Source organism: Achromobacter sp. SD115, assembly GCF_017355315.1.
GTDB lineage: Bacteria > Pseudomonadota > Gammaproteobacteria > Burkholderiales > Burkholderiaceae_B > Achromobacter > Achromobacter xylosoxidans_B.
In genome coordinates this window covers 1-115,343 of sequence record NZ_JADIJM010000009.1, presented here as the reverse complement: position 1 = coordinate 115,343, position 115,343 = coordinate 1, and the positions used below count along the sequence as shown (strand labels likewise).

At 66.8% G+C, this 115,343-nt stretch carries 92 protein-coding genes (1 of these 92 running past the window's edge); 49 read left to right on the top strand and 43 right to left on the bottom strand.

The window, feature by feature from the left end; all coding sequences use genetic code 11:
* From pdxA to IPU70_RS14765, 5 genes are all read right to left on the bottom strand, one after another.
* Nucleotides 1-869 carry the 5' portion of a 4-hydroxythreonine-4-phosphate dehydrogenase PdxA gene (gene pdxA, locus IPU70_RS14785; protein ID WP_207468278.1) on the bottom strand. 184 nt of this gene lie to the left of the window's left edge, so the window shows 869 of its 1,053 coding nt (coding positions 1-869); its start codon is at nt 867-869; its stop codon lies off the left edge, out of view.
* Nucleotides 866-2,083, bottom strand: a complete 1,218-nt coding sequence (gene dtnK, locus IPU70_RS14780) for a D-threonate kinase (protein WP_207468277.1) — start codon at nt 2,081-2,083, stop codon at nt 866-868. Before dtnK ends, pdxA begins: the two co-directional genes overlap by 4 nt.
* The gene (locus IPU70_RS14775) at nt 2,080-3,105 is read right to left on the bottom strand and encodes a 2-keto-3-deoxygluconate permease (protein ID WP_207468275.1); all 1,026 of its coding nucleotides are present in this window, start codon (nt 3,103-3,105) and stop codon (nt 2,080-2,082) included. Before IPU70_RS14775 ends, dtnK begins: the two co-directional genes overlap by 4 nt.
* 148 nt (nt 3,106-3,253) lie before the next feature.
* Nucleotides 3,254-5,380 (bottom strand): TonB-dependent siderophore receptor, encoded by a 2,127-nt coding sequence (locus tag IPU70_RS14770; RefSeq protein WP_207468273.1) that lies wholly within the window; start codon nt 5,378-5,380, stop codon nt 3,254-3,256.
* Between the two features lie 239 nt (nt 5,381-5,619).
* Nucleotides 5,620-6,144 carry a MarR family winged helix-turn-helix transcriptional regulator gene (locus IPU70_RS14765; RefSeq protein ID WP_207468271.1) on the bottom strand — a complete coding sequence of 175 codons (525 nt, stop codon included), beginning with the start codon at nt 6,142-6,144 and terminating at the stop codon, nt 5,620-5,622.
* 166 nt (nt 6,145-6,310) lie between these two features.
* Between IPU70_RS14765 and IPU70_RS14760 the strand changes: the two genes are divergently transcribed.
* Nucleotides 6,311-7,285 carry a Bug family tripartite tricarboxylate transporter substrate binding protein gene (locus IPU70_RS14760; protein WP_207468270.1) on the top strand — a complete coding sequence of 325 codons (975 nt, stop codon included), beginning with the start codon at nt 6,311-6,313 and terminating at the stop codon, nt 7,283-7,285.
* 10 nt (nt 7,286-7,295) lie between these two features.
* The gene (locus IPU70_RS14755) at nt 7,296-8,864 is read left to right on the top strand and encodes a sulfatase-like hydrolase/transferase (RefSeq protein WP_207468269.1); all 1,569 of its coding nucleotides are present in this window, start codon (nt 7,296-7,298) and stop codon (nt 8,862-8,864) included.
* A gap of 51 nt (nt 8,865-8,915) precedes the next feature.
* Here IPU70_RS14755 and IPU70_RS14750 read toward each other — a convergent pair whose 3' ends face one another.
* The 10 genes from IPU70_RS14750 to IPU70_RS14705 form a co-directional block, all read right to left on the bottom strand.
* Nucleotides 8,916-10,619: an AMP-binding protein gene (locus IPU70_RS14750; RefSeq protein ID WP_207468268.1), complete on the bottom strand. Its 1,704-nt coding sequence runs from the start codon at nt 10,617-10,619 to the stop codon at nt 8,916-8,918.
* Between the two features lie 48 nt (nt 10,620-10,667).
* Nucleotides 10,668-11,258: a chalcone isomerase family protein gene (locus IPU70_RS14745; protein ID WP_207468267.1), complete on the bottom strand. Its 591-nt coding sequence runs from the start codon at nt 11,256-11,258 to the stop codon at nt 10,668-10,670.
* Nucleotides 11,222-11,767, bottom strand: coding sequence for a PaaI family thioesterase (locus IPU70_RS14740; RefSeq protein ID WP_013395129.1), 546 nt, complete (start codon nt 11,765-11,767; stop codon nt 11,222-11,224). Before IPU70_RS14740 ends, IPU70_RS14745 begins: the two co-directional genes overlap by 37 nt.
* 17 nt (nt 11,768-11,784) lie before the next feature.
* Nucleotides 11,785-12,984 carry an acetyl-CoA C-acyltransferase gene (locus IPU70_RS14735; RefSeq protein WP_207468266.1) on the bottom strand — a complete coding sequence of 400 codons (1,200 nt, stop codon included), beginning with the start codon at nt 12,982-12,984 and terminating at the stop codon, nt 11,785-11,787.
* A gap of 1 nt (nt 12,985) precedes the next feature.
* Nucleotides 12,986-15,376, bottom strand: coding sequence for a 3-hydroxyacyl-CoA dehydrogenase/enoyl-CoA hydratase family protein (locus tag IPU70_RS14730; RefSeq protein ID WP_207468265.1), 2,391 nt, complete (start codon nt 15,374-15,376; stop codon nt 12,986-12,988).
* Between the two features lie 68 nt (nt 15,377-15,444).
* Nucleotides 15,445-16,767 carry an OmpP1/FadL family transporter gene (locus IPU70_RS14725; RefSeq protein ID WP_013395126.1) on the bottom strand — a complete coding sequence of 441 codons (1,323 nt, stop codon included), beginning with the start codon at nt 16,765-16,767 and terminating at the stop codon, nt 15,445-15,447.
* A 78-nt stretch (nt 16,768-16,845) separates the two neighbouring features.
* Complete coding sequence (locus IPU70_RS14720; RefSeq protein ID WP_207468264.1) at nt 16,846-18,804, bottom strand: 3-hydroxyacyl-CoA dehydrogenase NAD-binding domain-containing protein; 1,959 nt, start codon at nt 18,802-18,804, stop codon at nt 16,846-16,848.
* Entirely contained in the window at nt 18,801-20,096 is a 1,296-nt protein-coding gene (locus IPU70_RS14715) for an acetyl-CoA C-acetyltransferase (RefSeq protein WP_207468263.1), read from the bottom strand. The genes IPU70_RS14720 and IPU70_RS14715 overlap by 4 nt, the downstream gene beginning before the upstream one ends.
* A 12-nt stretch (nt 20,097-20,108) precedes the next feature.
* Complete coding sequence (locus IPU70_RS14710; protein ID WP_207468261.1) at nt 20,109-22,457, bottom strand: acyl-CoA dehydrogenase; 2,349 nt, start codon at nt 22,455-22,457, stop codon at nt 20,109-20,111.
* 47 nt (nt 22,458-22,504) lie between these two features.
* The gene (locus IPU70_RS14705; protein ID WP_207468259.1) at nt 22,505-23,185 is read right to left on the bottom strand and encodes a TetR/AcrR family transcriptional regulator; all 681 of its coding nucleotides are present in this window, start codon (nt 23,183-23,185) and stop codon (nt 22,505-22,507) included.
* A gap of 381 nt (nt 23,186-23,566) precedes the next feature.
* On the opposite strand from IPU70_RS14705, the gene IPU70_RS14700 reads away from it, so the two are divergent.
* The 3 genes from IPU70_RS14700 to IPU70_RS14690 all read left to right on the top strand — a co-directional run bounded on the left by IPU70_RS14700 (nt 23,567) and on the right by IPU70_RS14690 (nt 27,513).
* Nucleotides 23,567-25,171 carry a hypothetical protein gene (locus tag IPU70_RS14700; RefSeq protein WP_207468257.1) on the top strand — a complete coding sequence of 535 codons (1,605 nt, stop codon included), beginning with the start codon at nt 23,567-23,569 and terminating at the stop codon, nt 25,169-25,171.
* Nucleotides 25,172-25,735: 564 nt separating this feature from the next.
* Nucleotides 25,736-26,488, top strand: a complete 753-nt coding sequence (locus IPU70_RS14695; RefSeq protein ID WP_013395120.1) for a response regulator transcription factor — start codon at nt 25,736-25,738, stop codon at nt 26,486-26,488.
* Between the two features lie 359 nt (nt 26,489-26,847).
* Entirely contained in the window at nt 26,848-27,513 is a 666-nt protein-coding gene (locus tag IPU70_RS14690; protein ID WP_207468255.1) for a response regulator transcription factor, read from the top strand.
* Nucleotides 27,514-27,630: 117 nt separating this feature from the next.
* Here IPU70_RS14690 and IPU70_RS14685 read toward each other — a convergent pair whose 3' ends face one another.
* From IPU70_RS14685 to IPU70_RS14625, 13 genes are all read right to left on the bottom strand, one after another.
* The gene (locus IPU70_RS14685; RefSeq protein ID WP_207468253.1) at nt 27,631-28,905 is read right to left on the bottom strand and encodes a glycosyltransferase WbuB; all 1,275 of its coding nucleotides are present in this window, start codon (nt 28,903-28,905) and stop codon (nt 27,631-27,633) included.
* On the bottom strand, nt 28,902-29,462 hold the full coding sequence (locus IPU70_RS14680; protein WP_013395117.1) for a putative colanic acid biosynthesis acetyltransferase: 561 nt from the start codon (nt 29,460-29,462) through the stop codon (nt 28,902-28,904). The genes IPU70_RS14685 and IPU70_RS14680 overlap by 4 nt, the downstream gene beginning before the upstream one ends.
* A complete protein-coding gene (locus IPU70_RS14675; protein WP_207468251.1) occupies nt 29,459-30,346 on the bottom strand; it encodes a glycosyltransferase family 2 protein in 888 nt (295 codons plus the stop codon). The genes IPU70_RS14680 and IPU70_RS14675 overlap by 4 nt, the downstream gene beginning before the upstream one ends.
* 13 nt (nt 30,347-30,359) lie before the next feature.
* Nucleotides 30,360-31,490: a glycosyltransferase gene (locus IPU70_RS14670; RefSeq protein ID WP_207468250.1), complete on the bottom strand. Its 1,131-nt coding sequence runs from the start codon at nt 31,488-31,490 to the stop codon at nt 30,360-30,362.
* Nucleotides 31,483-32,778, bottom strand: coding sequence for an O-antigen ligase family protein (locus IPU70_RS14665; RefSeq protein ID WP_207468248.1), 1,296 nt, complete (start codon nt 32,776-32,778; stop codon nt 31,483-31,485). Before IPU70_RS14665 ends, IPU70_RS14670 begins: the two co-directional genes overlap by 8 nt.
* Nucleotides 32,779-32,805: 27 nt before the next feature.
* Nucleotides 32,806-33,708, bottom strand: a complete 903-nt coding sequence (locus IPU70_RS14660) for a glycosyltransferase family 2 protein (protein ID WP_013395113.1) — start codon at nt 33,706-33,708, stop codon at nt 32,806-32,808.
* A 20-nt stretch (nt 33,709-33,728) separates the two neighbouring features.
* Nucleotides 33,729-35,045 carry a lipopolysaccharide biosynthesis protein gene (locus tag IPU70_RS14655; protein WP_013395112.1) on the bottom strand — a complete coding sequence of 439 codons (1,317 nt, stop codon included), beginning with the start codon at nt 35,043-35,045 and terminating at the stop codon, nt 33,729-33,731.
* 38 nt (nt 35,046-35,083) lie between these two features.
* Nucleotides 35,084-36,037, bottom strand: coding sequence for a GDP-L-fucose synthase (locus IPU70_RS14650; protein ID WP_013395111.1), 954 nt, complete (start codon nt 36,035-36,037; stop codon nt 35,084-35,086).
* Nucleotides 36,038-36,043: 6 nt separating this feature from the next.
* Complete coding sequence (gene gmd, locus IPU70_RS14645; RefSeq protein WP_013395110.1) at nt 36,044-37,153, bottom strand: GDP-mannose 4,6-dehydratase; 1,110 nt, start codon at nt 37,151-37,153, stop codon at nt 36,044-36,046.
* A 10-nt stretch (nt 37,154-37,163) separates the two neighbouring features.
* Nucleotides 37,164-37,526, bottom strand: coding sequence for a VanZ family protein (locus IPU70_RS14640; protein WP_207468246.1), 363 nt, complete (start codon nt 37,524-37,526; stop codon nt 37,164-37,166).
* A gap of 61 nt (nt 37,527-37,587) precedes the next feature.
* Nucleotides 37,588-39,018 (bottom strand): mannose-1-phosphate guanylyltransferase/mannose-6-phosphate isomerase, encoded by a 1,431-nt coding sequence (locus IPU70_RS14635; protein WP_207468244.1) that lies wholly within the window; start codon nt 39,016-39,018, stop codon nt 37,588-37,590.
* A 5-nt stretch (nt 39,019-39,023) separates the two neighbouring features.
* Complete coding sequence (locus IPU70_RS14630) at nt 39,024-39,542, bottom strand: GDP-mannose mannosyl hydrolase (RefSeq protein WP_242702507.1); 519 nt, start codon at nt 39,540-39,542, stop codon at nt 39,024-39,026.
* Entirely contained in the window at nt 39,532-40,941 is a 1,410-nt protein-coding gene (locus IPU70_RS14625; RefSeq protein ID WP_207468242.1) for an undecaprenyl-phosphate glucose phosphotransferase, read from the bottom strand. The genes IPU70_RS14630 and IPU70_RS14625 overlap by 11 nt, the downstream gene beginning before the upstream one ends.
* Nucleotides 40,942-41,183: 242 nt before the next feature.
* On the opposite strand from IPU70_RS14625, the gene IPU70_RS14620 reads away from it, so the two are divergent.
* The 7 genes from IPU70_RS14620 (at nt 41,184) to IPU70_RS14590 (ending at nt 50,856) form a co-directional block, all read left to right on the top strand.
* Nucleotides 41,184-42,320, top strand: a complete 1,137-nt coding sequence (locus IPU70_RS14620) for a polysaccharide biosynthesis/export family protein (protein ID WP_041654095.1) — start codon at nt 41,184-41,186, stop codon at nt 42,318-42,320.
* A gap of 62 nt (nt 42,321-42,382) precedes the next feature.
* Nucleotides 42,383-44,644 carry a GNVR domain-containing protein gene (locus IPU70_RS14615; protein WP_207468240.1) on the top strand — a complete coding sequence of 754 codons (2,262 nt, stop codon included), beginning with the start codon at nt 42,383-42,385 and terminating at the stop codon, nt 44,642-44,644.
* A gap of 20 nt (nt 44,645-44,664) precedes the next feature.
* Entirely contained in the window at nt 44,665-46,068 is a 1,404-nt protein-coding gene (locus IPU70_RS14610; RefSeq protein ID WP_207468237.1) for a phosphomannomutase/phosphoglucomutase, read from the top strand.
* Nucleotides 46,069-46,081: 13 nt separating this feature from the next.
* The gene (gene pgi / locus IPU70_RS14605; RefSeq protein ID WP_207468235.1) at nt 46,082-47,749 is read left to right on the top strand and encodes a glucose-6-phosphate isomerase; all 1,668 of its coding nucleotides are present in this window, start codon (nt 46,082-46,084) and stop codon (nt 47,747-47,749) included.
* Nucleotides 47,750-47,762: 13 nt separating this feature from the next.
* Nucleotides 47,763-48,812, top strand: a complete 1,050-nt coding sequence (galE, locus tag IPU70_RS14600; RefSeq protein WP_207468233.1) for a UDP-glucose 4-epimerase GalE — start codon at nt 47,763-47,765, stop codon at nt 48,810-48,812.
* A 174-nt stretch (nt 48,813-48,986) separates the two neighbouring features.
* Nucleotides 48,987-49,934 carry a serine O-acetyltransferase EpsC gene (epsC, locus tag IPU70_RS14595; RefSeq protein WP_207468231.1) on the top strand — a complete coding sequence of 316 codons (948 nt, stop codon included), beginning with the start codon at nt 48,987-48,989 and terminating at the stop codon, nt 49,932-49,934.
* A gap of 103 nt (nt 49,935-50,037) precedes the next feature.
* The gene (locus IPU70_RS14590) at nt 50,038-50,856 is read left to right on the top strand and encodes an NAD-dependent protein deacetylase (RefSeq protein WP_207468229.1); all 819 of its coding nucleotides are present in this window, start codon (nt 50,038-50,040) and stop codon (nt 50,854-50,856) included.
* A 161-nt stretch (nt 50,857-51,017) separates the two neighbouring features.
* Here IPU70_RS14590 and IPU70_RS14585 read toward each other — a convergent pair whose 3' ends face one another.
* The 3 genes from IPU70_RS14585 to IPU70_RS14575 form a co-directional block, all read right to left on the bottom strand.
* The gene (locus tag IPU70_RS14585) at nt 51,018-51,872 is read right to left on the bottom strand and encodes an inositol monophosphatase family protein (protein ID WP_207468227.1); all 855 of its coding nucleotides are present in this window, start codon (nt 51,870-51,872) and stop codon (nt 51,018-51,020) included.
* Between the two features lie 146 nt (nt 51,873-52,018).
* The gene (locus tag IPU70_RS14580; protein ID WP_207468226.1) at nt 52,019-53,488 is read right to left on the bottom strand and encodes an NAD-dependent succinate-semialdehyde dehydrogenase; all 1,470 of its coding nucleotides are present in this window, start codon (nt 53,486-53,488) and stop codon (nt 52,019-52,021) included.
* 124 nt (nt 53,489-53,612) lie between these two features.
* Complete coding sequence (locus IPU70_RS14575; protein ID WP_207468224.1) at nt 53,613-54,878, bottom strand: 4-aminobutyrate--2-oxoglutarate transaminase; 1,266 nt, start codon at nt 54,876-54,878, stop codon at nt 53,613-53,615.
* Nucleotides 54,879-54,973: 95 nt separating this feature from the next.
* Between IPU70_RS14575 and IPU70_RS14570 the strand changes: the two genes are divergently transcribed.
* Nucleotides 54,974-56,485, top strand: a complete 1,512-nt coding sequence (locus tag IPU70_RS14570) for a PLP-dependent aminotransferase family protein (RefSeq protein WP_371818950.1) — start codon at nt 54,974-54,976, stop codon at nt 56,483-56,485.
* On the opposite strand, the gene IPU70_RS14565 is transcribed toward IPU70_RS14570, so the two are convergent.
* A complete protein-coding gene (locus IPU70_RS14565; protein WP_207468222.1) occupies nt 56,471-57,367 on the bottom strand; it encodes a DUF72 domain-containing protein in 897 nt (298 codons plus the stop codon). The genes IPU70_RS14570 and IPU70_RS14565 overlap by 15 nt on opposite strands.
* A gap of 118 nt (nt 57,368-57,485) precedes the next feature.
* Between IPU70_RS14565 and IPU70_RS14560 the strand changes: the two genes are divergently transcribed.
* The 7 genes from IPU70_RS14560 to IPU70_RS14530 all read left to right on the top strand — a co-directional run bounded on the left by IPU70_RS14560 (nt 57,486) and on the right by IPU70_RS14530 (nt 67,939).
* Entirely contained in the window at nt 57,486-59,591 is a 2,106-nt protein-coding gene (locus IPU70_RS14560) for an ATP-dependent helicase (protein WP_207468220.1), read from the top strand.
* A 63-nt stretch (nt 59,592-59,654) separates the two neighbouring features.
* Complete coding sequence (locus tag IPU70_RS14555) at nt 59,655-60,659, top strand: magnesium and cobalt transport protein CorA (protein ID WP_013395092.1); 1,005 nt, start codon at nt 59,655-59,657, stop codon at nt 60,657-60,659.
* Between the two features lie 79 nt (nt 60,660-60,738).
* Nucleotides 60,739-61,398, top strand: coding sequence for a thermonuclease family protein (locus IPU70_RS14550; protein ID WP_207468218.1), 660 nt, complete (start codon nt 60,739-60,741; stop codon nt 61,396-61,398).
* Between the two features lie 121 nt (nt 61,399-61,519).
* Nucleotides 61,520-63,757, top strand: a complete 2,238-nt coding sequence (locus tag IPU70_RS14545; protein WP_207468216.1) for an ABC transporter substrate-binding protein — start codon at nt 61,520-61,522, stop codon at nt 63,755-63,757.
* Nucleotides 63,754-64,731, top strand: coding sequence for an ABC transporter permease (locus IPU70_RS14540; RefSeq protein ID WP_207468214.1), 978 nt, complete (start codon nt 63,754-63,756; stop codon nt 64,729-64,731). Before IPU70_RS14545 ends, IPU70_RS14540 begins: the two co-directional genes overlap by 4 nt.
* 5 nt (nt 64,732-64,736) lie before the next feature.
* Nucleotides 64,737-66,245, top strand: a complete 1,509-nt coding sequence (locus IPU70_RS14535; protein WP_207468212.1) for an ABC transporter permease — start codon at nt 64,737-64,739, stop codon at nt 66,243-66,245.
* Entirely contained in the window at nt 66,242-67,939 is a 1,698-nt protein-coding gene (locus IPU70_RS14530; RefSeq protein ID WP_207468210.1) for an ABC transporter ATP-binding protein, read from the top strand. Before IPU70_RS14535 ends, IPU70_RS14530 begins: the two co-directional genes overlap by 4 nt.
* Before the next feature lie 42 nt (nt 67,940-67,981).
* On the opposite strand, the gene IPU70_RS14525 is transcribed toward IPU70_RS14530, so the two are convergent.
* From IPU70_RS14525 to IPU70_RS14515, 3 genes are all read right to left on the bottom strand, one after another.
* Nucleotides 67,982-68,527: a MarR family winged helix-turn-helix transcriptional regulator gene (locus tag IPU70_RS14525; RefSeq protein ID WP_207468208.1), complete on the bottom strand. Its 546-nt coding sequence runs from the start codon at nt 68,525-68,527 to the stop codon at nt 67,982-67,984.
* 28 nt (nt 68,528-68,555) lie between these two features.
* Nucleotides 68,556-70,382: a collagen-like triple helix repeat-containing protein gene (locus IPU70_RS14520; RefSeq protein WP_207468206.1), complete on the bottom strand. Its 1,827-nt coding sequence runs from the start codon at nt 70,380-70,382 to the stop codon at nt 68,556-68,558.
* A 348-nt stretch (nt 70,383-70,730) separates the two neighbouring features.
* On the bottom strand, nt 70,731-72,392 hold the full coding sequence (locus IPU70_RS14515) for a ShlB/FhaC/HecB family hemolysin secretion/activation protein (RefSeq protein WP_207468204.1): 1,662 nt from the start codon (nt 72,390-72,392) through the stop codon (nt 70,731-70,733).
* 546 nt (nt 72,393-72,938) lie between these two features.
* On the opposite strand from IPU70_RS14515, the gene IPU70_RS14510 reads away from it, so the two are divergent.
* The 17 genes from IPU70_RS14510 to IPU70_RS14430 all read left to right on the top strand — a co-directional run bounded on the left by IPU70_RS14510 (nt 72,939) and on the right by IPU70_RS14430 (nt 89,030).
* Nucleotides 72,939-73,769, top strand: a complete 831-nt coding sequence (locus IPU70_RS14510; protein ID WP_207468497.1) for an MHYT domain-containing protein — start codon at nt 72,939-72,941, stop codon at nt 73,767-73,769.
* A gap of 122 nt (nt 73,770-73,891) precedes the next feature.
* Entirely contained in the window at nt 73,892-74,101 is a 210-nt protein-coding gene (locus IPU70_RS14505; protein ID WP_207468202.1) for a Flp family type IVb pilin, read from the top strand.
* 142 nt (nt 74,102-74,243) lie between these two features.
* Entirely contained in the window at nt 74,244-74,765 is a 522-nt protein-coding gene (locus IPU70_RS14500; protein ID WP_207468200.1) for a prepilin peptidase, read from the top strand.
* The gene (locus IPU70_RS14495) at nt 74,711-75,172 is read left to right on the top strand and encodes a TadE/TadG family type IV pilus assembly protein (RefSeq protein WP_013395080.1); all 462 of its coding nucleotides are present in this window, start codon (nt 74,711-74,713) and stop codon (nt 75,170-75,172) included. The genes IPU70_RS14500 and IPU70_RS14495 overlap by 55 nt, the downstream gene beginning before the upstream one ends.
* Before the next feature lies 1 nt (nt 75,173).
* Entirely contained in the window at nt 75,174-75,665 is a 492-nt protein-coding gene (locus IPU70_RS14490; protein WP_207468198.1) for a TadE/TadG family type IV pilus assembly protein, read from the top strand.
* Complete coding sequence (gene cpaB, locus IPU70_RS14485; RefSeq protein ID WP_207468196.1) at nt 75,662-76,621, top strand: Flp pilus assembly protein CpaB; 960 nt, start codon at nt 75,662-75,664, stop codon at nt 76,619-76,621. The genes IPU70_RS14490 and cpaB overlap by 4 nt, the downstream gene beginning before the upstream one ends.
* A gap of 64 nt (nt 76,622-76,685) precedes the next feature.
* Nucleotides 76,686-78,047 carry a type II and III secretion system protein family protein gene (locus IPU70_RS14480; RefSeq protein ID WP_207468195.1) on the top strand — a complete coding sequence of 454 codons (1,362 nt, stop codon included), beginning with the start codon at nt 76,686-76,688 and terminating at the stop codon, nt 78,045-78,047.
* Nucleotides 78,044-79,369: a pilus assembly protein CpaE gene (locus IPU70_RS14475; protein ID WP_207468193.1), complete on the top strand. Its 1,326-nt coding sequence runs from the start codon at nt 78,044-78,046 to the stop codon at nt 79,367-79,369. The genes IPU70_RS14480 and IPU70_RS14475 overlap by 4 nt, the downstream gene beginning before the upstream one ends.
* Nucleotides 79,370-79,402: 33 nt before the next feature.
* A complete protein-coding gene (locus IPU70_RS14470; RefSeq protein WP_207468191.1) occupies nt 79,403-80,764 on the top strand; it encodes a CpaF family protein in 1,362 nt (453 codons plus the stop codon).
* Nucleotides 80,764-81,687 (top strand): type II secretion system F family protein, encoded by a 924-nt coding sequence (locus IPU70_RS14465; RefSeq protein ID WP_207468189.1) that lies wholly within the window; start codon nt 80,764-80,766, stop codon nt 81,685-81,687. Before IPU70_RS14470 ends, IPU70_RS14465 begins: the two co-directional genes overlap by 1 nt.
* Nucleotides 81,688-81,700: 13 nt before the next feature.
* Entirely contained in the window at nt 81,701-82,696 is a 996-nt protein-coding gene (locus IPU70_RS14460; protein ID WP_207468187.1) for a type II secretion system F family protein, read from the top strand.
* Nucleotides 82,696-83,565, top strand: a complete 870-nt coding sequence (locus IPU70_RS14455; RefSeq protein ID WP_242702505.1) for a tetratricopeptide repeat protein — start codon at nt 82,696-82,698, stop codon at nt 83,563-83,565. The genes IPU70_RS14460 and IPU70_RS14455 overlap by 1 nt, the downstream gene beginning before the upstream one ends.
* 22 nt (nt 83,566-83,587) lie before the next feature.
* Nucleotides 83,588-84,022 (top strand): DUF3613 domain-containing protein, encoded by a 435-nt coding sequence (locus IPU70_RS14450; protein ID WP_207468185.1) that lies wholly within the window; start codon nt 83,588-83,590, stop codon nt 84,020-84,022.
* A 101-nt stretch (nt 84,023-84,123) separates the two neighbouring features.
* The gene (locus IPU70_RS14445; protein ID WP_207468183.1) at nt 84,124-86,166 is read left to right on the top strand and encodes a TadG family pilus assembly protein; all 2,043 of its coding nucleotides are present in this window, start codon (nt 84,124-84,126) and stop codon (nt 86,164-86,166) included.
* Between the two features lie 49 nt (nt 86,167-86,215).
* On the top strand, nt 86,216-87,610 hold the full coding sequence (locus IPU70_RS14440) for a sigma 54-interacting transcriptional regulator (protein ID WP_207468181.1): 1,395 nt from the start codon (nt 86,216-86,218) through the stop codon (nt 87,608-87,610).
* A gap of 117 nt (nt 87,611-87,727) precedes the next feature.
* Complete coding sequence (locus tag IPU70_RS14435; protein WP_207468180.1) at nt 87,728-88,432, top strand: DUF2968 domain-containing protein; 705 nt, start codon at nt 87,728-87,730, stop codon at nt 88,430-88,432.
* Between the two features lie 139 nt (nt 88,433-88,571).
* Entirely contained in the window at nt 88,572-89,030 is a 459-nt protein-coding gene (locus IPU70_RS14430) for a DUF1178 family protein (protein ID WP_207468178.1), read from the top strand.
* Nucleotides 89,031-89,101: 71 nt separating this feature from the next.
* Here the strand turns inward: IPU70_RS14430 and efp are convergent, their stop codons facing one another.
* The 3 genes from efp to IPU70_RS14415 form a co-directional block, all read right to left on the bottom strand.
* Complete coding sequence (gene efp, locus IPU70_RS14425; protein WP_013395066.1) at nt 89,102-89,662, bottom strand: elongation factor P; 561 nt, start codon at nt 89,660-89,662, stop codon at nt 89,102-89,104.
* Between the two features lie 135 nt (nt 89,663-89,797).
* Nucleotides 89,798-90,910 (bottom strand): elongation factor P maturation arginine rhamnosyltransferase EarP, encoded by a 1,113-nt coding sequence (earP, locus tag IPU70_RS14420; RefSeq protein WP_207468177.1) that lies wholly within the window; start codon nt 90,908-90,910, stop codon nt 89,798-89,800.
* Between the two features lie 6 nt (nt 90,911-90,916).
* Nucleotides 90,917-92,119, bottom strand: coding sequence for a DUF2863 family protein (locus IPU70_RS14415; protein ID WP_207468175.1), 1,203 nt, complete (start codon nt 92,117-92,119; stop codon nt 90,917-90,919).
* Nucleotides 92,120-92,328: 209 nt separating this feature from the next.
* Here IPU70_RS14415 and IPU70_RS14410 point away from each other — a divergent pair, with 209 nt between their 5' ends.
* Nucleotides 92,329-93,105 (top strand): class III extradiol ring-cleavage dioxygenase, encoded by a 777-nt coding sequence (locus tag IPU70_RS14410; RefSeq protein WP_207468173.1) that lies wholly within the window; start codon nt 92,329-92,331, stop codon nt 93,103-93,105.
* Nucleotides 93,106-93,195: 90 nt separating this feature from the next.
* Here the strand turns inward: IPU70_RS14410 and acnA are convergent, their stop codons facing one another.
* Together acnA and IPU70_RS14400 are read right to left on the bottom strand one after the other, a co-directional pair.
* Nucleotides 93,196-95,901, bottom strand: coding sequence for an aconitate hydratase AcnA (acnA, locus tag IPU70_RS14405; protein WP_207468171.1), 2,706 nt, complete (start codon nt 95,899-95,901; stop codon nt 93,196-93,198).
* 290 nt (nt 95,902-96,191) lie between these two features.
* Nucleotides 96,192-97,121, bottom strand: coding sequence for a LysR family transcriptional regulator (locus IPU70_RS14400; protein ID WP_207468169.1), 930 nt, complete (start codon nt 97,119-97,121; stop codon nt 96,192-96,194).
* Between the two features lie 148 nt (nt 97,122-97,269).
* Here IPU70_RS14400 and IPU70_RS14395 point away from each other — a divergent pair, with 148 nt between their 5' ends.
* From IPU70_RS14395 to IPU70_RS14385, 3 genes are read left to right on the top strand one after another with little or no spacing between them, the layout of a single operon-like run.
* Entirely contained in the window at nt 97,270-98,157 is an 888-nt protein-coding gene (locus tag IPU70_RS14395; RefSeq protein WP_041655877.1) for an SDR family oxidoreductase, read from the top strand.
* Nucleotides 98,154-99,656 carry an AMP-binding protein gene (locus IPU70_RS14390; protein ID WP_207468167.1) on the top strand — a complete coding sequence of 501 codons (1,503 nt, stop codon included), beginning with the start codon at nt 98,154-98,156 and terminating at the stop codon, nt 99,654-99,656. The genes IPU70_RS14395 and IPU70_RS14390 overlap by 4 nt, the downstream gene beginning before the upstream one ends.
* 54 nt (nt 99,657-99,710) lie before the next feature.
* The gene (locus IPU70_RS14385) at nt 99,711-100,697 is read left to right on the top strand and encodes a tripartite tricarboxylate transporter substrate binding protein (RefSeq protein WP_207468165.1); all 987 of its coding nucleotides are present in this window, start codon (nt 99,711-99,713) and stop codon (nt 100,695-100,697) included.
* Nucleotides 100,698-100,756: 59 nt separating this feature from the next.
* Here IPU70_RS14385 and IPU70_RS14380 read toward each other — a convergent pair whose 3' ends face one another.
* The gene (locus IPU70_RS14380) at nt 100,757-101,590 is read right to left on the bottom strand and encodes a FadR/GntR family transcriptional regulator (protein WP_207468163.1); all 834 of its coding nucleotides are present in this window, start codon (nt 101,588-101,590) and stop codon (nt 100,757-100,759) included.
* A 321-nt stretch (nt 101,591-101,911) separates the two neighbouring features.
* Between IPU70_RS14380 and IPU70_RS14375 the strand changes: the two genes are divergently transcribed.
* The 8 genes from IPU70_RS14375 (at nt 101,912) to IPU70_RS14340 (ending at nt 111,820) form a co-directional block, all read left to right on the top strand.
* Nucleotides 101,912-103,111: an ABC transporter substrate-binding protein gene (locus IPU70_RS14375; RefSeq protein WP_207468161.1), complete on the top strand. Its 1,200-nt coding sequence runs from the start codon at nt 101,912-101,914 to the stop codon at nt 103,109-103,111.
* Nucleotides 103,112-103,200: 89 nt separating this feature from the next.
* The gene (locus tag IPU70_RS14370) at nt 103,201-104,058 is read left to right on the top strand and encodes a branched-chain amino acid ABC transporter permease (RefSeq protein ID WP_013395055.1); all 858 of its coding nucleotides are present in this window, start codon (nt 103,201-103,203) and stop codon (nt 104,056-104,058) included.
* Nucleotides 104,058-105,050: a branched-chain amino acid ABC transporter permease gene (locus tag IPU70_RS14365; RefSeq protein WP_207468159.1), complete on the top strand. Its 993-nt coding sequence runs from the start codon at nt 104,058-104,060 to the stop codon at nt 105,048-105,050. Before IPU70_RS14370 ends, IPU70_RS14365 begins: the two co-directional genes overlap by 1 nt.
* Nucleotides 105,047-105,826, top strand: a complete 780-nt coding sequence (locus IPU70_RS14360; protein WP_207468157.1) for an ABC transporter ATP-binding protein — start codon at nt 105,047-105,049, stop codon at nt 105,824-105,826. Before IPU70_RS14365 ends, IPU70_RS14360 begins: the two co-directional genes overlap by 4 nt.
* Complete coding sequence (locus IPU70_RS14355) at nt 105,823-106,521, top strand: ABC transporter ATP-binding protein (RefSeq protein WP_207468155.1); 699 nt, start codon at nt 105,823-105,825, stop codon at nt 106,519-106,521. The genes IPU70_RS14360 and IPU70_RS14355 overlap by 4 nt, the downstream gene beginning before the upstream one ends.
* A gap of 47 nt (nt 106,522-106,568) precedes the next feature.
* Nucleotides 106,569-107,852, top strand: a complete 1,284-nt coding sequence (locus tag IPU70_RS14350) for a Zn-dependent hydrolase (protein ID WP_207468153.1) — start codon at nt 106,569-106,571, stop codon at nt 107,850-107,852.
* Nucleotides 107,849-109,366: a M81 family metallopeptidase gene (locus tag IPU70_RS14345; protein WP_207468152.1), complete on the top strand. Its 1,518-nt coding sequence runs from the start codon at nt 107,849-107,851 to the stop codon at nt 109,364-109,366. The genes IPU70_RS14350 and IPU70_RS14345 overlap by 4 nt, the downstream gene beginning before the upstream one ends.
* A 249-nt stretch (nt 109,367-109,615) precedes the next feature.
* Nucleotides 109,616-111,820, top strand: coding sequence for a TonB-dependent siderophore receptor (locus IPU70_RS14340; RefSeq protein WP_207468150.1), 2,205 nt, complete (start codon nt 109,616-109,618; stop codon nt 111,818-111,820).
* 13 nt (nt 111,821-111,833) lie between these two features.
* On the opposite strand, the gene IPU70_RS14335 is transcribed toward IPU70_RS14340, so the two are convergent.
* Both IPU70_RS14335 and acnB read right to left on the bottom strand, forming a co-directional pair.
* Complete coding sequence (locus IPU70_RS14335) at nt 111,834-112,430, bottom strand: hypothetical protein (RefSeq protein ID WP_207468148.1); 597 nt, start codon at nt 112,428-112,430, stop codon at nt 111,834-111,836.
* A 213-nt stretch (nt 112,431-112,643) separates the two neighbouring features.
* On the bottom strand, nt 112,644-115,235 hold the full coding sequence (acnB, locus tag IPU70_RS14330) for a bifunctional aconitate hydratase 2/2-methylisocitrate dehydratase (protein WP_207468147.1): 2,592 nt from the start codon (nt 115,233-115,235) through the stop codon (nt 112,644-112,646).
* Nucleotides 115,236-115,343 lie beyond the last annotated feature (108 nt).

The window sequence follows — 115,343 nt, the reverse complement described above, 5'->3', positions numbered from 1 at the left end:
CCGTCGTCGCCATACACCGCCTTGAAGGGCGCGTGGCCCTGGTCGTGGTAACAGGCAATCACGAACTTCCACTTGCCGCGCACGGCTTGCGGGAACAGCGCGTCGGCCGGGATGGGGCCGGCGGCCAGGATGCCGGCGGCATTGGCTTCGGCCACGGCGGGCGCCAGGATGTCGGCGTCCTCGCTGCCGAAGATGCCGTTTTCGCCGGCATGCGGATTCAGGCCCGATACGGCCACCGGCTGGTCGCCGCGGCCCAGCGCCTGGGCGAACGAACCGGCCAGTCGCAGCACCGCGCGCATGCGCGCCGGGGTCAGGTCTTCGATGGCCTGGCGCAGCGACACGTGGGTGGTGGCGTGGAAAATGTAGAGATCGCCGGCCGACAGCACCAGCGAGAAGGTCTTGACGCCGAACTCGTGCGCCAGCAGCTCGGTGTGGCCGGGCCACTTGTGGCCGGCGGCATGCATGGCGGCTTTGTTGAGCGGGGCGGTGACGATGCCGTCGACCTCGCCGGCGCGCGCCAGGGCGCAGGCCGTGGTGACGAAGCGCACCGAGCCGTCGCCCGCGTCGGCGCTGATCTCGCCCAGCTTCACATGGGCCAGCGACGGGCCGGCCTGCAGTACTTCAATCGTGCCGGGCGTGTTGCTGCAGTCGGCCGCGCGGTCCAGCTTGCGCACGATGGCGGGGTCGCCGCCCAGGCTGCGCACGGCATTGGCCATCACGTCCACGTCGCCGACCACCAGCAGGCGGGCCTTCTGGCGCAGTTCATCATGGCCCATCAGCATCTTGGCGGTGATTTCCGGCCCGATGCCCGCCACGTCGCCCAGGGTTACGGCCAGCAGGGGCAGCTTGCCCGATTGGGGTTGTGTCATCGCTTGAATCTCCTGTCGCGGATCGCGCGCACCGCGCGAACCAGTACATCTTCGGTGCCAAAGCCGCCGGCCTTGGTCACCACGGGCAGGCCGGCGGCCGTGCCTCCGGTCAGCGTGCCCAGGGGCACGCCGCCCATGACTTCATCCACCAGCGCAATGCCGCGGGCGCCCAGCGCCACCAGCACGCTGCGCGCGCCGTCGCCGCCGGTGGCGACCACGCCGGCCGCGTTGGCGCTGGCAATCAATTGCGCGGCCAGGCTGCCCAGGCGCGCGGCGACGGTCTCGGAATCCAGGCCGTCCAGTTGGCCTTCCGGCGCCAGCAGCAGCACCGTACCGGCCTGCGCGGGGGCTTGCGCGTGCGCCTGCAGCAGAGGCTGGCTCCAGGCCTGCCATGCGGCGTCGTCGGCCAATTGGGCCAGCGAAGGCGTCCAGGTGTCCGCGCCCGAGGCTTGCAGCGCGGCGGCTTGCGCCCGCGCCGCGCTGTGTTGCGAGGTCACCACCACGACCACCGGCGCGGTCTGGTCGGCGCCTGCCCAGACCCGGGCCAGCGGCACGGCCAGGCCGCCCGCGCCCACGGGCAGGACGTGCACGCCAAGCAGGCCGATGGCGCGCGCCAGACGCTCCAGGTCGGCTTCGTTGGCGGCGTCGACCACCACGGTGTTGCCGGCCGCGCGGATGCGCGCCGCCAGCGCTTGCGGCGTGTCGCCGTCTTGCGCCGCTACATGGGCGCAGCCCAGTAGCGTCGGGATATGGCTTTCGGTCACGGGCGTGACCGGATCGGTGGCCGCCGAGGTCTCGGTGACCGGCTTGCCGTTGACGTAGAGCACGCCTTGTTCGACGGTGCGGCCGGTGGCCGGAAAGGCCGGGCAGATCACCGCCACGGTGTCCGGTCCCCAGGCCTCGCGCGCGGCGTCGATCTCGGCCTTGAAGGCGCCGCGCAAGGTGGAGTCCACTTTCTTGTACAGGCGCGTGACGCCGGCCGCGCGCAGGCGCCGCACGTTCTGCCAGACGACTTCGGCCGCGTCGGCGGCCGACAGGGGGCGGCTGTTGGTCGTGACCGCCAGCACTTCCACGCCGGCGGCGCCCGGACCCGACAGCGCCTCGTCGGCGCCGCCGATGGACAGGTGCGTGTTCCAGCCGGCGCGCACGAACTGCACCGCCGTGTCGCCGGAACCGGTCAGGTCATCGGCGACGATGGCGATGGCGGGATTCAAAGCGCTTCTCCGCGCGCTTCACGCAGGGCGGGCGCGACCGCGGGGTCGGCGTCCTCGGACTTGAGCTCGCCGGCGCGCTTGAGGAAGTACGAGGCCAGCATCGGGGCCAGGATCGAGCTGATCAGCACGCAGGCGGCGACCTGCGCGGTGGCGGTCGACACGTATTGCTGGAAGTTGGGATCGGCTGCCGCCACGACCGCGGGAGTGGCGATGGCATTGCCGGCGGTGGTGCCGGCCGCGAAGCCCAGGCCGCTCTTGCCGCCGCGCTTCAGGATGTAGCGATAGCCCAGGTAGACCAGGCCGCCGGTGATGGGGCTGATGATCAGGCCCAGGATCAGGCCGCTGATGCCGCCGGAAACCACGGCGCCCAGGTTGATGCCGGTGCCCAGCGAGAAGGCGAAGAACGGGATGACGATGTTGGGCACGGGCTTGAGCACGTCGCGCCACTTGGGATCCAGGTTGCCGACCACCACGCCCAGCAGGAACGGCACCAGCGCCGCCACCAGGGCGATCATGGGGATGTCGGCCAGGCCCGAGGCGCCCAGGAACAGCAGGCTGAAGAAGGGGCCGTCGTTGACCGCGCTGGCCACATAGGCGCCGCGATCGCGGGCGTCGCCGTACTGGCCGGTATAGGCCAGCCACAGGCCGCCGTTGCTGTTGTCGAAGGCCGCCAGCAACGCCAGGATGGAGACGCCGAGCACGCCGTCCAGGCCGACGTAGCTGCCCAGGATGATGATGAGGGTGGCGGGCACCAGCGTCTTCATCAGCAGGATGGTGCCGGCGGTGGCCAGGATGGGGCCGCCCGTGCGCGCATTGACCTGGGTGCCGGTGGCGAAGATCAGCAGCGCGATCAGGGGCAGGGCGCTGTTCTTGAACAACGCCGTGGTGAAGCCGCCGATCGCCAGGGCGTCGGGCGCGAAGGTGCCGATCAGGGAACCCAGGATCAGCGGCACCAGCATCAATCCACCGGGGATTTTCTGCATCGTGCCAAAAAAGGGCGAGCGGGTAGTTTCGGTCGACACTATCGGAGTCTCCAAGACGGTTTTTCTGGGTTGCAGACGTTCGAGCGCGCGTCTGTCAGACGGTTGATCAGGGATGAAAAACCGTAGTGTACACCTGTACGTACAGCATGTACGTACAGGTTTTCCCGCCCAGGAGGGAGTTCCGATTCTAGAAGCGGTAGGCGCCGCTCAGCATGACGGTGCGGCGCGCGCCGTAGAAGCAGTCGCCGCGGTCCAGGCAGACCACCTCATAAGTGCGGTCCGCGATGTTGTTCACGTTCAACGCATAGCGCCAAGGGCCATTGTCGTAGCTGAGCATGGCGTCGAACAGCGTGACTGCCGGCGTTTCCGGAGCGCCGCCGTCGCGGAACGCCGACAGGTAGCGCACGCCCGCGCCCACCGCGAAGCCAGGCTGGCCGGCCAGCGCGAAGCGGTACTTGCCCCACATGGAGGCCATGTGCTTGGGCTGCGCCTCCAGCTGCGGATCCAGGTCGGTGTAGATGTAGTTGGCGATCACGTCCACGTCCTTGGTGACGCGGCCGCGCAGCTCCAGTTCCACGCCGCGGGTGCGGGTCTTGCCGGCCTGGATCTGGTTGTTGGGATTGTTTGGATCGTTGGTCTGACGGTTCTTTTCGCGCAGGTCGTAGGCGGCGGCCGTGAATTCGATGTCGACATCCTTCGGCATGTACTTGATGCCGGCTTCGACCTGCTTGCCGCGCATGGGCTTCCAGCGCTGGTTGTAGAAGTCGGCGCCGGCAATGGGCGTGAACGATTCGCTATAGCTGAGGTAGGGCGACCAGCCGTTGTCGGCCGCGTACATCAGGCCGAAACGCTTGGTGGTGGCCATGTCGGTTTCGCGGTCCTGGCCTTCGGTGGTGCTGTCGGCGCGGTCGCGACGGATGCCGGCCAGGAAGATCCAGTTCTTGTCGAACTTGATCTGGTCCTGCGCGTAGAAGCCGATCTGCTGCTGGTTGATCTTGGGGTTGTCCGACAGTTCGTATTCGGGCGAGTTGCCGTACACGGGGTGATACAGGTCCAGCGGCGAGCCCGCGCCGCCCGCGGTCTTGCTGGTCTCGCGGTAGCGCGAATAGTCCATGCCGAAGATCACCGTGTGCTCGGTGCGGCCCCAGTTCAGCTTGCCTTCCAGGTTCTGGTCGGCCAAGAGCGTGCGCATGCGCGGTTTGTTGACGTAGAAGATGCGGTCGACGGTGGTCTGTTCCGGATCGATGTAGGAATCGCCGCGGCGCGCGCCGTAGACGTTGGGATAGAGCGTCTTGTAGTCGACGCTGCTGACCGTATTGCGGAAGTTCTGCCGTACTTTCCAAGTGTCGTTGAACTGGTGCTCGAACAGCCAGCCCACGCTGAATTGCTCGGTGTCGTAGGCGTCGAACCCGGGCTCGCTGGCAAAGCGCCGGGTCGGGATGCGGCCGTTGGGATTTTCCTGCACCGAGCCGCTCCACGGCAGGAAGGACTGCGTGGTGCCGGCGCGGTCCTTCTGCCAGGTGGCCTGCAGCGTCAGCGAGGTTGCCGCGCTGGGACGCCAGGTCAAGGACGGCGCCAGCATCAGGCGGTCGTCCGGCGCGTACTGCACCTGGGTGTCACTGTCGCGCCCCACCGCAATGACGCGGTACAGCCACTGGCCGTCCTCGCTGGCTGGACCCGTCAGGTCGGCCTGGATCTCGCGGCGGTTGTGGTTGCCCAGCACCACGCCGATCTCGCGTTGAGTCTCTTCGAGGGGGCGCTTGCTGACCAGGTTGACGATGCCGCCGGTGCTGCCCTGTCCATACAGCATGGAAGAAGGGCCGCGCAGCACTTCCACCCGCTCCATCGCATAGACCTCGGTGCGCGGATTGTTGAAGCTGAAGTACTGGCGCAAACCGTCCAGGTATTGCACCGGCTCCACGCCGCGGATCCGCACGTAGTCGGCGCGGTTGTCCACGCCATACGCATTGGGGCGCACGCCGGCCGCGTAGTTCATGGTGTCCTGGATGTTCTGCGCGCCCTGGTCCACGATCTGCTCGCGGGGGATCACGGTGATGGCTTGCGGCGTTTCCGACAAGGGCGTGTCGGTCTTGGTGGCGGTGGCGCTGCGCGTGGCGACGTAGCCTTCGACCGGGCTGGTCGCGGTTTCGCCGGTGCCGGTGACCTGCACGGCCGGCAGGATGGTGGCGGGTTCGCTGGATGCGGCGGGCTGGGCCTGGGCTATGGCGCCCAGGCAGGCCGCAAGCGCGGCGGCGGTGGGCAACAGGATCAGCGGCCGCGCGCGCCGGGCGGCGGAATGAGAGTGGCGTTTCAATGGATTTCCCCTGCGGCCTGATATCAGCCGATTGCGCATGCAAATGACAACGATAACTATTATTAATTTAGTGCATCGCCGCTGTCAGGAAATGCATGGGCCGCAGATGTAAAAAAGCCCTGCAAAGCTTGCCGGGCAGTAAGGTGGAAGGAGAAAAATGCCGTGCTATCAGTGGCTTGCGATCGCATCCGGAAGGGGCGTTGCCGCCACGCGCCTGTTGGCGGGGTACGACAGATCGTTCATGCGTGCCGCAGCCGGCGGGTGCCGCCGTCGCGCCGGCTGGCCTTTTCCGAGACGATATTGTCCTCGGCCATGCGGCGGCCGCGCTGCTCGATGCGGCCGAGAAAATTGCGCAGCAAGGCGACCTCGTCATCGCTCAGGTCCTGCACCAGCAGGTCGTTCAGGCGCGAGACCTCGGGCAGCAGGGCGTCGTAGCGGGCGATGCCTTCGGCCGTCGCTTCCACGCGCACCACGCGGCGGTCCGCGCTGTCGTGCAGGCGGCGCAGCCAGCCTTTCTCGCATAGCGCGCCCAGGGTGCGCGAGGTGCGCGTCAGGTCGAGCTTGGCCGCGGCCGCCAGTTCGGCCGAATTCATGGTACCGCCCTCGACGGCACAGGCCAGCACGCGCCATTCGCGGCGCGTGATGCCAAAGCGTCCTTCGCACAGGCGCAGGAATACCGGATTGGATTGCGACCACGCCTGGTACAGCCGGTACATCAGCATGTCGGCAAGCTGGCGTTGGCCGGGTTCGGGGATGTTCGGCATGGCGTTTCCTCCAGGTGGCGTTGCAGTTCGCGCTGCATATCGTTATGGGCAGTCCTGGATTAGATCAACAAATGCGCGCGTTGCTAAATTCAATTTCCCTATTTGGGTATTGGCCATGCAGTGACAACCATAATCGACAGCGGGCCACTGTCTCCAGGAGTGGACCATGCGTAGATGGATATCGGGCGCTGCCGCGGCAGTGGTACTTGCGGGGGCCGCACCGCTGGCCGGGGCGCAGCAGTCCCCGCTGGACGGGACGCTGACGGTGGTGGTGGGTTACCCGCCGGGCGGCAGTTCGGACCGCATCGCGCGGCTGGTCGCGGACCGGCTCAAGGACCGGGTCGGTGTACCCGTGGTGGTCGAGAACAAGACCGGGGCGGGCGGCCGCATCGCGGCGCAAGCCCTGCACGCGGCGCCGGCAGGCCAGAACGTACTGATGCTGGCGAACCCGGCCGTGATGGTGGTGGCGCCGCTGGTCTACGCCCAACCCGGCTATGACGCGCAGCGCGACTTCAAGCCCGTGTCGCTGGTCAGCAGCTACAAGTTTGCGCTGGCGGTGGCGGCGAATTCGCCGATCCAGGACCTGGCCGGCCTGCGGCAGTGGCTGAAGACCAACCCCAAGCAGTTCGCCGTGGGCGTGCCGGCCACCGGCAGCCTGCCGCACTTCTTCGCGCTGATGCTGGGCCGCGAACTGGGCCAGGAACCGGAAGTGGTCGGCTACCGCGGATCGGCGCCGCTGATTTCCGAACTGATAGGGGGCATCCTGCCGCAAGGCATAGATACGCTGGACACCTTGCTGCCGCAGCATCGCGCCGGCAAGATCCGCATCCTTGCCGTGTCCGGCGACGCGCGCGATGCCGAACTGAAGGACGTGCCCACCTTCAAGGAGGGCGGAGTGAACCTGGCGGCCGAAGGCTGGAACGCGTTCTTCGCGCCGGCCGCGATGCCGCAGGCCAAGGCCGACAGGCTGGGCGCGGACATCGCGGCGGTGCTACGCGAGCCCGCCATGCAAGAGGCCGTGCGCGCCGCATACCTGGAACCGGTGTCGCTGGATGCGCGCGGCACGGCCGACGCCTTGGCCGCCTACCGCAAGCAATGGGAGCCCGTGGTGCGCGCATCCGGCTTCACGGCCACGCAATAGGAGGACGGCGATGAGCGATGTGCAGAACGTGTTGTTCATCATGGCCGACCAACTGCGGGCGGATCACCTGAGCTGTTATGGCCATCCCTACCTGCAGACGCCCAGCCTGGACGCGTTGGCGGCGCGCGGCGCGCGCTTCGACCGCGCCTTCGTGAACTCGGGCGTGTGCGGACCGTCGCGCATGAGCTACTACACCGGGCGTTATCCCTCGCGCCACGGCGCTACCTGGAACCGCGTGCCGCTGTCGGTCAACGAGATCACGCTGGGCGAGTACCTGGCGGGGCAGGGCCGCGAACTGGCGCTGGCCGGCAAGACCCACATCATCCCCGACAAGGCCGGCATGGAGCGGCTGGCCATCGACGGCAGCTCCGAGCTGGGCGTACTGCTCAGCCGCGGCGGCTTCGCCGAACTGGACCGCTACGACGGCCACCACGCGCCGGGCGACGAAAGCGGCTATCCCGCCTTTCTGCGGCGCCACGGGTACGAGAGCGCGGACCCCTGGAGCGACTACGTGATCGCCGCGGTCGACGCGGGCGGCCGGGTGGTCAGCGGCTGGAACATGCGCAACGCGCATCTGCCCGCGCGCGTGGCCGAGCCGCATTCCGAGACCGCTTACATGACGGACCAGGCGCTGGACTTCATGAAGCGGCGCGGCAGCCAGCCCTGGGTGCTGCACCTGAGTTACGTGAAGCCGCACTGGCCCTACATGGCGCCGGATCCCTATCACAAGCGCTACACCCCGGACCAATGCCTGCCGGTCCGGCGCAATCGGGAAGAACTGGAGACGGCGCACCCGGTGGTGGCTGCCTACCGGCAGCATGAAGAGAGCGTCAGCTTTGCCACCGACGATTGCGTGCGCGTGGTGCGTCCGGCCTACCAGGGCTTGATCCGCCAGCTGGACGATCATCTGGGCCGGCTGTTCGACTACATGGAAGGCGCGGGCCTGATGAAGAACACGCTTATCGTGTTCACTTCGGACCACGGCGATTTCCTCGGCGATCACTGGCTGGGCGAAAAAGAGCTGTTCTACGACACCGCGCAGCGCGTGCCCTTCATCGTCATGGACCCTTCGGCCGGGGCTGACGCCACGCGCGGCCGCGCGCTGGACGACATGGTGGAAAGCGTGGACCTGGTGCCCACGGTGCTGCGCGCGCTGGGTACGCCCGGGCCTGGCCACCGGCTGGAGGGCCGCGAATTGCAGACTTTGCTGCACGGCCGCGACATCGCCACGCCTTGGCGCGACTGCGTGTACTCCGAGCTGGACTACAGCTTCCGCCAGGCTCGCGTTCTTTGCGGCAAGACGCCGCAGAACGCCCGCGCCTGGTCGGTGCGCACGGACCGCTGGCGCTACGTGTACTGGCTGGACGAGCGCGAGCAGCTCTTCGACCTGCAGGCCGATCCCGACGAATACCAGGACCTGGGCGCGAGCAGCGCGCACGCCGAAACGCGCCAGGCGCTGCGCCAGCGCCTGCTGGAATGGATGCTGCGCGGCAAGCGCCGCACCACCATCAGCGACGAAGCCGTGGAAAAGGGCACCAACGCCCACAAGCGGGCAGGGGTGTACTTCGGCCAGTGGTAGTCCGGACTGTAGCGCAAGGCGCCGGCTCGCGTACCCGGCGAGCCGGCGGATTCAGGCCTGGCCCGGCTGCCGGACGGGCGCCGGCGCGGCCTGCTGCGCTGCCGGCTTGAGCTCGCGGCGCAGGATCTTGCCGACATTGGTGCGTGGCAGATCATCGCGGAACTCGATGTAGCGCGGTACTTTGTAGCCGGTCAGCTGCTTGCGGCAATGCGCGATCAGGGTTTCGGCATCCAGCGCGGGATCCTTGCGGATCACGTACAGCTTGACGGCTTCGCCCGAGCGCTCGTCTGGCACGCCCACCGCCGCCACTTCGCGCACGCCCGGATGCAGGGCAGCCACGTCCTCGACCTCGTTGGGATAGACGTTGAAGCCGGACACCAGAATCATGTCCTTCTTGCGGTCCACCAGGAACACGTAACCCTTCTCGTCCACGTAGCCGACGTCGCCGGTGCGCAGGAACCCATCCGGATACAGCACCAGCGCGGTTTCGTCGGGCCGTTGCCAATAGCCCTGCGTGACCTGGGGGCCGCGCACGCAGATTTCGCCGGTCTCGCCTATGCCCAGTTCACGGCCTTCGTCGTCGCGGATGGAAATTTCGGTGGACGGCACCGGCAGGCCGATCGATCCGGTGAATTCCTGCACGTCCAGCGGATTGATCGTGACCGCGGGTGAGGTTTCGGTCAGGCCGTAGGCCTGCGCCAGCGAACGGCCAGTGACGGCGCGCCAGCGGTCCGCCACGGAGCGTTGCACCGCCATGCCGCCGCCCATCGTCAGGCGCAGCCGCGAAAAATCCAGGCGCGCGAAATCCGGGTTGTTGAGCAGCGCGTTGAACAGTGTGTTTACGCCCGTGAAGGCCGAGAACGGCACCTTGCGCATTTCCTTGACCAGCCCGGGGATGTCGCGCGGGTTGATGATGAGCAGGTTGCTGGCGCCCATCTTCATGAAGGTCAGGCAGTTCGCCGTCAGCGCGAAGATGTGATACAGCGGCAGGGCCGTCACGATGCATTCCTCGCCTTCGGTCACCAGCGGCCTGACCCAGGCATAGGCCTGGTTCAGGTTGGCCACCAGGTTGCCGTGCGTGAGCATGGCGGCCTTGGCCACGCCGGTGGTGCCACCGGTGTATTGCAGGCAGGCCAGGTCGCGCTGGTCCAGCGCCACTTCCGTGAAAGGCGCGGCGCCTCCGGCGCGCAGCGCATCGCCCAGCCGGACGGCGCCGGGCAGGGACCATGCGGGCACCATGCGCTTGACGCGGCGGACCACGAAATCCACCAGGCGCCCCTTGAGCGGCCCCAGCAGCTCGCCGATGGACGTCACCACCACGCGCTCTATCGCGGTCCCGTCCAGGGCGTTTTGCACCGTGGCGGCGAAGTTATCCGCGACCACGATGACGCGGGCGCCCGAGTCTGCCAACTGGTGCTGGAGCTCATGCGGGGTATAGAGCGGATTGCAGTTGACCACCACGCAGCCGGCGCGCAGGGCGCCGAACAGGCACACGGGGTACTGCAGCAGGTTGGGCATCATCAGCGCGACACGGTCGCCGCGGCCCAGGCCATTGGCGTGCAGCCAGGCGGCGAAGTCGCGCGTCAGCCGGTCCAGCCCGGCATAGCTGAGCGACTTGCCCATGCTGATGTACGAGGTCTTGCCGGCGTAGCGCCGGCAGCTCTCGCGCACGACCGACACCAGCGTCGTCACGCCGTCCATCTCGATCTCCGCGGGTACGCCCGCGGGATAGCTTTTCTGCCAGATTCGTTCCATTTACCGGATTTCCGTCTAGGGCCTGTACTGCAAGACGCGCCTGGAGCGCTAGCCGCCCAGCAGGGCTTTTTTCAGGGAGGCTTGGGCGGGCTTTTCGCCCAGCCAGACCCGCAGCAGGGCGCGCGCGAATGCGGGGCTGTCGATGCGGCCGCGCAGTTTGCCGTTATCCATGACCGCGACGCCGCGGGCGTCGAAATCCAGGTCTACCACGTCGCCTTCGCGCACCGAGCCGATTTCCGCCATCAGGGCGGACAGGCGGCCGGCCGGCGCTTTCAGCTCGGCCAGTTCCTGTGTGGACGTATTGTCGCGCAATCCGTCCTGCAGGGCTTCGTCCAGGCTTTTGCTGTCCACGTCGCGCAGCAGCCGCAAGCGCATGCGGCGCGGTTCATCGCTGTTGATCAGCGCGGCCGCATCGCTGCTTTTCGCGGTGGCGTACAGCGCGGCCACGTAGACTTTGACGACGAACTTGGTGCGCACGCCGGCGCCGTTCAGCACCAGCGCGCGGCCGCCCTCCGACAGGCTGTCCGGCACGCGCACGCCGGCGACTTCCAGGTCGGCGGCTTGGGCGGGGGCGCCGGCCAGGCAGGCGGCAAACATCAGGCTCAGGGCGAGGGTTCGCCCTCCGGGGATACGGCGCATGAGTCTCCTCCAGTGTTCTTCTGTTTGTAGAACTTCTTGTCTGCGATATAGATCGTGCGTTCCACGACGGCGTAGACCACGCCGTCGCGATCCTTGAGTTCCACCGTGTAGGTCCGGGTGGTTTCATGGTCGCGCGCCAGGATCGCGCGGATTTCCGCGATTTCGCCGGGCGCAAGCCGGAAGTCCACGTACAGCGTGGCGTACGCCGGCTTGCGGTAGCGGATGGAGGCGGCCTTGTCCCACACGATATGGTCCGCGCCCAGCGCGGACATCAGCATCGTGGGGTGGGCGCCATCGGTCACGGCGAATAGCGAACCGCCATACATCGAGCCGACGATATTGCGGGTGCGCCGCAGCAGCGGCAGCTTGATGCGGATATGGTGGAAGTCCGCGGACACATGCACCACTTTGCCGCCAGTGGCGCGGAACGCCGGATGCAGGTTGAACCCCACCCGCATCAGGCGCGCCCGCCAGGTCGGCGACAGGTTCTTGAACCAATAGGGCTTCATGCTCCGCGTCGCTCCGCCTACATCGCCTCGAACAGGCCCGCCGCGCCCATGCCAGTGCCGATGCACATGGTCACCAGCCCGTACTTGCCGCCCGTGCGGCGCAGGCCGTGGGTGATGGTGGCAGTGCGGATCGCGCCCGTGGCGCCCAGCGGGTGGCCCAGCGCGATCGCTCCGCCCAGCGGGTTCACCTTGGACGGATCCAGCTTCAGTTCGCGGATGACGGCCAGCGACTGGGCGGCGAAGGCTTCGTTCAGTTCGATCCAGTCCAGCGCGTCCTGGCCGATACCGGCGCGTTGCAGCACCTTGGGAATGGCCGCGACGGGACCGATGCCCATGACCTCGGGCGGCACCCCGGCCACGGCGAAGCTGGCAAAGCGCGCCAGCGGGCTGAGGTTGAATTCGCGCAGGATGCGGTCGGATACCAGGATCACGGCGGCGGCGCCGTCGGACATCTGCGAGCTGTTGCCGGCGGTAACGCTGCCGCGCGCGGCGAACACGGGCTTCAGCCGGGCCAGCGCCGCGGCGCTGCTGTCCGGGCGCGGACCCTCGTCCACCTCGACCAGGCGGCGTGTGACGCGCACCGTGCCGCTGGCGTCGCCGGGCTGGCGCGATACGGTCTCATAGGGCGTGATCTCGGCGCGGAAATGGCCGGCGGCGATGGCCGCGCAGGCCTTCTGGTGCGAGGCCAGGGCGAAGGCGTCCTGGTCCTCGCGCGAGACCTTCCAGCGTTCGGCGACTTTTTCGCCGGTCAGGCCCATGCCGAAGGCCATGCCGATGTTCTCCTGGTGTTCGAAGATGGCCGGGTTCATCGACACCTTGTTGCCCATGATCTGCGGCATGGCGCTCATGGATTCGGTACCCGCGCCTATCATGATGTCGGCTTCGCCGGTGCGGATGCGGGCCGCGGCGTCCGCCACCGCCTGCAGGCCGGAGGCGCAGAAGCGGTTCACGGTGACCCCGGCCACGCTTTGCGGCAGGCCGGCGAGCAGCAGGCCGATGCGGGCCACGTTCATGCCCTGTTCGGCTTCCGGCATGGCGCAGCCGGCGATGACGTCGTCAATGCGCGCGGCATCCAGGCCCGGGACCTGGGCCAGCGCGCCATTGAGCGCGGCCGCCAGCATGTCGTCGGGACGGGTGGTGATGTAGGCGCCGTTGCGCTTGCCCACCGGCAGGCGCGTGGCGGCGACGATGTAGGCGTCTTGAATCTGCTTGCTCATGTCAGTTCCTCAGGGGCTTGCCGGTGTCCAGGGTGTGGCGGATGCGGGCCTGCGTTTCAGGCGTGCGCAGCAGCGCCACGAATTCCTTGCGTTCCACCGCCAGCAGCCATTCCTCGTCGACCTTGGCGCCGGTTTCGACCTCGCCGCCGCACAGGGCGACGGCGGCGCTGCGCGCCACGCGGTAGTCGTGAGCGCTGATCATGCCGCCTTCGCGCATGTTGACCAGCACCATTTCGAAGTTGGCGATGCCGTTGCGGCCGGCGACGGGAATGTCGCGCAGGCGGGGCGGCGGCGTGTAGCCGGCCTCGGCCGCGGCGCGGGCCTGGCCGATGGCGACGTACAGCAACTCGTCGGGATGGAACACGACGATGTCGTGCTCGCGGGCGAAGCCCGCGGCGATGGCTTCCCGCGCGCTCTTGGCGACCTGCGCCATGGCGATGGTCTGGAACACCGGCTGCAGGTAGGGGAAGACCTCGCCCGGCGTGGCGGTCGCGGCCGCCAGGGCAGCGGCGCGGCCGGCGAATTCCTTGCTGCCGCCGCCGGCCGGAATCAGCCCGACGCCGGCTTCCACCAGCCCGACATAGCTTTCCAGCGCCAGCGCCCGATGCGAGGCATGCATCAGGAACTCGCAGCCGCCGCCCAGCGCCATGCCTTGCACGGCCGCCACGGTGGGAATCTGCGCGTACTTGAACGACTGCGAGGTGCGCTGGAATTTTTCGACCGTGGCCTCCAGCATGTCCCACTGGCCGGCGGCGCAGGCCTCGGCGACCTGTTGCAGGTTGGCGCCCACGGCGAAGGGCGCGTCATGCCAGATGACCAGGCCGTCGTATTCGCGCTCGGCCCGCGCCACCGCTTGCAGGATGCCTTCCAGCACTTCGGCGCCCAGGGTGTGATTCTTCGAGGTGACCGAGAGGATGGCGACGCCGGCGTCGGCCTGCGGCAGGTTCCACAGGCGCACGCCTTCGTTTTCCCAGATCGTGACGCCGCGCTCGCTGGCGCCTTCGCCATACACGCGCTCGGGGAACAACTGGCGGCGGTACACCGGCAGCGTCGAGCGCGGGCGCAACTGGCCGGTGCGCGCGGAATAGGAGCCTTGCGGCGCATGCACGCCCTGACGGTCCGGTTCCAGCGCCCAGGCGGGCAGCGGCGCGTCGCTCATGGCCTGGCCGGCGGCGATGTCCTCGGCAACCGCGGCGGCGATGGCCTGCCAGCCGGCGGCCTGCCAGGTCTCGAACGGACCTTGGGCCCAGCCGAAGCCCCAGCGCATGGCCAGGTCCAGGTCGCGCGCGTTGTCGGCCACGTGTTCAAGCTGCACGGCGCTGTAGTGGAAGATGTCGCGGAACAGGCTCCACAGGAACTGGGCCTGGGGGTGGCTGCTGGCGCGCAGCGCGGCAAAGCGCTTGCCCGGGTCGCGTTCCTTCAGCAGGGCGGCGACTTCGTCGGCCAGCTTGCCGGAGCCGGGCGCGTAATCCTGGGCCTTCAGGTCCAGCACCTGGATCTCCTTGCCCTGCTTGCGGTAGACGCCGGCGCCCGTCTTCTGGCCCAGCGCGCCCTTGGCGATCAGGGCCGAGAGCCACTCGGGCAGCGTGAAGTAGCGGTGCCAGGGATCGTCCGGCAGGTTCTTTTCCATGGTGCCGACCACGTGGGCTAGCGTGTCCAGGCCGACCACGTCGGCGGTGCGGTAAGTTGCGCTTTTGGGGCGGCCGATCTTCGGCCCGGTCAGCGCGTCGACCTCGTCGAACGCCAGGCCGAGGCGGGCCGTGTGGTGCATCGCTGCCAGGATCGAGAACACGCCGATGCGGTTGGCCACGAAGTTGGGTGTGTCCAGCGCGCGGATCACGCCCTTGCCCAGGGTCGAGGTCAGCCAGGTTTCAAGCTGGTCGAGCACGGCGGGCTGGGTGTGCGAGGTGGCGATGATCTCCACCAGCCGCATGTAGCGGGGCGGATTGAAAAAGTGGATGCCGCAAAAGCGGTCACGCAGGCCTGCGGGCAGGGCGTTGGCCAGCGCGTCGATCGACAGGCCCGAGGTGTTGGAGGCGATGATGGCGCCAGGGGCCACGTGCGGCGCGATGCGCTCGTACAGCGCGGTCTTCCAGTCCATGCGTTCGGCGATGGCCTCGATGACCAGGTCGCAGCCGCGCAGCTGTTCCAGGTCGTCGTCGTAGTTGGCGGGCGTGATGTACGCCAGGCGCGCAGCGCCGGCCAGCGGCGCGGGCTCCAGCTTCTTCAAGCCGGCGATCGCCTTCTTGACCGTGCCGTTGCGGTCGCCTTCGGGGGCGGCCAGGTCGAACAGCGTGACGGGCACGCCGGCATTGGCCAGATGGGCGGCGATCTGCGCGCCCATGACGCCGGCCCCCAGGACGGCGACGTGTTTGACGACGAACTTGCTCAAGGCAGTCTCCTGAAAAAAAGCGGATGGCGGGGCGGTCCGGACTGGACTGGTCCGCCATCCGGGGCGGGTTAGAAGCGGGACGACAGCTGTATGCCCAGGATGTGGGCATTGCTGTCATAGGTGCCCGCGACGCGGCCCTTGGTCAGCTGGCTGCCGGACGTCGTATCGATGTCCGTCTTGCGCAGATAGAGATAGGTATAGCCCACGTCGAGCGTGGTGTCCTTGGTGGCCTGCCACTGCACGCCGGTCGAGAGCCAGTAGCGGTCGTTGTCCGGCAGCGAGGTCGGGCGGTCGGCTTCCTTGTACACGGGCGACTGGTCGAAGGCGACGCCGAACTTCCACTTCCAGTTGGGCGCGAACTTGTAGTTGGCGCCCAGGGCGACGCGCCAGCTGTCGCGGAAGTTCAGCGGCAGCTCGTCATCGCGCGCGCCAGGGCCCGAGTTGCGGATCTTCAGGTTGGGGATGCTGCTCCAGCCGGTCCATGAGACGTCGCCCAGCAGCTCCCAGCGTTCGTTCAACTGGTGCGCCGCGCTCAGGATCAGTGTGTCGGGCAGGGACACGGTTGCCTTGGCGTCGAACGACACCGAGTTGCCACGCGGATAGATGCTGGTGATGTCAGTATCGCCCTTGGCCGTGTGCTTGATCTTGGAGCGGTAGGACAGGCCGATGCGGGTGTCTTCCGTCGGTTGCAGCATGAAGCCCACGTTCCAGCCCCAGGCGTCGCCCTTGAGGTTCAAGTCGGCGTCGCCAGTGGTACCCAGCGGCAGGCCCGGAACCGGCAGCACGGTCTTCTTCTTGTAATTGGCGTCGATGTGCTGCCAATTCAAGCCAAAGCCCATGGAGAACTTCTCGTTGACCTTGTAGGCGATCGACGGGTTGACGTTGATTGTCTTGATCTCGAACTTGTTGGAGTGGTACTGGCCCACCCAGCCGTCGTCGTACTCGGTCATCAGGCCGAAGGGAGCGCCCACGCCCAGGCCGATGTACCACTGTTCGTTCAATTGCCAGGAGGCGTACATATTGGGCACCACGCCCAGGTTGCCGGCGTCGCCGCCGTTGCCGCCGGTCGGGCGCGATCCGCCCAGGCCGGTGCCCGGCAGGCCGGGAATGCTGGGGTTGCGGCTGTCGCCGTTGTCGGAAAACTTGAAGGACGGCTTGATCAGGTTGACGCCGCCGGACACGTTGAAGCCGGGCAGGTAGGTCATGCCCGCCGGGTTGTAATAGATGATGCTGGCGTTCTCCGGATTCGCCGCAGAGCCCGCATAGGCGTTGCCCAGGCCGCTGGCGTTCTGCTCCAGGAGCTGAAAGCCGGCCGAGTGCGTTGCCGTGGTCGCGCCCAGGCCGACCACGAGGGCCGACAAGGTGCTCAGGGACAATGAACGTCTGCTCATGGTACTGCCTCCTCGTGATGGATAGATGTCTCTATGGCACTGCCGGTCTTGTGGGTCCGGTTTAGGGGGGTACAGGTCCTAATCGGCCTCAGCCGGTCTTATATCGCGCAATGCGTTACTGCTCTGGTAATGCAAGGGGCCGCCCGTGAATGGCGCGAACCCCGTTCCGAAAATCACGCCCGCGTCCGCCAGGTCGGCGTCGGCGACGATACCCGCATCCACGCGCTGGCGCGTGGCGTCTATCAGCGGCTGGATCAGGCGCTGCGCCAGCCCGGCGGGCGCGCCGGCCGGGCTGGCGCCCTTGGCCGGCTTGCCGTCGCGCCAGACGTAGAAGCCGCGGCCGCTCTTCTTGCCCAGGTCGCCGCGCGCCAGGCGCTCGGCCAGGCAGCGCGGCGGCTCGGCGCCGCCAGCAAGTTCCTCGCCTGCCGCGCGCGCGATGTCCAAGCCCACGGTATCGGCCAGTTCCAGCGGACCCATCGGCATGCCGAAGGCCACCATGGCTGCGTCCACGGCCTCGGGCGCCAAGCCTTCGTCCACGCTGCGCATGGCTTGCAGCATATAGGGCGCCAGCACGGCGTTGACCAGGAAGCCCGGCGCGCTCTTGACCGGCAGCACCAGCTTGTCGATCTGCCCGACGAAGGCGCAGGCGCGGGCTTGCGCGGCGCCTGCGTCGCCTTCGGCGTGCACCACCTCCACCAGCGGCATCTTGGCCACGGGATTGAAGAAGTGGATGCCCACCAGCCGTTCTGGATGCGCGAGGCCTGCGCGCAAGGTTTCCAGCGCCAGGCTGGAGGTGTTGGTGGCGAGCAGGGCATCGGCCTTCATGCGCGGTTCCAGCGAACGGTAGAGCGCGCGTTTGGCCTCGGGCTGTTCGCTGATGGCCTCGATGACGATGTCGGCCAGCGGCACGCCGCCGCCCGCCGGGTCGGGCATCAGGCGGTCGAACGCCGCGCGCGCCAGCCGCGGATCCTTCAGGCGGCGCGAGTAGAGCTGGGCGGCGCGCTTGATGGCGGGCGCGATGCGCGCCATGTCCTGGTCTTGCAAGGTGACCGTCATGCCCTTGAGCGCGCACCAGGCGGCGATATCGCCGCCCATCACGCCGGCGCCGACCACGTGCACGTGGCGCGCGGGCGCGATGCCGGCCTGTTTGCCGTTGGCCTTCAGCCGCTCCTGCAGGCGGAACACCCGCAGCAGGTTGCGGGCGGTGTCGGAGGAAATGATGCGGTCGATCAGCGCGGGCGCCTGCAGGGCGTTGCCGCCGCGCTTTTCCCAGATATCGACGATGGCGGGCGCGGCTGGATAGTGGCCCAGCGGGTCCTTGGCGGCGATCTGCTTGCGGGCGCGGCTGGCGACGATAGCCTTGAGCGGCCAGCGGTTGGCCCAGTCGCCGAAGCCGCGCGCGCGGCGCGGCGCCTTGCGCGACAGCACCGTCTGGCGCGCGGCGGCCAGCAGCAGGCGCGGCGGCACGCGCGCGTCGGCAAGCCCCAATGCGGCGGCGCGGCGCGCGTCGGCGCCGCGGCCGGTCAGCATCATGTCCAGTGCGGCGGGCGCGCCTATCAGTCGCGGCAGGCGCAGCATGCCGCCCCAGCCGGGGAAAATCCCCAGCATCACTTCGGGCAGCGCGAGCGAGGTGCCGGGCTGGTCCGCCACCAGCCGGTAGCGGCAGGCCAGCGCCAGCTCCAGGCCGCCGCCCAGGCAGTGGCCCTGGATCAACGCCAGCGTGGGATAGCGCACCGCGGCCAGGCGGTTGAAGAGATTCCAGCCGCGCGCGACCAGCGCGCGCGCCTGTTCCGGCGTGTCCAGGCTGGCGAATTCGTTGACGTCGGCGCCCACGATGAAGCCCGTGGCCTTGCCGGACTGGATGATCAGGCCCGCGGGCGGGGCCGTGTCCAGCGAATCCAGCACCACCGCCAGCTCGCTCATGGTGTCGGCGGACAAGGCATTGACCGCGCTGCCGGCGCGGTCGAAGGTCAGCCACGCCAGGCCGTCGGCATCGCGGTCCAGGCGCCAGTGGGATAGCGTATCCAGTGTCGTCATGGGCGGTCCTCGTCCAGGGTTTCGACCAGCATCGCGCCGCCTTGGCCGCCGCCGATGCAGATGGCCGCCATGCCGCGCCTGGCGCCGCGGCGCTTCAGGGCCGCGAGCAGGTGCAGCACGATGCGGGCGCCGGAAGCGCCCACGGGATGCCCGATGGCGATTGCGCCGCCATCGACGTTGAGCCGGGCCGGATCGAGGTCGCCCCAGGCCGGCGTGCCGAAGTGTTCCTGGCAATAGGCATCGTCGCGCCAGGCCGCCAGGCAGCCTAACACCTGGGCGGCGAAGGCTTCGTTGATCTCCCACAAGTCCAGGTCATTGAGGCCCAGGCCGTGGCGTTGCAGGATCGGCGTGGCCGCATGCACCGGGCCCAGGCCCATCTGCGCGGGATCGAGGCCGGCCCACTGGCTGTCGACGATGCGGCCCAGCGGCCGCAAGTTCCATTTGCGCACCGCTTCCTCGGAAGCGAGCGTCAGCATTGCGGCGCCGTCCGTCACCTGCGAGCTGTTGCCCGCGGTGATGTTGCCCCAGGGCTTGTCGAACACGGGTTTGAGCTTGGCGAGTTTTTCGGGCGTGGAGTCCTCGCGCACGCCGTCGTCGTCGGGATACAGCTTGCCTTGCGTGTCGATCAGCGGCGAGATCTCGCCCAGCGCGCCGGCCGCGCGGGCCGCCAGCGCGCGCGCATGGCTCTGGGCCGCATAGGCGTCCATCGCCGCGCGGTCGATGCCGAAGCGGGTCGCGACGTTCTCGGCGGTCTGTCCCATGGACAGGCCGACCACCGGGTCCGTCAGGCCCTTGAGCAGGCCGATGACGGGCACGAGGTTGCGCAGTCGGAAGCGGCCCAATGCCGCGAGCTTGGCGCCCATGCCGCGGGCGGCATACCAACTGGCCAGCCAGCGCACCATCTCATCCGAGTACAGCACCGGCGCGCGCGACAGGGCGTCCGTGCCGCCGGCCAGCACCAGTTCGGAACGGCCGGACTGGATATTGGCGATGGCGGAATCCAGCGCCTGCATGCCCGAGGCGCAATTGCGCATCACGGTCCAGCCCGGCACCTTGTTGCCGCAGCCCAGGCGCAGCGCGATCACGCGGCCGATGTTCACTTCGTCGGGGGACGGCGCGGCGCAGCCCACGATGACCTCGTCCAGGTCCGTGGGCGCATGGGGCTGGCGCAGCAGCAGGGCGCGCCCGGCCTGCACGGCGAGATCGCCGGCGGCGAAGGGGCCTGGGCCGGTGCGCGCCTTCAGGAAAGGCGTGCGGGCGCCGTCGACGACGTAAACCGGTTTGAATGCCATCCGCTGCCTCCTTCAGGCGACCCTGCGTTCGGCCGCGGGGCTGCCCTGGTCCGCGGCGCGCAAGTCAAAGGGAAAATCATCCACTTTCACCACCGTGTCGCGCAAGCGGTTGCGGCGTTTCACCACTGCAAATTCTTCCGGGGTGATGCCGCCGATGGCGAAGGCGGCGTCGGCGATGTCGCGCACATTGGCCTGCGGATTGCCGTCAAGCGCGCCGCGCTTTTCAAGTTCGCGGATCTTGGCTTCGATGGGTTCGGCGTCCAGCGTGGCGGCCAGGGCCAGTTCGATCGCGCCCACGGGTTCGGCTTCGGTCGCCGGCAGATGGCAGCCCGCGGTCAGGCGGTCTCGCGTCGCGCTCGGGTTGATCAGCAGCCGCGCCACGTCCTGCCCCAGTTGGTCGGACGGCAGGGATTGCGTGCGGCCCCAGGGGAAGACCAGGCGGCGCAAGCTCCAGGCCACGAAGCGGTTGGGGTAGTTGTCGAGCACGCCTTCGATGGCTTCCTGCAACTTGTACAGCGCATCCTGGATCGACCAGTGGGCCAGCGGCGCATCGGCCGCCTGGCGGCCTTCGTCCTCGAAGCGTTTGAGCGTGGCGCTGATCAGGTACATCTGCGACAGCACGTCGCCCAGGCGCGCCGACAGGCGCTCGCGGCGCTTCAGGCTGCCGCCCAGCACCAGCATCGACGTATCGGCCAGCAGAGCGAAGGCCGCGCTATAGCGGCTGAGCAGCTGGTAGTAGCGCTTCATGTCGGGTGCGACGTCGGCGTTGACGCCGACGAAGCGCGCGCCGGTGAGCGCCGTGCCCAAGGCGCGCAGCTTGTTCTTCGCGACGAAGCCCACGTGGCCCCAGAAGGCGCGGTCGAAATCGTCCAGGCCGCGCTTGCGGTCGGGCGACTGCGCGGCTTGCATTTCAGCCAGCACGTAGGGATGGCAGCGGATCGCGCCCTGGCCGAAGATGATCAGACTGCGCGTCAGGATGTTGGCGCCTTCGACGGTGATGCCGATGGGAATCTGCTGATAGGCGCGGCCGAGGAAGTTGGACGGTCCCAGGCAGATGCCCTTGCCGCCGATGACGTCCATGCCGTCGTTGACGACCTGGCGCGCGCGCTCGGTCACGTGGTACTTGACGATGGCGGACACGACCGAGGGCTTTTCACCCAGGTCCACCGCGCCCGCCGTCATGCTGCGCGCGGCATCCATCATGTAGGTGTTGCCGCCGATGCGCGCCAGCGCTTCCTCCACGCCTTCGAACTTGCCGACGGGCGTGCGGAACTGGCTGCGCACGCGCGCATAGCCGCCTACCGCCCGCGTCGTCAGCTTGGACATGCCGGTGTTGGACGAGGGCAGCGAAATCGAGCGCCCCGCTGCCAGGCATTCCATCAGCATGCGCCAGCCCTGGCCGGCCATGGCCGGGCCGCCGATGATGAAGTCCAGCGGCATGAACACGTCCGTGCCGCGCGTGGGGCCGTTCATGAACATGGCGTTCAGCGGAAAGTGGCGGCGGCCGGTGTCGACGCCGGGATGGTCGTGCGGCACCAGCGCGCAGGTGATGCCCAGGTCTTTCGCGCCGCCCAACAGGCCGTCGGGATCGTACAGGCGGAACGCCAGGCCCAGCAGGGTGCACACGGGCGCCAGCGTGATGTAGCGCTTGTCCCAGGTGACCTTCATGCCTATTACTTCGCGGCCCTGCCATTCGCCCTTGCAGACGATGCCGCTGTCGGGGATGGCGGCGGCGTCGGAACCGGCCCAGGGACTGGTCAGCGCGAAGGCGGGTACTTCCTCGCCGCGCGCCAGGCGCGGCAGATAGTGGTTCTTCTGTTCGTCGGTGCCGTAATGCAGCAGCAGTTCGGCGGGGCCAAGCGAATTGGGCACCATGACCGATACCGCCAGGGCCGACGAGCGCGTCGACAGCTTGGTCACGATTTCGGAGTGGGCATAGGCCGAGAATCCCAGGCCGCCGTATGCCTTGGGAATGATCATGCCCAGGAAACCCTGGGTCTTCAGGTAGCTCCAGACTTCGGCCGGCAGGTCGTAGCTTTCCTGGGTGACGTGCCAGTCGTTGACCATGCGGCAAGCCTCTTCGGCCTGGACGTCGAGAAAGCGCTGTTCGTCATCGTTCAGGCGCGGGCGGGGATAGGCCAGCAGGCGGCTCCAGTCGGGGCGGCCGCGGAACAATTCGCCCTCCCACCAGACCGTACCCGCTTCGAGCGCATCGCGCTCGGTGTCCGACATCTGCGGCAGCACCTTGCGGTACAGATTGAAGATCGGAGCGGACAGCAGGGCGCGGCGGATGGGACGCACGCCCAGCACGACCGCGGCAAGCAGCGCGACGATGACCAGGGCGAGGATGACTGCGTTCATTTTCTTGTCTCCGTGGAGGTTCTGTTCCGTCTGCGGGCGCGTCGCGCTCAGGGCACCTGCGGCAGCGGCGCGCGCAGGCCGCCGAGCAGGAAGCTCATCAGGCGCGGCAGCAGCAGGTTCGGGTTATCGGGCTGTTCGGCGTCGTCGATGGTCCAGCCGGTGACCGAGCGCAGCAGGTCGGTGCCGATGATGGCGTACGACGTGGCGCCAAGCATGAACTGGAAGCGCCATACGATCTCCGCGCGGGGCACGTCTGGCAGGGCTGCGAACAATGCGTTGCGGTAGCGCTCCAGCACATCCGCGTATTCCTCCGCGAACAGCGCGCGGATGAAATCCGAGGGGTCGGTCATGGTGCGTTCAAGCAGAGGCAGGAAAGTGCTGCCGGCCTGGGCGGGATCGGCCGCCAGGCGCAGCAGCGTGCCGAAAAAAGCGTCCACGATCTGCGACGGCTTCAGCGGCCTGCCTTCGGCGTGCGCCTCGAGTTCATCCAAAAGTCGCAAACGCAAAAGTCGCAAACGCTCGCGATTCAGCACTTCCAGGCGCCGTTTGAGCACCGCCTGTACGAGTGACTCCTTGGAGCCGAAGTGGTAATTCACCGACGCCAGATTGACGCCGGCGGCCGTGGTGATCTGGCGCATCGAGGTGCCATCGTGTCCCTGCTGGGCAAACAAGGCCTCGGCAGTATCCAGGATGGATTCACGGGTAAGGGACGGTCTGATTTCTTGCATAAGGTTGAATTCAAACGTTCGTTTAAAAACAATTATGCGTGAGAGAAGGCTGATACGCGAGCCTCGGCTATCCCCAATAGGGTTTACCACTAGCGACACTCGTGTCGCACCTTCTGGACCGGCCGGATTTTCGCCGAACTCCACCAGAGGGATGACGAATCTCATGCGTAGGGAGTAGCAATTTCCTAGTGTTTGCGCACGATCCTGAGCCATTCGTCCTCGGACTGCCGACCTAGGATGAATGTGGTCTGGAAGGGACGCGCAAAACCCCGCAGTATCAGCGCGAAGAGAAGAATCTGTCGCGCCCCTGAATACACAACGGCTAGCCCGTTCGCCGTAACGGACGGAACGCCGAGACGCCCTGGCACAGGAGCAGGAGAAATGAAAACCTACAAAGTGGGACTGCTGGTTGACGGGTACGAGCAACCCGGCTGGATGCATGAGATGGTGGAGTGGCTCGCGCATAGCCAGGATTTTGAAGTCGCTGCTTTGCTGGTGATGAACATGGAAGGCGGGGAGAAGGCCCCCCGCCTGGGTACGCGCGCCCTGTTTGGCGCCTTGTCGCGCCTGGAAGCGCGGCTGTTGCCGGCCAAGCAGCGGCAGACGCTGGCCTGCCGCGACATGCGCGCAAGCTTGCCGCCGGATACGGCCGCTGTCCTGCCGTTGGCGCCTGGCCTGCCCGCAGCCGAGGCGCAGCGCCAAGTTGCGGCGCTGGGCCTGGATCTGGTCATCACCTTGGGCGCATCGCCGGCTACCCGCGAACAAATCACGGACTGGGCGCGCCTGGGCGTATGGCAGCTGAGTTATTCAGATATTGCCGTGGCGACAAGCCGCTATGCCGGCTTCTGGGAGGTCTTCCAGCGCGAAGACCACACCACGGTGAAACTCTGGCGCGTGGGGCCGCGGGAGGATCAGGACGAACTGCTGGACCAGCGCAGTTTCAACACTGAAGTGTTCTGGCTGAAGAATCAGGCGCGCGCGTTCAGCCTGGGAAATTTCATGGTGTACGACGCGTTGCAGGCGCTGGCCCGCGTCAAGCAAGGGGTTGCGCCACCCGCCATGCAGATCATGAGCGGCTTGCGGCGCGAGGATCCGGTGGAGTGGAATAGCGTCGCATATATTGCGCGCCAGGCGTGGTTAATGTCGGATTTGATTGTGCGGCGCGTCATGAAGCGCAATGTGCGATGGCGGATCGGTATGTTTCCATCGGCCCGGCAGCAGGCGGTGGTGTCCGAGGCCATGGTATTGCAGCCGCCCAAGGGCAGATTCTTCGCAGATCCGTTTGTATATACCCAGGATAAAAAGCCATATATATTTTTCGAGGATTACGATTTTACCTCCCGCAAGGGAACGATCTCGGTCGCGACCTACTCTGACGGGGCTTTCCGCCTGCTGGGTACGGCCTTGAACCTGCCCTACCATTTGTCGTTCCCATATATATTCGAGCACGAAGGCGTCACTTACATGGTGCCGGAAACCTGCGGAAATCGCAGTATAGAGCTATGGAAATGCACCGATTTTCCGCTTAAGTGGGAGCTCGATGTAAATCTGATGACGAATATATCCGCTGTCGATACCATTATTTTCAAACATGGCGAATATTGGTGGCTATTAACCAATATCGACCGGACCGACGGCCAAAGCCATTGCGATGAGCTATTCGCGTTTTTCTCGGATTCGCCGCGCTCGACCGAGTGGACGCCGCATGCCTGCAACCCAATCGTCCGCAACCCGATGCGGGCGCGCAACGCCGGAATCGTTGTGTCGCCTGGGGGAGAGGTGATCCGTTGCGCCCAGTACCAAGGCTTCTGCCACTACGGCAAGGGCGTGTCGCTGAACCGGATCGAGGAGTTGTCGCCATCCACCTACGTGGAAACGGACGGCGAAATCCACTACGCGAGCTTCCTGAGAAAACGCCATGCTTCGATGCACCATTGGCATCATCAGGGCGGCCATACGGTATTTGACTTCGCCTATATGGAGTAAATCGTGCCGGAAACGCAAAAATAAAAATGTTACCTATATTTCGATTACAAGAAGAACGCACGGGCTCGATGTGTCCGCGGAAACATATAGAGAGTTATTGCCCTGGTTCCGGAACTTCCAGGCCGCTCCCGGCGGATGCCGCGGCGCGGCTTTTTTACGGCTGTAACAAAGGCCTGCCTTAGTCGGAAGCCCGCGTCCGTCCTGCATGTTCCATAGGAAAAGCGCAAGCTTCGTATGGGGAATTCCTGGTGAAAACCCTAGCGCCGGAACGGCTGAGGAGCGCGTCTCCTCCATATTTACGATGATGATTAAGGCTAACGAATGATTTCTGTTTTTGTCGGATTATATCGAGCCGAAACGTCTTGATTTTGACAATTTCGAACCATAAGATGGGTCCATGCCATCCGTTATGTTGGCTACCAAAGTCTCCCAGCCCAAATGCTCCGGTTCAGCTTCATTAGATATTCCGGAATATTGCGGACTCGCATCGCAGGGTTGGAAAAAAAATAGTCTTCAGCACAGCGAAGATCCCTTCTAGGCCCGTCGAAAAACCGGGAGGACACCATGGCCAAGATGGTCCTGATTGAAGCCCATCCGCTCCTGCGGTTGGGGTTGTGGCAGATTCTGAGCAAGTTGGATGATGTGTGGGAAATCGAGGGGATGGGTTTGGCTGACATCTCCAAGGCGGACGGCGTGCACGCGGGCGCCGATCTGCTGATATACGGATTGCCGGTGGATACCGACGAAGCATGGAGCGCGCTGCATGAAATCCAGCGCGTGCTCACGCCCAAGCGGATCCTGCTGCTGACTGACGTGATGCCCCTGCCCATGCCGGTGCAGGGCTTGCCCGGGGCAAGCGTCTACGGTTGCCTGATGAAGACGGCCTCGGTGGAGATTCTTGAAGCGGCCATCCGCCTGGTCATGGCGGGTGGACAGTGCTTCCCCAGCGAACAGGCATTGCAGGCTCCCGCGCAAGCGGTCTGCGCCTTGCCGGCCAGGGACGCCGACGATGCCGCCGCCAGCAAGGGTTCCATGCCCGTCAGCGCCGGCGCGCAGCTGTTGCAGATCACGCCGCGCCAGTATGAAGTGCTGGTGTTGCTGGCGCGCGGTTATCCGATCAAGACTGTCAGCAGGATGTTGAACATTTCGGTGGCCACGGCCAAGACGCATGCGTGCACGCTCTACCAGCGCTTGCATGTCAAGAACAAGGGCGAAGCCGTATACGCGGCGCTGCAGCGCGGCGCGACCTTGGAATGGCATGAACCCAATGGCAGGGATGTGGACGCCGGGCAGCTTTATGGGCGCAAACTCGGGTAACCGGGGCGGGTCGCGCTGCCTGCCCGGCAGCCTGGGACGTTCGCGTTCCTTTGCTGCCGGGAATGCGCATAGCCATCCTGGCTAATTCATACACAGCAGTATCGGCGGTCGCGGTGCTGCTGCTTTCCTCCACCAATCATCCTCCTGAACGAGATTCAGCGAACGTAGCCGCTGATAGCATGGGTTGTGTCCGCAAGTCTGGATCGAGAAGGCGAACCACTCCGCCTCGCCATCGCGATCCAGCGCCGCGGACGAGATTCCCGTGAGGTCGGTGACGCCAGCAGCCTGCCGTTGCAGCAATGATGCGCCAGCGTCATGGGAACCGTGTATGGGCCATGCGTCACAAGGTTCCCCCCGGGATGACAACCGTACTGATCGAAGACTACGCTCTGCTCCGTGTCGCGATCCAGCATGTGCTGGAGCGTGCGCGGAACACCGATGACATTCTGGCCATCTCGCCAGCCCAATTGCTCACCATGTCCAGTTCGATCAACCGCCCAGTCGAGTTGCTGGTGATGGGTTGCAGCGGCCTGGCCGAGCAGGACGTTGGCCTCCTGTCCCAGTCGATGGCGTTCTTCATGCCGCGGCTGGTGCTGGTGCTTTACTCGGTACTGGACCCGGGCGTCATGGCGGCGTGTGCGCGGGCCGGGGTCGCGGGCTATATGCCCAAGGCCTCCAGCCCCGATGCGCTGGCCGCTGCGGTCAGCCTGGTGATGGCGGGCGGCGAATGCTATCCGCAGCCGGCGGCCCGACCTCAGGGCGCCTCGCATCCGCCAACCCAGGAACTGAGGGAATTGACGCAACGGCAGGAAGAGATCCTGCAATTGCTGGTACAGGGCAAGACCATGCGGGAGATCGGCCAGCAGGTCGGCATTTCCGTGGCCACGGTAAAAAGCCATGCGCGCACCCTGTACTGGAAGCTCAACGCGCGCAACCAGGCGGAGGCGGCCTACATCGCGGTGCAGATGGGGCTGGTCAGAAGCGGCAATGGCTCGGCGCCAGCCAAGCACGATCCCGACGCGTAGGATCGGCGAAGCGCGGGCGTTCCGATGCAGGAGCCCCGGCTTCGAGCGCGCGCAACCCATCAACAACCGCCGCAAGGAACTTGAGCCCCGCAGGGCGTCGATGGCTTACGCGCGCGATCAGGCGCCGGTGTTGGCGTCGGATTGCGCCGCGCGGCCCGCGGGTTTGCCCTTGGCGCCGATGAGGCTGGCGAATTCCTGCTCGGCCGCGGCCAGCACGCTGTCCACGTGCAGATGCGCCTGCGCGTACTGGCGCGCCGCAGCGCCCAGCGTTTCGCGGATTTGCGCGTTGTAGCTGAGCTTGCGCACGGCCTCGGCCATGGCGGCGCCGTCTTCGGGCGGCGTCAGCAGGCCGCAGCGCGCCACCACGCCGGCCAACTCGGTGCCGGGCGAGGCGCCACATACCACCGGCCGGCCGCTGGCCAGCATGCCCGTCAGTTTGGACGGCATCACCAGGTCGGCGGCGCCGGCGCGTTGCGGCAACAGATGGATGTCGGCGGTGTTCAGCAATTCACCCAGGCGTCCGGCCGGCTGCAGATCCAGGAAGACGACGCGGGCCAGGCCCGCGCATTGCTGTTGCAGCGGCGCGCGCTCGGGTCCCTGGCCGCAGAACACGAACCACAAGCGAGTCTCGCGGCCGAGCCTGCGGGCCACGTCGGCCAGGGTCTGCAAGCCCTGCTTGCCGCCCATGTTGCCCGAATACAGCGCAACGATGGCGTCGTCCGGGATGCCCAGTTCGGCGCGGTAGCGGCCGCCGCCGGCATGCGGCGCGATCGCATCCACGTCGATCCAGTTCGGCAGCAGCACGGCGCGGCCCGGGTCCACGCCCTTGGCGCGCGCCAGGTCCAGCATGCGGTTGGATATGGTGGAGACGCGGTCGAAGCGGCGCATCAGCCAGCGTTCGGCCCGGAGCACCATGGCGCGCAGGCCGGCGCCCTTGAGCAGCCCCAGCTCGAATGCGGCGTCGACTTCGTAATCCTGGATGTGCAGCCAGGCGCGGGCGCCGCAAAGCCGCGCGGCCAGCCAGGCGGCGGGCGCGCAGAAGAGCGCGGGTTCCACCACCAGGATGATGTCCGGCCGCCCGGCGGCGGCGCGCAACAGCGACGGCAGGCTGGACAGGGCGAAACTGGCCAGGTGTATCAGGCGCTTGAGGCCGCCCGGACGTCCGGGCACCCAGAGCGGGGCGCGGCGCACGGTGACGCCGCGCAGGATTTCCTTGCGGTAGCGGCCGGCGCGGTAGCCCTCATGCACCTGCCATTGCGGGTAGTAGGGCGGGGCCGTCACCACGCTGACCTCGTGGCCGCGCGCGGCCAGCCATTCCGCCAGCTCGGCGCTGTACTTGCCTATGCCGGTGAGTTCGGGCGCGTAGTTGATGCCGTAGATGAGGATCTTCATGCCGGGCCAGCCTGGCGCGGGCGGATGGGACGGCATGGGTTGCCGTGGCAAATCATGGCGGGAGGCATGTTGCGGAACACCGAACTGCGCGCGCCGATCACGGCTTCGCGTCCCACGGTCACGCCGGGGCCGATGAACACGTCGGTCGCCACCCAGGCGCCGTCCTCGATGCGCACCGCGCGCTCGCGCAAAGGGAATTCAGGCTGCCCCGCATCGTGGTCGGCGGCGCACAGGTAACTGCGCTGCGACACCACGGCGTGGGCGCCGATATGGATGGGGCCAAGGCTGTAGATGACCGCGTCGTCGCCGATCCAGGCGTAGTCGCCGATTTCGACTTTCCACGGATAGGTCACGGTGGCGGTGGGCCGGATCAGGACCTTGCGGCCGACCTGCGCGCCAAAGCAGCGCAACAGCCAGCGGCGAAAGCCATAGGCCACCTGCGGCGACCAGCGGAACAGCGTCGCCTGCACCGTCCACCAGAGCTGCACGGTCAGGGCGGAGCGGCCGCGCTGGCCAGGCGCCAGCGCGAAACGGTCCAGACGTTGCAGGGCGCTCATTTGGCGGCCCCCGCCACGGCGTCGTCGCGCGCGGCGGCTGCGCTGGCCTGCCGCGCCTTCTGGATCTCCTCGGTCTTGATGCCGATCTGCCAGTAGTACATGGCCCGCGCCACCGCGTAGTCGTAGCCGGCCTTGCCGTCCAGGAAGCCCAGGCGGAAGACGTAGGAATGCAGGAAGGAAATGGGCGCCTTGAACGGCATGGCCTGGAAGATGCGCTTGAGCAGGGCGCGTGCGCCCACGTTGGCCTCGCGCGGATCGTTCATCAGGCCCTTGGTGCGCAGGTTCGCTTCCCAGTCGGAATAGCGGTTGTGCTTGTCGAAGTAGTGGAACAGCGAGTCATGGTCGTTGTGCACCATGCGCTCGCGCAGGGCGAAGGTCTCGCCTTCCACTTGCGGCTGGTAGTGGCCTTCCACTTCCCACATGTGGGCCACGTCCAGGTCGTCGTAGTCCAGGAAGCGCGAGCGGTCGCGCGCCAGCAGCGCCAGCTTGTAGACGCGGTGTCCGTGCTCCAGCTTCTTGCCGCAGAACACGTAGTCGAACGGCACGAAGGCGCCGCCCGCGCCCGCCGCGAAGCGCGGCAGGACTTCGCGGATCTCGGCGGCCAGGCCCGGCGTCATCTCTTCGTCCGCGTCCACGTACAGCACCACGGGATGCGAGAACGGCAGCTGCTCCAGGCACCACTGCTTCTTCTTGGGATACTTGCCGTTCCACTGGAAATTCGAGACCTTGGCGCCCAGCGCCGTCGCCATCGCGCAGGTGGCGTCGGTGCTGTTGGAGTCCACCACGAAAACCTCGTCGAATTCGACCAGCGCCTTCAGGCATTTGTTGATGTTGCGTTCCTCGTTCTTCGTCATGACGACGACCGATACCGGTATCTTCTGCATGATGCTGTCCTGTTCAGGGCGTGCCGCGCTGCATCAGCGGGCGGAAGAGGGCGATGACGTTGCGGCAATGCCGTTCCAGCGAAAAGGCGTCGGCGCGTTCGGGCCCCTGGACCGCAAGCCTTTCACGCATCTCCGCGTCGTAGGCCAGGCGGCGCACCGCCTCGGCCAGGGCGGCTGCATCGCCCACCGGAACCAGCAAGCCATAGCGGCCGGAATCCAGAATTTCGGCGGGGCCATGCGGACAGTCGGTGGAAATGACCGGCACACCCAGGCATAGCGCTTCCACCAGCACATTGCCGAAGCTCTCGCGCAGGGAAGTCAGGGCGAAGGCGCCGGCGCCTGCGATCACCGGAAACGGATTGTCGATATGGCCGGCCAGGGTGACCGGGGTGCGGGAGCCGCTTTCGTCGATGCGTTTCTGCAGGGCGGCGTGCTCGGACCCTTCGCCCAGGATGGTGAAGCGGATGCCGGGGTCGTCCAGCAGCGTGGCCGCGTCTATCAGCGTCGCATAGTCCTTCACCGCTTCGAGCCGGCCCACGGCCACCACATGGTAGGGCGCGGGTTGCGAAGCTTCGTCCGCGCCGTGGCCGCCCTGCGCGCGGACATTGTCCAGCGGCACGCCGTTGTAGATGGTGTGGACCTTGCCGCGCAGCGGCGGAAACATGCTGACCAGATCTTCCTTGACGCCGCGCGACACGCCCACCACTGCATCGTGGCGGCGGTAGGTCTGGCTGACCAGCCAGCACTTCAGGCGCCGCATGCGCGAGGCGCCGTAGTGGATGGCGGGGCTGCTGTGTTCGAAGGCGACCGTGCTGAACTTGCCGCGCAGCAGCTTCTTGGCCACGATGACCAGCATGTTGCACAAGAGGCCGTGCGAGCAGACGATGGCGGGCTTGTCGCGCCTGATCTGCCGGAGCAGCTTGAAAAAGGCCACGGGCAGCATCAGCCGCAGCGCGGCGGGAGATTCGTTGACGGGGAGGGCCCGGGTTACCTTGGGGTTGGCGACGGGATATTCGCGGACGCGCGAGCGCAGCAGGAACAAGGCGGAATCCACCCCTTGTTCCGGCAAGGCATCCACGATGAAGGCGACACATCTTCCTACGCCGCCGTGCAGGTCTGGCGCGACAAACAAGACATCAGGCATGTGGGATCACTCGAGTTGGCGTCCGGCGCGCAACGTCCGGGCGGTGGCTGGGGGCGGATGTCGTTCTTTGTTCAGGCACGGGCATGAGCTGGGCATTGCGCATCAGCGACAGGCAATAGCACAGCAGGAAGCCGGTGAAGGCGGTCTTGGGCGCGTAGGCCAGGCCGCCGGAAAGCGAGTCGATGAAGATGTAGATGGGGGCGGTGGCCAGCAGGTAGCGCCGGTGCAGCTCCAGGCCTGGATGCGCGTATCGTCGCAGCAGGGTCAGCAGCAGGATGAGCACGGGCGGCAGCATGATCATGATGGTTCCGACCACGCCGAACTTCATCAGATAGAAGGCCCAGGAGTTGTGGGCGAAGGTGCTCAGTTCGAAGCCGTTCTCGCCCATGACCCAGCTGCGAAAGCCCGCGCCCTTGCCAAATACCGGGCTTTCGGCGAAGAAGTCCATCTGCCCCTGCATTTCCTGGACGCGCGCGCCATAGCTGGAGTCCTCGTCTAGGCGCTCGACGCTGAAAATGCGATTGGTCAGCACGTCCAGGTAGCCGATGCTGGCGAAGACCAGCACGCCGGCGACCGCGGCGGGCGCGAAGACCAGGACGGCGCGTCGCCGGATTTCGGGGCCCGCGCCCAGCAGCACGGCGATGATTACCGAGATCGCCAGCTGCAAGTACTGGCTGCGGTTCAGCGAAAACACGAGGGCGAGCAGCATGTAGACCGTCAGCGCATAGGCCTTGGGTCCGGAAACATTGAGCGTGCGCCGGAAGTACAGCAGCGACACCACGCCGAACGGAATGGCCCAGACGCCCAGCCGCACGTTGCGCAGCGGATTCGCCACGCTGAAGCCCTGCAGCTGCTCGGCCAGCATCAGCGTGGCGACGGCCAGGCAAGACGCCACGATGTACTTCTGCAGCACCGCATAGGCCGCCGGGCTGTCGATGTCCTTGTAGCAAAGAAAGGGCGTGCACAGGAAATAGAACACAATGCGCAGGTCGCGCGCCACGTCGCCGGTCTCGATGCCCGGGTGGTGCAATGACACCAGCAGCAGGTAGATCACCGACAGGGCCTGGATCCCCAGAAGCATGCCCAGCAGGCCGCGGGGAAGCGCATAGGCCGCGGGATCCGCGAGCCGCAACGCCTTGACCACCAGCATGGCGACGAACAGGAAATCGAACGGCGACAGCTTGAAGCTGCCGACCCCAAGGACGAAGCGGTCATCGTTCAGGGCCAGCGCCGTGAAGGCGAACAGGCCCAGCAGATGCAGGGTGGACAGGCGGCGGTGCGTGCTCATTGCGGCTCTTCTCGGTGTGGACGGGCGCTAGTGCGAAGCCCAGTCGTCGCGTCCGAATATCTTGGTGGTCAGCTTTTCGAACAGATAGGACAGGTCTCCTTGCCGCGCATGAGCGGCCACCTTGGAAGCGCGGCAGGACAGCTCGAACAGCTTGCCCAGGCCGGGCTCGGTGCGGCGGATGCGCGTGACGATCTGCTCGCGCTCCTCCAGCAGCACGTCCTGCATCAGCGCCGTCTTGGTTTCGTCATGGGCGGTGTACACACCCATGGCGTCTGGCACGATCAGGTTCTTGCCCTCGCGCAGCAACCGGCTCCAGAGTTCCAGGTCCATGCAGTAGCGCATGCTCTCCTGCAGCAGTCCGTACTTCTGCAACAGGTCGCGGCGGAAGATCGCCGACTGGTTCGGGATGGACGCCTTCACTACTGTCAGCGTGCCGCGGTTGACCGGGGTGTAATGGATCTTGCGGAAGATCTTGTTGTCGGCGTCGGCGACGAACAGATTGCCGCTGACGATGGGCGCGCGGCCCTTCGAAGCGGCCGCGCCCAGCTTGCGCAAGGCGCCGGGGAAGTACAGGTCGTCGGAATTCTGCCAGCCCACGTAATCGCCGGTGGCGCGTTCGAAGCCCTTGTTGATGGCATGCGACTGGCCGCGGTCCGGCGTGCTTTCCCAATAGGTCAGATAGCGCTCGTACTTGCGGATGATGTCCACGCTGCCGTCGGTGGAGCCGCCGTCGATGATGATGTACTCCAGCCGCGGATAGCCCTGGTTCAGCACGGACAGGATGGTGCGTTCCAGGAAGCGGGCCTGGTTGAACGAGGGGGTCACGATGGTCACTTTCGGCAGCAGGCTGCCGGCAATCGGCGCCGGCGGCCGCAACTCGCGGACGAAGTCGATGAGCTGACGTGAATACTCGTTATGACGCTTGCGCATGTAGGACCTCAGCATTTGAGTTAACGGGTGGCCGCAGGCAAGGCGCCCGGAAAGTCGGGCCGGGATTGACGGATGGCGAGGGCCACGCCGGCCAGCGTGATCGCCGCGTAGGCCATGCGGCCCCAGGCCGCGGCGTGTTCGCCCGCCGCGTGTACCAGCCCCGCCATGACGCACAGCATCGCCAGGCCGCCCAGGCCGTTCAGGATGGCGACCGCGCGGGAATTGCCCAGCCCGAGCAGGGAGAAGTGCGCGGCGGCGTTCAGGGACAGCAGCCCCGAGGCCACGATAAGCAATCGGAAGGTACCCAGATGGCCGCTGGCGACGTTGTCCCCCAGCAGCAGGTTCAAGAGCGGATGGCTGACCGCCAGCACCGCCAGCGTGGCGCTGGCCGACAGCACCAGGTTCCACAGCATCATGCGGCGGATCTCGTGTTCGACCGCGCCAGGGTAGGGCGGCGAAACCGACAGGCGGGTGACGCGCGGCATGGCCTTCTGGAAGATGGCGACCGACGCGGTATGGATGATCTGGCCGACCTGCACGCCGACCGTGTAGATCGCGAGCGCCGCCGGCCCCATGAGGCTGCCGACCAGCACCCGGTCCACCGAGCCGAAGGCCAGGGCGCTCAGGCTGTTCAGCCAGGACCAGCGGGAGAACTTGAAGGCGTCCATCATGGCGCCGCGGTCGCGCACCGGGCGCACCAGGATGCGGCCATAGGCGCGCGCGAACACGCGCATCTTCACGCTGCCCGCCACCAGCAGTCCCAGCGCCTGCGCCAGTCCGGTCCAGGTCGGCGAGGCCGTCAGCCAGGCCGTGGCGCAGGCCAGCGCCATGGTGCCGGTGCGGCTGAAGACTTCGCATAGCGCCGTGGCGCGGAAGTCCTCGCGGCCCTTCAGGCAGCCTGAGAACAGCTGGTCATATTGCTGCGTCAGGTAGATGGCCAGGGCCGGCATGGCCAGCATGGTCACTGCCACGCCGCCGAAGGTCGCCTCTGGCCAGCCCAGGCCCACGACGCCCCACAGCAGCACCGCGGCCAGGGTCACGACCGCCAGCGCGCAGCCGATCAGCGACATGCTCACGCCGGCTGCGCGATAGGCGCCGCCGGGCTCGTGCATGCGCTCGGACACCAGCTTGGTCGCGGTCACGGCAGCGCCCAGGTTGGCGGCATTGCCGAAGCCGGCCAGGGCGATGATCATGGAGTACTGGCCGAAGCCCACGGTCCCCAGCTGCCGGAACAGGATGGGCAGGGCCACCAGCGCCGCGACCGGGCCGATGCCATACTCCACCAGCCCCCAGAAGGAGGCATTGCCGGCGACATGTTTCCTGAGGAATCCGAGCATGGCTGGGGCCTGTAGGCATAAGGGTTCTGGCGAGGCCGTCAGGCCACGGGCAGCGCATGCTGGGTGCGTTCACGCAGGAAATGCCCGTAGGCCAGCGTGATGCCATGCGTCAGCGAGATCTCCGGTTTCCAGCCCAGCGCCTGCACGCGGGCCGAATCCATCAGCTTGCGCGGCGTGCCGTCGGGCTTGCTGCTGTCGTAGACGATATTGCCTTCGTAGCCGACGACGCGGGCCACCAGTCTGGCCAGGTCGGCGATCGAGATGTCCTGTCCGGCGCCGATGTTGTACATGCCTTCCGCTTGCGGATGCTCCATCAGCATGACGCAGGCCTGGGCCAGGTCGTCCACGTACAGGAACTCGCGCAGCGGCGCGCCGGTGCCCCAGATCGACACGCTTTCCTGGCCGGCTTCCCGGCCTTCGTGGAACTTGCGGATCAGCGCGGGCAGCACATGGCTGCTTTGCAGGTCGTAGTTGTCATGCTGGCCGTACAGGTTGGTCGGCATGGCGCAGATGAAGCGCGCGCCGAACTCGCGCTGGTAGGCCTCGCACAGCTTCAGGCCCGCGATCTTGGCGATGGCGTAGGGTTCGTTGGTGGCTTCCAGCGGCCCCGTCAGCAAGGCGTCCTCGCGGATGGGCTGGGGGGCTTCGCGCGGGTAGATGCATGACGAACCCAGAAACAGCAGCTTGCGCACTCCGGCCGCATAGGCGGCGCGGATCACGTTGCACTGGATCATCAGGTTCTTGTACAGGAACTCCACCGGATGCGTCTGGTTGGCCAGGATGCCCCCGACCTTGGCCGCGGCCAGGTACACCACGTCGACCGGGGTGGTCGAGAAGAAACGGTTGACCTGGTTCTGGTTCTCCAGATCCAGCTCGTCTCGGCCGCGGGTCAGCACGTTGCGGTAGCCGCGGCGCTGCAGTTCGCGGGTGATCGCGGCGCCGACCATGCCGCGATGGCCCGCGACGAAGACGCGTTGCTCCAGGTTCGTCATGTCGTGCTACTCCTTGTAGGCGTAGATTTCGTAGCCGTTCTGCTCGACCAGGGCATCGCGCCGCGCGTCGCGCAGATCGCTCTCGACCATTTCCTTGACCAGTTGCGCGAAGGAGGTGCGGGGCGACCATCCCAGCTTTTCGCGCGCCTTGGTCGGGTCGCCCAGCAGGGTTTCCACCTCCGTCGGACGGAAGTAGCGCGGATCGACCCGGACGATGACCTGGCCCGGCTTGATGTCGTGCACCGGCGAGAACAGCACGGTGGCGGTCTCTTCCAGGCCTTCGCCTTCCCAGGCCAGCAGGATGCCCAGCTCGCGCGCCGCCGTATTGATGAACTCGCGCACGCTGTACTGCATGCCGGTGGCGATGACGTAGTCCTCGGGCGTGTCCTGCTGCAGCATCAGCCACTGCATTTCGACGTAGTCGCGGGCATGGCCCCAGTCGCGCAGCGCGGACAGGTTGCCCAGGTACAGGCATTCCTGCAGGCCGAGCACGATGCGGGCCAGGCCGCGGGTGATCTTGCGCGTGACGAAGGTTTCGCCGCGCTTGGGCGATTCGTGGTTGAACAGAATGCCGTTGCAGGCATACATGCCATAGGCTTCGCGGTAGTTCACGCTGATCCAGTATGCGTACAGCTTGGCCGCCGCGTACGGGCTGCGCGGGTAGAACGGCGTGGTTTCCTTTTGCGGCGTTTCCTGCACCAGGCCATACAGCTCGGAGGTGGAGGCCTGATAGAAACGGGCCTTGTTTTCCAGCTTCAGGATACGGATGGCTTCCAGCAGGCGCAGGGTGCCCAGGCCATCGGCGTTGGCGGTGTACTCGGGTTCCTCGAACGAGACGCCGACATGGCTTTGGGCGGCCAGGTTGTAGATCTCGTCGGGCTGCACCGACTGCACGATGCGGATCAGGCTGCAAGAGTCGGTCATGTCGCCGTGATGCAGCACGAAATTGCGGGGCTGGTCATGCGGATCCTGGTACAGATGGTCGATCCGCGCGGTATTGAACAGCGAAGCGCGCCGCTTGATGCCGTGGACCTCATAGCCCTTGGCCAGCAGAAACTCCGCCAGATAGGCCCCGTCTTGGCCAGTAACGCCGGTAATCAGTGCCCGTTTTGGCATGGTTGTATCCTTAAGACTTAGTGACTGCACGAAAGGAGCCGAAGGCTGCGGTACCAATGTGCAATGAGATTACTGTTGCACCAGCCGCGGAGATATCGGCCAAAAGGTCTAATAAATCAGCCTGTCGATACGGAAAAAAGGACTGGATTGCTTCATCCAAAGCGCCCAGGGCCGCCACCCCCAGCAGGGCCGTCAGTCCGGGACGCCGCTGCACCGAGAAATAGATCAAGGTGGTCAGGAAGGCGTAAGCCGCAAGATGCAGGCGCTTGTCCCCAAAAGCGTCCGACATTTCGGCGGCCAGGCCAGGCAGGTTGCCCACCGTCACCAGCACGGCGAAGAACAGGCCTGCAAAGGGCAGGCAGATCCGGGCCATGCCTGGCCTGAAGAAAGACTCCTTCTCGGAGGCGGGCAAGCGCGGGCGGCGTGGAGGCTCCTCACACTCGGCCATACATGTCCTGGAATCTGACGATGTCGTCCTCGCCCAGGTAGGCCCCCGATTGCACCTCGATGATTTCCAGCGGGATCTTTCCTGGATTCTCCAGGCTGTGGATCTCGCCCAGGGGGATGTAGGTGGACTGGTTTTCGGTCAGCAAGTACTGTTTGTCGCCGTTGTAGATGCGCGCCGTGCCCGAGACCACGATCCAGTGCTCCGCGCGGTGGTGGTGCATCTGCGAGGACAGGCGTGCCCCGGGCTTCACCGTGATGCGCTTGACCTGGTAGCGCGGACCCTGGCCGACCGAGTCATAGGATCCCCACGGCCGCTGCACTTCGCGGTGATGGTTGAGCTCGGAGCGGTGCTGCGTCTTGAAGATCTCGACCAGCCGCTTGACGTCTTGCGAGCGCGATTTGTGCGCCACCAGCACGGCGTCGGCGGTTTCGATCACGACGATGTCGTCCAGGCCCACCGAGGCGACCAGCCTGCTGGTGGAGTGGATCAGGCAGTTGCGCGAATCCTCCACCATGACGTCGCCGGTGGTGGAGTTGCCTTCCTCCGTCTTCTGGGCGATGCCCCAGACCGCGTCCCAGGCGCCGACGTCGCTCCACGAGGCGGCCAAGGGGATGACCACGGCGCTATCGGTGCGCTCCATGATGGCGTAGTCCATGGAATCGCTGGGGCAGGCCTCGAAGGAGGGGCCGTCCAGGTGGAACAGCGCATTCTCGCCATGGCCGATGGCCACCGCCGCCTGCACCTGTTCCAGCATCTTGGGCGCCAGACGCGCCATTTCCGACAGGAACACCGAGGCCTGGAAGGCGAACATGCCGCTGTTCCAGTAATAGCCGCCATCCTCGATGAAACGTTGAGCGACCTCGGGCGAGGGCTTTTCGACGAAGCGGCGCACCCGGCGCGCGGGCGCCATGACACCGGGCTCGTCCGCCTGGATGTAGCCATAGCCGCTCAGCGGGGCAGTGGGCTTGATCCCGAACGTCACCAGCGCGCCCTGCAGGGCGGCCCGGTAGGCTTCGGCGAAGGCGGCGCGCAGCACCTCGCCGTCTTCCAGCACGTGATCCGAGGGCATGATGAGCATGACCAGATCCTCGCCGTCGCGCATGGCTCGCAGGGTGGCGGCGGCGATGGCTGGCGCCGTGTTGCGGGCGAACGGCTCCAGGATCACTTCCACGTCCTTGATGTCCAGCTCCAGCGCTTGCTCCGCCGCGATGTAGCGGTGCGCGTCGTTGCATACCAGGGTAGGCCGGGCCTCGGCGCCGGCCGATCCCAGCCGCAGCAGGGTGTTCTGCAGCAGGCTGCGGTCATCGGTCAAACGGATGAACTGCTTCGGCAGCAGTTCGCGCGACAACGGCCACAAGCGCGAGCCTGAACCGCCGCAAAGAATGACTGCCCGGTACGGGGGAGGGGGATTGGTCATGGCGCTCACTCCTTGAAGTAGGCCTGGGTGTAGGGGTGCACGCCGGGATCGGCGGCGATGGCCCGGGCGGGCAGCCAGCGGTAGCTGCGGTGCTGGGCCTGGGGCAGGCAGGAAATGTCCAAAGAAAGCTCGGCCTCATAGGCGAGGACGACGTAATGGGTGGAGCGTCCGGCTTCACCCGCAAAATTGGTGCCATAGAAGTGCTCGTACACGCCGCGCGGGGTCCAGGCCAGTTCGGTGACCGGGATGCCCAACTCTTCGCGGGCGATGCGGCGCAGCGCGTCGCGCAGGGTCTCGTTCTTGCGGATGCGCCCGCCCGGCACGAACCAGGCGCCCTGGGCCGGCGGATTGGCGCGCAGGCCGGTCAGGTAGCGGCCTGCGGCGTCGCGCAGCAGCAGGTCGATGGATACCAGCGGCAACATCTCGACCGCCTGGCGGAATTCCGCCTGCGCCAGTACGCCGCCGGGGGCCGCGGCCCGCTGCCGCCCGGATCGTTCGGGCCATCCCAAGGGTCTAGTAGACATTGCGGCCCGTCCATCCCGATACCGCCGTGCGGGCGATGATCTGCAGGTCCATCCTGAACGTCCAGTGCTGGATGTAATAAATGTCGTACTCGACCCGGTCGCTCATCTTGCGCAGCGTGTCCGTCTGTCCGCGCAGGCCGTTGACCTGCGCCCAACCCGTGATGCCGGGCTTGACGCGGTGGCGCATCATGTAGCGCTGCACCAGGTCCTTGTACATTTCGTTGTGCTCCAGCGCGTGCGGGCGCGGGCCCACCACCGACATGTCGCCCATCAGCACATTCAGGAACTGGGGCAGCTCGTCCAGGCTGGTGCGCCTGAGGAAGCCGCCGATGCGCGTGATGCGCGCGTCGTTGCGGGTCGCCTGGGTGACCACGCCGTGCTCCTGATGCACTGTCATGGTGCGGAACTTGTAGACATGGAAGACCTTGCCGTCCACGCCCAGCCGGGGCTGGGTGAAGAACACCGGCCCGCGCGATGTCACCTTGACCAGGAATGCCACCGTCAGCATCACGGGCGACAGCCCGATCAGCGCGCAGAAGGCGAAGCTGCGGTCGAAGATCTCCTTGGCCCAGCCCCGCACGCCAGCGGCGGGCAGGCTGTTGAGCTGTATCGCGGGCAGGCCCAGGAATTCCCCGATGCGGTGCCCCAATAGCTGGATCGACATGACATCGGGGATCCAGCGGATATCCACCAGGTCGTTGCGCAGGTGATAGAGGACTTCGCGCAGTTCCTGGCCCGCCTCCATCGGCAGCACGATCCAGATCTCGCGGACGGTGTGCTCATGCACGAAGGCATGCAGTTCATCCAGGTCATGCAGGCGGCGGACTTGCGGCGGCAGGTTTTCGTGGGGCTCGGCGTAGATGCCCGCCACTTCGTAGCCCGCGCCGCGGTATTGCTCGACGCGGCGCCACAGGTCGTGGCCCAGCGCGCCAAAGCCCACCAGCAGCACGCGCTTGCGGTCCAGCCCGCGGTCGCGCGCGGCGCCCAGCACCGCGTAGACCGCAATGCGTAAGCCGGCCAGCGTCAGCGCCGACATGCCGAACCATGTAGCCGCCCATACGCGGGATATCGCCGCGGTCTGGTGCATGAGAAAACTGATGCAGATGCCCAGCGCGAACACCAGCGCCCACGCCGCCAGGCTGCGCACCACCAGGTCGGTAAGCAGGCGACCGCGCCAGGATACGTACAGGCGGAAGGCCGGAAAGATGGCCACGACGCCGAGGCCGCACAGGTACACAAGGAACAGATGGATTTGCGGAGGATCCGCTAAGGCATCGTCCGAGAATTTCAAGCCGGTGGCAGTCAGGCCGCAGGTGATGACGATCGCGGCATCGAGCAAGCGATAGAGATAGCTTGCCCCGCTGAATCTAGACGACGTGTCCGTTTGGGACGGGTCCATCGCGCACTCCTGTTCGTGGGGAGCCGCTCTGCGTCGAGCAAAAACCGTGCACTGCCGCAAAGCTTGTGGCTACCGACAAAATCTTATTGAGTGCGCAACGCACCCGAAACCTCCAAACGATGTAGGAGAAGGCTTAGGACATCCGTCGAATGTGCGGGCCTAGGAAAAGAGAGTGGAATGTCGCAACCCGTTACGCATCGGGCTCACTCCAAGCAACGAAGTCATTCACAAGTGGATTTGCCATGACGACATTTTTCGGAACGTTGAGCCGAGGCATAGCAGCTATCGCGCTCGTGTCCTCGCTGGGCGCTTGCGCCTTGTCTCCCGGTATGACCTTTGACGCCAATCAGCTTGCGGATCCGCTGGATCCGAACTCCAAGGCAGTAATCAAGGAAATCACGCCGTCGCTGGTGCTTGAAGACCAGCGCGCGCGCCAGGCATTGCTCGACAACGAAGGTGTCGACAAGCTCTACGGCAAGTCCGGGCCGTACCTGATCGGGCCGGGGGACATCCTCTCGATCGTGGTGTGGGATCACCCTGAACTCGTCCTTCCGACGCAAACCTACGCCATCGGGACAGGGGTCACGGAACTAGCCATTGGGGATACTGCCTCGGGCATTCCGGGCTATACGGTTTCATCCACTGGATATATCCAATTTCCGTATGCGGGATTGCTGAAAGTGGCCGGGTTGACGGAACTTCAGGCGCGCAATCTCATAGTGAATAGTTCAGGCAAGTACATCCAGGATCCGCAGATCACCGTACGCGTTCTGGGATATCGCAGCAAGCGTGTTTACGTGGATGGCGAGGTCAAGACGCCGGGCGCAATCGCGATCAACGATATTCCGATGACCCTGTTGGAAGCCATCAACAGGGCCGGCGGCATTCTGCCGACCGGAGACCGCAGCGCAGTGTATGTGATCCGGGATGGCCGCCGCACTCGCGTGAACGTGCCCGCGCTGATCGAGCGCGGCCAGGACTTGAATCAAGTACTGCTGAAGTCGGGCGACATCGTGAGGGTCACGCCGCGCGACGACAGCAAGGTGTTCGTGATGGGCGAGGTGACCTTGCCCACCGCGGCAGTGATGCGTGACGGACGCATGTCATTGACCGAGGCGTTGGGCTTGGCCGGAGGACCGAACCAGCTGACCTCGAACCCGTCGCAAATATTCGTTGTGCGCAGCACTGAGCAAGCGACGCCGCTGGTGTTCCACCTGAACGCCGGCTCGCCGCAGACTCTTGCGGTGGCGGAGAAGTTCGAGTTGCAACCCAAAGATGTTGTGTTCGTGGACACGGCCGGCTTGGTGCGGTGGAACCGCTTCATCAGCAACCTGTTCCCGAGCGCCCAGACCGTACAGACCGTGAAAGCCATAGATTAGTCCGCCTTAAACCACGCCTGGGGACGCCGCGACCGCGGCGGCGTCTTCTCTTGGAGAGCTGCATGTCGTTGCCCATCGAATCGTTCGAGCCGTCCGTGCCGGCTCGCCAGCAGGAAACTCCGTTGTCGTCCCATGTGGACGCCATCTTCTCCAACCGGTGGATGATCATTGCGATCACTCTGCTCGCATTACTGGGGGCGCTCACTTACGTGATGATCACGCCCAAGGTGTATTCGGCCGACATCATCGTGCAGGTGGAAGAGGAAATGCCCCAGGGGCAGAGCCGCAGCCTGCTGGGGGATGTTTCCTCCATGTTCGATACCAAGGCGGAGACCTCGGGCGAAATGGAAGTGCTGCGCTCGCGCATGGTGGTCGGGCCCGCGGTCGACAAGTTCCTGCTGTACATCCAGGCCAAGCCGCGCTATTTCCCCGTGATCGGCGAATGGCTGGCGCAGCGCTATGAAAGCCTGCCGTACCCGTCGAGCTTTCCGCGCGGCGGCTACGCCTGGGGCGGCGAAGCCATCGCGATTTCGCAGCTGGACGTGCCCAACGAATGGCTGGGCAAGCCCTTTCGCGTGACCACGCTGGGCGAAGGACGCTACACGCTGAGCGACAAGTTCACCGGCGCCACCTTCAACGGCACGGTGGGCAAGCCCGAGCATTTCAGGCTGCCTGGCGGCGGCGCCATGGACGTGCATATCGATGCGCTGACGGGACGCCCCGGCACCGAGTTCACCGTATCGCGCAGCTCGCGCCTGGCGGCCATCGAGGACGTGCAGGGGCGCCTGGGCATATTCGAACGTGGCCGCACCTCGGGCGTGATCGGCGTCACGCTGGAAGGCAATGATCCCGCGTTGACCACCGCCGTGCTCAACCAGATCGGCCAGGAGTACGTGCAGCAGAACGTGAACCGCAAGTCGGCGCAGGCCGAGAAGTCGCTGGTGTTCCTCGAGCAGCAGCTGCCGGTGCTCAAGGGCGAGCTGGACGCAGCCGAGACCAAGTACAACTCCTTGCGCAACAAGCGCGGCACCATCGACCTGAGCGAAGAGGCCAAGCTGATCCTCGCGCAGTCGGTGGATGCGCAGACCAAGGTGATGGAGCTGCGCTCCAAGCGCCAGGAAATGATCACGCGCTTTGCGCCGACCCACCCCAGCATCGTGGCATTGGACCGCCAGATCGCCGGCCTGACCGGGGACGTGAACCGCATCGGCAACAACATCCGCCAGTTGCCCGACCTGGAACAGGACGTGGTGCGCCTGGTGCGCGACGTGCGCGTCAACACCGAGCTCTACACGGCGCTGCTCAACAACGCCCAACAGCTGCGCCTGATCCGCGCCGGCAAGGTGGGCAACGTGCGCATCCTGGACTCGGCGGTGCAACCCGACAAGCCGGTGCGTCCCAAGGCCGCCATCATCATCGGCGTTGCAACCGCCTTCGGCCTGATCTTCGGCATGCTGTGCGCCTTCGTGCGCAACGCCTTGTTCGGCGGCCTGTCCGAACCCGACGACGTCGAGCGCCATACCGGCCTGCCGGTGCTGGCCGCCATTCCGTACAGCGACATGCAGGACAAGCTGTGGCGGCGCAGCCGGCGCAAGAACGCCAGCGTGCCCGCGCTGCTGGCGCAGAGCCAGGGCAATGCGCCGCCGATCGAAAGCCTGAGGTCGTTCCGCAATGTGCTGCAGGCGTCGCTGCGCCAGTCGGCCAACAATATGGTCATGTTCACCGGGCCGGTGGCAGGCGTGGGAAAGTCCTTCCTGTCGGCCAACTTCGCCTTCATCCAGGGCGGCGTGGGCAAGCGCGTGCTGCTGATCGACGCTGACTTCCGCAAGGGCCAGCTCAACCGCTACTTCGGCGTGCCCAAGGAGGATGGCCTGTTCGAAGTCCTGTCGGGCACGATCCCGTTGACCCAGGTGCGCAAGCACAGCGTGTCCGAAGGCGTGGACTTCATCGCCACCGGCGCGGTCACCTTCGATCCCTCCGAACTGCTGGCCTCGCCGGTGTTTGGCGAAACCCTGCGCGAGCTGGCATCGCAGTACGACATGGTGATCCTGGACACGGCGCCCGTGCTGTCGTCGCCGGACGCGGCCGTGGTCGGCACGCATGCGGCCGCGGTGATGGTGGTGGTGCGCTCGGGCATGAATACCGTGGGTGAGATCCGCGAGACGGCCAAGCGCCTGATCCAGGCGGGCGCACCCGTGGACGGCGTGCTCTTCAATGGTCTCAAGCTCATGCCGGAACGCTTTGGCTTCCGGTCCAAGTACGGTAGTTATCGCTACTCCCGTGCGGCGTATTACGGCGATTTCAAACAGAACGGCCCTAAATAACGCCACCCGGAGAAACTGGCATGCACGGAACTTTTGGCTGGGATACCCCGCAAATTCTGGATGCGGTTTTCAAGGCTTATGACATACGCGGCACGGTGCCGGAAGAGATCGACGCGCGGTTCGCGCACAGCCTGGGCATGGCGACGGGGACCCAGGCCCGCGAATTGGGGGCGCGGTCCATCGTGGTGGGCAGGGATGGCAGGCTGAGCAGCGTCGAGCTGGCGGCCGCCTTGCAGGCGGGCCTGCGCTCGGCGGGCATGCACGTCATCGACATCGGCATGGCGACCACGCCGATGGTGTATTTCGCGACCCGCCTGATGGACACGGGCGCGGGCATCGCGGTCACGGGCAGCCACAATCCGCCTGCCCACAACGGCTTCAAGATCGTGCTCGACGGCGCGTCGTTGTACGGCGAGGGCATCACCGCGCTGCGCGACGCGATGCGCCTGCCGATCGAATCGGCCAGCGCTTCGGGCGGGCGCACGCAGATGCAGATCATGCCGTGCTATACGGCGCGCCTGATGGGCGACATCCGCATGGCGCGCCCGATGAAGATCGCCATCGATTGCGGCAACGGCGTGGCCGGCGCGGCGGCGCCGGCGCTGTTCCGCGCCCTGGGCTGCGAAGTGGTCGAACTGTTCTGCGAGGTCGACGGCTCGTTCCCGGGCCATCATCCGGACCCCGCCGATCCGCAGAACCTGCAGGACCTGATCTATTGCCTGCGCTATTCCGACTGCGAGGTCGGCCTGGCGTTCGACGGCGACGGCGACCGCCTCGGCGTGGTGACCAAAACGGGGCAGATCATCTGGCCGGATCGTCTGCTGATCCTGCTGGCGCGCGATGTGTTGGCGCGCAACCCGGGCGCCGAGATCCTGTACGACGTGAAGTGCAGCCGCCATGTGGCGCGCGCGATCACGGAGGCTGGCGGCAAGGCCACCATGTGCAAGACCGGGCATTCGCTGATCAAGGCCAAGATGCGCGAGACCGGCGCGATGCTGGCCGGCGAGATGAGCGGCCACATCTTTTTCAAGGAACGCTGGTACGGCTTTGACGACGGCATCTACGCGGCTGCCCGGCTGCTGGAGATCCTGTCCGGGGCGCCCGATCCCTCGGCCCTGCTGGAAAGCCTGCCGCAGTCCTGCGCGACTCCCGAAATCAAGCTGGAAACCGCCGAAGGCGAGCAGTTCGATCTGGTGGCGGCGCTGCGCGCGCAGGGGCAGTTTCCCGGCGCGCAGTCCATCAACGATCTGGACGGCATCCGGGTGGACTACGCCGACGGCTTCGGCCTGGCGCGTCCGTCCAACACCACGCCGACGGTGGTATTGCGTTTTGAAGGGGACACCGTGGCCGCACTGGCCCGTATCGAGGAGGATTTCCGCAACGCGTTCCGGCGCATTGCCCCTCATGTTCGTTTACCGTTTTAAGGAGCATCACGCGATGGGAAAGGCCAAGTATGCGGTTGAGGCGCTAAGGGCGAATTCCGGCCTGGCGGACAGCCCTGAGTGGCAGGCGTTCGCGCAAGCCGCGCGCAGCGCGGAACTGGATGGCGCGGCGCTGAAGGTCATCGAGGCGGCCGGTCTGTGCGTGGACTTGAGCATGCAGCGGCAGGCGCCCGCGCTGGAAGCCGCGGCCATGGCGCTGCTGCAGGCGCGCGGCGTGGCGGAGGCGCGCCAGGCGCTGTTCGCGGGCGAGGCGGTCAACTGGACCGAGGGCAAGCCGGCATGGCACACGGCGCTGCGCGCCGGACGCACGCGCGAACAACCCGACGGACAGGACGCGGACTCCGTTTGCGAGCATGCGCGCATGACCGACTTCGTGCGCCGCGTCGACCAGACGGCCGACTTCAATACCGTGCTGCACATAGGCATCGGCGGCAGCGATTGGGGGCCGCGCCTGGCGGTGCAGGCATTCGGCGGCGCGGCGCAGCGCCGCCAGATCCGCTTCGTGTCCAACATTGACGGCCACGCGTTCCATGACGCGGTAGCCGGACTGGATCCGCGCCGCTGCCTGGTGGTGGTGTCGTCCAAGTCCTTCACCACCGCCGAGACGCTGCACAATGCGCGCGCCGCCATCGCCTGGCTCAAGCAGGGCGGCGTGGCGGATGCGTCGGAGCATCTGGCCGCGGTCACCGCCAATGTGTCGGCGGCGCGGGCGCTGGGCGTGCCGTCCAGCCAGATCTTCAAGATGTGCGACTGGGTCGGCGGGCGCTATTCGGTCTGGTCGGTTGCCGGCCTGTCGATCGCGCTGACGGTCGGCGCGGACGTGCTGATCGGCATGCGGGCGGGCGCCGAGGCCATGGACCAGCATTTCCAGCAGGCGCCGTTCGCCTCGAACGCGCCGATCCAGCTGGCGCTGGCGGGGCTGGTCAACTGCAGCGTGCTGGGACACAACTCCCTCAACATCGCGGCCTACAGCGCGCGGCTGCTGCATCTGGTGACCTATCTGCAGCAGCTGGAAATGGAGTCACTGGGCAAGCGGGTCGCGGGCGACGGCGCGGCGGTGGGCGTGCCGACCGCGCCCATTATCTGGGGCATGCCGGGTACCGACGGCCAGCACACTTTTTTCCAGTGGCTGCATCAGAGCGAGGACGGCGCGCCGGTGGACTTCATCGCCAGCCTGCAAGGCCATGCGGACAGTCCGGACGCGCACCGCATGCTGCTGGCCAACTGCCTGGCGCAGCGCCAGGCGCTGCTGCGCGGCAAGTGCCTGGAGCAGGCGCTGATGGACGTGGCGCACATCGACGACCAGGAACGGGCTCTGAGCCTGGCGCAGCACATGGTCCATCCGGGCGGACGGCCTTCCACCCTGATCGTGCTGCGCCAGCTGGATCCGCGCGGGCTGGGCGCGCTGCTGGCCTTGTACGAGCACAAGGTGTTCGTGCAGAGCGTGGTCTGGGGCATCAACCCCTTTGACCAATGGGGCGTGGAACTGGGCAAGCGCCTGGCCACCGGCATCGAGCGCGAGCTGGCGGTGCCGGTGTCGGCCGGCGTGGTGGACTGGGGCCACGACGCGTCCACCTCGTACTGGATCGATCGCTACCGCAGCCATGCCCAGGCGCCGCGGCCGCGCCATGCCTGGGTGCCGGGCGTGGCGGCGCATCTGTGAAGGAGGCCGGGCCATGCCGGACCTGCATGTATTGGTGACCGGCGGCGCCGGTTACATCGGCACGCACACCTTGGTGGCGATGCTGGCGGCCGGCCAGCGGCCGCTGGTGCTGGATGACTTCAGCAACGGCAGCCGCGAGGCTGTGCGCCGCGTCGAGCGACTGTGCGGCGTGGAGATCCCGCTGGTGGAAGGGGATATCCGCAGCCCCGGCCTGGTCGAGTCGGTGCTGGCCGGATCGGCGGCGCGAGGCGCGCCGGTGGGGGCGGTGCTGCACCTGGCCGGCAGCAAGGCGGTGGGCGAGTCGGTCGCCGATCCGCTCAAGTACTACGACAACAATGTGGGCGGTTCGGTGGCGCTGCTGCGCGCCATGCGCGAGGCGGGCGTGACGCGCATGGTCTTCAGTTCATCGGCCACGGTCTATGGCGAGCCGCAGTACCTGCCGTTCACCGAAGCGCACCCGCTGGCGCCGACCAATCCCTATGGCCGCACCAAGCTGATGGTGGAAGAGGTGCTGCGCGACGTCTGCAGGGCCGACCCGGCTTTCAGCGCCGTCACGCTGCGCTACTTCAATCCCATCGGCGCGCACCACAGCGGGCAGATCGGCGAAAGCCCGCGCGACATTCCGAACAATCTGTTTCCCTTCATCACCCAGGTGGCGGTGGGGCGCCAGCCCTACCTGCGGGTGTTCGGCGACGACTACGACACGGCTGACGGCACCGGCGTGCGCGACTATCTGCACGTCATGGACCTGGCGCAAGGGCATGTGCAGGCGCTCGCATACTCGGAGAGCCATGCCGGGTTCGTGGCGGTCAACCTGGGTACGGGGCAGGGCACCAGCGTGCTGGAGCTGGTGCATGCGTTCGAGCGGGTCAACGGCTGCCGGATTCCCGTGCGCGCGCAAGCCCGTCGTCCCGGCGATATCGAGCGCATGTGGGCCGATCCCGCATTGGCGGCCAGCTTGCTCGGCTGGCGCAGCACGCATGGCGTGGATGCGATGTGCGCGGACGGCTGGCGCTGGCAGCAGGGCAATCCTCAAGGCTACGATCAGGACGTGGGGACATAACCCCTGCGCCGTGTCGGATGGATTCCGCGAAACCGGCGCGAGCGGTTACAGTTGACGGAAATATTGCGAAGCAGCATTGCCCGGCGGCCAAGCCGCCGCGGCCATGCACCGTCAACGAGGCGCACCCATGTTTGAATTCAATCCGTCTACTGGCTCCCAGCAGGAGCCGCGGTCATGAGCGGGCCGACCTACAACGCGCCGGCCCACTGGAACCTGGACAGCATCGTGTCCGGCCTGCACCAGGCGCGCGTGGCCTGGCGCGGTCCGCGCGGCCGCCTGCGCGAAGACGCCGGCCTGCGCGAGTTTCCGTCGCAGGAAAGCCTGCGCCAGATCGTCAAGAACCTCTGTGGCGCCCTGTTCCCGATGCGCCTGGGTCCGATCGACCTGCGCGAGGAGGTCGAGGACTTCTATGTCGGGCATACCATCGGCGCGGCGCTGGACGCGTTGCTGCACCAGGTCTGTCTTGAGCTGCAATACGTGGGCCGGCCCGAACAGGCGGAACCCGCGGATACGCGCCAACGCGCCATCGAGATCGTGCGGCAGTTCGGCGCTGAGTTGCCGCGCGTGCGCGCCGCGCTGGACCTGGACGTGACCGCCGCCTACCAGGGCGACCCGGCCGCGCACAACGTGGACGAAGTGCTGCTGTGCTATCCGGGCGTGGCGGCGATGATCCATCACCGCCTGGCCAACGTGCTGTACCGCCTGGGCGCGCCGATGCTGGCGCGCATCGTGGCGGAGATCGCGCATGCGGACACGGGCATCGACATCCACCCGGGCGCCACCATCGGCCGCAGCTTCTTCATCGACCACGGCACCGGCGTCGTGATCGGCGAGACCGCCATCATCGGCGACCGCGTGCGCCTCTATCAAATGGTCACCCTGGGCGCCAAGCGCTTCCCGCCCGGCGAAAACGGCGAACTCAAGAAGGGCCTGGCGCGCCACCCCTTGATCGAGGACGACGTGGTGATCTACGCTGGCGCGACGATTCTCGGCCGCGTCACCATCGGCAAGGGCTCGACCATCGGCGGCAACGTCTGGCTGACCCGCAGCGTGCCGCCCGGCAGCAACGTGACCCAGGCCAGCCTGGTCAGCGACATGCCCGACTGCGGCCTGGGCGGCTGAGTGACATTTGCGGCGGCCGCCGTTTTGCGGTGGCCGCCATTTTTGCGGTGGCCGCCATGTTGCGGTGGCCGCCATTTGTAGTGGCCGGCACTGAGGAGCCTGGATGGACACACGAGTCTCTGATCTGGCCGCGCTGCGCGGCTTCGTCGACCGCCATCCGCGGCTGTTCGTGCTGACGGGAGCGGGCGTCAGCACCGACTCCGGCATCCCCGACTACCGCGACACCGAAGGCGAATGGAAGCGCAAGCCGCCCATGACGCTGCAGACCTTCATGGGCGGCGAACTGGCGCGGGCGCGCTACTGGGCGCGCAGCATGGTGGGCTGGCGCCGCTTTGGCCACGTGCAGCCCAATACCTCGCACCGGGCGCTGGCGCGGCTGGAATCGCGCGGCCGCGTCTCGGTGCTGGTGACGCAGAACGTCGATGGCCTGCACGAGGCCGCCGGCAGCCGCGAGGTCGTGGACCTGCACGGCCGGCTCGACGAGGTGCGCTGCATGGCCTGCGATTGGCGCGGCGGCCGCCAGGCCTGGCAGGAGGCGCTGCAGGACGGCAATCCGGACTGGATGCTGCTGGATGCCACGGACGCGCCCGACGGCGACGCCGATCTGGAAGGCGAAGATTTTGCGCGCTTCAAGGTGCCGCCCTGTCCGCGCTGCAGCGGCGTGGTCAAACCCGACGTGGTGTTCTTTGGAGAAACCGTGCCGCGCGAGCGGGTGGACCGCGCCAACGCCGGCCTCATGAACGCCGACGCGGTGCTGGTGGTGGGTTCTTCATTGATGGTGTATTCGGGCTACCGCTTCGTGTCGGCGGCCTCGCGCAACGGCATGCCGATAGCGGCCATCAACCTGGGGCGCACCCGCGCCGACAGCATGCTGACCCTCAAGGTGGAACTGCCTTGCGCCGAGGCCCTGGACGCGCTGTAAGGCGGCCCGCGGCCGGCCGGTTTTTGACCGGTCTAAGCAAGTGCTTGCCCTGAAAAGGTTTTTTTCCGCTGTTACAGACCTTTCCATAGGGTTGTCCACAGGAACTGTGGATAATTCCTAGGGATAACCCCGAGTTTTTGAACGTTCCCGGGGGCGATCTGTCAAGTCTCGCTGGCTTCCGCCATGTCCCCCATCAGCGCTTTTCGAGCCGCGTGCCAACTGCCGGCGTCCGGCGCGTACAGCAGGCCGCCCGTGCGGTGCGTGGGCTTGTAGGGGGATCCGTCAAAGTGCGCGGCGTAGCCGCCCGCCTCGCGGTGCAGCAGCCAGCCGGCCGCGTGATCCCAGGCGGTCAACTGGTTGTACAGCGCGATATGGCAATGCCCCGCGGCCAGCATGCGGTACTCGTGCGCGGCGCAGCGCAGCGAGGCGGTGCTGCCCAGCCGCGACAGATTGCTGTTGACGGTCGTGCGCAGCGGCTCGGGCAGGGCGCCGGTCGAGATCAGGCCGTCCATGTCGTCCGGAGGCGCGGGGCTGGCCACCGCGAGCGGGACTTGCCTGCCGTTTTCATATTCCATCCAGGCGCCTTCGCCGCGTACGGCCAGCGCGCTGTCGCGGCTGACCGGGTCGTAGATGACGCCTGCGATCACGTCGCCGCGATGGCAAGCGGCGATCATCATGCCGAACAGCGGCAGGCCCGCCACGTAGTTGCGGGTGCCGTCGATGGGGTCGATCAGGAACGCCAGGTCGGCGTCGACCAGCATGTTGAGCAGGGCAGGGTTGCGCGCCGAGGCTTCCTCGCCGATCAGCACGGCGCCCGGATGCAGCTTGGCCAGGCGCGCCGCGATCAGGCGTTCGGCGGCTTCGTCGGCATCGGTGACCAGATCCCGCGCGGAGCTTTTGCCGCGCACCGCGCCTTCCGGCAGATTGCGAAAGCGCGGCATGACTTCCGTCTGCGCCGTTTCGGCCAGGATGGCGGCAAGCCGGCGGGTGTCCTCGCGGGTAAAGGTTCTGCTCATACGGGCTCGTTCGTTCGGGGAACGCGCAAATCTACCACGCCGGACGCGGGTCGGGATGCAACATATCGGACTTCCGGAAACCGGCGCAAGAAATGCGCGCGGCCCTCGCCGGCGGATGCCTGCGAGGGCCGCGCTTCAGGGGCCGTTCAGGCGCCCAGGTCGACGCAGAGGTACTTGATCTCCAGATACTCTTCGATGCCGTACTTGGAGCCTTCGCGGCCCAGGCCGGATTGCTTGACGCCACCGAAGGGGCCGACTTCGTTGGAGATGATGCCGGTGTTGATGCCGACGATGCCGTACTCCAGCGCTTCGGACACGCGCCAGATGCGGGCGTAGTCGCGGGTGTAGAAGTAGGCGGCCAGGCCGAAGATGGTGTCGTTGGCCATGCCGATGACTTCCTGTTCCGTTTCGAAGCGGAACAGCGGGGCCACCGGGCCGAAGGTTTCCTCGGTCGCGAAACGCATGGACTGGGTCACGTCGCGCACCACGGTCGGTTCGAAGAAGGTGCCGCCCAGCGCATGCGGCTTGCCGCCGGCGATTACCTTGGCACCGTGCGACGTCGCGTCGGCGATGTGCTCCTGCACCTTTTCCACGGCGCTGCTGTCGATCAGCGGACCTTGGGTCACGCCGTCGGCGAAGCCGTCGCCGACCTTCATGGCTTCGACCTTGGCGACCAGGCGCTTGGCGATCTCTTCATAGACGCCGGCCTGCACGTAGATGCGGTTGGCGCAGACGCAGGTCTGGCCGGCGTTGCGGTACTTGGAGGCCAGGATGCCGTCGATGGCGCGATCCAGGTCGGCGTCGTCGAACACGATGAAGGGCGCGTTGCCGCCCAGTTCCAACGACAGCTTCTTGATGGTGGGCGCGCATTGTTCCATCAGCGTGCGGCCGACTTCGGTGGAGCCGGTGAAGCTCAGCTTGCGCACCACATCGCTTTCGCACAGGGCTGCGCCGATTTCGCGCGAGCTGCCGGTGATGACGTGGAACACGCCCGCGGGCACGCCGGCTTCTTCAGCCAGCACGGCCAGCGCCAACGCGGTCAGCGGGGTCTGTTGGGCGGGCTTGACCACCATGGTGCAGCCGGCGGCCAGGGCCGGGCCGACCTTGCGCGTGATCATCGCGGCCGGGAAGTTCCACGGCGTGATGGCGGCGGTGACGCCGATGGGCTGCTTGAGCGCCATCAGGCGCTGACCGGCCTTGGGGCTTTGCAGGATGTCGCCGTCGATGCGCTTGGCTTCTTCGCCGAACCACTCCAGGAACGAGGCGGCATAGGCGATTTCGCCGGCGGCCTCGGTCACGGGCTTGCCCTGCTCGGAGGTCATGATGGCGGCCAGGTCTTGCTGGTTCTGCATCATGAGCTGGGCCCACTTCAGCAGGATCGCGGCACGTTCCTTGCCGGTCTTGGCGCTCCAGGCGGGCAGCGCGGCCTCGGCGCTGGCGATGGCCTGTTCCGCTTCCTTGCGGCCCAGCTTGGGCACGGACACGATGGTCTTGCCGGTGGAGGGATTGTCCACGGGGATGGACGGGCCGTTGCCGGCGGCTACCCATTTGCCGTCGATGTAGCAGGCGTCGCGCAGCAGGTCGGGGCGCGCCAGGGGATGAGTCAGTGCGGTCATTGTTGCAGTCTCCTTGAAGGGATGCGGTGGGCCAGGAAACGTTTACGGGCGTGGCGGATAACCCGCTACGCCCGCAAAACTTGTGCCTGCCCGCCGGAATACCGGTAAGTTCAGGCCCTGTGCGTCAGGCGGCGAGCGCCTCGGACAGGATGGCCAGCGCGCGATCGAACTGGGCGTCGGGGATGGTCAAGGGGTACAGGAAGCGCAGGACGTTGCCGTACACACCGCAGCTTAGCAAAATCAGACCCTTTTCGATGGCGCGGGCTTGCACGCGCTTGACCGCTTCCGCGTCCGGCTTGCCGGTGGCGGGATCGTTCAGTTCCAGGGCGACCATGGAACCCAGGCCGCGCACGTCGGCGATGCCCGGAACCTTGGCGCGCAGGCCTTCCAGATGCGCGCGCAGCTTGTCGCCCAGGGCGTCGGCGCGTTCGCACAGCTTTTCCTCGGCGATCACGTCCAGCACGGCATGCGCCGCGGCGACCGCCAGCGGGTTGCCGGCGTAGGTGCCGCCCAGGCCGCCGGCGGCGGGCGCGTCCATGACGTCGGCGCGGCCGACCACGCCCGATATCGGGAAGCCGCCGCCCAGGCTCTTGGCCATGGTGATCAGGTCGGCCTGGACCGAGTGGTGCTCCATGGCGAACAGCTTGCCGGTGCGGCCGAAGCCGGTCTGGACTTCGTCGGCGATCAGCAGGATGCCGTGCTCGTCGCAGAGCTTGCGCAGCGCCGTCATCAGCTCGGGCGGGGTGATGTTGAAGCCGCCTTCACCCTGCACCGGTTCGATGATGATGGCCGCAACGCGCTTGGGATCGATATCGCACTTGAACAGCAGGTCTAGCGCCTTGAGCGAGTCCGCCACGCTGATGGACTGGGTGGCGTTGGGGAAGGGCACGTGATAGATGTCGCCGGGCATCGGGCCGAACGACAGCTTGTACGGGGCGACCTTGCCGGTCAGCGCCATGCCCAGCATGGTGCGGCCATGGAACGAGCCCGAGAAGGCGATGACGCCCGAGCGGCCGGTGGCCGAACGCGCGATCTTGACGGCGTTTTCGACGGCTTCCACGCCGGTGGTGAAGAAGGCGCTCTTCTTCAGGCCGTCGATGGGGGCGAGGCGGTTGATGCGCTCGGCCAGCGAGACATAGCCTTCGTACGGCACGATCTGGTAGGCCGTGTGCGTGAAGTTGTCCAGCTGCGCGGCGACCGCGGCCTTGATCTTCGGGTGCAGATGGCCCGTGTTCAGGACGGCGATGCCGCCTGCGAAATCGATGTATTCCTTGCCATTGGCGTCCCACAGGGTGGCGTTTTCGGCGCGCACCGCGTAGAAGTCGCACATGACGCCGACGCCGCGCGGCGTGGCCAGGGAACGGCGGGTATTCAGGTCCTGATTCTTCATCTCAGCCTCTGCGAGCATGATGGGCGGGAAAACCTTATTTAATGCTACGATGGCCCCACTTGTGGGAACCACTTTTATAAATCAGGTAGAACCAATTGCGGTCCATCGTCGGTGACTTGCTGCAGCTGCGGCTGGCGGACGGCTCCAGCGAGCCCATGAACAAGCGGCTGTACCGCGGCATCCGGGAAGCCATCCTGGATGGGGCCATTGCCGCGGACTCGCGCCTGCCCGCCTCGCGCGACCTGGCGGCCGAGCTCGGCATCGCCCGCAACACGGTGGTCCACGTCTACAGCCAGCTGCTGGCCGAAGGCTACACCCGCAGCCGCCAGGGCAACGGCACCTTCGTCAATGCCTCGGTCCCGGATTCCTACCTGGCCAGCGGCCGGCGCAAAAGCCAGCCGCCGCCGGCGCAAGCGCGTCCAGCGCTGTCGCCGCGCGGCGCCGCCATCGTCGACGGCGTTTCGGCCTCGCCCTACCAATGGGGCGCCTTCATGCCCGGCGTGCCGGACCTGACCGAGTTCCCGCACAAGAAGTTCGGCCGCATTTTCAGCGCCTTGTGGCGCAATCCCTCGCCCGACCTGCTGACCTACGCCTACGGCGGCGGGCTGCCGGCCCTGCGCGAGGCGCTGGCGCAGCATCTGGCGCTGACCCGCTCGATCGATTGCGACCCCGAGCAGATCATCATCACCGAGGGCTCGCACCAGGCCATCGACCTGACCACCCGCATCCTGGGCGAGGCCGGCGAGACCGCCTGGGTCGAGGACCCGGGCTACTGGGGCGCGCGCACCGTGCTGCAGGCCAATGGCCTGCATACCGTGCACCTGCCGGTGGACGAGGAGGGCATGCGCCTGCCGGAGACCGTGGGCACGCCGCCGCGCTTCATCTTCGTCACCCCTTCGCACCAGTACCCGCTGGGGCCGGTCATGTCACTGACGCGCCGGCGCCAACTGCTGGCGGTGGCGCGGCAAAGCGGCAGCTGGATCATCGAGGACGATTACGACAGCGAATTCCGCTTCTCCGGCCGGCCCATCGCCTCGCTGCTGGGGCTGGAACCGGACGCGCCCGTGATCTACATGGGCACCTTCAGCAAGACCCTGTACCCGGGCCTGCGCGTGGGCTATCTGGTGCTGCCCAAGACCCTGACCGCCGCGTTCCAGGCGGCGCACGCGGAGCTGTACCGCGAAGGGCATCTGATGACGCACGCGGCCCTGGCCACGTTCATCTCGGAAGGCCACTACGCCGCCCACATCCGCCGCATGCGCATGCTGTACGGGCGCCGCCGCGCCATGCTGGTCAACCTGATCGAACGGCGGCTGGGACCCGACTGGCTGCACCGCGACGCCAGTATGGCGGGGTTGCACCTGGTGTTGACGCTGCCCGAGGACATGGACGACCTGCGCGTGGTGGACGTGGCGCGCGGCAAGGGCGTGCTGACGCGCGCGCTGTCGCGCTATTACGTCAACGACGAGGGCCGCCGGCCGGGCCTGTTGCTGGGCTACGCCTGCGTGCCCGAGCACGATATCGCGCGCAAGTTCGAAGTGTTGCTGGAAAGCCTGAACGAAGTGGCGCGCGCGCCTGCGGCGCTGGCGGTGTCAGGCGGGCGCTAGCGCCGCCGCGAAGGCCGCGGCGTTGCGCATGCCCTGATCTTCAAAGTTGGTGTTGAAGACCGCGTGCGCTTGCGCGCTTTGCGCCGCCAGCCGCGAGAAGCGCTCGGCCAGTTCGGCCAGTTCCTGTTCCGAGTATTCATATTGGAAGCGCCCCGAGGACGCGGCGCCCGACACGTTCCAGGTGGCCGTGTTGCGCCCATGCAGGCGCAGCAGCGTCAGTTCCGGGTGAGTGCATTCCCAGACCGCGGGCACGGTGTTCTCAAAGCCTTGCGGGCTGTCCACCACTGTATGCGCCACCCCCAGTTCGCGCTCGAAGGCCAGCGTGTCCGCGGTGGCCGAGGGCGACTCGAACCAGCTGCGGTGGCGGAATTCCATCGAGACCAGATGGTCCTCCATGCGCCGCGCGCAGTCGGCGACCCGCGCCCGGCCGCGCGCGTCGCGCCGGATCCAGGGCGGAAATTGGAAATGCACCGCGCCCAGCTTGTCCGCCATGCGCAAGGGTTCCAGCGCAAGCTGGTAGCGGCGCCAGAGTTCGTCGCGCAGATCCGCAGGCATCCGGTCGTGGTAGATGACGGGCTCGGGCCAGTCCGGCAGCTCGCGGCGGATATCCGCCGGTAGTGAGGAAAGTGGAGTCTGATGGCCAGTGAATAGCCGGAAGGCCTTGATATTGAAGACGAAATCTTCAGGCGTGCGCTGTGTCCAGAGATAGGCGTTTTCGGCCGTGGGCATGGCGTAGTAGCTGGAATCGACCTCGGCCATGGGGAAGCGCGAGGCATAGAAGCGCAGCCGCGCTTCGGCGCTGCGGACCTCCGGCGGGTAGAAGCGGCCGCAGGCCAGCAGGGTGGGGTCGGTCCAGGAGGCAGTGCCGGTCAAGAGGCGCATGGCACGGGCAAATCAGACTTTATCGGAAAAATTCTGTATAAATATACAGTGTTCATCCGAAGCCCGGCAATGTCCGGGCTCGCCGTTTTCAGCGGCTGCCATGCTGCGGCCCCGCCCCATGTCCGACCAAACCGATACGTCCTCCCCGTCCGCCGAGCGCCCCGATCCCCTGGCCGATCTCAATCCCGCCCAACGCGAGGCCGCCGAATTCGGCGTGGCCGGCGCGCCGGGCGACGACGGCCCCTTGCTGGTGATCGCCGGCGCCGGTTCGGGCAAGACCAATACGCTGGCCCACCGGGTGGCGCACCTGATCCTCAACGGCGCCGATCCGCAACGCATGCTGCTCCTGACCTTCTCGCGCCGCGCGGCGCTGGAAATGGAGCGGCGCGTGGGCTCGGTGCTGCAGCGGGTGATGAAGCTGCGCGCCACGCAGCAGGCGCCGTCGCTGCCCTGGGCCGGCACCTTCCATGCCATCGGCGCGCGCCTGCTGCGCGATTGCGCGCAACGCATCGGGCTGTCCGAAGCCTTCACCATCCATGACCGCGGCGACGCCGAGGACCTGATGGGCATGGTGCGTCACGAGCTGGGGCTGTCGTCCACCAAGTCGCGCTTTCCGCTCAAAGGCACCTGCCTGGCCATCTATTCGCGCGTGGTCAACAGCCAGACGCCAGTGGCCGACGTGCTGAAGACAGCGTTCCCCTGGTGCGCGCAATGGGAGGACGAACTCAAGAACCTGTTCCGCGCCTACGTCGCGGCCAAGCAGGACCAGCAGGTGCTGGACTACGACGACCTGCTGCTTTACTGGGCCGAGATGATGGGCGATCCCGGCATCGCGGCCGACGTGGGGGCGCGCTTCGACCATGTGCTGGTCGATGAGTACCAGGACACCAACCGCCTGCAGTCCGCCATCCTGATGGCCATGAAGCCCGACGGCCGCGGCCTGACGGTGGTGGGCGACGATGCCCAATCCATTTATTCGTTCCGCGCGGCCACGGTGCGCAATATCCTGGACTTTCCGGGGCAGTTCCCCACGCCGGCGCGCGTCATCACGCTGGACCGCAACTACCGTTCCACGCAGCCCATCCTGAACGCGTCCAACGCCGTCATCGGCCTGGCCACGGAGCGCTACGCCAAGGACCTGTGGACCGACCGCAAGTCGTCCCAGTTGCCCGAACTGGTGACGGTCAGCGACGAAGCCGGCCAGGCGCGCTGGGTGGCCGACCAGGTGCTGGCGCAGCGCGAGGGCGGGGCCACGCTCAAGTCGCAGGCAGCGCTGTTCCGCACCGCCAGCCACAGCGCCGCGCTGGAACTGGAGCTGACCCGCCGCAACATCCCCTTCGTGAAGTTCGGCGGCCTGCGCTTCCTGGAGGCCGCGCACGTCAAGGACCTGCTGTCGCTGCTGCGCTGGGCGGAGAATCCGCGCGGCCGCATGGCGGGCTTTCGCGTGGCGCAATTGTTGCCCGGCATCGGCCCGGCCACCGCCGGCAAGCTGATGGACGCCATGTCGGCCTCCGCCGAACCCCTGCGCGCCTTGCGCGAGTTCAAGCCGGGCGCGGCGGCGCAGGGCGAGTGGGGCGCGTTCGCCGACACGTACGCGGCGCTGTGCGATCCCGCGCTCAAATGGCCTGCTGATGTGGACCTGGCCTTGCGCTGGTATGGCGCGCAGCTGGAACGCCTGTACGACGATGCGCGCGTGCGCCGCGCGGACCTGGACCAGTTGGCGCGCATCGCCGCCGGCTACGGCACGCGCGAACGCTTCCTGACCGAGCTGACGCTGGACCCGCCGGACGCGACCAGCGACGAATCCGGTGCGCCGCATCGCGACGAGGACTACATGATCCTGTCCACCATCCATTCCGCCAAGGGCCAGGAATGGAAGGCGGTCTACGTCCTGAACGTGGTCGACGGCTGCATCCCGTCCGACATGAGCACCGGCACGGCCGAGGAAATCGAGGAAGAGCGCCGCCTGCTGTATGTGGCCATGACGCGCGCCAAGGAACGCCTGCAGCTGATCGTGCCGCAGCGCTTCTACGTACACCAGCAGACTGGCATGGGCGACCGGCACGTCTACGGATCGCGCACGCGCTACATCACCAATGCGATGCTGCCGCTGTTCGATCACCTGCCCAAACCGCCGGACCTGCCCGAAGGGCGCGGCGTGCCCAAGGAACCGCAGGCGCCCAGCGTGGACGTGGCCAAGCGGGTGCGCAACCTGTTCTCCTAGGCTGGGCTATCATCGCCCGATATATAAGCTGTCCGGCAGGGATCGCATTGCTAAAGGGTGTTTATGGCTACTGAAGAACATGCCGCCGACGACTCGAAGAGAGAAGTCGTCGCGTCGATCGCCTACGTGAACGGACGGCGGGACCGCGAGGTCCCGATCGATGAAGTCGCCCAGTACGTCAGCCAGGACCACGGCATGCTGTGGATCGGCCTGCGCAATCCGCGCCCCGAAATGCTGGCCAAGGTCGCCAGCGAGCTCGGCGCCTGCGACAAGAACCAGGAAGAAATGCTGGAATCGCACCGGCGGCCGAAGATCATCGACTACGGCAATATGATCCTGATCGTCGCCATCACGGTGGAGGTCGAGGCCGAGCGTCCCATTTTCGGCGAGACCCAGTTCCTCATCGGCGACGGCTTCCTGGTCACGGTGCGGCGCGGCGCCACCGCTGGCCACAGCCCCTTGCGTGAACGGCTGGAAGCGTCGCCCGACCTGCTCAAGCGCGGCAGCGACTATGTGGCTTCGGAACTGCTGGACTGGCTGGTGGACCGCTACGTCGCGGCGGCCGGCAAGATCGAATCCGTGGTCGAGGGCGCCGAGCAGAAGCTGCTGATCCGCGGCGCCAAGGACTCGGACATCCGCAGGCTGTACCGCCAGCGCCGCGACCTGCTGCGCATCCACACCGTGGTGTCGCCGCTGGCCGAGATCTGTCGCCGGTTGGCGCGGGTCGAGATGTCGGCGGTGGACGAACATGCCCGTCCGTACTTCGGCGAAGTCGCCGACCGCGTGCTGCGGGTGGACGAACTGTTCAACTCGCTGCGCGAATCCCTCGCCTTCGCCTTTGAAGCCAGCCTGATGATAGGCCAGGCCGCGCAGAACGACACCACCCGCAAGCTGGCGTCCTGGGCCGCCATCCTGGCGGTGCCCACGGCCATCGCCGGCATCTACGGCATGAACTTCGAATTCATGCCCGAACTGAAATCGCCCTGGGGCTATCCGGTCACGCTGGGCGTCATTATCTCGATCTGTTCGGTCCTGTATTGGCGCTTCCGCAAGTCGGGCTGGCTGTAGCGCCGACGCCCCGGTCAGGCCGCCGGGGCCGGGGCCTTTATGGCAAACTGCCTGCGTTTTCCTACCTGGAGCGCTGGCGGTGCGTGGCAAACCTAACTTTCGCGGCGGCAGCAAGCTGACCGCCCTGATCGTCGCCCTGATACTTGCGGCGGCGGGCGCCATCGTCAATTGGCTGCAGCCTTCGGGGCGGGACGGGCAGGACCGGGCCGAACGTCCGACTTCTTCAGCCCCGAGCCGGCCGGGCGCAACGCTGGCTGGCGGCATCCCGCAGGGCAGCTATACGCTCACGGGCATGATCGTGAACGTGGCCGACGGCGATACCGTGACCCTGCGCGCGCCTGACGGCCAGCACCGCATCCGCATGGACAGCATCGACGCTCCCGAAGAGGGCCATGGGTCCGACCAGCCCGGGCAGCCCTATGCCGAGGCCGCGCGCAAGAACCTGGCAGGTTTGGTCGCGGGCAAGACGCTTACCGCGCAATGCTACGAGAAGGACCAGTACGGCCGGGAAGTCTGCGCCCTGATCCTGGATGACGGGCGCTCGGCCAACCGCCTGCAGGTGGAGGCCGGTTACGCCTGGGCCTACACCGCGCGCCAGGGCGACTACCTGCGCGACAAGGCCATGCCGGACCTGCAGCGCCAGGCCAAGGCGGCCGGGCGCGGCCTGTGGGCGCAGCCCGGCGCCATGCAACCCTGGAAGTGGCGCTACGACTGCTGGCGGCAGCGCCAGTGCGGCTGAGGCCGCGGGGGCCGGGCCGCGCAGCCGCTCGTGCGCGCCAGCGGCCCTGGGGGATGCCTGGGTATGGGCCCCGGCCCGTGTTTGCTATCCTCTGTCGCAACGATTCGAAGGGAAGGTTTCCATGCGTGCATTGAAGCGGCTCTGGGCGGCGGCCATGCTGCTGTCGCTGGCGTTGGCGGGCTGCTCGCAAGAAAGCCCCATCAACAGCCCGTATCCGTCCGGCGCCGAAAGCCAGAACACGCTGTTTTCCGCCTTCGTCAAGCGTTCGCCGAAGTACCTGGACCCGGCCAGCTCTTATTCCGGCGACGAAACCCCTTATACGTACAACATCTATGAGACGCTGTACGGCTACCACTATCTGAAGCGACCCTACGAACTGGTGCCGCGCGCGGCGGCGTCCATCGACCCGCCCGTCTACCTGGACGCGCAAGGCAACACCCTGCCTGCCGACACCCCGGGCGAGCAGATCGCGCAAAGCGTCTACGACATCAAGATCCGGCCCGGCGCGCGCTACGCGCCGCATCCGGCCTTCGCCCGCAAGACCGACGGCAGCTACGACTACTTTCCGCTGGCCGCGGGCGAGCTGGACGACAAGTTCTACATTCCCGACTTCCCGCGGACCGGCTCGCGCGAACTGACGGCCGACGACTACGTCTACGCCTTCCGGCGCCTGGTCAGCCCGCGCGTGGTGTCGCCGATTTCCAGCCTGATGACCGAGCATGTGGCCGGCCTGAAGGAATATGCGGACCGGCTGCGCCAGCGCGACCAGGCGCTGCGGCGCGACATGCCGGGCGGGGCCGGCGCGCCGCCCTGGCTGGACCTGCGCGAGGCCGACGGCTTCACGGGCGTGCAGGCGCTGGATCCGCACACGCTGCGCATCCGCGTCAACGGCAAGTATCCGCAGTTCAAGTACTGGCTGGCCATGACCTTCACCGCGCCGATTCCTTGGGAAGCCGACCGCTTCTACAGCCAGCCGGGCATGGGGGCGCACGACCTGTCGTTCAACACCTGGCCGGTGGGGACAGGGCCGTACATGCTGGTGGAGTCGCTGCAGAACCGCCGCCACGTGCTGGGCCGCAATCCCAATTTCCATGGCGAGCCCTATCCCTGCGAAGGCGAGCCCGGCGACGCGGCCGCCGGCCTGCTGGCCGATTGCGGCAAGCCCACGCCTTTCATCGACCGCGCGGAATTCAGCGTTGAAAAGGAAGCCATCCCGCTGACCGGCAAGTTCTTGCAGGGCTATTACGACGTGCCGCAGATCGAGCGCGGCGAGTACGGCGTGGCCATGCTGGTCGCGGCGGGCGACAGCCAGGACAAGGCGCGCCTGTACAGCGAACATGGCATCAAGCTGCCGACGACCGTCGAGACCGCCAACTGGTACATGGGCTTCAACTGGCTGGACCCGGTGGTGGGCAAGGGCGACACGCCGGAACAGGAAGAAAGGAATCGCAAGCTGCGCCAGGCCATCAGCATCGCGTTCGACTGGGAAGAGTACGTCGCCGTGTTCGAGAACAGCCAGGCCTCGGTGGCTTACGGCCCGGTGCCGCCGGGCGTGCTCGGCTACCGCGAACCGCCCGAAGGCGTGAATCCCGTGGTCTACGACCTGGTGGACGGCAAGCCCGTGCGCAAGTCGGTGGACGTGGCCCGCCGCCTGCTGGCCGAGGCCGGCTACCCCGACGGCCGCAATGCCAAGACGGGCGCGCCGCTGGTGCTCTATTACGACTCGATGCAGGGCGGCGGTTCCAATCCCCAGTTCGACTGGATGCGGCGCCAGCTGGCCAAGATCGGCGTGCAGCTGGACGTGCGCGCCACCGATTACAACCGATTCCAGGACAAGATGATGCGCGGGTCGGCGCAGATCTTCCTGTGGGGCTGGAACGCCGATTATCCCGACGCCGAGAACTTCCTGTTCCTGCTCTACGGCCCCAATGCCAAGGCCAAGGGCGGCGGCGAGAACGCGGCCAACTACGCCAGCCCCGAGTTCGACCGCCTCTTCGAGCAGATGAAGTTCCTGGACGACGGTCCCGAAAAGGCACAGCTCATCGCCAGGATGATTGCCATCGTGCAGCGCGATGCGCCCTGGATGTTCGGCTACTTCCCGATGTCGGGCGGCGCCTACCAGCAGTGGGTCGGCAACGCCAAGCCGACCCAGATGGTCCGCAACACGCTTCAGTACATGAAAATCGATGCCGCCCTGAGGCAGCAGAAGATCGATGAGTGGAACTATCCGCGGTGGTGGCCGATCGGCCTGTTCGCGCTGTTGCTGGCGCTGGCCATCTGGCCTTCGTATGTGGCGCTGAAGCGGCGCGAACGCCAGACGGCATTCACGCCGGCCCTGGGCAAGGAGCATCAATCATGATCGGCTACGTGATCCGCCGGTTGCTGTACGGCGTGCTGATCCTGATCGGCGTGAACCTTTTCACCTTCGTCCTGTTCTTCGCCGTGAACACGCCCGACGACATGGCGCGGCTCGCCATCGGCGGGCAGCGCGTCAACCAGGACGCGGTGGAAAAATGGAAGGCCGAGCGCGGCTATGACAAGCCGCTGTTCTTCAATGCCAAGGCGGAAGGCGCGGCCCAGCTGACCGACACGGTGTTCTACCAGCGCTCGGTGCCCTTGCTGGTCATGGACTTCGGCGCGTCCGACGGCGGCCGCGACATCGGCCGCGAAATCAAGACGCGCATGGGGCCCAGCCTGGCCCTGGCAGTGCCTACCTTTTTCCTGGGGCTGTTCGTCAGCATCGTTTTTTCGCTGACGCTGGTGTATTTCCGCGCCACCCGGCTCGACTTCTGGGGCGTGGTGGTCTGCGTGCTGCTGCTGTCCATATCCAGCCTGTTCTACATCATCGCCGGCCAGTGGGTCTTCGCCAAGCTGCTGCGGCTGGTGCCGTTCTCGGGCTTTTCGGGCGGGCTGGACGTGGTCAAGTTCCTGGCGCTGCCGGTGCTGGTCGCAATCGTGTCGCGGCTGGGGCCGGAAGCGCGCTTCTACCGAACCCTGTTCCTGGAAGAGATCGGCAAGGACTATGTGCGCACCGCGCGCTCCAAGGGGCTGGCCGAACGCATCGTGCTGTTCCGGCATGTGCTGCGCAACGCCATGCTGCCCATCCTGACCAGCACGGTGGCGGCCTTGCCGCTGCTGTTCATGGGCAGCCTGATCGCGGAGTCCTTCTTCGGCATTCCGGGCCTGGGCAGCTACACCATCGACGCCATCAACGCGCAGGACTTCTCCATCGTGCGCGCCATGGTGTTCCTGGGCGCCGCCCTCTACATCGTGGGGCTGATCCTGGCCGACATTTCCTACACGCTGGCCGACCCCCGCGTCCGATTCGAGTAGCCGCCATGCCCATGTTCGTCTTCCTCTGGACCGATATCGCGCTGTGGCTCATGGTGCTGGGCGCGCTGGCCTACGTCTGGCACGTGCGCCGCAGCCCGAACCTGCGCGCGACCTGGGCGCGCGTGGCCCGCGACACGCCGGCCATGTGTTCGGCCGTGATTCTGGCCGCCTTCGTGGTGGTAGGCCTGCTGGACTCGGTGCATTACCGGCCGCTGCTGCTGCCGGCCCCGGGCGCCGCCGCCGACGCGCCGCCGGCCTATGCGCCCGCGGTGCGCTCGGCGCTGGACGGCCTGCTCACGGGTTCCGTGCTGACCACGCCGGAAAAAACCTATTCCGAGCCCTTGGCAATACGGCAGTTCACCAAGGAAACCATGCTCGTCAACGACAAGCCGGTGCGCGACTTTCCCCGGCTGCGGGGCGCGGGCGTCCATCTGCAGGATCCCGACCGCGATCACCTGGGCGATGTGGCCAAGCGGGTCGCGCTGGGCCTGGCCGCCGGGCTGGCGGCGTCCGCCATTGTGGTCGGATTGATGTATGCCGGCTTGGCCAGGCGCCGAGCGGCCCGGGTTGCCGCCGGGGATCCGCAGGGCGGGTATTCGGAAGTGCCCTGGCGCGCCATGGCCGTCACCTTCACGCTGCTGTGCCTGACGGCGGGCGCCCTGGCCGGCCTGTCCAGCGGCTATCACGCGCTGGGCACCGACCGCATCGGCAACGACGTCCTGTGGCAGGCGCTCAAGAGCATCCGCACGGCGCTGGTCATCGGCAGCCTCACCACCATTGCGATGCTGCCGCCGGCCATCGTCTTCGGCATCGCCGCCGGCTACTTCAAGGGCAAGGTCGACGACGGCATCCAGTATCTCTACACCACCATCACGTCGATTCCGGGCGTGTTGCTGGTGGCCGCCTGCGCGCTGATGATGCAGGTATACATCGACAACAACGCGGATCTGTTCGACACCTCGGCCGCGCGCGCCGACCTGCGGCTGTTCCTGCTCTGCATGATCCTGGGCTTTACCGGCTGGGCCGGGCTGTGCCGACTGCTGCGCGCCGAAACCCTCAAGCTGCGCGAATTGGAATACGTGCAGGCGGCGCGGGCCTTCGGCGTGTCGCACTGGCGCATCATGACCCGCCATCTGCTGCCCAACGTGGCGCACTTGGTCCTGATCACCGTGGTGCTGGAATTCTCCGGCCTGGTCCTGTACGAGGCGGTGCTGTCCTATCTGGGCATAGGCGTGGATCCCAGCATGAATTCCTTCGGTTCCATGATCGACGGCGCGCGGCTGGAAATGTCCCGCGACCCCATGATCTGGTGGAACCTGATGACCGCATTCGTCTTCATGCTGGCGCTGGTGCTGGCGGCCAACCTGTTCGCCGACGCGGTGCGCGACGCCTTCGATCCGCGCACGCGGCGCTACAAGCCGGGCCGCATGGCGCGCTTCGGCCTGTTCGGCCGGGCGCCGCGCACGGCGCTGGCCACCGATACGCGCCAGTCCCGTCCGGGAGATGCCCCATGAGCCAGGCTCCCTTGCTCGACGTGCATGGCCTGTACGTGGACATCGCCGGTGAAAGCGGCATGACGCATGCGGTCAAGCGCTTGCATCTGGCGATCTCCAGGCGGGAGACCTTCGCGCTGGTCGGCGAATCGGGTTGCGGCAAAAGCATGACGGCGCTGGCGCTGTTGCGCCTGCTGCCCGACGCCGGACGCATCGTGGGTGGGCAGATCGACCTGGACGGCGAAGACCTGAACCGTCTGCCGGAAAGCGCCATGCGCGGCGTGCGCGGCGGGCGCATCGGCATCATCTTCCAGGAGCCGTCCACCAGTCTGAATCCGGTCATGCGGGTGGGCGACCAGATCATCGAGACCCTGATTGCCCACACGCCCCTGCGCGGCGCCGCGGCGCGCGCCCGCGCCGTGGACTGGCTGCGGCGGGTAGGCATCCCCGAGCCCGAGCGGCGCATCGACGACTATCCCTTCCAGTTCTCGGGTGGGCAGAAGCAGCGCGTCATGATCGCCATTGCGCTGGCGGCCGAACCCGTCCTGCTGATCGCGGACGAGCCCACCACGGCGCTGGACGTCACGGTGCAGGCGCAGGTGCTGGACCTGCTGGCCGACATCCAGCGGGAAATGGGCATGGCGGTGCTGCTGATCACGCACGACCTTGCGGTGGTGAAGAACGTCGCCCATCACGTGGCGCTGATGCGCGGCGGCGAGATCGTTGAAAGCGCCGACGCCGAGGAGTTCTTCCGCGCGCCCAAGCACCCCTATGCGCGGCAGCTGTTCGAAGCGATTCCCACGTTTGAAAAGCGCGGCACGCCGCTGACCGAAAGCGGCCGCGAGGCCATGGCGCGAAACGACGCCCGGCTGGCCGGGAGCCCCAAGGCGAGCGATGCCGGCGTGGTGCTGGACGTGCAGGACCTCAAGATCCATTACCCCGTGCGTAAGGGGCCTTTGCGCCGTATCGCGTCCTGGGTCAAGGCCGTGGACGGTGTGACCTTTACCCTGAAGGCGGGCGAAACGCTGGCCCTGCTGGGCGAGTCCGGCTGCGGCAAGACCACCACGGGCAAGGCGCTGCTGCGCTTGATCGATGGCGCGCGCGTGTCGGGCCGGGCGATGCTGCAGGGGCAGGAATTGCTGTCCGCGGACCGGCGCACGCTGCAGCGCCTGAGGCAGGACATTCAGATCATCTTCCAGGACCCGTATGCCTCGCTCGACCCGCGCATGCGGGTGGGCGACATCCTGGACGAAGGATTGGCATCCCTGCGCGCCGGCATGGACAAGGAGGCGCGCCGCGCCCACGCCGCGCGGCTGATCGAGCGCGTGGGCCTGCCGTCCAATACCCTGGCACGCTATCCGCACGAATTCTCCGGCGGCCAGCGTCAGCGGATCGCGATCGCGCGGGCGCTGGCGGTTGAACCCAAAGTGCTGATCTGCGATGAACCCACGTCGGCGCTGGACGTTTCCGTGCAGGCCCAGATCCTGGACCTGCTGCGCGAGCTGCAGCACGAGCTCGGCATCGCCTATCTGTTCATCACGCACAATTTCGGCGTGGTCGAATATCTGGCGGACCGTATCGCCGTCATGGACGCAGGCCGCATCATCGAATTGGGACCGGCCGACGCGGTGCTGCACCAGCCGCGCGAGGACATGACGCGCAGGCTGCTGGCCGCCGTGCCGCGCCTGCACTTCGGGCCGCCCGAGGCGGCCTGATCCGGCTGAAGAAGCGGCGGGGGCGATGTCCCCGCCGCTTTTCTACCCGGCCTGATGCGCGCTGCCTGCCTCCAGCCAGGCCAGGGTGTCGCGCTTCACGCCGTGGCCGCAACGCATCAGGAAGGCATGCACCGTTTCCAGTTCCGCGGTGTCATAGCTGCGCGCGGTGGTGGCAATGGCCTCGGCGATCCACTGCCGTTTCTGGGCCAGCGCCTGGCACTGCTCCTCGACCGGCCGGATCACGATCATCCGGCGGTCCAGCGGGTGGCGGCCGCGCTGGACATAACCGGCGGCCTCCAGCCGGTTGATCAAGGCGGTCGCGCCGCCGGAGCTGACGCCCAGCAACTGGGCCAGATGCCCGGTGGGCAGGGCATCGAACTCCATGACCAACTCCAGCGCCTTCAGGTCCGCCGGGGGCATCCCCAGCTTTTCCGCCAGGGCCGACTGGCACGCCGCGTTGTAGGCGGCGAATTGCCGCCCCAGCAGCAGGACGATCTCGTCCAGCATGCCGGATCGCCGGTTGCTTCCCGTTGATTCAGCCATGCCGGTCACATGCTCGTGGTGAAAGTAGGTCTGTTGTTGCAGCATGATGTGGATTCCTGGCGGTTGCGATGGATCACTTCTTCCCGGCCAGGCCGCCGAGCAGTCCGCCCAGCAGGCCGCCGTTGGCAGTCCCGCCGGACGATCCGCCCGCCGCCGCGCCGCCCGTCAGGCTGCCCGTCACGCCACCCAGCAGTCCGCCGAGCAGGCCGCCGTTGGCGCCGCCAGTCGTGCCGCCAGATCCCGCCGAAGCGGCGGGTACCCCGGCGGAGGCTCCTGCGCCCGCGCCCGCACCGGCGCCGGCCGCGACGTTCACGCCTCCCACCAACCCGCCCAACAGGCCACCGCCGTTTGTCCCAGCCGTGGCGCCTGCGCCAGCACCCGCCGCAGCGCCGCCAGCTCCCGTCAACCCGCCGACCAGCCCGCCCAGCAATCCGCCGCCGGCAGCGCCTCCTGCCGCGCCGCCGGCCGTGCCGCCCACGGCTCCCGTCACGCCACCGAGCAGGCCCGTCACCGGAGCCAGCAGGCCGCCCGCGCCATTGGCGCCGCCGGCCGCGCCGCCCACCGCTCCCGTCACGCCGCCCAGCAGGCCCGTCACGGGGGCCAGCAGGCCGCCCGTGCCGTTGGCGCCGCCCGTCAAGCCGCCCGTCACGCCGCCCAGGCCCAGGCCGCCGGTGAGCGAGGCCACGGCGCCCGTCGCGTTCGCCAGCGTCGAACCCAGGGGATTGGCGTTGCCCGGCGTGGCATGCAGCAGGCCGCCCGCGCTGGCGACCGCGCCGCCCAGCCCTTGCAGCACGCCGTTCAAGCCCGGCGTGCCACCCGGCAACGCGCCGCCCAGATTGGTGACTGTGCCGCCCAGGCTGCTCAACAGGCCGGCTACCGGCGCGCCCAGCTTGGTGGTATCGCCGACTTGCTGCGTCAGGCCGACGACCTTGCCGCCCAATGGGCTGGCGGTTGGATCCAGCGCGCCGCCCACGCCGGCCAGCACGGGCTGCAAGCCCAGCGGCAGCACGTTGTCGACCGTCTTGCCGACGTTGCCGAGCGCAGGCTCGAGCAGCGGCGTGTTGGGACCGCTGAGTACGCCGCCAGTCACGCCGCCGACTACCTGGGTGATCGGCTGCAGCAGCCCGCCCTGGCCCGACAGTGCCCCCGTCAAAGCGCCAACCGCGCCGGTGGCGTTGCCCAGCACGGTCGTCAGGGGATTCGGATTGTTGGCGTTCGCATTCAGCAGGCCGCCAGTGCTGGCCACGGTCTTGCCCAGGCCGTCCACCAGGCCGCCCACGCCCGCGCCCAGGCCCCCGGGCAGTCCCGATCCTTTGACGCTGGTGCCCAGGTCGCTGACCAGGCCGCCTACCTGCCTGACGACGCCGTCGGTGGGTTGTCCCAAACCGGTAGTCGCGCCGATCTGCTGAGTCAGTCCGACCACGGTGTCGGCTACCGGCTTGATCGTGGGATCCAGCGCCTTGCCCACGCCCGCCAAGGTCGTGTCCAGGTTCAGGGGCAGGGTGTTGTCGAGCGCCGCGCCGGTATTGCCCAGCGTGGTTTCCAGCAGGCCGCTCACGCGCGGCGGATTGGTGCCGCCGCCAGGGTCGGTGCCCCCACCGGGGTTGGTCCCGCCACCGGGGTTGGTGCCACCGCCGGGGTTGGTGCCGCCACCGGGGTTGGTACCGCCGCCGGGGTTGGTGCCGCCGCCGGGGTTGGTGCCGCCACCAGGGTTGAGGCCGCCGCCAGGATCAAGGCCGCCGCCGCCAGGGTTGGTGGGAATGTCGGTCCCGGGCAGGCCGGCGGTTTTCTTGCCGCCGCCACCGCCGCCGCAGGCGGCCAGGGCGCTTACGAGTGCGGTGGCCAGGATGGTGGCGGTCAGGACGCGTTGCAGGCGGCGCGTGTCGGAATGGGTATGCATGGCGAGCTCCTTTGGTTGGAAGAGTCAGGCGTAGAAACAACCCGATACGCTTCCTCATGCATAAACCATGCCAAGATTTTTCAGGCCGCCGGCAAAACGGCACTTTCCGTAATTTCTGATGAATTAAATCGCTTTGTTATCAATGGGATGTGTATGGAAATAAGGGTTTTCCTTAAATCTGGAAAATCCTCATTTTTGCGATCGCACGGAGCCTGCGAATGTTACGGAAAGCCGCCAATCCGACGTAACGTTACGGCGGACGTTACGTAACGCCGGCAGCGCCGCCCAAGAAAAAACGCCCGTCGCGACGGGCGTTCATCGGTCTGCCGGCCGCCTCGCTCCGGGCGGCTAGAAGGCGTCGTAGAACAGGGAATAGTTGGCGTTGAAGCGCACGTTCCGGTTGTCGTTGACCGTGGCCGAGCCCACCGGCTTGGCCACGTTGAAATCGAACAGGTAGTACTTGTCGTCGGTAAAGCGCAAGCCCAGGGCCACGGAGGACAGGTGCCGCTGATTCAGGATCTGCAGGTCCTTGTTGTTGTACCAAGTGCGCGCGTAATCGACCAGGGCGTAAGGCTGGACACTGGAAAGGTACTCCCAGCCCACGCCGAAGCGGCGATTGATTTCCGCCGACACGCCCACGCCCTTGTCGCCGCTTTGCTCGCCCTGCGGATAGCCCATGGCGTAGCGCCAGCTGCCGTACGAGACCTGCTCGGAAGAAGGCAGGATGTTGCTGGAGTACTGCGCCGCGCCGGAGAAAACCAGGCCGATCTGGGCAGGCAGCACAAAGGTCTGCCTGGCGTTCAGGTTGTAGCGGGTGAAATCCAGGTCCAGCAGCGGGGTGGCCGAGTAGCCATAGTTGGTCGCGATGTCCTTTTTTGCGCCCGCGGCGTCAAACCCCTTGGCCACGCTCAGCGTGACGTCGGTGGCCTTGGTCTCGGACACCTGGATGTAGCGCATTTCGGCGGTCGCCGCGCGTACCTGCGCATCCTGTTGCAGCCAGCGGTCGGTGTTGCGGGCCTCGTAGCGGTCCTTGGAATTGGCTGCGTAGACGCCCAGGGTCCCCGTCAGCGAGCGGGTGTTGTTCAACAGAAACGGATAGCTCACGCCGACGCCGATGCGGTCGTTCTTCACGCGGCGCTCGAAACCCAACATTTCGATGGCGTCGTCCTGGGGCCGCGCATCGTAGTGATAGCCATCGATCTTGACGGCCAGGCCGTCCGCGCCGATCGGCACGCGGATTTCGCCCGACACGTACTTCACGTCATCGGTATTGAAGGGTATCGAGGCGGTCAGCTTTACTTGCTCGCCCAGGGGCGTCAGGCTGTTGGTCGCGAGATTCACAATTGGCTGCATGCCGGTGCCCAGGTCCGCGATGCCGCCGGTCAGGCTGACGGGCTGGCGGCTGGCAGCCAGTACCAGTTCGGTGGCGCCATCGGCGCGACGGGGCAGATCCAGGCTGGGCGTGAATTTGACGCCTGGCACGGTACGCATCAGGTTCAGTTGGCGTTCCAGCGTGGCCTGCTTGAGCGGCCTTTCCTCCTGCATGGGCGCGGCCAGCGCTTCCAGCCGGTCCTGCGCATTGCCGATATCGCCTTCGATCCGCACATTGGCGATGTAGCCCTCGACCACCGTCACCACCACCAGGCCATTGGCGAAGGTCTGGTTCTGCAGCAGCGCGAACGACAGGGGAAAGCCTTTGTCGCGGTAGAGCTGGGTAATCTTGTCGACTTCCTGAACCAGCTCGCCCAGGCTGATTTCCTTGCCGGCCAATGGGGTGAGCAGCCCGGACACTTCCTCGAACGGGATGGCGCGTACGCCGCTGACGTCGAAATTGCGCGGCACGATGCGCTGCGCCAGGCGAGCTTGCAAGGCCAGCTGTTCCGGCGTGGCGGTCTGGACGTAGGGCGGAGGCTGCGTCGCCGAGGGCGGGCGCTCAATGCGCGGCATGGCGTCCACCGGATTGCCGCGTAGCGGACCTTCGGCACGGGCCTGAGTGCCGGCTGCCACCATGCACAAGAGGGCGAGACAAAGCGGACTCGCCGGGGATCTGCTGCTCTTGCCTTTTTCGTCTCTCATTTCCGCTGGCGCTTCTGAACGGATACCCGGACCCGATCGAGTATTGGATTGAAAAGGGTGGCAACAGTGTTAAGACAAAGTTGCAGTTAGCGGTGGGCATATGGTGCCAGTATTTCTGACTGAATGACAATTCATTTCAAATTCCGCCTCCCTGAAGTCGCCGCATTTACATTATTTCGGAATATTCTTTTGTTGCGTAATATATTTTCAGGCAAAGATAAGCGCGATTTGGCGATTTTTATTAATGTTTTCGAAAACTTAGGTCCATCCGTTACACATCTTCTGTCGCAATATCGCGAAATTCAGTGAAAACCCTGATGTGTATGATTTGGCAATATATAAACTAAAGATACGTATCAAAAATACGCAAAATGTGTGGACCCGCCCGGAGGCAAAGATGGCTGGGGATTACCGCAAGAAGCACTGCAACAGCTTGCCGGCCGCGCGCAGCCGCAGCCGCTTGCCACACAGGGAGCGCACATGAGCCCGGGCGATGTCGTTCCGCTCTCCTTCAACGGCAGTCTGGTGGCGCTTTCGTTCCTGATTGCGGCGTTGGGGTCGTATGTGGCCCTGTTGGCCGCCGCGGGTATCCGCGCGGAAACCCAGGATGGTGAAATCCGCATCGGCTATATCGTCATCGGCGCGGTGGCGATGGGCGGCGTCGGTATCTGGAGCATGCATTTCATCGGCATGCTGGCGCAAAACCTGCCTTTTGAAGTCGGTTACCAGGTCGGCCTGACGATACTCAGTTTCATGGTTGCGGCCGGGTTTTCCGGTTGGGCATTCTGGTATGTCGGCCGTGACCGATTCACTTTCCTGCGCTGCCTGGTCGGGGGCTGCGCCGCGGGGTTCGGCGTCGCTTCCATGCATTATGTGGGCATGAGCGCCGCGCGCATGCCGGCGGTATTGCTCTGGAATCTGCCGCTGGTGGTTTTGTCGGTGCTGATCGCCGCCGTCGCGGCCACTGCCGCGCTCTGGCTCGCCTTCAATACCCAGAATGAACGCCAGCGCATCGGCGCGGCCATTTTGATGGCCGTCGCGGTCTGCGGCATGCATTACACCGGCGCGGCGGCAGGCGCGGTCATCTGCACGACCACGAATGACGCCGTCGGCCTGCATATCGGCGGGGCCATGCTGCCGTACATCGCCTTCGCGCTGTCGGCTGTCACCTTGCTCCTCATGCGCTGGCATTTGCAGCGCGCCTCCGAACGCTTTCGCGCGCGCACGGCGCAGCGCATCGACTCGATCATTGAATCGGCCCCAGCCGCGGCTACGGACAGATTGCCCGGAGCCACGCCGGGGCCGGGTTAGCTGGACCCTGGACGCGCGCCGCGGAAATAAGCGCGGCGCGTGAGCGGTTCCAGGCTTTAGGGGGCTGGCCCTGCTGCTTGAAGACCGGCCCCGGTCATCAATCGAGACCCATGGAGCTCGACATGAAAGCAACACTTGCGCAGTTCTGGAATGACGAAGACGGCATCACGGCCCTGGAGTACGGGCTGATCGCGGGAATGGTGGCGGTAGCCCTCATCGTCGCGGTGGGGGCATTTACCGGGTCCTTGAAAGGCATGTTCGAGGAACTGGGCACCAAGCTGGACAACGCCAAGACCGGTACCGGCACCACGCCTCCCGCAGGCGGCGGCTAAGCCGCGAACCCATTCGCGTCGTGGCGGCAGTGTGCCGCTAGCCGCCGCGGCGCGTACCCGCAACATGGCATCACTTGATTGAAGGAGTCCGCGTCAGTCCCGACGCGCCCGTCGTTGAAGTCGTTTTCTTGAAGGTCTTGCCTTGTATCCAGGGGAAGTGCTGTGGTGGCTGTTGTTTGCATGCTGGATTGTGGCGCTGATCCACGCCGATCTGCGCTATCGCCGCGTCCCCAACCGGCTGATCGTCGCGGGACTCGCGGGCCAATTGCTATGGCTGCTGGCGGCCTGGCTGGCGCCGGGCTGGGCCTATCCGCCGCGCTGGTCGGGATGGTTGATGGCGCTGGCCGGATTTCTGGTTGCAGTGCCCTTCCTGCCGCTATGGCGCAGGCGGCTGATGGGAGCGGGCGATATCAAGGCCATCGCCGTGCTCGGGCTCTTGCTCGGTTTCGCGCCGCTGATGGTGACGCTGGCGTTGGCCAGCGTATTGGCCGGCCTGCATGGACTGGGGTATCTGGCGGTGTCGCGGGTCTGGGCGCTGAGCAACCGCGCGCGCCAGATTCCGTATGCCGCCTATCTGGGCCTGGCCGCCTTCAGCGCGGTTCTTATTCCGTGGAATTCGCCCTGGTATTCGTGGTGTTCTTCCTGGTGTTTTACGGGATCCTGACGTACTCCCTGGTGGTGGCCGCGCAGCATTCCGTGACGTTGGCCGCGCAGGACGGCGCGCGCAAGGTCTTGCAGTGGCAGGCCGGTACCGCGTCGCTGACCGCGCGGGCCAATGCCGGACGCGATTCGGCGTTGTATCAGGCGGAGTGGATCAGCACCCTGTCCGCGGCGCCGGTGCAGGTGGCGGTCTGCGGCAGTGCGGGCGCGCTGAGCAGCGCGGCCGGCGGCGCCTGCAGCGGTTTGCCGTTGGCGCAGGACCAGATCGAAGTCAACGTGTCCTATGCGTATGGCGCCCATCCGCTCATTCCGTCGGTGCCGCTGTTGCAGGCGGCGCTGATGCCGGCCTCCAGCGTGCTGAGCGCGCGCGCGACCGTGCATCTGGGCAATGCCCTGGGCGGGGGAGGCTGAGATGCGAGCCTATGCGCACGGCCTCGGGAACAACGCGCCACGCAAACGCCAGCGCGGCATTGCGGCGCTCGAATTTTCGCTGACGCTCACCCTGCTGTTGCTCTTCATCTGCGGCGTGGTCGGGTTCGGCGCGCTGTTCTGGATGCAGCAGCAACTGGCGGCGGCCGCGGCCGACGGCGCGCGCGCCGCGGTCTATGCCCGGTTCAACGGCCAGGCCGATGTCCCGGCCGCAGCCTGCGTGGCGGCGATGGGCACCTTTTCCGCCGGTTCCGCGGTGCTGTGCAGCACCACGCGCGCGCCTTGCGCCTGGACCGGGGCGGGCGGCAGGCCGGCCGATTGCGCCACCGTCGCCATGACCTACAACACCCAGTCCTGGCCGCTGCTGGAGACCGTGCGCGGGCTGATCACCGCCTTGCCGGGCGCGAACCGGAACTGGATCCCGGGCAGGTTGCAATCGCAGGCCGTTGTGCAGATATCGCAGGGGGCGCCATGAGCAGTCTGAGCAAGATCGTCGCGGGTATGTTGCTGGTGGCGGGCCTGGTGCTGGCCTTCGTGGCCTGGCGCTTGGCCTCGGCGCCGGCCAGTCCTCCGCCCGGCGTGGCGCCCGCGCCTGTCGCGGCGGCGCCGGCGGAACCGCTCAAGCTCCATCCGGTGGTGGTGGCCCGGGGACCGATTCCCGCGGGTTCGCGCATCGACAGCGCAAGCATGCTGACAGTGGCCCAGTGGCAGGTCGCGCTGTCCGGCGGCTTTGCCGACCTTGCGCCGCTGGAAGGCGCGGTGACGAAAGTCGACATCGCCGCGGGCGATCCGATCCTGCCCAGCCTGCTGACGCAAGGCTTGGCACGCCAGCTCAAGCCAGGCGAGCGCGCCGTCGCCATTGCGGTGGACGAAGTGATAGGCGGCGGCAACCGCATTGTCCCGGGCGACATGGTGGACGTGTTCTTCATGATCGAAAAAAGCGCCGAAGTGGCGGTAGGCCAGGCCCGTCTGTTGCAGTCCCAGGTGCGCGTGCTGGCTTACGGCAAGGCGTCGGTGGAAGGGCCGGATGAAAAGTCGGCCCTGCAGCAGGGCGGCCCGGGCCAGCCGGCGCGCACCGCGGTGCTGGCCGTCCCGGTTGATCGGGTCAATGAATTGATGTTGGCCAGCCGCGCGGGCCGCCTGCAGTTGGCGCTGCGTCCGGTGGGCGACGACAGCATGCCGGACGCGCAGTTGTTCGCCCGACGCGGCACGGTGTTGCCGGTCCGCGCCGACTTGACGGCCGCGCAGCGCGAGTCGCTGCTGTCCGGCCCCAACCGCGCGTATGCCGGCGAGAGCCTGGTGCAACTGGACGGCACCACGTCCGCGGCGCTGGCGCCGGCCGCCCGCGCCGCGAGCCGGCCCCAGGGTTCCGGCGGCGGCCGGACCGTGGAAATCATCCGAGGAGATAAATCCGAGCGCGTGCGCTATTGAACGGGGCTGCGGGCGGACCAGGCGCTGGCCGCAGCCGGACTCTTTCCATCATCAGGTCCTGCACATGAAGAAACATCAGCGCACCACCATGATCTGCCTCCTGTCGGCCGCGGCAGCGATGACACAGGGGGGGCTCAGCCTGGCACAGACCGCGGCGCCCGCGGCTGGCGCGAACGCGCCGGTCCGCGACATCTCGATGGCCGTTAAGGGACAGCAGAGTCTCATGCTGGATGGCGGCGCGCCCGCGCGCATCGCCATCGGCGATCCGGACGTGGCGGACGTGAAGGTATTGCCCGCGTCCGGCAAGCGCGCGGGCTCGGTGCTGCTGTATGGCAAGAAGCCCGGCACCACGCAATTGCAGATCTGGACCGGCAACAACGCCGCGCCGCAGATATGGAACGTCCGCGTCGGCGGTAGCGTGCAGGGCGCGCTGGCGAGCCGCGGCCTGGGCGGCGGCGCCAACGTCGACATCGCCGACGGCCACGCCGTCGTCTCGGGCCATGCCGCGTCGCAGCTGGGGCAGATCGCATCGGCCACCATGGCGGCGTCCGCCGTGGGCGGGGAAAAGAACGTGGTGGACATGTCGACCGCGGGCACCGGCGGCGTGGTGCAGGTCGAGGTGAAGGTCGTGGAAGTGTCGCGTTCGGTGATGAAGGCGGCCGGCATCAGCTTCACGGCCAGCAACGGTCCCTGGAGCGGCGGCAGCTCCACCATGCCCGCCAGCCTGGGCGGCGCGCTGGCGTCCGGTTTTTCGCTGTTCTATGACTCCAACAACTTCTCGGCGCGACTGCGCCTGCTGCAGACCAACGGCATGGCGCGCGTCCTGGCCGAGCCGACCCTGGTGGCCTTGACGGGGCAGAGCGCCAGTTTCCTGGCCGGCGGCGAGCTGCCGATTCCGCAGGCGGGCGGCCTGGGGACGGTCAACGTGACCTTCAAGCCCTTCGGCATCGGCCTGACCGTGACGCCCACCGTGCTGTCGCGCGACCGCATTTCGCTGAAGGTGGCGCCCGAGGCCAGCGAGCTGGATTACACCAACGGCATCGCCATCAACACCAGCGCGGACACCAGCACCATCATCCCGGCCTTGCGCACCCGCCGCGCCGACACCACGGTGGAACTGGGCGATGGCGAAAGCTTCGTGATCAGCGGCCTGGTGTCGCGCCAGACCAAGGCCATGGTCAACAAGGTGCCCATGCTGGGCGATCTGCCCATCATCGGCTCCTTCTTCCGCAGCGTCGATTACTCCCAGGAGGACACCGAGCTGGTCATCGTCGTGACCCCGCGCCTGGTGCGCCCCATCGCGCGCGGCGTGGCCCTGCCGCTGCCGGGAGCCAAGCAGGAACAGACGGATACGGCATTCAACGCTTGGGGCTATTACCTGACTGGCCCGATGGGCGGCCAGCAGATGCCGGGCTTTTCACGGTGAGCAATATGAAGACACATGCCAGCGAATGGGTGGGCCTGCAAAACGGCACGCGGTTCCTGTTCTGCTCCCAAGGCAACGCGGTCGCCGCGCAGCTGGGACAGGCTCTGGGCGACCTGGGGATGCTGACCCAGGAAGCGCCGCGTATCGAAGAATTGGCGCGGCGCCTGACGGAGATCGCGCCGCAGGTGGTGTTCCTGGATTTCACCCTGAGCGACGACGAGCCCGGCAAGCTGTTCAGGTCGGCCGAACTGGCGCGTTTGCTGGCGCGCATTGCGCCGACGGTGCCGCGCGTGGCGGTCGGCTTCCTGAGCCAGCCGGAGGGGGCGATCGCCGCCTTGCGGGCGGGCGTCAGCGATTTCGTCGACCCCTCGGTGGCGCCGCAGGAGATCAAGGAAGTGGTGCTGCGCCTGCTCGACCGGCCGTCCGGCGGCCGCATGGACGGCACGCGCCGCAGCGTCGTGCTGCTCGGCGCGCGTCCCGGCGTGGGCACCAGCACCCTGGCCGTGCATCTGGCGGGCCTGGTGCAGGACCGCCTGACGCTTGCGCACGGCCAGCGCGCCGCCTCCGCAGCCAAGGCGCCCAAGCCTGCCGGCGAGCCGCTGCCCCTGTCCAGCCGGGTCGCGCTGATGGACCTGGGCTGGCCTGTCGGCGACTGCCAGCTCTACCTGAACATCGGCGGCGACTTCGACTTCGCCGAGGCTGCGCGCAATCTGCGCCGTCTCGATTCCACCCTGCTGGGGTCCGCCATGGCGCATACGGCCAATGGCTTGAGCGTGCTGTCGCTGCCGCGCGACCTGGGCCAGATGCGCGACGTGTCGCAGTCGGATTCGCTGCTGGTGTTCGAACGCATGCGCCAGCATTTCTCGGTTGTGGTGGCCGATTCGGGCGGCTTCACCAATCCCGAATTCGTGTCGGGCCTGGCGCGCGCCTCGCAGCTCAACTGGATCGTGACCGACCAGAGCGTGGGCGCGCTGGTGTCGCTGGCCGGCCTGCTGCAGGAACTGGAGCAGCAGCACGTGGACCGGCGCAGCCTGGGCCTGATCGTCAACCGCTATGACGAGCGCTACGGCATGACCGCGCAGCAGATCGCCGAACGCTTTCAGCTGGAACTGGTGGGCACGCTGCCAGACCGCACGCTGCCTCTGATGGTGTGCACGAACCGCGGACATCTGTTGCATGAAGAGGCCGAACGCGATGTCTATGTGCGCGCGGTGCAGGCACTGGCGGAACGCCTCTGCGCCGAGGAGAACACGCCCGGCGGGCGGGCAGGCTGGCTGGCCACCTGGCTGCCCGGCGTGCACCGCCGCATGGTGGTCGGTTGACGGACAGACAGACGGACGGTTACGGGATCCGACATGATCATGACAGCGACGATAGAGTTCGGCGGCGACGGCGACAAAGGCTTTTCGGCGTCGGACCGCTACCAGGAAGTGAAGACGGCGGCCTACGAGCACCTGCTGTCCCGCATCGAAGAGCTGGGCGCGGAGTTCGGCCGCTGGGCCCGGTCAGCGATCCAGGAGTTCGTGGACATCGAGGTCGCGAGTTTCGTGCGCCTGCGCCGGGTGCCCATCAATGAAGGCGAGATGCGCGCCATCGCCGAGGCGCTGACCAAGGAACTGGCGGGCCTGGGACCCCTGGAGGACCTGCTGGCGGACCCGGCCGTGGAAGACATCCTGATCAACGGCTACGACAATGTCTTCGTTTCGCGCCGCGGCGTGCTGGCCCGCGAGACGCTGCGCTTCACGGACAACCAGCACGTGCTGCGCATCGTGCGCCGCATCCTGGCCCCCATTGGCCGCCGCCTGGACGAATCCAGTCCCATGGTGGATGCGCGCCTGCCCGACGGCGGCCGCCTGAACGTGGTGATCGAGCCGCTGGCGGTGGACGGCCCCATGGTGTCGATCCGCAAGTTCAGGCAGGACCCGCTCAAGCCGGCCGACCTGCTGACCCTGGGCAGCTTCGACGAAGAGATCTACCGGTTGCTGAATGAAGCGGTGAAGAACCGCTGCAACATACTGGTGTCCGGCGGCACCAGCTCGGGCAAGACTTCGCTGCTGAACGCGCTGGCGTTCTTCATCCCTGAAACGGAACGCGTGGTGACGGTGGAGGACACCGCCGAACTGTCGCTCAACCATCCGCATGTGGTGCGGTTGGAATCGCGCCAGGGCGGCTTCGACGGCAGCGGCGCCGTCACCATCCGCGAGCTGATCCGCAACAGCCTGCGGATGCGGCCGGACCGGGTGGTGGTGGGGGAAGTGCGCGGCGCCGAGGTCATGGACATGCTGCAGGCCATGAACACCGGACATGAAGGTTCGATGGCGACGATCCACGCGAACTCTCCGCGCGAATGCCTGTACCGCATCGAGATGCTGGCCGGTTTCGCCGGGTTCCAGGGCAGCGAGGACAGTCTGCGCCGGCAGATCGCCAGCGCGCTGGATTTCATCGTGCAGATCGGCCGCCTGTCCAACGGCAAGCGCCGGGTGTTGTCGGTGACTGAGATCACCGGCATGGGCGACAACGTGATCTCCACGCAAGAGCTCTATCGGCACGAATCCTACGCGGCGCCGGACGGCGAGGAGAAGGACCGCTGGACCTGGCTGGGCATCCACCCCCATACGCCCAAGCTGGCCAAAATGCGCAACGAGGCGCGCGCCAACGACAACCCGCCGGACGACCGCGATGGCGCGGGAGGCGGATTCTGGAGCAGGAGGCGCTGATGCTGGAAGCCCTGGTGCTTGCGACCCTGGCGGCGGTGCTGGCCATCGGCGCGGTGCTGCTGTGGCGTCATGCCGGCCGCAGCGCGCGCCGGGCGGCCAGCTCCGCCTTTCTGGAAAGCCAGCTGCGGCGAGGCCGCGACGAGGCCAGCGCCGATGCGCCCTTTGCCGAGAATGCCCGCGGATTCCGCAGCGGCTTTTCCGGCTGGGACCGCTTGCTGCGCCTGGCCGGCCTGCGGCAAAGCGTCGGCCTGTATTTGCGCATCGCGCTTCCTGTCGTCGCCGGCGCGGCGCTGGCCTGGGTCTTGCTGGGGCCGCTGTCGGGAGCAGTGACCTTGTTGCTGCTGGCCGTGTTTGCCTACTTCCTGCTGTGGCTGCGGGCCGACAAGCGCCAGCGGCGCATGGTCTCGCAGCTGCCTGCGTTCCTGGACAACATCGTGCGCCTGCTCACCATCGGCAACAGCATGGCCGCGGCGTTCCAGACCGCCGCCGCCGCCACCGACGAACCCTTGCGCGAGGTGGTCGAGACGGCGTCCAGCCTGAGCCGTTCCAAGGAACTGGACGCGGCGCTGGCGCACGTGTCGCGTCTGTACGGGTTGAAGGAACTGTATATGGTCGCCGCGGTGGTGTCGCTGGCCATGCGCTTCGGCGGCCGCAGCGACCAGGTGCTGGAACGCATGGCGGCCTTCATGCGCGACGTCGCCCAGGCGCGCAACGAATTGACCGCGAGTTCAGCCGAGGTCCGGCTGTCCGCCTGGATCCTGGCCTTGCTGCCCGTGGGCATCGCGGGTTTCATCATCGTCGCGAACAACAATCTGTTCATGGGCCTGTGGCAAGACCCGCAGGGTTTCAGGATGCTGCTGACGGCGGTGTGCCTGCAGATCGGCGGCTGTTATTGGCTGTATCGCATGGCCAAGGCCATTTGAAGGGAGGCGCCGCATGGACACCCTGCAATCCTGGAACGCATCCACCGTGCTGGCGATGGCGCTGATGCTGGTGGCTGCCGGCCTGGTGGTGCTGGGCCTGGGTATGGCGCGGCGCCTGCGCAGCCAGGGCCGCAGCCGCCAGGTGGTGGATCAGGCGCTGGCCGCGCGCGAGGGCGGCGCGGCCTCGGCGGCCCTGCGCGGCGAAGGCGGGCAGGGCCGGCTGGCGGCGGCCGCGCGGGCGGCCGACACCTTCGGCAAACGCCTCAGCGAGGGCCGGCTGGCCGACGCGCTGCTCGCCTCCGAGGACCGCAAACTGGTGGACATGGCGGGCTATGCCAATCCAGGCACCGCGCGTTCGCGTTTCGTGCTGGTCCGGTTCGGCTTGGCGATCCTGCTGCCGGTGGTGGCGGTCACGCTGGACTTGAGCAAGCATCTTCCCGATATGCCGATGGGCGCCTTGGTCGCGGGCTTTGCCGGCTTCGCGATCGGCTACATGCTGCCTAAGTGGATCGTGCAGCGGCGCCTGGCGCGCCGCCGCAGGCAGGCGGCCGACGAACTGCCCCTGTTGATCGACCTGCTGCGCCTGTTGCAGGGCGTGGGCCTGTCGATCGACCAGAGCCTGCAGGTGCTGGTCAAGGAGTTCGGGCAGGTGCTGCCGGTACTGGCGTTCGAATTGCGCCTGGCCTCCGAACTTTATGTGCGCGGCCGCACGCGCGAGCAATCGCTGGCCAGGCTGGCCGCGGGCTTCGATAACGACGATCTGTCCGCCATCTGCCGCCTGATCGCGCAGGTCGACCAGCACGGGGGCGCGGTGCAGGAGCCCTTGAACCGCTTCGGCGAACGTCTGCGGGACAAGCGGCGCCTGGAACTGAAGGAGAAGGTGGGCAAGACCACGGTCAAGATGACCGGGGTCATGATCGTGACGTTGCTGCCCGCGCTGTTGATCGTGACGGGCGGAGCGGGGTTTATCGCGGTGTTGCGCGGCTTGTCGCGCATGGGGGGGATGTAATGAACGGCGGAACGGAAAGCAGGTCGCGCGCATGGCGTTGCGCGCTGGCGGCCACGGTGCTGGTCGCGGGCGCGGGCTTGAGCGGATGCAAGACCAACAACGCGGAATCCGCCTGGCAGCTGATCCAGCAACAGCAGCAGGAACAGGCGTTGATGCGGCAGAAGGAAGACGAGGCCCAAAGCAAGAGCCGGCCCAAGGAGCCGGAGATGATGCTGTCCATGATCGTCGAGGCGCAGCGCCAGGAGCGCTATTACGCGTCGCTCGCATACATCGATGGCTATCAGCAGAAGTACGGCAACGACGCGCGGGTGGCGGTGCTGCGCGCCGAGGCGCTGCGCCAGACCGGACAGGCGGCGCAGAGCGAGCAGGCCTACCGCGCGCTGACCGCCACCGACCAGGCCGCCGAGGGCTGGCATGGCCTGGGCTTGATCGCCGGTTCGCGCGGGCAGTTCGATCAGGCGGCCGATTACTTTTCGCGCGCGGCCAGGCTGGCGCCGATGGACGCGCGGATCCTGGGCGATCTGGGCTACGCGCGCTTGCGGGCGGGCGATCCGGCGGGCGCGCGCGTGCCCCTGGGGCAGGCGGCTGAATTGACGCCGGAAAGCGGCAAGGTGCTGGCGAACCTGGCGGTGCTGCTGCTGGTCGAGGGCGATCCGCTCAAGGCGCAGCGCCTGATGGAGCGGGCGCAACTGAGCGATGAAGCGCGCGGCCAGGTGCTGCGTCTTGCCGCCGAGATCCGCGGCCAACTGGCCCCGGTGCCGGGCGCGTCCTACGCGCCGGCCACCCGGGTGTCCAGCGGCGGGCAGACGGTCATGCCGATGATGAGCCCTTTGATGGAAGGGCTGGGCAACGGCCCCATCGTGCGCTAACCCTGTCTTGAGGAAGACTGCCATGTCTCATTCGACCCAGCACGGATTGTTCATCCTGGTCTGCGCCCTGGGGGCGCTGGCGCCTTCCGCCGGCCATGCGCAATCCAATGCGCCGCTGACGGGCAGCATGTCGGGCGCCGCGAGCAGCGCGCCCGCGACGGCGCCAGCGTCTGCGCCTGCATCGGCCCCTGCGGCCGCCATGCCCGACCGGCCGGTGGTGCAGCAGGTGCAGACCCCGCTGCCGCAAGCGCCGGCCGCCGAACCCGCGGCGCAGGAGGGCTTCGGCGACGTGACGCGCGGCCTGTTGGCGGCGCAGGCCGACGGCCGCCGCGCCGGCAATGCCTTGCCTGTGCTGGGGCCGGTCTCCACGGCGGCCTGGAACCGCTATCTGGAAAGCTTCAAACGTCCGATTCCGGAGTGGTTCGACCGGAATGTGGAAATCCCCAACGTCCAGTAAATCCAGGGAACCTGTTTCTCCGCCGCCTGCGGAAACGGAGTCGCAATAGCATGTCGGCCGGCCGTCCACATCCTTCCTCGCCGTCGCGGCAACGCGGCAGCATGACTGTCGCCGTCGTCTTCGCGGTGCTGGTGGGAGTGGTGTTGCTGGGCGTGCTGCAGCTCGCCTACGGCTACTACATGAAGCGCGAAATGCAGAAGGCCGCGGACCTGGCGGCGCTGTCGGCGGTGCAGGTTCTGAACCTTGGCTCCAGCGCGGATTGCACCCGGGCCGCCGCCGCGGGCAAAGCCTCCGCCCTGGCCAATGTGCCGAACATCCTGGACACCTTCACTGCCACCGATTTCACGGTGGAATGCAAGGTATGGGATCCGGCGCGCTCCGACCCGTCCGGCATGCACGTCTTCGACGCGGCCGGCGGGCAGGCCTACAACGCGGTGCGGGTTGCGGTGCGCAAGCAACTGGCGAATCTCATCCCCGGCGTCGGCGGCGTCACGGCGTCGGTCGCGGCGGTGGCTACCAACACGCTGCCGGTGGCGACCTTCACGGTGGGATCGCGGCTGCTGCGCCTGGAGCGGGGCGGTCTGCTGTCACAGCTGCTGGCTACGGCGGGGGCCTCGCCCACGCAACTGGATGTGCTGGACGCCGCCGGCCTGGCCAATGTCGGCATCACGCCAGCCGGCCTGCTGGAAGCGTTGGGCCTGCCGTTGTCGGTGGCGGCCGGGGTGGGTACGCCTGAGCAATTGACGGCGCTAAGCAATCTGACCCTGGGTCAACTCTTGCGCGCCACGCTGAGCGTCATCGACAAGCAGAGAACTGTCAATGCCGATGTCGGGCTGCTGAGCGGAGCCATCAACACGGTGTTGGACCTGATGCCGCTGAACCTGCCCGTGAAACTGTTCGGAGACGGCGGCGTGCTGAATCTGGATGTGGTCGGCGGCGATCCCGGCGCCGCCTTGCAGGCCAAGGTCAATGCGCTCAACATCCTGGAAACCGGCCTGGCCATCGCCAACGGCAGCAACCTGATCAATCTGGGGCTGAGCGTGCCGCTGCTGGGCCTGGAGGCGGGGGTGCGCATCGTCGAGCCGCCTGCCGTGGGCGTGGGCGGCGTGGGCGCGCAGGCGATCAGCGCCGGCATACGCGTGTATCTGCGCGTCAGTACCAGCAACATACCGCTGCTCGGGCCCTTGTTGGCGAACACGCTGAAAACCAAGGTGGACCTGCCCATCATCATCGACGTGGCGCAATCCACGGGTACGCTGCGCAAGCTCTGCGAGGCGCCGCTGCCCGCGAATCAGGCGGTGATTGAAGTGACGTCGGCCGCGGCTAGCGTTTGCGTGGGGCGCTTCCCGGGCATGGAGTCCAAGACCGACACCAAATCCGCGAATTTCCAGTCGCTCACCAACCGCTGCGAACCCGGCGCGTTCGGCGCCATCGACCGCTATCAGGTATTGGACGTGCTGGGCATACTGCCGCTTTCCGCCCGGTTCACGCTGCCGGTGTTCAGTTCCTCGGCGCCTGTGCCGGTAACTCTCACCGCGCCGCCATCGCCCAACTCCACCGCCACCGTCAACGCCACCAACCTGGACCTGTCCAAGCTTGCCTCCAACCTGACGGACGCGCTGATCGGCGGCATCCTGGGGGACCTGTTCAACACCGGCACACCGCTGACCGAAACGCAGCGCAGCGAGCTGGCGACCCAGCTGGTGGGTGGCGACAAGAACAACGCCGGCAAGACCATCTCCAAGGTCGTCAATGACATGCAATGGTCCAAAACCGCGATGGACCAGCTCGGCACGCGCCTGAGCACGGGCGGCCTGACCGGCGTACTGGGCGGCACGCTGCAACTGGTCGGCGGCATCCTGAATTCGCTCTTGCTGGCCCCGCTTAGCGATGTGACCTGCGCCCTGGCGCTGGTGCCGGACGCGATCCGGCAGTGCCGCGTCAACGCCGTCGGCGCGCTGGCCTTGAATGGCAGCGGGCAGGTGGGTGGCGTGCTGTCGGTCGTCATGGTGTTGCTGGATCCCTTGCTGAGTTCGCTGTCCGTGGCGCTGCAGCAGCTGCTCAACGCGCTGGGCCTGAGTGTGGGCCAGACCGACGTGTCATTGATCTCCGTGGATTGCGGCAAGCCTCGCCTGGTGTACTGATGATGAAGCTCCTGACCCCCATCCCTTTCCTTCCCGCATGGTCCAAGCGATGAGCCAGAATTTCGCGCGTGAAGAATTCGACGTGTACGTCTGGGAGGGCACTTCCGACATTGCCAGTCGCGCCGAGCGCTGCCTCGCGGGCATGGACGTGTCGCTGCTGCGGGCGGACGCCGGCACCGCGTTTCCGCCGCCGCGCGACCTGGCGCGGCCGGCCGTGGCCCTGGTGTCGGTCTCCGTGATGGGCGACAAGCGCTTCAGCGGCTACGATTGGCTGGCGGCGCAGGGCCTGCCTGTCATCTGGGTGGCCGCGGAAGCGCGCGGCCGCGACCCGCGCTACTACCCGCCGGAATACTCCTACACGCTGCCGCTGACCTTCACCACGGCCGATCTGCGCAAGCTGTTGTATGAATTGCTGGGCACGCTGAATCAGCTCACGCGTTCCGCGCCGCGCCGCGAGCAGCCGCTGGTCGCCGTGTCCGCGACCATGCAGGACCTGCTGGCCGAGGCGGAAATGTATGCCGACTGCCGCAGCAACGTGCTGATCCATGGCGAGACCGGTGTAGGCAAGGAGCGCATCGCCCGCCTGCTGCACGACCATGCCGCCTGGTCCGGCGGACCTTTTGTGGCGGTCAACTGCGGCGCCATCCCCGAAGGCCTGTTCGAGGCGCATTTCTTTGGTCATGCCAAGGGCGCTTTCACCGGAGCGATCGGCGCGCACAAGGGCTACTTCGAGCAGGCCAGCGGCGGCACGCTGTTTCTGGACGAGATCGGCGATCTGCCGCTCTACCAGCAGGTCAAGCTCTTGCGCGTCCTGGAACAGAGCACGGTGACGCGGTTGGGCTCGACCGTGGAGGTGCCGGTGGACTTCCGCCTGGTCGCCGCCACCAACAAGGATTTGCGGGTGCTGGTGGGGCAGGACGAGTTCCGCGCCGACCTGTACTACCGGCTGGCGGTCATCGAACTGCGCATTCCCAACCTGGAGCAGCGCGGGCCGGAAGAAAAGGCGGCGATCTTCCGCGCCTTGCTGCAGGGGCAGGGCGTGGACGGCGAGCCGCCGCAATGGCTGCTGGACCGTGTCTCGCGCACGCGCTACGAGGGCAACGTGCGCGAGCTGTCCAACGTCGCCGAGCGCGTCGCCATCGTGCGGCGGCAGTTCCAGGCCTGGGACCTGCCGCGCATCGAACGCATTTTCGACCAGCTGGCGGAACCGCTGCGCGTGGTGGGCGCAGCGGCCGGCGCGCGGGCCGAGCCCGCCGTCTTCACCGATGCCGAACGCGCGGAGCGCGAGCGCGTGCTGGCGGCGCTGGACGCCAACGGCTGGCGCCGCCAGGACACCGCCCACACGCTGGGCATCAGCCGCAAGGTGCTGTGGGAAAAAATGCGCAAGCTGCAACTGGGGGCAGGCCAGGGCGAACCCGCCGACGGCGTCGCCGAGACTGTGTGAACACGCAATAGGGAATGGCCCGTAGGGGGCGACAATTCCGGGTTCACCGCATGTAAGCGCGTCTGTCCCGGCCGCAATAAATTGCTATAGTTCCGCAACGATTTTTTTGGGGAAGGCATGAACGTCCAATTTATCCGTGGCGCCGTCCGCATGGCGCTGTTGGGCACGGCCCTGTCCGGCCTGGCCGCTTGCGCCAGCGCGCAATCCGAAGCGCCCAGGCCCACGGTTAAACAGGTCGAGGACACGCAGGCGGCATCCACGCCCGTGACTCCCCCCGCACCGCCGCCGGCCGCGCGTCCGGCCTCCACGATGTCGGAGCTGCAAAGCCTGATCCAGAATCGCCAGGTGTCGGAGCTGCGCACCGCCTACAACGGCACCTACGGCGCCAGCCTGCTGTTCAAGCCGGACGACCTGACCTATTACGTCGCCCTGTTCCAGCAAAAGGATTTCTGGCGCGTGGTGAAGACCAAGTCGGACAAGCAGGCCGAAGCGACTTACCGCGCCTTCGTCGCCCAATCGGCCGAGCTGGCCGAGGTGGACATCAAGCGCATCAAGATGCAGGCCGAGTACGCGCATGCCGAGAAGCTGCTGGCCAGCCGCAGCGCCGAACTGAGCACCTTGCAGGCCGACCGCACGCTGCGCATGCAGCAGGAGGAGCAGGTGGCTGCGCGCCAGGAGCAATCGCGCCAGGAAGCTACGGCGCTGGCCGATCAGCAGAAGGACGTGCGCCAGCAACTGCGCGACCTGCAACGCCAGATCGACGCCTTGCAGGCGCAGCAGGCGCAGGTGGGGAATCCCTCCGCGCAGAACCGCGCCAAATAAGCCCTCGGGCAGCCGGAAAAGCGGGCCTGCGGGCCCGCTTTGTCCTGGGCTGCCGGGAAAGGCATTGCGCATGCCAGGGACTAGCAGCCCGAGGCGCGCGCTTTCTTGTATTCTGGGAGTTGCACCCCATATAGACGCCATGGCACTTAAAGTTTTCGACCTCCAGTGCGAGCACAGCCACATTTTCGAGGGCTGGTTCAGTTCGCACGAAGACTACGACGCGCAGCAGGCGCGCGGCCTCGTCACGTGTCCGGTGTGCGGTTCCGCCAGCATCACCAAGCGGCTGTCCGCGCCGCGCTTGAACGTCGCCCACCTGCACGCGCCGGCAACCCAGCCGGCCGTGCCTGCCAACGCCTCCGACGCCGACAAGATGGCGGCCTTGCAGGCGGCCGTGATGCGCCAGGTGCGCACGCTGTTGCGCAATACCGAGAACGTGGGGCCGCGCTTCGCGGAAGAGGCGCGCCGCATCCACGAAGGCGATGCCGATGACCGCCCGATCCGCGGCACGGCGACGCCCGAGGAGCGCGTGGCGCTGGCCGACGAGGGCATCGACGTCATGGCCGTGCCGGACTTCCTGGACGACGAGCGCTTGCAGTAGCGCCAGTGCGCACCGCGGCAATAAAAAAGCCAGACCCGAAGGTCTGGCTTTTTTTCTGCCTGCTTGCCGGATCAGTTGTTGACGCGGCTGCGGTATTCGTTCGTGCGGGTGTCGATTTCGATCCTGTCGCCGATGGCGCAGAACAGCGGCACGTTCAGTTCGTAGCCGGTGTTGATCTTGGCGGGCTTGGTCACCTTGCCCGAGGTATCGCCACGCACGGCGGGTTCGGTGTAGGTGATTTCGCGCACGATGGTCGTGGGCAGTTCAACCGAAATGGCGCGGCCGTCGTAGAAGACCACTTCCACGGGCATCGCTTCTTCCAGGTAGTTCAGGGCGTCGCCCATGCTTTCGGCTTCGATTTCGTACTGGTTGTACTCTTCGTCCATGAAGACGTACATCGGGTCGCCGAAGTAGGAGTAGGTGCACTCCTTGCGGTCGAGCTGGACGACTTCGAACTTTTCGTCGGCCTTGTAGACCGATTCGCTGGCCGAGGCGGTCAGCAGGTTCTTGAACTTCAGCTTCACAACAGCGGCGTTGCGGCCAGACTTGTTGTATTCGGCCTTCTGGACCACGAGGGGATCCTTGCCGACCATGACCACGTTGCCGACTCGCAATTCCTGAGCGGTTTTCATCGATAAAACTCCGGGGGTGATGGGTGCACTCGCCGTGCTTGCAAAAAGCCGCCGCTGACAGCGGCTTCGTGCACACCCCGGGAGGCGTCATAGTAGAGGCCCGACAAATACAGGGCGCTCGGAAAACTCTCTATTCTAACGTTTCTTGGCCAAGTCTGCGCAAAAATCGGCCAGATTTTCGGCAAGATCCGGCAACGCCGCCTGGCTCGCATCCCAGGTCCGCGCGGCGGCGGCCCAGTCCGCCCAGGCGGCTGGCGCCAGGGCGACCGACAGCGCCGCAGAGGTTGCGCCGGTTTCCGGCTGGTTCCAGGCGCGGATCAGCGCCTGGGCGGTTTCCGGGGCCGGATAGCGGGCCAGCCAGGCCTCGAGCTTTTCCAGGTGCACGTTTTCATCCTGGGGATAGATCTGCCAGACCAGCGGGCGCGCGGCCCAGGCGGCGCGGACGAAGGAATCCTCGCCCCGCACGAAGTTCAGGTCGCAGCACCACAGCAGCCGGTCGAAATCCGGCTGCGCGACGAAGGGCAGCCGGGCGATCAGCGGAGCGCCCGGCGCCGCGCAGGCAGCTTCCAGGCCGGGGGCCACGCCCTCGGGCGCCAGCAGCACGCTGGGGCGCGGGTCGGCGGACAGCGCTTCGGCCAGCGCCGCCACCGGCGCGGTGGGGTAGCAAAACAGGGACAGCGTGCGTGCGCCGTCGCGGCGGCGCAACAGCAGGTCTTGGCCCACCCCCAGCGACCGCAGGAAGGCCTCCTGATCCTGCGGCGATGCCTGCAGGGCGTCCCGTTCGGCCGATAGGCCGGGTTCGCGCAGCAGTCCGCCGGTGGCGGCGGTGAAACCGGGAAAGTAGAAGTGCTTGACCAGCCCGTCCGGCCGTTGCGAGGGCAGGCCGTGGCAGCTTTCCACCCAGGACTCGGCGCTCAGGTATTCCAGGTTGATCCAGGCCGGATGCACCCGACGCATGCTGTCCAGGAACGCCGCGGGAGGATCGCAGGCGAAGGCCTCGATCACCACGTCGCGGGCGCTGAGCGCCGGATCCGGTGTATCGGACCAGTGCACGATGTCGATGCCGGCCAGTTGCTGGCGCGGCAGCCCGGCAATGATGCCGGGCTGGATGCGGGCGAAGCTGGCCAGGTCGTCGACCCACAGGCGCACATCCCAGCCGCGGCCGTGCGCCAGCCGGCGCGCCAGCCGCCAGCAGACGCCGATGTCGCCGTAGTTGTCGACGACCCGGCAGAAGATGTCCGCTTGCATTGCCGCCTAGTGGAACTTGGCCGGCGAGGCTTCCGCGTCCTCGGGCAGTTCGGCGTGCACCAGTTCGCCCAGGGGATTGGGGAAGTAGGGCGCGCCGCAGTCTTCGCAGTACTCGGGCGGCAGCACGCCGGGGATGCGGCGCACTTCCGTCACGCCGTATTCCTTCAGCAGCGCCGCGATTTCGTCCACCACGTCGGGCTGGCCTTCGTCGGCCGGCTGGTCTTCTTCGCGGCCATACAGGGGCCAGACGCAGCCGTAGTAGACATCGTTGCTGCTGCGCGCCGTGAAGCTGATGCGGTATTCGTCGATGCGGCTTTCGCCGCAGCCGGCCACTACCGCCCGCAGTTGGGAGGCTTCGAGGCTGACCGCGCCTTCCAGCCAGCTGATTGCCGCGCGCAGCGACAGCGGCCGCACCCGGCGGTCGGCTTCGCGGTTGCTGACGTAATAGGCGTCGGGCAGCAGGGCTTCGAAACCGCAGCCGGGCAGCAGATTGGCCAGGGTGGGCTGGGCCTGCGCCGCCCATTGCTCCTGGCAGGCATCGCGGCTGGCCTCGGCCTCGCCCAGCTGTTCCTGCCAGCGGAAGATCGGTTCGCCCTCGGGTACCGCGACGGCCGCCACGATGTAGCGCGTGTCGGCCAGCATGTTGGCCGTCTCGGTCTCGGTATTCAGGGCGGGCTTGGTGGTTTCGGCGCCCAGCGCCTGCGTGCCCAGGCGCTGCAGCCATTGCCAGGTTTCGGAGAAGGTGCGCGGCATCTGGTCCACGCTGACCAGCATGGGCATCAGCGTGCTGCGGGCCTTGCTGGACAGGACATGGCCGTGCAGCTGAGCGACCAGCGCTTGTTGCGCGCTGGCCGAAATCGGACCGGTAGGGATGGCGTAGCGGGTCCAGGCGACGATGGGCGCCACGACCAGCAAAATGTCATGGCGGACGCCATTTTTCTCGATCTTCATCGATTCGGACAGGGTTTCGGCCTGTTCGATCAGGATCTCGTAGGCGCCCACGTCACCCTGGGCGAGGTGGTCCAGGGCCGCTTCCAGGGGGGCATCCTGCCCCGCCTTCAGCAGCTTTGGAATCGCTTCGCCAAGCTGGTTCTCCCAGAACACGTCTTCGAGGCGGCTGCCCGAGCGGTTGAGCGCCTGGGCAAGCGCGACCAGTTTGGCGGCGTCACGGGTAAGGCGGGGAGCGGATTGGCTGCGGGATCGGGCCATAACTTCGGGGAGCGTCCAGTAAGTGTGCAACTGCGTAGTTTAACGCCCGGCGCGCACCGCGGCGCGACGGGTCCGCCCGGGCTCGTAGTTATCGCGTTGCGGACTTATTGATGCCAAAAGAGCAATAGATAATGTCGAAATAGGTGGTTTATTGCTGATATGAAACGGCGGAAAATGGCTCCATCGACTCAATATCAGGAGGCACCGCGATGCGCTGGCCTACGCTTTTCGTTTCCCATGGATCCCCCATGCTCGCCGTCGAACCCGGCCAGACCGGCCCCGCGCTAGCCGCCTGGAGCGCGGCGCAAGGCCGCAAGCCCAAAGGCATCCTGGTGGTGTCGCCGCACTGGATGGGCGAGGGCCTGGCATTGTCCACCCGCGACCGCCAGGTGGCCTGGCACGATTTCGGCGGTTTTCCGCAGGAGCTCTATACGCTGCAGTACCCGGCTCCCGGCTCGCCTGAGCTGGCGCTGCGGGTGCAGGGCTTGCTGGCCGAGTCGGGCATCGTCGCCGACCTGGATCCGCGCCGTCCGCTGGACCATGGCGCCTGGGTGCCGCTGCGCTACCTCTATCCGGAAGCGGACGTGCCGGTGGTGCAACTGTCCCTGGACATGGGCCGCGACGCGGCCGGGCAATTGGAACTCGGCCGCGCGCTGGCCCGGCTGCGGGACGAGGACATCCTGGTCATCGGCTCGGGCTCGCTGACGCACAACCTGCGCCACGTGCGCATGCCGCAGGACGCGCCCGCGCTGCCCTATGTGCCGGCCTTCCAGCAGTGGTACGCCGACAAGCTCGCCGGCCGCGACCTGCCGGCGCTGCTGGACTGGGAGGCGCAGGCGCCGGGCGCGGCGCAGGCCCATCCGCACGACGACCACCTGATGCCGCTGTACGTGGCGCTGGGTGCGGGCGGGGCGGGCTTTCGACGCCTGAACGACGAGATCTCCTACGGCGCGCTGGCAATGGACGCCTACGAGTTCGCGGACTGATCAGGGCGCGGCCGCCGCGGCGCGCAGGCAATGAAAATGCCCCGGCAACCTCGCGGTTGCCGGGGCATTGTTTTGCTGATCAGGCAGGGATCAGGCCGCCAGCAGTTGGCGCAGCACGAAGGGCAGGATGCCGCCGTGCTGGTAGTAGTCCACCTCGATCGGGGTGTCGATGCGCAGCAGCACCGTGACATCTTGCTTGGAACCGTCCTTGCGGGTGATCGTCAAGGTCACGTCCTGCATCGGCTTGATGCCGTTTTCCAGGCCGGAGATGTCATAGGTTTCCTCGCCGGTGATGCCCAGCGACTGCACGCTGTCCGCGCCCTTGAACTGCAGGGGCAGCACGCCCATGCCGACCAGGTTGCTGCGGTGGATGCGCTCGAAGCTGCGCGTGATCACGGCCTTCACGCCCAGCAGCTGGGTGCCCTTGGCGGCCCAGTCGCGCGACGAGCCGGTGCCGTACTCTTCGCCGCCGAACACCACGGTGGGCGTGCCGGCGCCGACGTACTGCATGGCCGCGTCATAGATGGACATCTGCTCGCCGGTGGGCTGGAACAGGGTGTCGCCGCCTTCGAAGCGGCTGCCGTCCGGCAGCGCCGGGATCATGAGGTTCTTGATGCGCACGTTGGCGAAGGTGCCGCGCATCATGATCTCGTGGTTGCCGCGGCGCGAGCCGTAGCTGTTGAAGTCGGCCTTCATGACGCCGTTTTCCTTCAGCCACTTGCCCGCGGGCGAGGTTTCCTTGATGGAGCCGGCCGGCGAGATGTGGTCGGTGGTGACCGAGTCGCCGAACACGCCCAGCGCGCGCGCGCCCTTGACCGCCGGCATCGCGCCCGGCGTCATGCCGAAGCCCTCGAAGAAGGGCGGCTCGGCGATGTAGGTGGAATCAGGCCAGTTGTAGGTATCGCCGGTGACGCCCTTGATGTTCTCCCAGAGCTTGCCGGGATTGCTCTTGACCTGGCCGTAGTTGGCTTCGAAGGCCTTGGGATCCAGGGCGTACTGCAGCAGCGACTCGACTTCCTCGGTGGTCGGCCAGATGTCGCCCAGCCAGACGTCGCCGTTCTTGCCGCGGCCCACGGGTTCGGTCATCAGGTCGCGCGTGACCGTGCCGGCCAGGGCGTAGGCCACGACCAGCGGCGGCGAGGCCAGGAAGTTGGCCTTGATGTTCGGATGGATGCGGGCCTCGAAGTTGCGGTTGCCCGAGAGCACGGCCGAGCAGATCAGGTCGTTGCTGGTGATGGCTTCGTTCAGGTCCGGGGTCAGGTCGCCGGCGTTGCCGATGCAGGTGGTGCAGCCGTAGGCGGCCACGTCGAAGCCGAGCTTTTCCAGGTAGGGCAGAAGGCCCGTCTTGGTCAGGTATTCAGTGACCACGCGGGAGCCAGGGGCCAGCGAGGTCTTGATGTGCTTGGGCACCGTCATGCCGGCTTCCACGGCCTTCTTGGCCAGCAAGCCGGCCGCCAGCAGCACGCTGGGGTTGGACGTGTTGGTGCAGGACGTGATGGCGGCGATCAGGACGTCGCCGTTCTTGACCTTGGTGCCGGCGCTGGTGGTGAACGTCTGTTCCAGTTTCTCGGCCGGCTGGTTGAAGCCGTTCTCGGCGACCGGCTTGGAGTACAGGTCGATGAAGGTGTTCTTGACGTTGCCGATCTCGATGCGGTCCTGCGGACGCTTCGGGCCCGCCAGCGACGGCGCGACGGTGGACAGGTCCAGCGTCAGCAGCTTGGTGAAATTGATGTCCTTTGCCTTGGGCACACCGAACATCTTCTGGGCCTTGAAGTAGGCCTCGAAGGCGGCGATTTCGTCTTCGGTGCGGCCGGTGCCGCGGAAGTAGTCGATGGTGCGCTCGTCGACCGGGAAGAAGCCCATGGTGGCGCCGTATTCCGGCGCCATGTTGCCGATGGTGGCGCGTTCGGCCACGGACAGGCTGGCGGTGCCTTCGCCGCAGAATTCGACGAACTTGCCCACCACTTTCTCGCGGCGCAGCATTTCAGTGATGGTCAGCACCAGGTCGGTGGCGGTGACGCCGCCGCGCAGCTTGCCCTTCAGTTCCACGCCGACCACGTCGGGGGTCAGGAAGTAGACAGGCTGGCCCAGCATGCCGGCCTCGGCCTCGATGCCGCCCACGCCCCAGCCCACCACGCCGATGCCATTGATCATGGTGGTGTGGCTGTCGGTGCCCACCAGCGAGTCGGGGTAGTAGACGTTGTTCTGCTTGTCCAGGTGCACGCCGCGCGCCAGGTATTCCAGATTGACCTGGTGGACGATGCCGAAGCCCGGAGGCACGACGCCGAAGGTGTCGAATGCCTGCATGCCCCACTTCATGAACTGGTAGCGTTCCTGGTTGCGCTTGAACTCCAGCTTCATGTTCAGGTCCAGCGCATTCTTGGTGCCGAAGTAGTCGATCATGACCGAGTGGTCCACCACCAGGTCCACCGGCACCAGCGGCTCGATGCTCTTGGGGCTCTTGCCCATCTTGTCGGCCACCGAACGCATGGCGGCGATGTCGGCCAGCAGCGGCACGCCGGTGAAGTCCTGCAGCACCACGCGGGCCACCACGAACGGAATTTCGTCTTCACGGCGGGCATTGGCCTGCCAGTTGGCCAGCTGCTTGACGTGCTCTTCGGTCACCTTCTTGCCGTCGCAATTGCGCAGCACGGATTCCAGCACGATGCGGATCGAAACCGGGAGCCGCTGCACGTCGATGCCGAGGGACTTGCCCAGCGCCGGCAGCGAATAGTACTGACAGGATTTATTGCCGATCTTGAAATTCTTGAGGGTGTCTAGGGTGTTGTGCGGCATGATGGACTCCGTGGTTTTGCCCGGTTGAAGCCGGCATTTTCTGGCGTTTTTGGGCATTTGTCATTCTATGTGAGACTGACGCCTGCGCGGCTGCATGTCTTATATCTTATATAAGACTTAGCCGGACCGTCAAAGTTCCCCTACTGCAATCAGGGGCGGCGCGGCTTTTGGCCTCACCCGATACTCTGGCCGAGGCGCGCGCGAGCCGCAAGCCTCTTTTATCAAGAAAGTCCTACGCGGATGTTGCGGCGCGCCGCGGCGAGCCGGGAACGATGGCGGTCGCCCGGTAGCTATGCCAGGAAATGGCGCAGCAGCGCGGTCAGCTCCGTGCGCAGGAAATCGACCACCGCGCGCTGCGCGGTCGAGGGGTAGGGATTGGGCGTGGTCAGGATGAACAGCTTGTCGCCCGGCCCCATGGCTTGGTAGGCGGGGAGCACGGGCGTCAGGCGTCCCGCCGCGATGTCCGCGTACACCACATAGGCAGGCAGCAGCGCCACGCCCGCGCCGGCGCGCGCGGCCTGGGCCAGGAACGGGAAATATTCCGACTGCAGCCGCGGCGCGAGCTTGGCCTCGTGCAGCTGGTCCTTGCGGCGCAGGCGCAGCGTGACCTGGGGCCTGGGATCGGGCGGGCCAAGGAAGTGCAGGCGCGCAAGGTCGCGCGGATGGGCCGGCGCGCCGAACTGTTCCAGATAGGGGGGCGCCGCGCACAGCACCCATTTGACGTCGCCCAGCGCGCGCGCCACGTAGTCCTGCGGCGGGGTGGTCATCACCCGCAAGGCCACATCGATCTCCGAGGAAATCAGGTCGCTCACCCGGTTGGAAAACAGCACGCGCAGGGTCAGCGACGGATGACGCAGGGCGAAGCTCACCAGCAGCGGGCGCAATTGGTCCAGCTCCCCCAGCCCGGTGGGAATGCTGAGCCGGACATGGCCCGCCGGTTCCGAGCCCAGCTTCTGCAGGGCGTGGCGGGCGGATTCGACCTCGCGCGCCATGCGCGCGCCGTGTTCATACAGCACCGAGCCTTGCTGCGTCAGTTCCAGCCTGCGGGTGCTGCGCCGGATGAGCTGGGCGCCGAAGGCCCGTTCCAGCTTCTGCAGATTGCGGCTGACATGTGAACGGGTCACGCCGTGGCGCACCGCCGCTTCGCTCAGCGTGCCGGCGTCGACGATGGTGACGAACAGCTGTATCAGATTGAGGTCCAGCGCGGGCAGGGCGGGCATGCGCGGTCCTATTGTTGACTGTGAGGAAACATAGTTTACGCAAACTGCGGGATTGTCGCGGCACGGCGCTGATTGATATTCTGGCCTCCACCAAACAGGAGACCAGGCCATGCCTCAAAACCAGCCCGGCGGGATCGCCCCGCAAACCATGTTCCGCGCCGACCTGTTCCGTGGCCAGCGCATCCTCGTCACGGGCGGCGGCACCGGCCTGGGGTACGCCATGGCCGAGCGGCTGGCGGCGCTGGGCGCGTCGCTGCACCTGTGGGGGCGCCGCGCCGCCGTGCTGGAAGAAGCCGCCGCGGGCCTGCGCGAACGGTACGGCGCGGAGGTCCACGTCCAGGCGGTGGATATCCGCGATGCCGAGGCGGTGGACGCCGCCGTCGAAGCCATCTGGACCGGGCATGGCGCGCTGACCGGCCTGGTCAACAACGCCGCGGGGAACTTCATCAGCCCCACCGAGAAGCTCTCGCCGCGCGGCTTCAACGCCATCGCCGACACGGTGTTCCGCGGCACCTTCTACACCACCCAGGCCGTGGGCAAGCGCTGGATTGCGCAAGGCACGGGTGGGGCGGTGCTGTCCATCGTGGTGACCTGGGTCTGGACCGGTTCGCCCTTCGTGGTGCCCTCGGCCATGTCCAAGGCCGGCATAGACGCCATGACCAAGTCGCTGGCCATCGAATGGGGCCGCCACGGCATTCGCCTCAACGCCATCGCGCCGGGCGTGATTCCGACCGAAGGCGCCAGCGCGCGCCTGCGGCCCAAGGACCAGGGCGCCGACACCCAGACGCAGCAGAATCCGATGCGGCGTCTGGGCACCGGGCACGACATAGGCGAACTCGCCGCTTTCCTGCTGAGTCCGGGCTACGACTGGATCAACGGCCAGACCATCGCGCTGGATGGCGGCGACTATCTGGCCAACGGCGCCTATTTCAAGCAGTACGCCGAATGGAGCGACGCCGACTGGGCTGCCGCGCGTCAGGCGATCGAAGCGCGCACCGCGCAGGACAAGGCGCAGCGCAGCACGGAGGCCTCATGACCGACAGCACCATCCATGCGGGCGGCGAGCGTCTGTCAGGCGCCGCGCTGGCGGCGCGCGGCGAGCAGGTCGCCGCCGGCCTGGCTGCGATGGGCGTGCGGGAAGGCGACGTGATCGCCGTGCTGTTGCGCAACGGCCTGCCTTACCTGGAGATCATCCAGGCCTGCAAGCGGCTGGGTTGCTACTACTGCCCGATCAACTGGCATTTCACTGCCGCCGAAGTGGCGTTCCTGATTGAAGACAGCGGGGCCCGGCTGCTGATCGCCCACGCCGACCTGTGGCAGCCGCTGCGCGATGCGCTGCCGGCCGGTCTGCCTGTGCTGCTGGCCGGCCCTGGCGCGGCGCAGTCCGGGCAGGCGGACTACGACGCGTGGCGCGACAGCCAGCCGCCCTACGATGGTCCGCGCGTGGCGCCGCGCGGCCACATGGCCTATACCTCCGGCACTACCGGCCGGCCCAAGGGCGTGGTGCGTGCGCCATTTCCGCTGGAGCACCTGGCGCGCCACCAGCAACAGGTCGAAGCGGTGGTGGAAGCGGCCTACGGCCTGCGCCCAGGCTCCCGCGCCTTGCTGCCCGCACCGATCTATCACAGCGCGCCCAGCGTGTACGCGCAGGTGGCTTTGCGGGTCTGCGAGACCTTCGTGCTGACCGACAGGTTCGACCCCGTCGAGGTTCTACGCCTGATCGAGGCGCATCGCATCGATACGGTCTACCTGGTCCCCATCATGTACGTGCGCCTGTTGAAGCTGGATGCCGCCACCCGCGCGGCGCACGACTTGTCGTCGCTGCGCTTCGTGGCCTCGACCGGCGCGCCCTGCGCGCCGGAAATCAAGCGCGCCATGATCGAATGGCTGGGCCCCGTCATCCATGAAACCTATGCCTCCAGCGAGGCCGGGATGGTCACGGTCATCGATTCGCACGAAGCGCTCGCCCGCCCCGGCAGCGCCGGCCGGCCCGTCGGCGGCGCGCAGATCAGGATTTATGCCGAGGACGGGTCGCCCTGCGCACCGGGCGAAATCGGGCGGATCCACGTGCGCCAGCCGGCCTACGCGGACTTCACCTATCGCAACAACCCGCAGGCCCGCGCCGAGGTCGAGAAGGACGGGCTCATCGGCCTGGGCGACCTCGGCTATCTGGATGCGGACGGCTATCTGTACGTGTGCGACCGCGAATCGGATCTGGTGATCTCGGGCGGCGTGAACATCTATCCCGCCGAGATCGAGCACCAGTTGATGCAGTATCCGGGCGTGGCGGATTGCGCCGTGTTCGGCGTGCCGGACGATGAGTACGGAGAGCGGCTGATGGCGCTGGTGCAGCCCGCGGCGGGCGCCTCGCCCGAGCCCGAGGCCCTGACGCAATGGCTGGCGCAACGGCTCGCGCGCTACAAGGTGCCGCGCGAACTGCAACTGCGCGCGGAACTGCCGCGCGACGACAACGGCAAGATCGCCAAGCGCAGGCTGCGCGCCGAATTCTGGGCGGGCAGGCAGCGCAAGGTATAGCGGAGCGCGGCGCACGGCCGCGACAACAAGAGCACGATAGCTCGGGAGACAAGCATGGCATACAGACTGAATCACAGGCTGCGTCGCATCGCGGCCGCAACGATATTCGCGCTCGCCGGCCCCTCCGCCGCGCTGGCGGCATTTCCGGACAAACCGGTCAAACTGGTCGTGCCTTACACGCCAGGAGGATCCGCCGACCAATTGTCGCGGGTGCTGGCGGAGGGCATGTCGCGCGATCTCGGGCAACCCGTGGTCGTAGAGAACAAGCCCGGCGCCAACACCATGATCGCCGCCACCCAGGTAGCGCGATCCGCGCCCGACGGCTATACGGTTTTTCTCGCCAGCAACGCCAGCATGGTGCTCAATCCCATGCTCTACCAGCGCATCGCCTATGACGCCGCGCGCGACTTCCGCGTGCTCGGCATCGCGGCCGAATTGCCGTTGGTGGTGGTGGCCAACAACGAGGTGCCGGCTGGTTCGTTGGCCGAATTCGTCACCTATGCCAAGGCGCAGCCTGGCAAGCTGAACTACGCCTCCGTGGGCATCGGCAATCCGCTGCAGTTGGCGACCGAACTGCTGAAATCACGCACCGGCATGGACGTGGCGCATATTCCGTACAACGGCAGCGCGCCCGCGCTGACCTCACTGATGGGCAACGACACGCAACTCATGGTGGATGTGGTCAGCACGTCGCTGCCGCTGGTGCGGGAGCGCAAGATCAAGGCGCTGGCTGTCACCACCGGGGAGCGTCTGGCGGTGCTGCCGGAGGTGCCGACCGTGGCGGAAAGCGGCTTTCCGGGATTCCGCGCCGCGACCTGGTTCGGCCTGGCCGTGCCGCGCGCCGTGCCGCAAGCCGAGGCGCAGCGCCTGCAGGCGGCGTTGGACAAGGTATTGAAGGATCCGGCGTTCCGCGGCCGCTTCGAACCATTGGGCCTGGTGATCCAGGCGCCGCGCAGCCAGGCCGACGTCGACGCCTATGTGCAGGAAGACCGCCAGCGCTGGGGCGCGGTGATCGAGGCCAATCACATCAAGCTGGACTGAGGCGGCAACGGCCGGGCGCCTGAACCCGGCTGTTTCGCGCCGTCCGAGGGCCGGCGCCGTCAGGCCTTCTTGCCACCGCGCCGCGCCTTGCGCGTGACGTTGCGCCGCGACATCTCGGAGTCCAGGATCAGCCGGCCCTCGAGCTTGCCGTGCATGCGCTTGACCGAGCGCATCGCGTCCTGCATGTGCTCGCTCATCAGGTCGCGCACCTTTTCGACGTCGCGCTGGCGCGCCGCCGCCAGGATCTGGCGGTGGAAACCGGTATTGGCGCTGCCGAAGCGCTGCTGCTCGGACAACGGCATCTCGTTGTCGAACACGGTCAGCTGCCGGATCATTTCGTTGGTCATCTCGCAGCTGAACCGCAGGAACGGATTGGGGCAGGCCGCGGCGAAGATGTCGTGGAAATTGATCTCTTCCTGGCGCTGGGCCAGCGGATCATCCACATGTTCGGCGGACGGATCGCAGCAGGCGATGTTCTCCTCGAGCGCGGCGAAATGCGCCTCGGTCAGGAAGGGCACGGCGCTGGCTGCCAGCTCGGGCTCCAGCAGCTTGCGCACCTGGTAGATGTCCTCGATCCGCACTTCCTTGAAGAACAGATAGTTCTGCATCAGCTGGAAGGTGCGGTCCAGCGGCACCTCGACCACGGTGCCGCCGCCGCCCGGGCCGGTGCTGACCTTCACCAGACCCTGTACCTCCAGCGACTTGAGCGCTTCGCGCATGGTGCTCTTGCTGACCGAGAACATGCTTTGCAGCTCGCTTTCGCGCGGCAGCTTGTCGCCCGGCAACAGATTCTTGGCCGTGATCAGCCGCTTGATCTCTTCGGCGACCAGGTCGCTGCGCTTGGGCGGACTCGACGCGCCCGCGGCTTGTAGGTCATGACTGTTGAACGCCATTGCGTTCCTCCGTTGCTGCGTGGTGTGCGCGGGGCTGGCCCCGTGGCGGTATTGCGCGGACCCCGGGTTATACCTGATGCGCCCGCTATTGACAGAGCTGGCTCGCCAAACTGATCATGATAATAATCCTATTTATCATGATAAATAGGATGGTAATCGCAGTATAGGCACGAAGCGCCAGGACTTGCGAGTACGCCCACGTGGCGGCGGCCCTGGCACGGGAGCTCGGAGCAGACAGAGTCGGAATGGGGACGCGCATGGTGCGCGCCCGACATCGTCAATATGCCGCGGCAGCGCCAGCGGCAGCCAGGGAGAACCATCTTGAATCGCCGCAACCTGCTGAAAATGGCCGCGCTTGGCGCGGTGCCCGGATCACTATGGGCCGCCCGGTCCGCGTTGGCGCAAGCCGATGCCATCCAGTTCGGGTGTCCGGTGCCCATGTCGGGCGCTTTTGCCGCCAACGGCAAGTACGCTGACCTGGGCATGAAACTGGCGCTGGAGCAGTACGGCCGCGCGCTGGACCGGCCGTTGGCCTACACCGTGCTGGATACCGAGGGCAAGCCGGCCACGGCGGTGCGCAAGGTGCAGGAAATCTCGCAACAGAAGGGCGTCAAGTTCTTCGCCGGAGGCATCCTGTCCTCGGAAGCGCTGGCCATGGGCAAGGAAGTGGAGCGCGCCGGCGGCGTCTTCATCACCACCGCGGGCGCGGATGAGATCACCGGCAAGGACTGCAATCGTGCGACCTTCCGCTGGTCCGTGCCCACCTTCGGCGCCATCGAACAGACCGTGCGCCCCTTGCTGGAAAAGCTGCCCAACGCCAAACGCTGGTACACCATCACGCCGCAATACGTGTTCGGCGACGGCCTGCTCGGCGCGGCCAAGGCGATCTTCAAGGAAAAGGGCATCGAGCATGTGGGCAACAGCTACCACTCGCTGACCGAAAAGGAGTTCAGCGGTTACCTCACCAACGCCATGGCCGCCAAGCCGGACGTGCTGCTGATCCTGAATTTCGGTTCGCAGTCCTCGGACACGCTGCGCCAGGCCGTCAGCTTCGGCATGAAGCAGAACTGCACCATCCTGGTGGCCTGGGCGTCGGGCCTGGAACAGTTCGAAGGTCTGGGCGCCGACCTGTGCGAAGGCGTGTATTTTGGCGCGCAGTATTGGCACGGCATCGACTCGCCGCTGAACAAGGAACTGGTGCAGCTGTCCCGGGACAAGACGCGCGCCAATCCCAACTACAGCCTGGCGGGCTCCTACATCTGCACCCGCATCATGCTGGACGCCATCGTCAAAGCCGGCAGCGCCGACCCGGCCAAGGTCATCGCCGTGATGGAGGGCATGGCCTACGAAGGCCTGACGGGCAAGGAGGAAATCCGCAAGGAAGACCACCAGGTCCTGAAGAACTACTACCTGCTCAAGGGCCGCGCCAAGAAGGACATGAAGGACAAGGACGACTACGCCGAGATCGTGCATAGCGGCCGTTCTTTCCTGCCGCCCGCGGAAACCGGCTGCAAGCTGTAGCGCGCCCCTGAGGCGGGCGACCGCGGGCGCGCTGCGTCCGTGGTTGCCGCGCGCCCCGCGGCCTTTCGTTTCCTCCATCGGGCATTTCAATGAACGTCTATCTCCTCCAGATCATCAATGGGATCGGGGTAGGCATGCTGTACTTCCTTCTGGCAGTCGGCCTGTCCATCGTCTTCGGTCTGTTGCGCTTCGTGAACTTCGCCCACGGGGCGTTTTATCTACTGGGCGCCTACTTCTGCTTCCAGGCCATCCAGTGGGGCCTGAACTTCTGGCTGGCGCTGGCCATCGTGCCGCTGCTGGTGGGGGCATTCGCCTGGGTGACTGAAAAAGTGCTGCTGCGGCACGTCTACGCGCAGGCGCACGAGTTCCACATCCTGATCACCGTGGGCCTGGCGCTGGTGCTGCAGGAACTGGTCATCGTGATCTGGGGGCCGATAGGCGACAACGTCGCCGCGCCGTCCGCGCTGCAGGGCGTGGTCATGTGGGGCAGCTTCATCTATCCCAAGTACCGCCTGTTCGTGATCGGCTTCACCGCGGTCTTCTCGCTGCTGCTCTGGTATGTGCTGGAAGGCACGCGGCTGGGCAGCGCGGTGCGCGCCGGCAGCGAATCGACCGAGATGGTGTCCATGCTGGGCATCAACGTGTTCCGCATGTTCAGCCTGGTGTTCGCGCTGGGCGCGGCGACCGCGGCCCTGGCCGGCGTGCTGGCCGCGCCGATTCGCGGCGTGGAGCCCTTTATGGGCATCGAGGCGCTGGGCATCGCCTTCGTCATTGTGGTGGTGGGTGGCATGGGCAGCTTCTTCGGCGCGCTGGTCGGCGGCCTGCTTATCGGCGTGGTGCAGAGCGTGATGAGCACGTTGTGGCCGGAAGGCGCGCGGCTGATGATCTATGTGGCGATGGCGGCGGTGCTGCTGCTGCGTCCGCATGGCCTGATGGGGAGAGGATGATGACGCGCTTGAAATCGCATGCCCAGTTGCTGCTGGCGCTGGCCGTGGTTCTGCTGCTGCCGCTGTGCATGCAGTCGGGTTCGCTGGCCACGGAAGTGCTGATCTATTCCCTGGCGGTGCTCGGCTGCAACCTGCTGCTGGGATTCACCGGCCTGCTGTCGTTCGGCCAGGGCATCTTTTTCGGCCTGGGCAGCTATGCCGTCGGCATCCTGCTGACGCGCACCGGCCTGCCCATGCCGCTGGCGCTGCTGGCCGCAATGGCGGTGGGCGCATTGGGGGCCACGCTGGTGGGCTGGTTCGCGATCCGCCAGCGCGGCACTTACTTCGTGATGCTGACGCTGGCCTTCGCGCAGATGTTCTACTTCCTGGCATACAGCCTGCCCGACTTGACCGGGGGCGACAACGGCCTGCTGGACGTGCCGCGTCCGGCATTCTCCGTCGCCGGCATGGAACTCATGCCGCTGGCTACGCCCTGGCAGTTCTATGCCTTCGTGGCGGTGTGCTTCCTGGTGGTGTTCTGGCTGTTGCTGCGCGTGACCAACTCGGTGTTCGGGCGCACCTTGCTGGCGATCCGCGACAACGAGGCGCGCGCCATGGCGGTCGGCTACAACGTGCGTCTCTTCAAGTTGTCGGCCTTCGCTATCTCCGGCGCCGTCACGGCGCTGGCCGGCGCCTTCCTGGCGATGATGACCGGCATCGCGCCGCTGTCCAGCATCGAATACCACAGTAGCGAGATGATCCTGGTCATGACGGTTATCGGCGGCACCGGCAATCTGTTCGCCTCGGTGCTGGGCGCGGCGTTCTACGTGTTGTTCGCCGACTGGCTCTCCACCTTGTGGCCGCGCTGGCTGATGCTGCTGGGCTTCCTGCTGATCGCGGTCAGCCTGTTCATGCAGAAGGGCTTGTGGGGGCTGGGAGTACGCATCTGGCTGGCGCTGCGCCGCCAGCCCGCCGGGGCGGAGCCGGCCGCCACCAAGGAGGGCAGCGCATGAACCAGGAAAATTCCACGCCGCTGCTGAAAGCCAGCGGCATCGTCAAGCGCTTCGGCAAGTTCGTGGCGCTGCACGGGGTCGACCTGCAGGTGCGGCCGCGCACGGTGCATTCGGTGATCGGGCCGAACGGCGCCGGCAAGACCACGCTATTCCATATCCTGACGGGCACGCTGCGCACCAGCGAGGGCAGCATCGTGTTCGACGGCCAGGACGTCACGCAGGAAGCCGACTTCCAGCGCGTGCAGCGCGGCATCGCGCGCTCGTTCCAGGTCACCAGCCTGTTCGCCAACCTGTCTGTGCAGGAGAACCTGCGCCTGGCGGCGCAGGGCGCGCATCGCGCCGGCGCCTTCGATTGCTGGCATCCGCCCACGGGCCCCCGGGCGCAACGCGAGGTCGTCGACGCGGCGCTGGAACGGCTGGGCCTGTCGCGGCTGGCCGGGATTGCGGCGGGCGCGTTGTCGCACGGCCAGCAGCGGCGCCTGGAAGTGGGCATGGCGCTGGCGGCCAAGCCGCGCGCGATTTTCCTGGACGAACCGACTTCCGGCATGGGGGTGGACGACCTGGAGGAAATGAAGCGGCTGATCCGCAGCCTGCGCGACGACCACACGGTGGTGCTGATCGAGCACAACATGAACATCGTGATGGACATCTCCGACACGATCACGGTGATGCAGCAGGGCCGCGTGCTGGTCGAAGGCGCGCCTGACGCGATCCGCAGCGACGAGCGGGTGCGCGCCGCGTACCTGGGCAACATGATCACGGGAGGCCGGGCATGATGCTGCATGTCGACGCCATACACAGCTATTACGGCAAGAGCCACATCCTGCAAGGCGTGTCGCTCGAGCTGCCGCAGGGCGAGGTGATCACGCTGCTCGGGCGCAATGGCGCGGGCAAATCGACCACGCTCAAGACCATCGCCGGCGTGATCGCGCCCAAGGGCGGCGCGGTGCGCTATGGCGGGCGCGACATCGCCGGGCTGCCGGCGCACAAGATCGCGTCCATGGGGATCTGCCTGGTGCCCGAGCACCGCGGCATCTTCAAGCTGCTGACGGTGGAGGAGAACCTGAAGCTGGGCATGCGCCGCGATTCGCCCTGGCAGCTGGAAGACATCTACCGCATCTTTCCGCGCCTGAAGGAGCGGCGCAGGAACGGCGGCGGCCAGCTGTCCGGCGGTGAACAGCAGATGCTCGCCATCGGCCGCGCGCTGATGAACCATCCGCGCGTGCTGATGCTGGACGAGCCGGTCGAGGGCCTGGCACCGGTGATCGTCGAGGAGATCGTGGCGCAGATCAAATCCATCAAGCAGGCCGGCGTCACCATCCTGCTGGTGGAGCAGAACCTGGAGGTCTGCACCCAACTGGCCGACCGCCATTTCATCATCGAGCAGGGATCCATCGTCTACCAGGGCAGCAACCAGGCCTTCATGGCGGACGAGAACGTGAAGGACCGTTATCTGGGCGTGGGCGTGTAGGGACCGTCCGCGAGGCGAAACAGGAAGCTAGGATTCAAGGAAACACCATGGAAATGAACACACTGGAGGCCGTCAGCGGCATCCGCATCGACGGCAGCCGGCTCTGGAACTCGCTGATGGAGCTGGCCCGCATCGGCGCCACCGACAAGGGCGGCGTGTGCCGGCTGGCGTTGAGTGACCTGGACCGGCAGGGCCGCGACCTGGTCTGCGCCTGGGCCCGCGAGCTGGGCTGCAGCGTGCGCGTGGACGCCATCGGCAATATCTTCATGCGCCGGGCCGGACTGCGCGATGACCTGCCCGCCGTCATGACCGGCAGCCATATCGACACCCAACCCACTGGCGGCAAATTCGACGGCAACTACGGCGTGCTCGCCGGCATCGAGGTCCTGCGCACCCTGCACGAACGCGGCATCGCCACCGAGGCGCCGTTGGAAGTGGTGGTGTGGACCAACGAGGAGGGCTCGCGCTTCGTGCCCGTGATGATGGGCTCGGGCGTGTATGCCGGTGCCTTCACGCTGGAGCACGCCCTGGCGGCGCAGGACCGCGAGGGCGTCAGCGTGGACGAAGCGCTGCGCGCCATCGGCTACGCTGGCCCCGAACCGGCCCGGCCGGGGGCGGTCGGCGCTTACTTCGAGGCGCACATCGAGCAAGGCCCCATCCTGGAGGACCGCGGCATCACCATCGGCGCGGTGCAAGGCGCCCTGGGCCAGCGCTGGTACGACGTCGTCATCACCGGCCAGGAGGCGCATGCCGGGCCCACGCCGATGGAACTGCGCCGCGACGCCTTGCTGACCGCGTCCAGGCTGGTGCTGGAGGTCAACCGCATTGCGCTGGAGCACGCGCCGCACGGGCGCGGCACGGTGGGCTGCATCGACGGCTACCCGAATTCGCGCAATGTGATCCCGGGCCGCGTGGCGCTCACCGTGGACCTGCGCGCGGCCGACGACGCCACGCTGGACAGCATGGCCGCGGCGTTCGCGCGCGCCTGCCAAGAACTGGCCGAGCCGGGCCGCTTCCAGGTCGAAAGCAAAGAGGTCGTGTACTTCCCGCCGCAGCCCTTCGAGCCCCGGCTGGTGCAGGCGATCCGCGATGGCGCGACTACGCTGGGCCTGGATTCGCTGGACGTGATCAGCGGCGCGGGCCATGACGCCGTCTACATGGCGCGGGTGGCACCGACCGCCATGATCTTCGTTCCCTGCAAGGACGGCATCAGCCACAACGAGATCGAGGACGCGCAGCCCGAGCACCTGGAGGCGGGCTGCAATGTGCTGCTGCACGCCATGCTGCGCTGCTGCGGCCGTATCCAGTTCGCGCAAGGGGGCGTGCAATGAAGGTGCTGATCGCGCGTCTGAACCACGAGACCAATACCTTCTCGCCCGTGCCCACGCCCTTGTCCGCCTTCGGCAACGGCGGCCCGGCCTACGATGCGGCAGCCTATGAAGAGAACAAGGGCAAGCGCACGGCGATGTCGGCGTTCATGGACTTGGCCGAAGCGCGCGGCGCCGAGCTGGTCACGCCGGTTTCGGCCACCGCCTATCCGAGCGGCCGTGTTGACGGCCAGGCCTATGCGGAACTATGCGATCGCATCGTGGCCGCTGCGCCGGACTGCGATGTCATCCTGTTGGACCTGCATGGCGCCATGGCGGTGGAGACCACCGACGACGGCGAGGGTGACCTGCTCGAACGGCTGCGCGTCGCCGCGCCCGGCGTGCCGGTCGCGGTGGCGCTGGACCTGCATGGCAACGTCACGCAGAAGATGATGGACAACGCCGACGTCATCGTCAGCTTCAAGACCTATCCCCACATCGACATGTACGAAACCGGCGAGCACGCCGGCAGGCTGCTGTTCGCGGGCATCGACGGCAAGTGCAAGCCGGTCATGGCGTGGCGCCGCCTGCCCTTGGTGTCGCATTCCCTGCGCAGCAACACGGCCGAAGGGGCCATGCGCGCCGCCGTCGAAGCGGCGCGGCAGGCCGAGGCCGCGGGCGCGCTGGGCGTATCGGTGCTGGCGGGCTTCGGCCTGGCCGACATCCCGTATCCCTGCGTCAGCGTGGTGGCCGTCGCCGACGGCGACCGTGCCGAGGCGGAGCGCGTGGCGGGAGAGGTCGCCGCGCTGATCTGGGAACAGCGCGACGGCTTCTACTACGACAGCGAGCCGCTGGCCGAGTCGCTGGCGCGCGCCAAGGCGCTGGCCGAGGGCGCCAGCAAACCCGTGCTGCTGCTGGACCATGGCGACAACTGTATGAGCGGCGGCACCTGCGACACCCTGGACGTGTTGATGGCCGCGCTGGAGTCCGGACTGGAAGGTATCCAGGCCGGACTGTACTGCGACCCGGAGGCCGTCGCGGAACTGACCCGCGCGGGCGTCGGCGCCACGGTGGAGCTGCCGGTGGGCAACAAGCGCGCCATCGACGAGATCGGCCGCGGCGCCCAGCCCGTCACGCTGCGCGGCACCGTGCGCGCGCTGAGCAACGGCGAATATGTGATCACCGGCCCGACCTACACCGGGCAACTGGCCTGCATGGGCCGCAGCGCGGTGCTGGACATAGGCGCCGCGCAGCTGGTGCTGACGGAACAGACCCACGAGCCCTGGGACCTGGGCGTGTTTCAAAGCCTGGGGCTGGACCCGGCCCGCGCGCGTTTCGTGCTGGTGAAGTCGCGCATGTATTGCCGCCCGGTGTTCGTGCCGATCTCCCAGGCGCTGGTCGAATGCGACAGCCCGGGCGTTACCAGCTCCGACTGGTCGCTGTTCGAGTTCCGCCGGCGCGCGCGCCCGCTGTACCCGTTGGAAGCCATGGCGGCGTCCGACTACGATCCCCGCGCAGGGGGAGCGGCCGGCCGATAGCCGACGGGAAGGGGGGGCGCAGCGCTCGACAGCTGTGGCGCCCCGGCAACGGACATTCTCAAACAAAAAGTAACATAAATGAGAATGATTTCGTTTGCCGTAGAATGGGCGCTCAGCAATTCCAGTCCCCTTTGGCGCAGCCGGCCCGGCAAGGCCCCGGCCTTCCGGCACATTCCAGACGCATCCGTAGTTCTCCAGTGCGCGCGTGACCCCATCGGGATTTTGATATCTGCCTGCGAACTTCCCGACATGAAAATCCGAACTCTTGCCTGCATGGCTGCCGCGCTGCCGTGCTATCTCCCCGTTGTCCAAGCCCAGTCCAGCTCTGATCAGAGCGGATCCGTCGTCTCCATGGACGCCATCAAGGTCGAGGCCAGCGCCGACGCTTCGGCGGGCGGCCTGGCCGAACCCTTTGCCGGCGGGCAGGTCGCCCGCGGCGGCCGCATCGGCCTGTTCGGCACCCAAGACGTGATGGACACACCGTTCAGCATCACCAGCTACACCAATGAACTGATCCAGGATCGGCAGGCCCGCAGCGTGGGCGACGTGTTGCAGAACGATTCCGGCGTGCGCGTGGCGCGCGGCTTCGGCAACTTCCAGGAGTCGTACTTCATCCGCGGCTTCATCCTGGGGTCGGACGACGTGGCCTACAACGGCCTCTACAGCCTGCTGCCGCGCCAGTACATCGCCACCGAGCTGTTCGAGCGCGTGGAAGTCCTGCGCGGCGCTTCGACCTTCCTGACGGGCGCCTCGCCCGGCGGCGGCGGCATCGGCGGGGTGATCAACCTGGTGCCCAAGCGCGCGCCGAACGAACCGCTGACCCGCGTTACCACCGGCGTGTCCAGCGGCGGGCAGTTCCAGTTGTCTACCGACATCGCCCGCCGCTTCGGTCCCGGCGACAGCACCGGCATCCGCTTGAACGCCGCGCAGCGCAGCGGCGACACCGGCATCGACGATGAACACTCGCGCACCAGCCTGGTCTCGCTGGGCCTGGACTGGCGTTCGGCCGACACCCGCCTGTCCGCGGACATCGGCTGGCAGGAAAACAAGCTCAAGCGCGCGCGTCCCAACGTGACGCTGGGCGCCGGCGTCACCAAAGTGCCGGACGCGCCCGACGCCAGCTCCAATTATGCTCAGCCATGGTCGTATTCGAACGAGCGCGATGTCTTCGGCACCGTGCGCGGCGAACATGATTTCAGCGACAAGCTGACCGCCTATGCGGCGTTTGGCATGCGCCGCAGCGACGAAGCGAATTCGCTGGGCAACGTCACGCTGACCAACGGCAGCACGGGCGCGGGCACCTTCTACCGCTTCGACAACACCCGCGAGGACAGCGTGAATACGGGCGAACTGGGCCTGCGCGGCAAAGTGCGCACCGGCCCGGTGGGCCACGAGTTCGTCGTGTCGGCATCCTTCTTCGACCTGAAGAAGAAGAACGCCTATGTGATGGACTGGCAGAACACCTATCCCACCAACATCTACAACCCGATTTCGTATGACAAGCCGCCGTTCAGCGCCACCGCGCTGCGCGGCAACGACCTGGACGATCCGGCGCTGCAGGGCCGCACCCGCCTGAGCAGCTACGCCATCGGCGACACGCTGTCGTTCCTGGACGACAAGGTGCTGCTCACGGCCGGCATCCGCCATCAGCGCTTGTCGCAACGCGACTACGCATACAACACCGGCAAGGAAAACGGCGCCTACGACGCCAGCCACAATTCGCCCGCCGCGGGCCTCGTGGTCAAGGTGGCGCCCAGCGTTTCGCTGTACGCGAACTACATTGAGGCGCTGGTCGCGGGGCCGACCGCCCCGGCCAATGCCGGCGGCAAGCCGGTGCCCAATGCCGGCCAGAGCCTGCCGCCGTTTGTCTCCAAGCAGAAGGAAATCGGCGCGAAATACGAGGGAGATGGCCTGGGGGCGGGACTGGCCTTGTTCTCCACCGACAAGCCGCGCGCCATGTACAACGCCAGCAACGAGCTGACGACCTCGGGCAAGGACCGTCACCAGGGCGTGGAACTCACGATGTACGGCGAACCGATCAAGAGCGTGCGCCTCTTGGGCGGCCTGACCTGGCTGGACGCCAAGCAGATCTCCACCGGCAACCCGTCCATCGACGGCAACCGCGTGATCGGCGTGCCGCGCTTCCAGGCCAATATGGGCGTGGAGTGGGATATTCCCGGCGTGCCGGGCCTGGCGGTGGATGGCCGGGTGGTCTACACCGGCTCGTCCTATGCGGATGACGCCAACACGCTCAAAGTGCCGGGCTGGACCCGCTTCGATGCGGGCCTGCGCTACATGATGGATGTGGACGGCCACGTCGTGACCCTGCGCGCCCGCGTGGACAATATCGCCAACCGCAACTACTGGTCCTCGGTGGGCGGCTATCCGGGCAACGGCTACCTGGTGCTGGGCGGACCGCGCACCTTCTTGCTCAGCGCGAGCATGGACTTCTAAGGCCGGGCGGCGTTCACCAGAACCAGCCGCCGCGCGTCAGATCCGCCTCGCAGCCCTTGTACTGCGAGGCGAACTTCTGGGCCCGCGCCTGCACCTTCTGCGATACGGTCTTGAGCCAGGCCTTGCGATCAAAGCTGCGGTTGCGGTAGCCGGTCCAGCCCTCGTGGTAGTTCAGATACTGGCCGTAGGCGTCCGACTTGGACACGCCATTGATGCGCTGGGTCTTGTTCATGTACCAGCCCATGAAATCCAGCGCGTCGGCGAAGTCGTCGCGGCTGGAGCCCCAGCCTCCTGCATCCTTCTTGTAGTCGTCCCAGGTTTCGTCCTTGGCCTGGGCGTAGCCATAGGCGGAACTGACGCGGCCCCAGGGGATGAAGCCCAGGAAGTAGTAGCGCGGTGGCACCGCGTCCTGTTTGAAGGAAGACTCCTGATACATCATGGCCATGGGCACCGGCACCGGCGCGCCCCATTTCTTCTGTACCTTCAAGGCGGCATCATGCCAGTCCGGCTTTTCGCGAAAGATGGCGCAGATGTTCTCGGGATTCGAGGGCGGCGCGGTGGCGCAGCCGGCGAGCGCCAGCAGTAGGGGCGGCAGCAAAAGCCGGGTCATTGGCGGTCTTCCTCCGGAGATCGGGGCAGGGTTGGGGGAGCGGATGTCACAAGTTACCGCGATTGTATGAAAACGTATCGCGAAAAAAGTTCCGTCCCTGAAATTCTCCGACCAAGGCGGCGGGGCCGCCCGGGAGGCAGGCAAAGAAAAACGGCCCCGGATCGCTCCGGGGCCGTCTTGCAGGCGATGCAGCCAGGCTGCGTTGCCTGATGCTTAGACTTCAATGACGTCGGCCACGTCCTTGTAGTCGGCGATCTTGTCGAAGTTCAGGTACTGGTAGATCTGGTCGCCGCTCTTGTTGATGACGCCCATGTCGGCCATGTACTCGTCCTTGGTCGGGATGCGGCCCAGCTTCGAGCAGATCGCGGCCAGTTCGGCCGAACCCAGGTACACGTTGGTGTTCTTGCCCAGGCGGTTCGGGAAGTTGCGGGTGCTGGTCGACATGACGGTTGCGCCTTCGCGCACCTGGGCCTGGTTGCCCATGCACAGCGAGCAGCCCGGCATTTCCGTGCGGGCGCCGGCGGTGCCGAACACGCCGTAGTGGCCTTCCTCGGTCAGTTGCGTGGCGTCCATCTTGGTCGGCGGGGCGACCCACAGCTTGACCGGGATATCGCGCTTGCCTTCCAGCAGCTTGGAGGCTGCGCGGAAGTGGCCGATGTTGGTCATGCAGCTGCCGATGAACACTTCGTCGATCTTGGCGCCGGCGACTTCCGACAGCGTCTTCACGTCGTCCGGGTCGTTCGGGCAGGCCACGATGGGCTCGTGCACGTCGGCCAGGTCGATTTCGATCACGGCGGCGTATTCAGCGTCGGCGTCCGGCTCCAGCAGCTTGGGATCGGCCAGCCAGGCTTCCATGGCCTTGATGCGGCGGCCCAGCGTGCGCTCGTCTTCGTAGCCGTTGGCGATCATCCACTTCAGCATCACGATGTTGCTGTTGATGTACTCGATGATCGGTTCCTTGTTCAGGAACACCGAGCAGCCGGCGGCCGAACGCTCAGCGGATGCGTCCGACAGTTCAAAGGCTTGTTCGACCTTCAGGTCGGGCAGGCCTTCGATTTCCAGGATGCGGCCGGAGAAGATGTTCTTCTTGCCTTGCTTGGCGACCGTCAGCAGGCCTTGCTTGATGGCGTACAGCGGGATCGCGTTGACCAGGTCGCGCAGGGTCACGCCGGGTTGCAGCTTGCCCTTGAAGCGGACCAGCACCGATTCCGGCATGTCCAGCGGCATCACGCCGGTGGCGGCGGCAAAGGCGACCAGGCCCGAGCCGGCCGGGAACGAGATGCCGATGGGGAAGCGGGTGTGCGAGTCGCCGCCGGTGCCGACGGTGTCGGGCAGCAGCATCCGGTTGAGCCAGGAGTGGATCACGCCGTCGCCCGGACGCAGCGAGACGCCGCCGCGGGTGCTGATGAATTCCGGCAGCGTGTGGTGCGTCTTGACGTCCACGGGCTTGGGGTAGGCGGCGGTGTGGCAGAACGACTGCATCACCAGGTCGGCCGAGAAGCCCAGGCAGGCCAGGTCCTTCAGCTCGTCGCGGGTCATGGGGCCGGTGGTGTCCTGGCTGCCGACCGAGGTCATCTTCGGTTCGCAGTAGGTGCCCGGGCGGATGCCCTTGCCTTCCGGCATGCCGCAGGCGCGGCCGACCATCTTCTGGGCCAGGGTGTAACCCTTGCCGGTATCGGCCGGGTCCTTCGGCAGGCGGAACAGCGTCGAGGCCGGCAGGCCCAGCGCTTCGCGCGCCTTGGCGGTCAGGCCGCGGCCGATGATCAGCGGAATGCGGCCGCCGGCGCGCACTTCGTCGAACAGCACGTCGGACTTCACTTCGAATTCGGCGATGACTTCGCCGTTCTTCAAAGCCTTGCCGTCATAGGGGCGCAGTTCGACCACGTCGCCCATTTCCATCTTGGAAACGTCGAGTTCGATCGGCAGGGCGCCGGCGTCTTCCATGGTGTTGTAGAAGATCGGGGCGATCTTGTTGCCCAGGCACACGCCGCCAAAACGCTTGTTCGGCACGAAGGGGATGTCCTCGCCGGTGAACCACAGCACCGAGTTGGTGGCCGACTTGCGCGACGAACCCGTGCCGACCACGTCGCCAACGTAGGCGACCAGGTGGCCCTTTTCCTTCAGGGATTCGATGAACTTGATCGGGCCGCGCTTGCCGTCTTCTTCCGGTTCGAACGCGGCGCCGTCGCGCTTGTTCTTCAGCATCGCCAAGGCGTGCATCGGGATGTCGGGGCGGGTGGTGGCGTCGGGAGCCGGCGACAGGTCGTCGGTGTTGGTTTCGCCAGGCACCTTGAAGACGGTGATGGTCAGGCTTTGCGGCAGTTCCGGACGGCTGGTGAACCATTCGGCGTCGGCCCAGCTCTGCATCACGGATTTGGCGTTGGCGTTGCCCTTGTCCGCCTTTTCCTTCACGTCGTGGAAGGCGTCGAACATCAACAAGGTCTTCTTCAGCGCGTCGGCGGCGATGGTGCCGATTTCAGCGTCGTCCAGCAGGTCGACCAGCGGGCCAATGTTGTAGCCACCCAGCATCGTGCCGAGCAGTTCAGTCGCCTTGGCACGGCTGATCAGCGCACAAGCTTCCTTGCCCAGCGCCACGGCGGCCAGGTACGAAGCCTTGACCTTGGCCGCGTCGTCCACGCCGGCCGGCACGCGGTGGGTCAGCAGCTCGACCAGGTTCTGCTCTTCGCCAGCGGGCGGGTTCTTGAGCAGTTCGATCAGTTCAGCGGTTTGTTTGGCCGTAAGGGGCAGCGGGGGGATCCCCAGAGCCGCGCGTTCGGCGACGTGTTGGCGGTAGTTATCCAGCATGTGAGGCCTGCTCAAAGTCGGGTTGGAAGAAGGGTTGTTCGCCGGATTGTAGAGGGAACAGGGGGACGCAAGCAAATGTCTTATATCTTATATAAGACTTGAGCCCAT

What these genes read in the sequence shown, in the direction of transcription:
- IPU70_RS14765 (WP_207468271.1), bottom strand. Translation starts at nt 6,144, where the DNA reads ATGCCGAACATCCCCGAACCCGGCCAACGCCAGCTTGCCGACATGCTG.
- IPU70_RS14760 (WP_207468270.1), top strand. Translation starts at nt 6,311, where the DNA reads ATGCGTAGATGGATATCGGGCGCTGCCGCGGCAGTGGTACTTGCGGGG.
- IPU70_RS14755 (WP_207468269.1), top strand. Translation starts at nt 7,296, where the DNA reads ATGAGCGATGTGCAGAACGTGTTGTTCATCATGGCCGACCAACTGCGG.
- IPU70_RS14750 (WP_207468268.1), bottom strand. Translation starts at nt 10,619, where the DNA reads ATGGAACGAATCTGGCAGAAAAGCTATCCCGCGGGCGTACCCGCGGAG.
- IPU70_RS14745 (WP_207468267.1), bottom strand. Translation starts at nt 11,258, where the DNA reads ATGCGCCGTATCCCCGGAGGGCGAACCCTCGCCCTGAGCCTGATGTTT.
- IPU70_RS14740 (WP_013395129.1), bottom strand. Translation starts at nt 11,767, where the DNA reads ATGAAGCCCTATTGGTTCAAGAACCTGTCGCCGACCTGGCGGGCGCGC.
- IPU70_RS14735 (WP_207468266.1), bottom strand. Translation starts at nt 12,984, where the DNA reads ATGAGCAAGCAGATTCAAGACGCCTACATCGTCGCCGCCACGCGCCTG.
- IPU70_RS14725 (WP_013395126.1), bottom strand. Translation starts at nt 16,767, where the DNA reads ATGAGCAGACGTTCATTGTCCCTGAGCACCTTGTCGGCCCTCGTGGTC.
- IPU70_RS14720 (WP_207468264.1), bottom strand. Translation starts at nt 18,804, where the DNA reads ATGACGACACTGGATACGCTATCCCACTGGCGCCTGGACCGCGATGCC.
- IPU70_RS14715 (WP_207468263.1), bottom strand. Translation starts at nt 20,096, where the DNA reads ATGGCATTCAAACCGGTTTACGTCGTCGACGGCGCCCGCACGCCTTTC.
- IPU70_RS14710 (WP_207468261.1), bottom strand. Translation starts at nt 22,457, where the DNA reads ATGAACGCAGTCATCCTCGCCCTGGTCATCGTCGCGCTGCTTGCCGCG.
- IPU70_RS14705 (WP_207468259.1), bottom strand. Translation starts at nt 23,185, where the DNA reads ATGCAAGAAATCAGACCGTCCCTTACCCGTGAATCCATCCTGGATACT.
- IPU70_RS14700 (WP_207468257.1), top strand. Translation starts at nt 23,567, where the DNA reads ATGAAAACCTACAAAGTGGGACTGCTGGTTGACGGGTACGAGCAACCC.
- IPU70_RS14695 (WP_013395120.1), top strand. Translation starts at nt 25,736, where the DNA reads ATGGCCAAGATGGTCCTGATTGAAGCCCATCCGCTCCTGCGGTTGGGG.
- IPU70_RS14690 (WP_207468255.1), top strand. Translation starts at nt 26,848, where the DNA reads ATGACAACCGTACTGATCGAAGACTACGCTCTGCTCCGTGTCGCGATC.
- IPU70_RS14685 (WP_207468253.1), bottom strand. Translation starts at nt 28,905, where the DNA reads ATGAAGATCCTCATCTACGGCATCAACTACGCGCCCGAACTCACCGGC.
- IPU70_RS14680 (WP_013395117.1), bottom strand. Translation starts at nt 29,462, where the DNA reads ATGAGCGCCCTGCAACGTCTGGACCGTTTCGCGCTGGCGCCTGGCCAG.
- IPU70_RS14675 (WP_207468251.1), bottom strand. Translation starts at nt 30,346, where the DNA reads ATGCAGAAGATACCGGTATCGGTCGTCGTCATGACGAAGAACGAGGAA.
- IPU70_RS14670 (WP_207468250.1), bottom strand. Translation starts at nt 31,490, where the DNA reads ATGCCTGATGTCTTGTTTGTCGCGCCAGACCTGCACGGCGGCGTAGGA.
- IPU70_RS14665 (WP_207468248.1), bottom strand. Translation starts at nt 32,778, where the DNA reads ATGAGCACGCACCGCCGCCTGTCCACCCTGCATCTGCTGGGCCTGTTC.
- IPU70_RS14660 (WP_013395113.1), bottom strand. Translation starts at nt 33,708, where the DNA reads ATGCGCAAGCGTCATAACGAGTATTCACGTCAGCTCATCGACTTCGTC.
- IPU70_RS14655 (WP_013395112.1), bottom strand. Translation starts at nt 35,045, where the DNA reads ATGCTCGGATTCCTCAGGAAACATGTCGCCGGCAATGCCTCCTTCTGG.
- IPU70_RS14650 (WP_013395111.1), bottom strand. Translation starts at nt 36,037, where the DNA reads ATGACGAACCTGGAGCAACGCGTCTTCGTCGCGGGCCATCGCGGCATG.
- gmd (WP_013395110.1), bottom strand. Translation starts at nt 37,153, where the DNA reads ATGCCAAAACGGGCACTGATTACCGGCGTTACTGGCCAAGACGGGGCC.
- IPU70_RS14640 (WP_207468246.1), bottom strand. Translation starts at nt 37,526, where the DNA reads ATGGCCCGGATCTGCCTGCCCTTTGCAGGCCTGTTCTTCGCCGTGCTG.
- IPU70_RS14635 (WP_207468244.1), bottom strand. Translation starts at nt 39,018, where the DNA reads ATGACCAATCCCCCTCCCCCGTACCGGGCAGTCATTCTTTGCGGCGGT.
- IPU70_RS14630 (WP_242702507.1), bottom strand. Translation starts at nt 39,542, where the DNA reads ATGTCTACTAGACCCTTGGGATGGCCCGAACGATCCGGGCGGCAGCGG.
- IPU70_RS14625 (WP_207468242.1), bottom strand. Translation starts at nt 40,941, where the DNA reads ATGGACCCGTCCCAAACGGACACGTCGTCTAGATTCAGCGGGGCAAGC.
- IPU70_RS14620 (WP_041654095.1), top strand. Translation starts at nt 41,184, where the DNA reads ATGACGACATTTTTCGGAACGTTGAGCCGAGGCATAGCAGCTATCGCG.
- IPU70_RS14615 (WP_207468240.1), top strand. Translation starts at nt 42,383, where the DNA reads ATGTCGTTGCCCATCGAATCGTTCGAGCCGTCCGTGCCGGCTCGCCAG.
- IPU70_RS14610 (WP_207468237.1), top strand. Translation starts at nt 44,665, where the DNA reads ATGCACGGAACTTTTGGCTGGGATACCCCGCAAATTCTGGATGCGGTT.
- pgi (WP_207468235.1), top strand. Translation starts at nt 46,082, where the DNA reads ATGGGAAAGGCCAAGTATGCGGTTGAGGCGCTAAGGGCGAATTCCGGC.
- galE (WP_207468233.1), top strand. Translation starts at nt 47,763, where the DNA reads ATGCCGGACCTGCATGTATTGGTGACCGGCGGCGCCGGTTACATCGGC.
- epsC (WP_207468231.1), top strand. Translation starts at nt 48,987, where the DNA reads ATGAGCGGGCCGACCTACAACGCGCCGGCCCACTGGAACCTGGACAGC.
- IPU70_RS14590 (WP_207468229.1), top strand. Translation starts at nt 50,038, where the DNA reads ATGGACACACGAGTCTCTGATCTGGCCGCGCTGCGCGGCTTCGTCGAC.
- IPU70_RS14585 (WP_207468227.1), bottom strand. Translation starts at nt 51,872, where the DNA reads ATGAGCAGAACCTTTACCCGCGAGGACACCCGCCGGCTTGCCGCCATC.
- IPU70_RS14580 (WP_207468226.1), bottom strand. Translation starts at nt 53,488, where the DNA reads ATGACCGCACTGACTCATCCCCTGGCGCGCCCCGACCTGCTGCGCGAC.
- IPU70_RS14575 (WP_207468224.1), bottom strand. Translation starts at nt 54,878, where the DNA reads ATGAAGAATCAGGACCTGAATACCCGCCGTTCCCTGGCCACGCCGCGC.
- IPU70_RS14565 (WP_207468222.1), bottom strand. Translation starts at nt 57,367, where the DNA reads ATGCGCCTCTTGACCGGCACTGCCTCCTGGACCGACCCCACCCTGCTG.
- IPU70_RS14560 (WP_207468220.1), top strand. Translation starts at nt 57,486, where the DNA reads ATGTCCGACCAAACCGATACGTCCTCCCCGTCCGCCGAGCGCCCCGAT.
- IPU70_RS14555 (WP_013395092.1), top strand. Translation starts at nt 59,655, where the DNA reads ATGGCTACTGAAGAACATGCCGCCGACGACTCGAAGAGAGAAGTCGTC.
- IPU70_RS14545 (WP_207468216.1), top strand. Translation starts at nt 61,520, where the DNA reads ATGCGTGCATTGAAGCGGCTCTGGGCGGCGGCCATGCTGCTGTCGCTG.
- IPU70_RS14540 (WP_207468214.1), top strand. Translation starts at nt 63,754, where the DNA reads ATGATCGGCTACGTGATCCGCCGGTTGCTGTACGGCGTGCTGATCCTG.
- IPU70_RS14535 (WP_207468212.1), top strand. Translation starts at nt 64,737, where the DNA reads ATGCCCATGTTCGTCTTCCTCTGGACCGATATCGCGCTGTGGCTCATG.
- IPU70_RS14530 (WP_207468210.1), top strand. Translation starts at nt 66,242, where the DNA reads ATGAGCCAGGCTCCCTTGCTCGACGTGCATGGCCTGTACGTGGACATC.
- IPU70_RS14525 (WP_207468208.1), bottom strand. Translation starts at nt 68,527, where the DNA reads ATGCTGCAACAACAGACCTACTTTCACCACGAGCATGTGACCGGCATG.
- IPU70_RS14520 (WP_207468206.1), bottom strand. Translation starts at nt 70,382, where the DNA reads ATGCATACCCATTCCGACACGCGCCGCCTGCAACGCGTCCTGACCGCC.
- IPU70_RS14515 (WP_207468204.1), bottom strand. Translation starts at nt 72,392, where the DNA reads ATGGTGGCAGCCGGCACTCAGGCCCGTGCCGAAGGTCCGCTACGCGGC.
- IPU70_RS14510 (WP_207468497.1), top strand. Translation starts at nt 72,939, where the DNA reads ATGAGCCCGGGCGATGTCGTTCCGCTCTCCTTCAACGGCAGTCTGGTG.
- IPU70_RS14505 (WP_207468202.1), top strand. Translation starts at nt 73,892, where the DNA reads ATGAAAGCAACACTTGCGCAGTTCTGGAATGACGAAGACGGCATCACG.
- IPU70_RS14490 (WP_207468198.1), top strand. Translation starts at nt 75,174, where the DNA reads ATGCGAGCCTATGCGCACGGCCTCGGGAACAACGCGCCACGCAAACGC.
- cpaB (WP_207468196.1), top strand. Translation starts at nt 75,662, where the DNA reads ATGAGCAGTCTGAGCAAGATCGTCGCGGGTATGTTGCTGGTGGCGGGC.
- IPU70_RS14480 (WP_207468195.1), top strand. Translation starts at nt 76,686, where the DNA reads ATGAAGAAACATCAGCGCACCACCATGATCTGCCTCCTGTCGGCCGCG.
- IPU70_RS14470 (WP_207468191.1), top strand. Translation starts at nt 79,403, where the DNA reads ATGATCATGACAGCGACGATAGAGTTCGGCGGCGACGGCGACAAAGGC.
- IPU70_RS14465 (WP_207468189.1), top strand. Translation starts at nt 80,764, where the DNA reads ATGCTGGAAGCCCTGGTGCTTGCGACCCTGGCGGCGGTGCTGGCCATC.
- IPU70_RS14460 (WP_207468187.1), top strand. Translation starts at nt 81,701, where the DNA reads ATGGACACCCTGCAATCCTGGAACGCATCCACCGTGCTGGCGATGGCG.
- IPU70_RS14455 (WP_242702505.1), top strand. Translation starts at nt 82,696, where the DNA reads ATGAACGGCGGAACGGAAAGCAGGTCGCGCGCATGGCGTTGCGCGCTG.
- IPU70_RS14450 (WP_207468185.1), top strand. Translation starts at nt 83,588, where the DNA reads ATGTCTCATTCGACCCAGCACGGATTGTTCATCCTGGTCTGCGCCCTG.
- IPU70_RS14445 (WP_207468183.1), top strand. Translation starts at nt 84,124, where the DNA reads ATGACTGTCGCCGTCGTCTTCGCGGTGCTGGTGGGAGTGGTGTTGCTG.
- IPU70_RS14440 (WP_207468181.1), top strand. Translation starts at nt 86,216, where the DNA reads ATGAGCCAGAATTTCGCGCGTGAAGAATTCGACGTGTACGTCTGGGAG.
- IPU70_RS14435 (WP_207468180.1), top strand. Translation starts at nt 87,728, where the DNA reads ATGAACGTCCAATTTATCCGTGGCGCCGTCCGCATGGCGCTGTTGGGC.
- IPU70_RS14430 (WP_207468178.1), top strand. Translation starts at nt 88,572, where the DNA reads ATGGCACTTAAAGTTTTCGACCTCCAGTGCGAGCACAGCCACATTTTC.
- efp (WP_013395066.1), bottom strand. Translation starts at nt 89,662, where the DNA reads ATGAAAACCGCTCAGGAATTGCGAGTCGGCAACGTGGTCATGGTCGGC.
- earP (WP_207468177.1), bottom strand. Translation starts at nt 90,910, where the DNA reads ATGCAAGCGGACATCTTCTGCCGGGTCGTCGACAACTACGGCGACATC.
- IPU70_RS14415 (WP_207468175.1), bottom strand. Translation starts at nt 92,119, where the DNA reads ATGGCCCGATCCCGCAGCCAATCCGCTCCCCGCCTTACCCGTGACGCC.
- IPU70_RS14410 (WP_207468173.1), top strand. Translation starts at nt 92,329, where the DNA reads ATGCGCTGGCCTACGCTTTTCGTTTCCCATGGATCCCCCATGCTCGCC.
- acnA (WP_207468171.1), bottom strand. Translation starts at nt 95,901, where the DNA reads ATGCCGCACAACACCCTAGACACCCTCAAGAATTTCAAGATCGGCAAT.
- IPU70_RS14400 (WP_207468169.1), bottom strand. Translation starts at nt 97,121, where the DNA reads ATGCCCGCCCTGCCCGCGCTGGACCTCAATCTGATACAGCTGTTCGTC.
- IPU70_RS14395 (WP_041655877.1), top strand. Translation starts at nt 97,270, where the DNA reads ATGTTCCGCGCCGACCTGTTCCGTGGCCAGCGCATCCTCGTCACGGGC.
- IPU70_RS14390 (WP_207468167.1), top strand. Translation starts at nt 98,154, where the DNA reads ATGACCGACAGCACCATCCATGCGGGCGGCGAGCGTCTGTCAGGCGCC.
- IPU70_RS14385 (WP_207468165.1), top strand. Translation starts at nt 99,711, where the DNA reads ATGGCATACAGACTGAATCACAGGCTGCGTCGCATCGCGGCCGCAACG.
- IPU70_RS14380 (WP_207468163.1), bottom strand. Translation starts at nt 101,590, where the DNA reads ATGGCGTTCAACAGTCATGACCTACAAGCCGCGGGCGCGTCGAGTCCG.
- IPU70_RS14370 (WP_013395055.1), top strand. Translation starts at nt 103,201, where the DNA reads ATGAACGTCTATCTCCTCCAGATCATCAATGGGATCGGGGTAGGCATG.
- IPU70_RS14365 (WP_207468159.1), top strand. Translation starts at nt 104,058, where the DNA reads ATGACGCGCTTGAAATCGCATGCCCAGTTGCTGCTGGCGCTGGCCGTG.
- IPU70_RS14360 (WP_207468157.1), top strand. Translation starts at nt 105,047, where the DNA reads ATGAACCAGGAAAATTCCACGCCGCTGCTGAAAGCCAGCGGCATCGTC.
- IPU70_RS14355 (WP_207468155.1), top strand. Translation starts at nt 105,823, where the DNA reads ATGATGCTGCATGTCGACGCCATACACAGCTATTACGGCAAGAGCCAC.
- IPU70_RS14350 (WP_207468153.1), top strand. Translation starts at nt 106,569, where the DNA reads ATGGAAATGAACACACTGGAGGCCGTCAGCGGCATCCGCATCGACGGC.
- IPU70_RS14345 (WP_207468152.1), top strand. Translation starts at nt 107,849, where the DNA reads ATGAAGGTGCTGATCGCGCGTCTGAACCACGAGACCAATACCTTCTCG.
- IPU70_RS14340 (WP_207468150.1), top strand. Translation starts at nt 109,616, where the DNA reads ATGAAAATCCGAACTCTTGCCTGCATGGCTGCCGCGCTGCCGTGCTAT.
- IPU70_RS14335 (WP_207468148.1), bottom strand. Translation starts at nt 112,430, where the DNA reads ATGACCCGGCTTTTGCTGCCGCCCCTACTGCTGGCGCTCGCCGGCTGC.
- acnB (WP_207468147.1), bottom strand. Translation starts at nt 115,235, where the DNA reads ATGCTGGATAACTACCGCCAACACGTCGCCGAACGCGCGGCTCTGGGG.